The 115,343-nt window shown below is 71.0% G+C and carries 97 protein-coding genes and 2 tRNA genes (2 of these 99 only partly in view); 26 read left to right on the top strand and 73 right to left on the bottom strand.

Features of this window, described 5'->3' with window-relative positions; translation table 11 throughout:
- Positions 1 to 300 carry the beginning of a hypothetical protein gene (locus ACN27J_RS31280; protein WP_421371747.1) on the bottom strand. 594 nt of this gene lie to the left of the window's left edge, so the window shows 300 of its 894 coding nt (coding positions 1-300); the start codon lies at positions 298 to 300; its stop codon lies beyond the left edge, outside the window.
- 206 nt (positions 301 to 506) lie between these two features.
- Here ACN27J_RS31280 and ACN27J_RS31275 point away from each other — a divergent pair, with 206 nt between their 5' ends.
- The 5 genes from ACN27J_RS31275 to ACN27J_RS31255 all read left to right on the top strand — a co-directional run bounded on the left by ACN27J_RS31275 (position 507) and on the right by ACN27J_RS31255 (position 6,506).
- Positions 507 to 869 carry a YraN family protein gene (locus ACN27J_RS31275; protein WP_421371746.1) on the top strand — a complete coding sequence of 121 codons (363 nt, stop codon included), beginning with the start codon at positions 507 to 509 and terminating at the stop codon, positions 867 to 869.
- A 238-nt stretch (positions 870 to 1,107) separates the two neighbouring features.
- Entirely contained in the window at positions 1,108 to 2,625 is a 1,518-nt protein-coding gene (locus tag ACN27J_RS31270; RefSeq protein WP_421371745.1) for a YifB family Mg chelatase-like AAA ATPase, read from the top strand.
- Positions 2,625 to 3,881, top strand: a complete 1,257-nt coding sequence (gene dprA, locus ACN27J_RS31265; RefSeq protein ID WP_421371744.1) for a DNA-processing protein DprA — start codon at positions 2,625 to 2,627, stop codon at positions 3,879 to 3,881. Before ACN27J_RS31270 ends, dprA begins: the two co-directional genes overlap by 1 nt.
- A complete protein-coding gene (locus tag ACN27J_RS31260) occupies positions 3,878 to 4,879 on the top strand; it encodes a tyrosine recombinase XerC (RefSeq protein WP_421371742.1) in 1,002 nt (333 codons plus the stop codon). The genes dprA and ACN27J_RS31260 overlap by 4 nt, the downstream gene beginning before the upstream one ends.
- Positions 4,880 to 5,303: 424 nt before the next feature.
- A complete protein-coding gene (locus ACN27J_RS31255) occupies positions 5,304 to 6,506 on the top strand; it encodes an aminotransferase class V-fold PLP-dependent enzyme (RefSeq protein WP_421371740.1) in 1,203 nt (400 codons plus the stop codon).
- On the opposite strand, the gene ACN27J_RS31250 is transcribed toward ACN27J_RS31255, so the two are convergent.
- From ACN27J_RS31250 to ftsY, 20 genes are all read right to left on the bottom strand, one after another.
- Positions 6,489 to 7,046, bottom strand: a complete 558-nt coding sequence (locus ACN27J_RS31250; RefSeq protein ID WP_421371739.1) for a M23 family metallopeptidase — start codon at positions 7,044 to 7,046, stop codon at positions 6,489 to 6,491. The genes ACN27J_RS31255 and ACN27J_RS31250 overlap by 18 nt on opposite strands.
- A gap of 124 nt (positions 7,047 to 7,170) precedes the next feature.
- Entirely contained in the window at positions 7,171 to 7,494 is a 324-nt protein-coding gene (locus tag ACN27J_RS31245) for a DUF2469 domain-containing protein (protein ID WP_123604412.1), read from the bottom strand.
- Positions 7,491 to 8,339: a ribonuclease HII gene (locus tag ACN27J_RS31240; protein WP_421371737.1), complete on the bottom strand. Its 849-nt coding sequence runs from the start codon at positions 8,337 to 8,339 to the stop codon at positions 7,491 to 7,493. The genes ACN27J_RS31245 and ACN27J_RS31240 overlap by 4 nt, the downstream gene beginning before the upstream one ends.
- Complete coding sequence (locus ACN27J_RS31235; RefSeq protein WP_421371736.1) at positions 8,333 to 8,833, bottom strand: NUDIX hydrolase; 501 nt, start codon at positions 8,831 to 8,833, stop codon at positions 8,333 to 8,335. Before ACN27J_RS31235 ends, ACN27J_RS31240 begins: the two co-directional genes overlap by 7 nt.
- Before the next feature lie 97 nt (positions 8,834 to 8,930).
- On the bottom strand, positions 8,931 to 9,572 hold the full coding sequence (gene lepB, locus ACN27J_RS31230) for a signal peptidase I (protein ID WP_421371734.1): 642 nt from the start codon (positions 9,570 to 9,572) through the stop codon (positions 8,931 to 8,933).
- Positions 9,569 to 10,417: a signal peptidase I gene (lepB, locus tag ACN27J_RS31225; protein ID WP_421372643.1), complete on the bottom strand. Its 849-nt coding sequence runs from the start codon at positions 10,415 to 10,417 to the stop codon at positions 9,569 to 9,571. Before lepB (ACN27J_RS31225) ends, lepB (ACN27J_RS31230) begins: the two co-directional genes overlap by 4 nt.
- A gap of 320 nt (positions 10,418 to 10,737) precedes the next feature.
- Entirely contained in the window at positions 10,738 to 11,094 is a 357-nt protein-coding gene (gene rplS, locus ACN27J_RS31220) for a 50S ribosomal protein L19 (RefSeq protein WP_278167775.1), read from the bottom strand.
- A 171-nt stretch (positions 11,095 to 11,265) separates the two neighbouring features.
- Positions 11,266 to 12,039, bottom strand: a complete 774-nt coding sequence (gene trmD / locus ACN27J_RS31215) for a tRNA (guanosine(37)-N1)-methyltransferase TrmD (protein ID WP_421372640.1) — start codon at positions 12,037 to 12,039, stop codon at positions 11,266 to 11,268.
- A 29-nt stretch (positions 12,040 to 12,068) separates the two neighbouring features.
- Positions 12,069 to 12,635, bottom strand: a complete 567-nt coding sequence (rimM, locus tag ACN27J_RS31210) for a ribosome maturation factor RimM (RefSeq protein ID WP_278174411.1) — start codon at positions 12,633 to 12,635, stop codon at positions 12,069 to 12,071.
- A 2-nt stretch (positions 12,636 to 12,637) separates the two neighbouring features.
- The gene (locus ACN27J_RS31205; protein ID WP_199757474.1) at positions 12,638 to 12,898 is read right to left on the bottom strand and encodes an RNA-binding protein; all 261 of its coding nucleotides are present in this window, start codon (positions 12,896 to 12,898) and stop codon (positions 12,638 to 12,640) included.
- Positions 12,873 to 13,370: a 30S ribosomal protein S16 gene (gene rpsP / locus ACN27J_RS31200; protein WP_421371733.1), complete on the bottom strand. Its 498-nt coding sequence runs from the start codon at positions 13,368 to 13,370 to the stop codon at positions 12,873 to 12,875. Before rpsP ends, ACN27J_RS31205 begins: the two co-directional genes overlap by 26 nt.
- Before the next feature lie 230 nt (positions 13,371 to 13,600).
- Complete coding sequence (locus ACN27J_RS31195; protein WP_278167773.1) at positions 13,601 to 14,251, bottom strand: DUF402 domain-containing protein; 651 nt, start codon at positions 14,249 to 14,251, stop codon at positions 13,601 to 13,603.
- A gap of 166 nt (positions 14,252 to 14,417) precedes the next feature.
- Complete coding sequence (gene proS / locus ACN27J_RS31190) at positions 14,418 to 15,824, bottom strand: proline--tRNA ligase (protein WP_421371732.1); 1,407 nt, start codon at positions 15,822 to 15,824, stop codon at positions 14,418 to 14,420.
- A gap of 105 nt (positions 15,825 to 15,929) precedes the next feature.
- Entirely contained in the window at positions 15,930 to 17,009 is a 1,080-nt protein-coding gene (locus ACN27J_RS31185; RefSeq protein ID WP_421371731.1) for an amidohydrolase family protein, read from the bottom strand.
- Between the two features lie 20 nt (positions 17,010 to 17,029).
- Positions 17,030 to 18,589, bottom strand: coding sequence for a signal recognition particle protein (ffh, locus tag ACN27J_RS31180; protein WP_278167770.1), 1,560 nt, complete (start codon positions 18,587 to 18,589; stop codon positions 17,030 to 17,032).
- Between the two features lie 198 nt (positions 18,590 to 18,787).
- Positions 18,788 to 21,043 (bottom strand): [protein-PII] uridylyltransferase, encoded by a 2,256-nt coding sequence (locus ACN27J_RS31175; RefSeq protein WP_421371730.1) that lies wholly within the window; start codon positions 21,041 to 21,043, stop codon positions 18,788 to 18,790.
- A gap of 34 nt (positions 21,044 to 21,077) precedes the next feature.
- A complete protein-coding gene (locus tag ACN27J_RS31170) occupies positions 21,078 to 21,416 on the bottom strand; it encodes a P-II family nitrogen regulator (protein ID WP_199757473.1) in 339 nt (112 codons plus the stop codon).
- A 24-nt stretch (positions 21,417 to 21,440) separates the two neighbouring features.
- Positions 21,441 to 22,694 (bottom strand): ammonium transporter, encoded by a 1,254-nt coding sequence (locus tag ACN27J_RS31165; protein WP_421371729.1) that lies wholly within the window; start codon positions 22,692 to 22,694, stop codon positions 21,441 to 21,443.
- Positions 22,695 to 23,025: 331 nt separating this feature from the next.
- A complete protein-coding gene (locus ACN27J_RS31160) occupies positions 23,026 to 23,856 on the bottom strand; it encodes a phosphotransferase (protein WP_421371728.1) in 831 nt (276 codons plus the stop codon).
- 6 nt (positions 23,857 to 23,862) lie between these two features.
- Entirely contained in the window at positions 23,863 to 25,074 is a 1,212-nt protein-coding gene (ftsY, locus tag ACN27J_RS31155; protein WP_421371727.1) for a signal recognition particle-docking protein FtsY, read from the bottom strand.
- Between the two features lie 252 nt (positions 25,075 to 25,326).
- On the opposite strand from ftsY, the gene ACN27J_RS31150 reads away from it, so the two are divergent.
- The gene (locus ACN27J_RS31150; RefSeq protein WP_421371726.1) at positions 25,327 to 27,156 is read left to right on the top strand and encodes an alkaline phosphatase D family protein; all 1,830 of its coding nucleotides are present in this window, start codon (positions 25,327 to 25,329) and stop codon (positions 27,154 to 27,156) included.
- Here the strand turns inward: ACN27J_RS31150 and smc are convergent.
- Positions 27,089 to 30,769, bottom strand: a complete 3,681-nt coding sequence (gene smc, locus ACN27J_RS31145; protein WP_421371725.1) for a chromosome segregation protein SMC — start codon at positions 30,767 to 30,769, stop codon at positions 27,089 to 27,091. The genes ACN27J_RS31150 and smc overlap by 68 nt on opposite strands.
- Before the next feature lie 283 nt (positions 30,770 to 31,052).
- Entirely contained in the window at positions 31,053 to 31,247 is a 195-nt protein-coding gene (locus tag ACN27J_RS31140) for a hypothetical protein (protein ID WP_123600485.1), read from the bottom strand.
- A gap of 375 nt (positions 31,248 to 31,622) precedes the next feature.
- Here ACN27J_RS31140 and ACN27J_RS31135 point away from each other — a divergent pair, with 375 nt between their 5' ends.
- Both ACN27J_RS31135 and ACN27J_RS31130 read left to right on the top strand, forming a co-directional pair.
- A complete protein-coding gene (locus ACN27J_RS31135; protein ID WP_421364797.1) occupies positions 31,623 to 32,465 on the top strand; it encodes an IS5 family transposase in 843 nt (280 codons plus the stop codon).
- 172 nt (positions 32,466 to 32,637) lie between these two features.
- Entirely contained in the window at positions 32,638 to 34,191 is a 1,554-nt protein-coding gene (locus tag ACN27J_RS31130) for a CAP domain-containing protein (RefSeq protein WP_421371724.1), read from the top strand.
- Positions 34,192 to 34,202: 11 nt separating this feature from the next.
- Here the strand turns inward: ACN27J_RS31130 and mutM are convergent, their stop codons facing one another.
- The 8 genes from mutM to rsmD form a co-directional block, all read right to left on the bottom strand.
- Positions 34,203 to 35,057, bottom strand: coding sequence for a bifunctional DNA-formamidopyrimidine glycosylase/DNA-(apurinic or apyrimidinic site) lyase (mutM, locus tag ACN27J_RS31125; protein ID WP_421371723.1), 855 nt, complete (start codon positions 35,055 to 35,057; stop codon positions 34,203 to 34,205).
- Positions 35,058 to 35,098: 41 nt separating this feature from the next.
- Complete coding sequence (gene rnc, locus ACN27J_RS31120; protein WP_421371722.1) at positions 35,099 to 35,938, bottom strand: ribonuclease III; 840 nt, start codon at positions 35,936 to 35,938, stop codon at positions 35,099 to 35,101.
- The gene (locus tag ACN27J_RS31115; protein WP_421372637.1) at positions 35,935 to 36,897 is read right to left on the bottom strand and encodes a phosphate acyltransferase PlsX; all 963 of its coding nucleotides are present in this window, start codon (positions 36,895 to 36,897) and stop codon (positions 35,935 to 35,937) included. The genes rnc and ACN27J_RS31115 overlap by 4 nt, the downstream gene beginning before the upstream one ends.
- A gap of 133 nt (positions 36,898 to 37,030) precedes the next feature.
- A complete protein-coding gene (rpmF, locus tag ACN27J_RS31110) occupies positions 37,031 to 37,204 on the bottom strand; it encodes a 50S ribosomal protein L32 (RefSeq protein ID WP_123600480.1) in 174 nt (57 codons plus the stop codon).
- A gap of 5 nt (positions 37,205 to 37,209) precedes the next feature.
- The gene (locus ACN27J_RS31105; RefSeq protein WP_421371721.1) at positions 37,210 to 37,773 is read right to left on the bottom strand and encodes a YceD family protein; all 564 of its coding nucleotides are present in this window, start codon (positions 37,771 to 37,773) and stop codon (positions 37,210 to 37,212) included.
- Between the two features lie 163 nt (positions 37,774 to 37,936).
- Positions 37,937 to 38,434 (bottom strand): hypothetical protein, encoded by a 498-nt coding sequence (locus ACN27J_RS31100; protein WP_123604406.1) that lies wholly within the window; start codon positions 38,432 to 38,434, stop codon positions 37,937 to 37,939.
- Positions 38,435 to 38,674: 240 nt separating this feature from the next.
- Positions 38,675 to 39,169 carry a pantetheine-phosphate adenylyltransferase gene (gene coaD, locus ACN27J_RS31095; RefSeq protein ID WP_278167761.1) on the bottom strand — a complete coding sequence of 165 codons (495 nt, stop codon included), beginning with the start codon at positions 39,167 to 39,169 and terminating at the stop codon, positions 38,675 to 38,677.
- Complete coding sequence (gene rsmD / locus ACN27J_RS31090; RefSeq protein WP_421371720.1) at positions 39,166 to 39,729, bottom strand: 16S rRNA (guanine(966)-N(2))-methyltransferase RsmD; 564 nt, start codon at positions 39,727 to 39,729, stop codon at positions 39,166 to 39,168. The genes coaD and rsmD overlap by 4 nt, the downstream gene beginning before the upstream one ends.
- A gap of 400 nt (positions 39,730 to 40,129) precedes the next feature.
- On the opposite strand from rsmD, the gene ACN27J_RS31085 reads away from it, so the two are divergent.
- Complete coding sequence (locus tag ACN27J_RS31085) at positions 40,130 to 41,311, top strand: cell wall anchor protein (protein WP_421371719.1); 1,182 nt, start codon at positions 40,130 to 40,132, stop codon at positions 41,309 to 41,311.
- A gap of 172 nt (positions 41,312 to 41,483) precedes the next feature.
- Here ACN27J_RS31085 and recG read toward each other — a convergent pair whose 3' ends face one another.
- Positions 41,484 to 43,697: an ATP-dependent DNA helicase RecG gene (gene recG / locus ACN27J_RS31080; protein ID WP_421371718.1), complete on the bottom strand. Its 2,214-nt coding sequence runs from the start codon at positions 43,695 to 43,697 to the stop codon at positions 41,484 to 41,486.
- A gap of 22 nt (positions 43,698 to 43,719) precedes the next feature.
- Positions 43,720 to 45,411, bottom strand: a complete 1,692-nt coding sequence (locus ACN27J_RS31075; RefSeq protein ID WP_421371717.1) for a DAK2 domain-containing protein — start codon at positions 45,409 to 45,411, stop codon at positions 43,720 to 43,722.
- Positions 45,412 to 45,608: 197 nt separating this feature from the next.
- Between ACN27J_RS31075 and rpmB the strand changes: the two genes are divergently transcribed.
- The gene (gene rpmB, locus ACN27J_RS31070) at positions 45,609 to 45,803 is read left to right on the top strand and encodes a 50S ribosomal protein L28 (protein WP_123600473.1); all 195 of its coding nucleotides are present in this window, start codon (positions 45,609 to 45,611) and stop codon (positions 45,801 to 45,803) included.
- Between the two features lie 95 nt (positions 45,804 to 45,898).
- Here the strand turns inward: rpmB and ACN27J_RS31065 are convergent, their stop codons facing one another.
- Positions 45,899 to 46,384, bottom strand: a complete 486-nt coding sequence (locus ACN27J_RS31065) for a GNAT family N-acetyltransferase (protein WP_421372634.1) — start codon at positions 46,382 to 46,384, stop codon at positions 45,899 to 45,901.
- 63 nt (positions 46,385 to 46,447) lie between these two features.
- Complete coding sequence (locus ACN27J_RS31060) at positions 46,448 to 47,386, bottom strand: thiamine-phosphate kinase (protein WP_421371715.1); 939 nt, start codon at positions 47,384 to 47,386, stop codon at positions 46,448 to 46,450.
- A 112-nt stretch (positions 47,387 to 47,498) separates the two neighbouring features.
- On the opposite strand from ACN27J_RS31060, the gene ACN27J_RS31055 reads away from it, so the two are divergent.
- Together ACN27J_RS31055 and ACN27J_RS31050 are read left to right on the top strand one after the other, a co-directional pair.
- Entirely contained in the window at positions 47,499 to 47,732 is a 234-nt protein-coding gene (locus ACN27J_RS31055) for an Lrp/AsnC ligand binding domain-containing protein (RefSeq protein ID WP_123600471.1), read from the top strand.
- A complete protein-coding gene (locus tag ACN27J_RS31050; RefSeq protein ID WP_421371714.1) occupies positions 47,729 to 48,328 on the top strand; it encodes a DUF3515 family protein in 600 nt (199 codons plus the stop codon). Before ACN27J_RS31055 ends, ACN27J_RS31050 begins: the two co-directional genes overlap by 4 nt.
- A 74-nt stretch (positions 48,329 to 48,402) precedes the next feature.
- Here ACN27J_RS31050 and ACN27J_RS31045 read toward each other — a convergent pair whose 3' ends face one another.
- Positions 48,403 to 49,506 (bottom strand): D-alanine--D-alanine ligase family protein, encoded by a 1,104-nt coding sequence (locus ACN27J_RS31045; protein WP_278167754.1) that lies wholly within the window; start codon positions 49,504 to 49,506, stop codon positions 48,403 to 48,405.
- Positions 49,507 to 50,250: 744 nt separating this feature from the next.
- On the opposite strand from ACN27J_RS31045, the gene ACN27J_RS31040 reads away from it, so the two are divergent.
- Positions 50,251 to 51,423: an ISAs1 family transposase gene (locus ACN27J_RS31040; RefSeq protein ID WP_421370266.1), complete on the top strand. Its 1,173-nt coding sequence runs from the start codon at positions 50,251 to 50,253 to the stop codon at positions 51,421 to 51,423.
- Here ACN27J_RS31040 and ACN27J_RS31035 read toward each other — a convergent pair.
- The 4 genes from ACN27J_RS31035 to ACN27J_RS31020 all read right to left on the bottom strand — a co-directional run bounded on the left by ACN27J_RS31035 (position 51,404) and on the right by ACN27J_RS31020 (position 61,103).
- Entirely contained in the window at positions 51,404 to 51,664 is a 261-nt protein-coding gene (locus ACN27J_RS31035) for a hypothetical protein (RefSeq protein WP_421371713.1), read from the bottom strand. The genes ACN27J_RS31040 and ACN27J_RS31035 overlap by 20 nt on opposite strands.
- Positions 51,665 to 51,754: 90 nt before the next feature.
- Positions 51,755 to 52,501: a hypothetical protein gene (locus ACN27J_RS31030; RefSeq protein ID WP_421371711.1), complete on the bottom strand. Its 747-nt coding sequence runs from the start codon at positions 52,499 to 52,501 to the stop codon at positions 51,755 to 51,757.
- 274 nt (positions 52,502 to 52,775) lie between these two features.
- Entirely contained in the window at positions 52,776 to 59,129 is a 6,354-nt protein-coding gene (locus tag ACN27J_RS31025; RefSeq protein WP_421371709.1) for an RHS repeat domain-containing protein, read from the bottom strand.
- 99 nt (positions 59,130 to 59,228) lie between these two features.
- A complete protein-coding gene (locus ACN27J_RS31020; protein ID WP_421371707.1) occupies positions 59,229 to 61,103 on the bottom strand; it encodes a LamG domain-containing protein in 1,875 nt (624 codons plus the stop codon).
- A gap of 273 nt (positions 61,104 to 61,376) precedes the next feature.
- On the opposite strand from ACN27J_RS31020, the gene ACN27J_RS31015 reads away from it, so the two are divergent.
- Together ACN27J_RS31015 and ACN27J_RS31010 are read left to right on the top strand one after the other, a co-directional pair.
- Positions 61,377 to 62,252, top strand: coding sequence for a helix-turn-helix domain-containing protein (locus ACN27J_RS31015; protein WP_421371705.1), 876 nt, complete (start codon positions 61,377 to 61,379; stop codon positions 62,250 to 62,252).
- A complete protein-coding gene (locus ACN27J_RS31010) occupies positions 62,249 to 62,449 on the top strand; it encodes a DUF397 domain-containing protein (protein ID WP_281553856.1) in 201 nt (66 codons plus the stop codon). The genes ACN27J_RS31015 and ACN27J_RS31010 overlap by 4 nt, the downstream gene beginning before the upstream one ends.
- Positions 62,450 to 63,007: 558 nt before the next feature.
- Here ACN27J_RS31010 and ACN27J_RS31005 read toward each other — a convergent pair.
- The 8 genes from ACN27J_RS31005 to ACN27J_RS30970 all read right to left on the bottom strand — a co-directional run bounded on the left by ACN27J_RS31005 (position 63,008) and on the right by ACN27J_RS30970 (position 77,631).
- Positions 63,008 to 63,790, bottom strand: a complete 783-nt coding sequence (locus ACN27J_RS31005; RefSeq protein ID WP_278168437.1) for a transposase family protein — start codon at positions 63,788 to 63,790, stop codon at positions 63,008 to 63,010.
- Between the two features lie 337 nt (positions 63,791 to 64,127).
- Entirely contained in the window at positions 64,128 to 64,475 is a 348-nt protein-coding gene (locus ACN27J_RS31000) for a hypothetical protein (RefSeq protein ID WP_421371702.1), read from the bottom strand.
- Between the two features lie 222 nt (positions 64,476 to 64,697).
- On the bottom strand, positions 64,698 to 65,171 hold the full coding sequence (locus tag ACN27J_RS30995) for an NUDIX domain-containing protein (RefSeq protein WP_421371699.1): 474 nt from the start codon (positions 65,169 to 65,171) through the stop codon (positions 64,698 to 64,700).
- A 683-nt stretch (positions 65,172 to 65,854) separates the two neighbouring features.
- Positions 65,855 to 66,109 carry a hypothetical protein gene (locus tag ACN27J_RS30990; protein ID WP_421371698.1) on the bottom strand — a complete coding sequence of 85 codons (255 nt, stop codon included), beginning with the start codon at positions 66,107 to 66,109 and terminating at the stop codon, positions 65,855 to 65,857.
- Positions 66,110 to 66,198: 89 nt separating this feature from the next.
- On the bottom strand, positions 66,199 to 72,510 hold the full coding sequence (locus ACN27J_RS30985) for an RHS repeat domain-containing protein (RefSeq protein ID WP_421371696.1): 6,312 nt from the start codon (positions 72,508 to 72,510) through the stop codon (positions 66,199 to 66,201).
- A 179-nt stretch (positions 72,511 to 72,689) separates the two neighbouring features.
- Positions 72,690 to 76,184 carry a LamG domain-containing protein gene (locus ACN27J_RS30980; protein ID WP_421371693.1) on the bottom strand — a complete coding sequence of 1,165 codons (3,495 nt, stop codon included), beginning with the start codon at positions 76,182 to 76,184 and terminating at the stop codon, positions 72,690 to 72,692.
- Positions 76,185 to 76,411: 227 nt separating this feature from the next.
- Entirely contained in the window at positions 76,412 to 76,885 is a 474-nt protein-coding gene (locus ACN27J_RS30975; protein WP_421371692.1) for an NUDIX domain-containing protein, read from the bottom strand.
- On the bottom strand, positions 76,882 to 77,631 hold the full coding sequence (locus tag ACN27J_RS30970; RefSeq protein WP_421371690.1) for an XRE family transcriptional regulator: 750 nt from the start codon (positions 77,629 to 77,631) through the stop codon (positions 76,882 to 76,884). The genes ACN27J_RS30975 and ACN27J_RS30970 overlap by 4 nt, the downstream gene beginning before the upstream one ends.
- A gap of 70 nt (positions 77,632 to 77,701) precedes the next feature.
- On the opposite strand from ACN27J_RS30970, the gene ACN27J_RS30965 reads away from it, so the two are divergent.
- The gene (locus ACN27J_RS30965; RefSeq protein WP_421371687.1) at positions 77,702 to 78,661 is read left to right on the top strand and encodes a DUF5753 domain-containing protein; all 960 of its coding nucleotides are present in this window, start codon (positions 77,702 to 77,704) and stop codon (positions 78,659 to 78,661) included.
- Positions 78,662 to 78,685: 24 nt separating this feature from the next.
- Here ACN27J_RS30965 and ACN27J_RS30960 read toward each other — a convergent pair whose 3' ends face one another.
- Complete coding sequence (locus tag ACN27J_RS30960) at positions 78,686 to 78,823, bottom strand: hypothetical protein (protein ID WP_421371686.1); 138 nt, start codon at positions 78,821 to 78,823, stop codon at positions 78,686 to 78,688.
- A gap of 88 nt (positions 78,824 to 78,911) precedes the next feature.
- On the opposite strand from ACN27J_RS30960, the gene ACN27J_RS30955 reads away from it, so the two are divergent.
- Complete coding sequence (locus ACN27J_RS30955; RefSeq protein WP_421371684.1) at positions 78,912 to 79,211, top strand: type II toxin-antitoxin system Phd/YefM family antitoxin; 300 nt, start codon at positions 78,912 to 78,914, stop codon at positions 79,209 to 79,211.
- A gap of 74 nt (positions 79,212 to 79,285) precedes the next feature.
- On the opposite strand, the gene ACN27J_RS30950 is transcribed toward ACN27J_RS30955, so the two are convergent.
- From ACN27J_RS30950 to ACN27J_RS30940, 3 genes are read right to left on the bottom strand one after another with little or no spacing between them, the layout of a single operon-like run.
- Complete coding sequence (locus ACN27J_RS30950; protein ID WP_421371682.1) at positions 79,286 to 80,416, bottom strand: cystathionine gamma-lyase; 1,131 nt, start codon at positions 80,414 to 80,416, stop codon at positions 79,286 to 79,288.
- A gap of 40 nt (positions 80,417 to 80,456) precedes the next feature.
- Positions 80,457 to 81,461, bottom strand: a complete 1,005-nt coding sequence (locus ACN27J_RS30945) for an NAD(P)H-dependent glycerol-3-phosphate dehydrogenase (protein ID WP_416553761.1) — start codon at positions 81,459 to 81,461, stop codon at positions 80,457 to 80,459.
- Positions 81,458 to 82,198, bottom strand: coding sequence for a lysophospholipid acyltransferase family protein (locus tag ACN27J_RS30940; RefSeq protein ID WP_421371679.1), 741 nt, complete (start codon positions 82,196 to 82,198; stop codon positions 81,458 to 81,460). Before ACN27J_RS30940 ends, ACN27J_RS30945 begins: the two co-directional genes overlap by 4 nt.
- A gap of 148 nt (positions 82,199 to 82,346) precedes the next feature.
- On the opposite strand from ACN27J_RS30940, the gene cofC reads away from it, so the two are divergent.
- The 5 genes from cofC (at position 82,347) to ACN27J_RS30915 (ending at position 88,336) form a co-directional block, all read left to right on the top strand.
- Positions 82,347 to 83,054: a 2-phospho-L-lactate guanylyltransferase gene (gene cofC / locus ACN27J_RS30935; protein WP_421371677.1), complete on the top strand. Its 708-nt coding sequence runs from the start codon at positions 82,347 to 82,349 to the stop codon at positions 83,052 to 83,054.
- A gap of 1 nt (position 83,055) precedes the next feature.
- A complete protein-coding gene (locus ACN27J_RS30930; protein WP_123600457.1) occupies positions 83,056 to 83,253 on the top strand; it encodes a cold-shock protein in 198 nt (65 codons plus the stop codon).
- A gap of 432 nt (positions 83,254 to 83,685) precedes the next feature.
- The gene (locus ACN27J_RS30925) at positions 83,686 to 85,839 is read left to right on the top strand and encodes an RNA degradosome polyphosphate kinase (RefSeq protein ID WP_421372632.1); all 2,154 of its coding nucleotides are present in this window, start codon (positions 83,686 to 83,688) and stop codon (positions 85,837 to 85,839) included.
- A gap of 83 nt (positions 85,840 to 85,922) precedes the next feature.
- Entirely contained in the window at positions 85,923 to 87,452 is a 1,530-nt protein-coding gene (locus tag ACN27J_RS30920; RefSeq protein WP_421371674.1) for a CHAD domain-containing protein, read from the top strand.
- Positions 87,440 to 88,336, top strand: a complete 897-nt coding sequence (locus ACN27J_RS30915; RefSeq protein ID WP_421371672.1) for an NUDIX domain-containing protein — start codon at positions 87,440 to 87,442, stop codon at positions 88,334 to 88,336. The genes ACN27J_RS30920 and ACN27J_RS30915 overlap by 13 nt, the downstream gene beginning before the upstream one ends.
- Positions 88,337 to 88,470: 134 nt before the next feature.
- On the opposite strand, the gene ACN27J_RS30910 is transcribed toward ACN27J_RS30915, so the two are convergent.
- From ACN27J_RS30910 to leuC, 3 genes are all read right to left on the bottom strand, one after another.
- On the bottom strand, positions 88,471 to 89,130 hold the full coding sequence (locus tag ACN27J_RS30910; protein WP_421371670.1) for an HU family DNA-binding protein: 660 nt from the start codon (positions 89,128 to 89,130) through the stop codon (positions 88,471 to 88,473).
- Between the two features lie 237 nt (positions 89,131 to 89,367).
- Entirely contained in the window at positions 89,368 to 89,955 is a 588-nt protein-coding gene (gene leuD / locus ACN27J_RS30905; protein ID WP_278167737.1) for a 3-isopropylmalate dehydratase small subunit, read from the bottom strand.
- A 37-nt stretch (positions 89,956 to 89,992) separates the two neighbouring features.
- Positions 89,993 to 91,450, bottom strand: coding sequence for a 3-isopropylmalate dehydratase large subunit (gene leuC, locus ACN27J_RS30900; protein ID WP_421371668.1), 1,458 nt, complete (start codon positions 91,448 to 91,450; stop codon positions 89,993 to 89,995).
- 49 nt (positions 91,451 to 91,499) lie between these two features.
- Between leuC and ACN27J_RS30895 the strand changes: the two genes are divergently transcribed.
- Entirely contained in the window at positions 91,500 to 92,186 is a 687-nt protein-coding gene (locus ACN27J_RS30895) for an IclR family transcriptional regulator (RefSeq protein WP_123600449.1), read from the top strand.
- Between the two features lie 181 nt (positions 92,187 to 92,367).
- Here ACN27J_RS30895 and ACN27J_RS30890 read toward each other — a convergent pair.
- The 3 genes from ACN27J_RS30890 to ACN27J_RS30880 all read right to left on the bottom strand — a co-directional run bounded on the left by ACN27J_RS30890 (position 92,368) and on the right by ACN27J_RS30880 (position 93,509).
- A tRNA-Glu gene (locus ACN27J_RS30890) sits at positions 92,368 to 92,440 on the bottom strand.
- A gap of 112 nt (positions 92,441 to 92,552) precedes the next feature.
- A tRNA-Gln gene (locus tag ACN27J_RS30885) sits at positions 92,553 to 92,627 on the bottom strand.
- Positions 92,628 to 92,705: 78 nt separating this feature from the next.
- A complete protein-coding gene (locus ACN27J_RS30880; RefSeq protein ID WP_421371666.1) occupies positions 92,706 to 93,509 on the bottom strand; it encodes a fumarylacetoacetate hydrolase family protein in 804 nt (267 codons plus the stop codon).
- A 196-nt stretch (positions 93,510 to 93,705) separates the two neighbouring features.
- Between ACN27J_RS30880 and ACN27J_RS30875 the strand changes: the two genes are divergently transcribed.
- Positions 93,706 to 94,905 (top strand): hypothetical protein, encoded by a 1,200-nt coding sequence (locus ACN27J_RS30875; protein WP_421371664.1) that lies wholly within the window; start codon positions 93,706 to 93,708, stop codon positions 94,903 to 94,905.
- A 49-nt stretch (positions 94,906 to 94,954) separates the two neighbouring features.
- Here the strand turns inward: ACN27J_RS30875 and ACN27J_RS30870 are convergent, their stop codons facing one another.
- A complete protein-coding gene (locus ACN27J_RS30870; RefSeq protein WP_278167734.1) occupies positions 94,955 to 95,548 on the bottom strand; it encodes a winged helix-turn-helix domain-containing protein in 594 nt (197 codons plus the stop codon).
- A 213-nt stretch (positions 95,549 to 95,761) separates the two neighbouring features.
- Between ACN27J_RS30870 and ACN27J_RS30865 the strand changes: the two genes are divergently transcribed.
- Both ACN27J_RS30865 and ACN27J_RS30860 read left to right on the top strand, forming a co-directional pair.
- The gene (locus ACN27J_RS30865; protein ID WP_278167733.1) at positions 95,762 to 95,953 is read left to right on the top strand and encodes a hypothetical protein; all 192 of its coding nucleotides are present in this window, start codon (positions 95,762 to 95,764) and stop codon (positions 95,951 to 95,953) included.
- A gap of 149 nt (positions 95,954 to 96,102) precedes the next feature.
- Positions 96,103 to 97,464: a radical SAM protein gene (locus tag ACN27J_RS30860; RefSeq protein WP_421371662.1), complete on the top strand. Its 1,362-nt coding sequence runs from the start codon at positions 96,103 to 96,105 to the stop codon at positions 97,462 to 97,464.
- Here ACN27J_RS30860 and ACN27J_RS30855 read toward each other — a convergent pair.
- The 14 genes from ACN27J_RS30855 to ACN27J_RS30790 all read right to left on the bottom strand — a co-directional run.
- Positions 97,441 to 97,878, bottom strand: coding sequence for an ArsR/SmtB family transcription factor (locus tag ACN27J_RS30855; RefSeq protein ID WP_421371660.1), 438 nt, complete (start codon positions 97,876 to 97,878; stop codon positions 97,441 to 97,443). The genes ACN27J_RS30860 and ACN27J_RS30855 overlap by 24 nt on opposite strands.
- A gap of 71 nt (positions 97,879 to 97,949) precedes the next feature.
- On the bottom strand, positions 97,950 to 99,737 hold the full coding sequence (locus ACN27J_RS30850; protein ID WP_421371658.1) for a thiopeptide-type bacteriocin biosynthesis protein: 1,788 nt from the start codon (positions 99,735 to 99,737) through the stop codon (positions 97,950 to 97,952).
- Positions 99,734 to 100,984 carry a nitroreductase family protein gene (locus ACN27J_RS30845; RefSeq protein ID WP_421371656.1) on the bottom strand — a complete coding sequence of 417 codons (1,251 nt, stop codon included), beginning with the start codon at positions 100,982 to 100,984 and terminating at the stop codon, positions 99,734 to 99,736. The genes ACN27J_RS30850 and ACN27J_RS30845 overlap by 4 nt, the downstream gene beginning before the upstream one ends.
- A gap of 8 nt (positions 100,985 to 100,992) precedes the next feature.
- Entirely contained in the window at positions 100,993 to 102,960 is a 1,968-nt protein-coding gene (locus ACN27J_RS30840) for a TOMM precursor leader peptide-binding protein (protein WP_421371654.1), read from the bottom strand.
- Positions 102,961 to 102,963: 3 nt separating this feature from the next.
- On the bottom strand, positions 102,964 to 104,832 hold the full coding sequence (locus ACN27J_RS30835) for a hypothetical protein (RefSeq protein ID WP_421371652.1): 1,869 nt from the start codon (positions 104,830 to 104,832) through the stop codon (positions 102,964 to 102,966).
- A 35-nt stretch (positions 104,833 to 104,867) separates the two neighbouring features.
- Positions 104,868 to 106,058 carry a lantibiotic dehydratase C-terminal domain-containing protein gene (locus tag ACN27J_RS30830; RefSeq protein ID WP_421371650.1) on the bottom strand — a complete coding sequence of 397 codons (1,191 nt, stop codon included), beginning with the start codon at positions 106,056 to 106,058 and terminating at the stop codon, positions 104,868 to 104,870.
- A complete protein-coding gene (locus ACN27J_RS30825) occupies positions 106,051 to 108,735 on the bottom strand; it encodes a lantibiotic dehydratase (protein ID WP_421371648.1) in 2,685 nt (894 codons plus the stop codon). Before ACN27J_RS30825 ends, ACN27J_RS30830 begins: the two co-directional genes overlap by 8 nt.
- Positions 108,732 to 109,487 carry an ABC transporter permease gene (locus ACN27J_RS30820; protein WP_421371646.1) on the bottom strand — a complete coding sequence of 252 codons (756 nt, stop codon included), beginning with the start codon at positions 109,485 to 109,487 and terminating at the stop codon, positions 108,732 to 108,734. Before ACN27J_RS30820 ends, ACN27J_RS30825 begins: the two co-directional genes overlap by 4 nt.
- Before the next feature lies 1 nt (position 109,488).
- Positions 109,489 to 110,418 carry an ABC transporter ATP-binding protein gene (locus tag ACN27J_RS30815; RefSeq protein ID WP_421371644.1) on the bottom strand — a complete coding sequence of 310 codons (930 nt, stop codon included), beginning with the start codon at positions 110,416 to 110,418 and terminating at the stop codon, positions 109,489 to 109,491.
- A 142-nt stretch (positions 110,419 to 110,560) separates the two neighbouring features.
- On the bottom strand, positions 110,561 to 110,749 hold the full coding sequence (locus ACN27J_RS30810; RefSeq protein WP_123600435.1) for a thiazolylpeptide-type bacteriocin: 189 nt from the start codon (positions 110,747 to 110,749) through the stop codon (positions 110,561 to 110,563).
- Positions 110,750 to 110,830: 81 nt separating this feature from the next.
- Positions 110,831 to 111,019: a thiazolylpeptide-type bacteriocin gene (locus ACN27J_RS30805; RefSeq protein WP_278167721.1), complete on the bottom strand. Its 189-nt coding sequence runs from the start codon at positions 111,017 to 111,019 to the stop codon at positions 110,831 to 110,833.
- Positions 111,020 to 111,212: 193 nt separating this feature from the next.
- Entirely contained in the window at positions 111,213 to 112,115 is a 903-nt protein-coding gene (locus ACN27J_RS30800) for a 3-methyladenine DNA glycosylase (protein WP_421371642.1), read from the bottom strand.
- Between the two features lie 37 nt (positions 112,116 to 112,152).
- Positions 112,153 to 112,662 (bottom strand): hypothetical protein, encoded by a 510-nt coding sequence (locus tag ACN27J_RS30795; protein WP_421371640.1) that lies wholly within the window; start codon positions 112,660 to 112,662, stop codon positions 112,153 to 112,155.
- On the bottom strand, positions 112,659 to 115,343 hold the 3' portion of the coding sequence (locus ACN27J_RS30790; RefSeq protein WP_421371638.1) for a diguanylate cyclase. The gene runs 819 nt beyond the window's last position; 2,685 of the gene's 3,504 nt are visible here — the last part of the coding sequence; its start codon lies beyond the right edge, outside the window — the gene reads right to left on this strand; its stop codon occupies positions 112,659 to 112,661. Before ACN27J_RS30790 ends, ACN27J_RS30795 begins: the two co-directional genes overlap by 4 nt.

The following is a 115,343-nucleotide window of genomic DNA, read 5'->3' as shown; positions in this document are numbered from 1 at the left end:
CGGTGCCGACGCCGGCGGAGCAAACGGCGGTGCCGACGCCGGAGCCCCGTACGGCGGTGCCGACGACGGTTCCGGCGCCGCGCGCCGCCGGCCACCTTCCGTCGTATCCGCCCGGGCAGCCCGGGCAGCCCGCAGTTCACCGGTACCGTCGCCGCTGGCGTACCGGCTGGTGCCGCCAAACGGGTCGTCACCGAACCGGTCGCTGCTCGACTCGGTGGATTGCCAGGACGGATCGACGTAGGTGCGCTCGGAGTACCACCGGGGATCGGGGTCGTCCGGATAGTTTCGGTTCGGGTCCACGGACAGGGACCGTATGTCACCGCAACCGCCGCCGCCACTCGGGTCCGCTCCACCGACGTCTCGGGCGATCTTGTACCGGTGCTGGTCAGACCGGCGCTAGCAGGTCGGCGGCCGGTGCCGTCGCGGCGTCCACAGCAAGCCCGCCGTCCACAACCACGGCGTACCGCACCGGGCATGAGCCAGCACCGCCGGGCACGTTGCCGGACATGACCAACATCAGGCAGGCCGTCGGCGCCTACGGCGAACGCTGTGCGGTACGGCACCTCGTTGACGCCGGGCTCATTGTCGTCGAACGCAACTGGCGCTGCGCGGCCGGCGAGATCGACATCATCGCCCGGCACGCCGACACCATCGTGTTCTGCGAAGTGAAGACCCGACGCAGTGGCCGCTACGGCGCGCCGGAGGAAGCGGTCACCGCGGCCAAGGCCCGGCGGATCCGCCGGCTGGCCGCCGGCTGGCTGGCCGCCAACCCGGGGCATGGCCGGCGGCCGGTGCGATTCGATCTGATCTGCGTGACCGTCGGTCGGTCCGGCGCGGCCCAGGTCCGGCACCTGACGGCGGCCTTCTGACCAGCGTCGCCCGACCCGTCGGCGTCACCCGGCAGCCGCCGCCTAGCAGCCGGCGTCAACCGGTCGCCGCGTTGTCCACAGCGGGACCTTCATCCACAGGCGCGCCCCTGCCCGGCCCGGCGGCCCGGGTCGCGGACAGCCACCGTCATGCCATGAGAAACGACATCCACCGCCCGCCGCGCGCCGACGACCGACCACCACCATCCACGGAGGATGGCCGACCGCTGGAGACCGGACGATGAGCTACGCGAAGGTGCTCTGCGTCGGCCTGGTCGGCGTCACCGGGCATCTCGTGGAGGTGGAGGCCGACCTCGCCGCCGGGCTCCCCGCAGTGATCATCTCGGGGTTGCCGGACACCACCCTGCACGAGGCACGGGACCGGGTACGCGCCGCGATCGTCAACTCCGGGCAGCACTGGCCGAACCGGCGGATCACCGTCAACCTGCTACCGGCGACGCTGCCCAAGGTCGGTTCGGGGTTCGATCTCGCAGTGGCCACCGCGTTGCTCGGCGGCACCGGAGAACTGCCGCTCGCCCCGGTCGACGGGGTAGCGCTGCTCGGCGAGTTGGGCCTGGACGGCACCGTACGACCGGTGCGCGGGCTGCTGCCCATGGTGGTGGCGGCGGCCCGGGCCGGGGTGACCCAGGTGGTGGTGCCGGCCGCCAACGCGGCCGAGGCAGCGGTGGTGCCGGGGGTGCGGGTCAAGGCCGTCGACACGCTGCACCGGCTGATCGCGTTCATCCGCGGCGCCGACGAGCTGCTCGATCCCCCGCCACCGAAGCCAGGAGCCGTCCAGGCCGGCCCGGACCTCGCCGACGTCGCCGGGCAGGCGTTCGGCAAGCGGGCCCTGGAGATCGCCGCGGCCGGCGGCCACCACCTGGCGCTGATCGGGCCGCCCGGTGCCGGCAAGACCATGCTGGCGGAACGGCTCCCCGGCCTGCTGCCGCCGTTGGACGACACGGCGGCGCTGGAGGTCTCCGCGCTGCACTCGATCGCCGGAGTGCTGCCACCGGGCAGCGCGCTGCTACGCCGACCGCCGTTCCAGGCCCCGCACCACTCGGCGACCGTCGCATCGCTGGTCGGCGGCGGTTCCGGGCTGGCCCGCCCCGGCGCGGTCTCACTGGCTCATCACGGTGTCCTGTTCCTCGACGAGGCACCCGAGTTCCACAGCCGGGTGCTGGATTCGTTGCGGCAGCCGCTGGAGAAGGGGCGGGTGCTGATCACCCGTGCCCTGGGGGTCACCGAGTACCCCGCCCGGTGCCAGCTCGTGCTCGCGGCCAATCCGTGCCCATGCGCCCGGCCGGCGGGCGATCAGTTCTGCGAGTGCCCGCCCGTGGTACGGCGCCGCTACCGTAGCCGGCTGTCCGGTCCCCTGATGGATCGCATCGACCTGCAGGTGAGCCTCACCGCGCTGCGGGCCGTGGACCTGATGACGAACCAGACGCCGGCGGAACCGACCGCGACGGTGGCCGCCCGGGTGGCCGCCGCCCGCGAGGCCGCCAGGCAGCGCTGGGCCGGCCAGGGCTGGCGGACCAACTCGGTGGTCCCCGGACCCGCGTTGCGACGCCCGCCGTGGCGGCTGCCCGCCGGTGAGACCGCCGCACTGCGGCGGCGGCTGGACGTCGGTGCGATCTCCGCCCGGGGCTTCGACCGCATTCTGCGACTCGCCTGGTCAATCGCGGACCTGGACGGACGGTCCCGGCCGGACTCGGCCGACATCGACGAAGCCATCCAGCTGCGGACGGGCGAGCTGTGATGCCGGGCACCGAACCGGCCGGCAGCCGGCTGGCCCGGATCGCGTTGACCTGGCTCGCCGAGCCGGGAAACGAAGCCGTGCACCGGCTCGTGGCGGCGGTCGGCCCGGTCGAGGCGCTGGCCCGGCTACGCGGCGGGCGGAGTCCGGACGACCCGACCCGGACGGCGAGCTCCGCGCGGCTGGCGACCGCCGATCCGCTGCAGGTGGCCGCCGCCGCTCTCGACCGGGCGGCGCGGGTCGGCGCCCGGCTGGTGACGCCGGAGGATCCGGACTGGCCGCGCCAGGTCGAGGACCTGACCCGGCTGGCCCGTCGCCCCGACGGCGGGTCGGGCAGTGCCGGTTCCGGAGGTTCCCGGGGCGGCGCACCACCGCTGGCCATGTGGATCCGTGGGCCGCTGCCGCTCGCCGAGGCGCTGGCCCGGTCGGTCGCCGTGGTCGGTTCCCGGGCACCCAGCGAGTACGGACGTCACGTCAGCATGGAGTTCGGCCACGGCCTTGCCGAGCAGGGTTGGACGATCGTCTCCGGAGGTGCGTACGGCATCGACGCCTGCGCCCACCGCGGTGCGCTCGCCGCTGGCGGCTGCACGGTAGCGGTGCTGGCCTGCGGGATCGACCGGCCGTACCCCGCCGGCAACACCGCGATGTTCGACCAGATCGCCGAGTCCGGGCTGCTGGTCAGTGAGTGGCTGCCCGGCGCCGAGCCGCTGCGGCACCGGTTCCTCACCCGCAACCGGTTGATCGCCGCCGCCACGGCCGGGACCGTGCTGGTCGAGGCCGGTGCCCGTAGCGGGGCCGCCCAGACGGTCCGGCGCGCGTTGGCCCTGGGCCGGGCGACCATGGTGGTGCCGGGGCCGGTCACCTCCGCCGTGTCGGTCGGCTGTCACGAGATTCTGCGCGACCACCCGCAGGCCCGGCTCGTCGCCGGGGTCGCCCACGTGCAGGAGGAGATCGGCCGGATCGGTATCGACCTCGCACCACCACCACGCGGGCCCGAGCGTCCCCGTGACTCGCTCGACCCCCAGGCGGCGCGGGTCCTGGAAGCGGTTCCCGGGCGCGGCTCGGTCGACCTGGACGAGCTGGCCGGCCGGGCCGGCGTCGACATTCGCACCGCGATGCGTACGGTCTCCGCTCTGCAGGCCCGAGGCCTGCTCACCGGTGCGGACGGACGCTACCGGTTGCCGCCCCGGTCCGCCACCGGGGTCGGTCGGCGTGGCGACTTGACCGATCAGGCCGCCGGGCCGACGGTCGGGAGGTGAGCGACGACGGCAGCCGGGGCACCGCCGCGCGGCACGCCGAGTTGCCGTCCGGCCTGCGCGACGCCGTGGACGCCTTCGCGCGGCACCTCGCCCTGGTCGACAACCGTTCGGCCCACACCGTACGGGCGTACGTCGGTGACGTCGTGTCGCTGCTCGACCACGCCGCCCGGATGGGGGTCCACTCACCCGCCGGGCTCGACATCACGGTGTTGCGCAGCTGGCTGGCTCGGCAACGGACGTTCGGCGCCGCCCGGGCTACGCTGGCTCGGCGGGCGGCGGCCGCCCGCGCCTTCAGCGGCTGGGCGCACCGAACTGGGTTGACCAGCGCCGATCCCGGTGCGGCGCTGGCCAGCCCTCGACCGCACCGGACGCTGCCGGCGGTGCTGCGCGTCGAGCGGGCCGCACAGCTGATGCCGGACGGCGACGGCAGCGACTCGGAGGCTCAGCCGGCCGGGGAGCAGGCCGGGGAACCGACCGGCACCGGTCCGGACGGCCCGCTGCGGCTACGCGACCGGCTGGTCCTGGAGCTGCTGTACGCGACCGGGGTCCGGGTGAGCGAACTCTGCGGGCTCGACCTCGCCGACCTCGACCCGGGCCGACGGGTACTCCGGGTGCTGGGCAAGGGCGGCCGGGAGCGGACCGTGCCGTACGGGGTGCCGGCCGGGGCGGCGATCCACGACTGGCTGGCCCGGGGGCGACCGGCGCTCGCGTCGCCCCACTCCGGCGAGGCGCTCCTGCTCGGCGCGAAGGGCGGCCGGCTCCAGGCCACGGTGGTCCGCCGGATCGTCGCCGCGGCTGCCCGCGACGCGGGCGTACCCCGCGTCACCCCGCACGGGCTGCGCCACTCGGCGGCCACCCACCTGTTGGAAGGTGGCGCCGACCTGCGATCGGTCCAGGAGTTGCTCGGGCACGCCTCGCTGGCCAGCACCCAGCTCTACACCCACGTGTCGGTGGAGCGGCTGCGGGCAGCGTACCGGCAGGCACATCCGCGGGCCTGAGGCTGCCGGCCGGCCCGGCGGACGGGCCGCGCACCCGGAGCGTTCCGGGGCGGCGGCTCGCCTAAAATGTGCCGTTGACATATCCCCCTGCTGAAGCAGGGAGATTCGACCCTCACGGGTCGAGTTTTCTGCTTCGCAGACCACAGCCGACCCGAATCAACGGCAAGGGACGGAGTACCGCCCATCGGTCTTACACAGTCTCCACAGACGTCACTTCCCACCAGCCCGGCGGTAGGCCCGACCGGCTTGGTCGTCACCGGAAGGGCAACGTCACGTTAGCACACCTGTCCGTACGCCGGATGTCCCGGTGCGCGGGTACTGGACGTCGATCCGCCCCCGCGGCGAATCGACTTTCCCTGTCCTGCTCCGCAGGAGTCCGTTTCCTCCCCGGCCGCAACGCCGGAGTATCCGCGGAAGGCATCTGATGAGCGGCGGCCTGGTCCCACCCGAACCGCTACCCGGCGCACGGATGCTGTTCTCCCTCGACCCAGCGGTCACCCACCTCAACCACGGCGCGTTCGGCGCGGTCCCAGTCTCGGTACAGCGGGTGCAGCAGCGGCTACGCGACGAGATGGAGGCCGACCCGCAGCGGTTCTTCACCCAGGGTCTGCTGGATCGGATCGGCCACACCCGCCGCCATCTGGCCGCTTTCCTCGGTGCCGACCCGGAAGGCGCCGCACTGGTCGACAACGTCACCGTCGCCGCCGCGACCGTGCTGCAGACGCTGCGTCTGGGCAGCGGTGACGAGGTGCTGTTGACCGACCACGGGTACGGCGCGGTCGCGCTCTCGGTCGAGCGGGAGTGCCGGCGTACTGGCGCGACAGTACGCGTCGTAGCGGTGCCCCTGGGGGCACCGGCCGAGGAGGTCGTCGAGCGGCTGCGCGCCGCGCTCCGGCCGGGCCGGACCCGGCTGCTGGTGGTCGACCAGGTCACCTCGCCGACCGCGCAGGTGTTCCCGGTCGCCGAGCTGGTCCCGGTGGCCCGTGACGCCGGCGTACCGGTCCTGGTCGACGCCGCCCACGTACCGGGGATGCTGGCGGTCGAGGTCGACCGGATCGGCGCCGACTTCTGGGTGGGCAACCTGCACAAGTGGGCGTTCGCGCCGCGCGGCACGGCGCTGCTGGCGGTCGCGCCCCGATGGCGGGAACGGCTTGAGCCGCTGGGGGTCTCCTGGGAGCAGGAATCCGGGTTCCCGTCGCGGGTGGAGTGGCAGGGCACCCGCGACTACACCGCGTGGCTGGCTGCGCCGGCTGGCCTGTACGCGTTGCGCAGCCTCGGCCTGGACCGGGTCCGAGCGCACAACGCCGCACTGGTCGATTACGGCCAGCGGACCATCGCCGACGCGCTAGGGGTCCCGCCGCAGCGGCTGCCGGTACCCGATCCGCACCGACCGGAGTCGGCCCAGCTGGCCATGCGGCTGGTCCCGCTACCGGCCGGCGTGGCCGACAGCGCTGTCGCAGCGGCCGCGCTGCGCCGTCGGATCGCCGACGACCTGGCCACCGAGGTGTCGGTCGCCTGGTGGTCCGATCGGGCGTGGCTGCGAATCTGCGCTCAGGTCTACAACCGGGCAGCAGACTACGACCGGCTCGCGGAGCTGCTGCCCGCGCTGCTACACCGGGCCGGCTGACCCGAGCGGCAGCAGGCGGACACGTCCGTTGCCGAGCAACAGCAACGGATCGAGGTAGCTGCCGTCCGTCAGCCGCAGGCCCCAGTGCAGGCACGCGTCGGCAGGACAACCCGGATGGCCGTCGGTGACGGTGCCGATCGGACGGCCTGCGCTGACCTCAGTGCCGACGGCGAGCCAGCCGTCCACGGGTTCGTAGGTGGTCCTGAATCCACCCGGGTGACTGATGCTCACCACGCCCCGGTCGACGATCCGACCGGAGTGGCTGACCGTGCCGGCCCCGGCGGCGTACACGGTGGCACCGACGTCAGCGGTGAGATCGACGCCCCGGTGTCCGCGCCCCCAGGGCACCGGGGGCGGGTCGAATCGGCGGCTCAGCGTGACGGCGCCGGCCAGTGGCGGGTGGAAACGCGGGTCTGCGGCTGGGCGCGCGAACCTGGTCGGTTGTGGTTTGGCAGCGGCGACCGACACCGTTGCGGGGACTGCGGGCGCAGTGCTGAACAGGATCGCCGCGACCAGCATCGGCAGGAGCAGGAATCTCATGCCGACAGGCTGGCACCCGACCGGGGTACGGCCTCGACGGGCGGACGACAGGCTGTGGATGCTGGCTCAGCTGTGGAGAACGGAATTTCGCCGCAGTCGATCTGCTATGGACCGGCCATTGAAGTCAGCCGCTGAACCCAGAATCTGCCGGTAGTGAGATTTCCGGCTTGTCCAACTCTTCCACATTTACATCCTTGAACGTCATTACTCTGACGTTCTTCACGAAACGGGCAGGACGGTACATGTCCCACACCCAGGCATCGTGCATCTCGACCTCGAAGTACACCTCGCCGTCAGAATTGCGCACGTGCAGGTCGACCTGGTTCGCCAGGTAGAAGCGACGCTCGGTCTCGACGACGTACGAAAACTGGCGGACGATGTCGCGGTACTCCCGGTAGAGCTGCAGCTCCATCTCTGTCTCGTACTTCTCGAGATCCTCGGCGCTCATCGCCATCCGCCTTCCATGACCACATCTTCCCCCAGTAGCGCCGGTTGGCGAAGCTGCTCGTCCAACGCCACGCCGACGGTACCCCGGATGGGGTCCGGACGCCCCATCGGCTCACGGATGCCGATGTCGGCCGAGCCGGTTCCATCGGCCCGGCCAGCTTCAGCGGCCGGTCGGCGGGAGCGGGGCGGACTCGCGGACCGGCCCGAGGCGGCCGCCACGTTGACGTACGAGAACCGGTGCTCGACACACGGCCCCTGCCGGCTCAACGCGGCCTGATGCTCGGCGGTGGCGTAGCCCTTGTGCTCGGCGAAGCCGTAACCCGGGAACCGCCCGTCGAGCTCGACCATCAGCCGGTCCCGAGTGACCTTCGCGAGCACGCTGGCCGCCGCCACGCAAGCCGCCACCCGGTCGCCCTTCCACACCGCGAGCCCAGGCGCACCGAGCCCGTCAACGCCGAACCCGTCGGTCAACACGTACTCAGGTGCGGGGCTGAGCCCGGCCAGCGCCCGGCGCATCGCGGCGAGATTGCACACGTGCAGGCCCCGACGGTCGATCTCGTCGGCCGAGACGACCACGATCCGGTGGGCGAGTGCCCGGTCACGGACCGAGGCGTAGACCCGCTCCCGCGCCGCCGGGGTGAGCAGCTTCGAATCGGCCAGCCCGTCGATCTCGCCCCGCCGGCCCGGCGCGAGCACCACCGCGGCCGCCACCAGCGGCCCGGCACACGCACCCCGGCCGGCCTCGTCAGCGCCGGCCACGTGGGCGAATCCGCGCCGCCGCAGAGCCTGCTCCAACGCGTAGAGCCCGGCGTCGCGGCGCACCACGGTACGCGGTGGAGTCAGCACGGTTCGGCCTCTCCCGTCAGCCGGCGCAGCAGGGTCGGCAGCTCCGGCGGATAGACCCGTTCCGGGGTGGTCGCGAGCTCACCGACCGGCCACCACCGGTGGGCGTCGATCGTACGGCGTTCGATGTCGTCGAACCCGCTCGTGTCGACCTGCCAACGGGGCACCCGCAGCAGGAAGAAGTGCTGTTCCTGGCGGTACCACCGGCCGTCGAACGGGAACTCGACGGTTTCCCGCCAGACCGGCGCGCCCAACTCGGTAGGTGTCACGCGCAGGCCGGTCTCCTCGGCCAACTCGCGGACCGCGCCGTCGACCGGGGTCTCGCCGGACTCCAGTCCACCGCCGGGGGTGAACCAGTACCGGTGTCCGGGACGGGCCGGGTCGTACCCGCGTAGCAGCAACACACGACCCGCAGAGTCGACGAGCAGGACCCGGGCCGCGTGCCGGTTGCGCGCCGGCTCCGGCGCGCGGTCCACCGTCAGCTCCGCGTCGGTCACCCGACCAGAGTAGGAGAACAAGCCGACCGGCACGACAGGTGGGCCGCAGCCGCAGCCGCAGCCGACCGCACCGTCCGGGTTGGCGTGAACCGACCGGTCACGGTCCCGAACTCGGAACGGTTTCGAACGGCTCCGGCACGGTGAGCCAGGTGGCCCGGTCCAGTGGCCAGAAGACGGTGAACGCTCGGCCGACCACGGTGTCCTCGGAGATGGTCGCGTAGTCGATGTCGCCGCTGCGGTCCCAGTGCTCCAGCGAGTCGCCCGAGGCCGACCGATGGTCGCCCATCACCCAGAGCCGTCCTTCCGGCACGGTGATGTCGAACGGACCGACCGCGGCGGGATCGCTGATCCCGCCCTCGGAGTAGATGTACGGCTCGTCCAGCGGCTGGCCGTTGATGATCAACCGCTCCTCGGCGTCACAGCACTCGACCCGGTCTCCACCGACCCCGATGACCCGCTTGATGAAGTCCTCGCCGTCCGGGTTGCTGCTCCACTCCGGTGGCGCCCGGAACACGACGATCTCGCCGCGCTCGGGCGATCGGAAGTGGTAGACGACCTTGTTGACCAGCACCCGGTCGTTGATGTCAAGGGTGTGCTCCATCGACGGCGACGGGATGTAGAAGGTCTGCAGGACGAACGCCCGGACCAGGACCGCGACGAGGACCGCCACACCCAACAGGATCGGTAGTTCGCGCCAGAAGGAATTGGGCTTCTTCTTCTCGGTCTGCTCGTCGATCACAACCGGAGCCTACGACGTCTGGCTGAGAACAGCGGCACGGAGCGCGAAGCAAAAAGTAGCGGAATCATCACTGGTAGCACGATCACCAGGTCACCGGAGGTCTCCGGAACGTCCGGCGGCTGGTCGACCGCCGCCGGGGTCGGAGCCGTCGGCGGCAGGCTGTCGAAGGTGTCCGGCACGGACAGTCCGTCCCAGCGGTCCTGGGGCCAGACGATCACGAAGGCCCGGCCGATGACGTTGTCGATCGGCACCGGGCCCTGGCAGCGGGAGTCCTGTGAGACCAGTCGATGGTCGCCCATCACGAACAGGTGTCCAGGCTCGACCACGACCTCAGCGAACTGCCGGGATCGGCACTCACCTGGGCTCGGTGGGACGTCCAGCGGCGAGTCCTCCAGGACGTAGCCGGCCTCGTCCAACGGCTGGTCGTTGACGGTCAACCGGCCCTGGTCGTCGCAGCAACGAATCCGGTCACCCGGCACGCCGATGACCCGCTTGATGAAGTCTTTCTCACCCGGTCGACCAACCCCGACCAGATCGCCAACGGTGCGGCCGAGTTTGGCGACGAAACCGAGGTCCGGGTCGTCGGTGTGCTCCGGTGCCCAGTCGTTGGTGCCCCGGAAGACGATGACCTCGCCGCGCACCGGATCCCGGACGTCGTAAACAACCTTGTTGACCAACACCCGGTCACCGACCAGCAGCGTGTCCTCCATGGAGCCGGACGGGATGAAGAACGCCTGCAGCAGGAAGGAGCGGATCAACACGGCCAGACAGAAGGCCACCACCAGCAACAGCGGCAACTCCTGCCACAGTGGCATCTGCCGACGCCTGCGCTGCACCATCTGCATGCCGGACCGGCCCGACCGACGCGGGCGCGCCACCGACCGGCCGTCCCGACGGTTGCGCTGCGAGCGCGCGCCCGACCCGGCGCGCCGCTGCCACTGATCCTGGTCTCCTTGTGGATACACGCTACGCATCTCCCCGGTCCCGAGACACGGCGCTACCGCCCACGGCGCCTCTCGTCAGGCGCCACGAGCGGTAGCACAGTTGACTCCCGCCGCCGCGACGATCGCCGCGGACGTAGCGCTCCCCATCGGTCACTACCGCAAGGGTAGTTGGCGAAAGCTCCCAGCGGCAGTCCCGAGATCGGGAACCGGGATCAGCGGGCTCAGCTGACCTGCTTCTCCCGCTTTTCCTTGATCTTGGCGGCCTTGCCACGGAGTTCCCGCAGGTAGTACAGCTTGGCGCGACGGACGTCACCACGGGTCACCATCTCGATCCGGTCGATGGCCGGGCTGTTGACCGGGTAGGTCCGCTCGACTCCGACACCGAAGCTGACCTTGCGGACGGTGAAGGTCTCCCGCAGGCCGGCACCCTGCCTGCGGATCACCACGCCCTGGAAGACCTGCACCCGGGACCGGTTACCTTCGACGACCCGGGCGTGCACCTTGAGCGTGTCACCGGCGCGGAAGTCCGGAAGGTCGGTCCGCTGCGACTGGGCGTCAAGAGCGTCCAGCGTGTTCATCGCTGCATCCTTGGGCTACTCAAGGCGCACCGTCTCGCGGTGCGCGGATGGATGATTCTGATCCCGGGCCGGAACGCTCGACGCCGCAGCATTCGATGCCGCAACGTTCGACGCCTTCCCGCTGGCGGGATCCTCGCAGCCGGACACGCATGCCCGTCTGCGGCAACCCCACTACTCTGCCACATCACCGGCCGGCAGTTGAAATCCGGCCGCCACCAGCAGCGCAATGTCTTTTTTGTCGAGTTTCCCGGCGGGCAGTCCGGCGATCAGATCCGGCCGACGCGACGCCGTACGGAGCAGCGCCTGATCTCGCCGCCACCGGGCGATCCGGCCGTGATCGCCCGATCGTAGTATCTCCGGCACCTCGCGTCCCCGCCACTGCGGCGGCTTGGTGTAGACCGGCCCCTCCAGCAACCCGTCCGAGTGGGACTCCTCGACGAGCGATCCGGCGTTGCCGAGCACTCCGGGAATCAACCGGGTCACCGCCTCCAGGATGGCCAGCACGGCGACCTCACCGCCGAAGATGACGAAATCGCCGAGGGATACCTCGGTCACCGGCAGCGCTGCTGCCGCCTCCTCGATCACCCGCTGGTCGATCCCCTCGTAGCGGCCACAGGCGAAGATCAGTCGGGGCTCGGCGGCCAACCGCTGCGCCATCGCCTGGTCGAACCGCTCCCCCACCGGGGTCGGCACCACCAGCCGCGCGGGCGGCCGTCCGGCAGCGGCCAACTCGTCCAACGCCGCGCCCCACGGCTCCGGGCGCATCACCATTCCGGCGCCACCGCCGTACGGAGTGTCGTCCACCGTCCGATGCACGTCGTGCGTCCAGCGGCGCAGGTCGTGCACCTCGACACTGAGCAGGCCGGCCCGGCGCGCCCGGCCGATCAGCGACAGGTCCAGCGGCGCCAGATAGTCCGGAAAGATGGTGACGACGTCCACCTGCAGCGCCGCCGCGCCGGACGGCATCGGGGCGCTCACAGGTCGAGCAGGCCGGGTGGGGCGTCGACGACCACCCGTCCACCGGCGAGATCCACTTCCGGCACGATCGCCCGGACGAACGGCACCAGGGCGGACCCGCCGCCGGGCCGGCGGAGCACCAGCAGATCGGATGCGGGCGCATGGTCGATCCGGGCCACCTCGCCGAGAGCCTCACCGGACGGCGTGACCGCCGACAGGCCGACCAGCTGGTGATCGTGGTACTCGTCCGGATCCTCCGGGGTGGCGATGTCGCTGCTGTCCACGCAGAGCAGTACGCCCCGCAACGCCTCGGCAAGGTCGCGGTCGACAACCCCGGCGAACTGCACCAACGGTCGGCCCTGATGCCAGCGGACCGCCTCGATGGTCAACCGGTCAGGGACGCGGACCAGGGTCGCGCCGGGCGGTGGCGGCTGCTGCGGTTCGCGGGCGGCCGGCACCGCCGCCGGATCGGTGATCAACACCGATCCGGCGGCGAACCGGATCTCCGGTTCGTCGGTCCGGACCTCGACCGTGACCTCGCCACGGATTCCGTGTGGTCGGCCGATCCGACCGACGATCAACAGCATCAGTACGAGTCGACGATGTCGACCCGCACACCACGCCCGCCGATCGAACCGATCACCTGACGCAGCGCCTTGGCGGTACGCCCGCCGCGGCCGATCACGGTGCCGAGGTCCTCCGGGTGCACCCGCACCTCCAGGCGCTTGCCCCGGCGCGAGTCGACCAGCCGGACCCGTACATCGTCGGGGTGGGTGACGATCCCCTTGACCAGGTGCTCCAGCGCGGGCCGGAGGACCATGTCAGGCCTGCTCGCCGGAGCCGGCACCGGTGGGCTCCTCGGTCTTGGCCGGCGCTTCGGCAGCCGCCGGCTCGGACTTCGCTTCGGCCTTGGCTTCAGATTTCGCTTCGGCCTTCTTCTCGGCCTTCTTCGCCGGCTTGGTCGGCGTGTCCGCGACGCCCGCGGCGGCCTTCGCCTCCGCCTCGTACGCCGCCTTGCGGTCGGCCCGCTCGGGCGCCACCAGCAGCGGCGGCGGGGCGGGCAGGCCCTTGAACTTCTGCCAGTCGCCGGTCTTCTCCAGCAGGCGCTGGACGGCCTCGCTCGGCTGGGCGCCGACCGAGAGCCAGTACTGGACACGGTCCGAGGTCACCTCGATGACCGACGGGTCTTCCTTCGGGTGGTAGATCCCGACGAACTCGATCGCCCGCCCGTCGCGCTTGGTACGCGAGTCGGCGACGACGATGCGGTACTGCGGGTTGCGGATCTTGCCCATCCGCAGAAGCCGGATCTTTACGGCCACGGTTTGTTCGCTCCTGTTGCGATCTTCACCGGCCCCCGAGGGCGGTGCGCGGGTGAACGCCGACCGGCACAGTGGGGTTGGGCCAGAGGCAGCTCGGGTGGACTGGCGACGTGCCCGGGTAGAGGGCGCCGAACACGTACCGGATACCAACACGCTATTGTGCCAGACCCGCGGCGTACCGCCACACCCGGTGGCCCCGGTGGGTCGCCGGCCAGTCCGGTGCCCGGCGGTCAGCCGGCTGCCGGCGGGCGGTCCCAGCCGGGCGGCAGCTCGGCCGGCGGTGCCCAGGCCGGGTCCGGCCGGAAGTCACACCAGGTGCCGTCGAACGGAAAGTCACCCGCCTCGGCGATCTTGATCACCCGTCGCCCCTCGGCCCGTACCGCCGCCTCGTCACGCACCCAGTAGTGCTCCGGGAAGGCGAGCCGCTCGGCGAACTCCTCCTCGTCCTTCCAGACCCAGCTGCGGTCCGGGCGGACCACCACGTCCAGGTCCTGGTCGACCACGTCCACCCCGGCGAGGTCACCGTCGGCCCAGCGCACGCCGGGCTCTTCGAGGTTGACGTACCAGTTGAGGAAGTTCCCGGCGTCGTCGCGGAACCACCAGACCGAATGGGCGGCCCCGGCGGGCAGGAACTTCAGCACCGGCGGGCCGAGCCAGCGGCCGTGCTTGATCCGGTACGACCGGGTGATCCACTCGGTGAACGGCATCGCCCGCATGCCACGGCCGTCGTCGGCCACCTCGTTGACCACCGGCGAACCCCGGTCGACCCAGACCAGCAGGCCCCGCTCGTCGTCGACGACGACCCGGGCCGGACGGACCCAGCCGAGACGCCCGCGCCGCACATTCCGATGCATGATCAACTGACCGGGCTGAAACCGCATGCTCATCTCCCTCGCTCACCATGCCCAACGACAGCGGCACCGCCCACGAACGGCCTGACGGCGAGGCCGTCCACCAACGGCCTGACAGCGGTGCCGCCCGCGAACGGCCCGACAGCGACACCGCCCACCAACGGGCGGCGCCGCTCACCGACCGCAGGGCAGGGCGTCAGTACGAGCGGGCAAGCACCGCGACCAGGTCGGGCTCGTCGTCGGAGTCGGGCACCGAGCCGTCCGGACGCAGCAGGCAGCGTACGGTGACGCCCTGCGCGTTGACCTCCGCCTCACCCGCCGGGCCGACCACCGACCACGGCACCCTGGCCCATCCGGTCGCCGCGGCGGCGACGGCGTCGGCGAGGGTGCCGACCTCGACGGTACGCGCCTGACGCAGCGCCAGCGCCTGGTCGTAGAGCCGCTGCTGGTCGGCGTCGAGGGCGTCGCGGACCGCGCCGACCACGTCGGCGACCGGCACCGGGGTCTTCGACCCGTCGGTACGCCGGACCAGCACCGCGTTGCCGGTGGCCAGGTCGCGCGGGCCGACCTCGACGCGTACCGGGTATCCCTTGAGCTCGGCGTCGACGGCCCGGCGGCCGAACGGCGTGTCCACCCGGTCGTCCAGGCCGACCCGTACGCCGGCGTCACGCAACGCGTCGCGCAACTTGGCCGCCGCCTCGGCGACCCCGTCGCCGGCCTTGACCACCATGACGTACGCCTGGACCGGGGCCAGCCGTGGCGGCACCCGCAGCCCGTTGTCGTCGCCGTGCACCATGATCAGCCCGCCCAGCATCCGGGTGGAGACCCCCCAGGAGGTGGTCCAGGCGTGTTCGACGGCCCGCTCGGCGGAGGTGTAGGTGATGTCGAACGCGCGGGCGAAGTTCTGCCCGAGCTCGTGCGAGGTGCCCAGCTGCAGCGCCTTGCCGTCGGCCATCATCCCTTCGAGGGTGTACGTGCTGGTGGCCCCGGCGAAGCGCTCCCGGGCGGTCTTGCGCCCGACCAGCACCGGGATGCCGAGCACGTTGACCATGAAGTCCTCGTAGACCTCGTGCAGGATCCGTCGGGCGTACGCCCGCGCGTCGGCTTCGTCGGCGTGCGCGGTGTGCCCCTCCTGCCAGAGGAACTCGCTGGTCCGCAGGAACACCCGGGGGCGCAGCTCCCAGCGCACCACGTTGGCCCACTGGTTGAGCAGCAGCGGCAGGTCCCGGTAGGAGTCGACCCACTTGGCCATGAACTCGCCGATCACCGTCTCGCTGGTCGGCCGGACCACCACCGGCTCGGCGAGTTGCTTGCCGCCGCCATGGGTGACCACCGCGAGCTCCGGCGAGAAGCCCTCGACGTGCTCGGCCTCGCGGCGCAGGTAGCTCTCCGGGATGAACAGCGGGAAGTACGCGTTCTCCGCGCCGGCCGCCTTGATCCGGTTGTCCATCTCGGACTGCATTCGCTCCCAGATGGCGTACCCGGCCGGCCGGATCACCATGGTGCCGCGCACCGGTCCGTTGTCGGCGAGCTGCGCCTTGGCGATCAGATCCTGGTACCAGCGGGGGAAGTCCTCCGCACGAGGTGTGAGCACGCGGGCCATGACCGGACATCCTATGCGCCGACGGTGGCGGCTGCGCGACGCACCCGCCGTCGACGGGTCAGCGCAGTACCGGCCGTCACGGTGAGCGCAAGACCAGCGGCCAGCTCAGCGCAGCACCCGCCCACGCAGGATGATCCGTTCAGGTGCGTGGACCACCCGCAGGTCGGCACGCGGGTCCGCCGGATACACGACCAGGTCGGCGAGCCCGCCCTCGACCAGGCCGGGGAAGCCGAGCCAGTCCCGGGCACCCCAGGAGGCGGCGGCCAGCACCGCCTCGGCCGGCATGCCCGCCTCGGTGTGCAGGGTGAGCATTTCGTCGGCGGCCCGGCCGTGGGCGATGCCGCCACCGGCGTCGGTGCCGACGAAGATCGGTACGCCGGCTTCGTGCGCGGCGCGTACCACCTCGGGGAACCCGTCCCGCAGGCTGATCATGTGGGCGGCGTACCGGGGAAACTTCTCCCGGGCCCGGTCGGCGATCCCGCCGAACGTCGCGATGTTGATCATCGTCGGGATCAACGCGGTCCGGTGCCGGGCCATCTCGTCGATCAGGTCGGGGCTCAGCCCGGTGCCGTGCTCGACCGAGTCGACCCCGGCCCGGACCAGGATTCGTACCGCCTCCTCGTCGAAGGTGTGCGCGGCGACCCGGGCGTTGGCCCGGTGCGCGGTGGCGATGGCGTCGGTCATCGCCTCCGCCGACCAGGCCGGGGCGAGGTCCCCCGCGGACCGCTCGATCCAGTCGCCGACCAGCTTGACCCAACCGTTGCCCGCCCTGGCCTGCTCGGCCACCGTGTCGGACAACCGCTCTGCCGGCACCTCGACGCCGATGTCGCGCAGGTAGCGCCGGGGCGGCGCGACGTGCCGGCCGGCGCGGGCCAGCCGGGGCAGATCCGGTTCGTCGTCGAGTTGCGGGTACGGGTACGGCGACCCGGCGTCGCGCAGCGCCAGTACGCCGGCGTCCCGGTCGACGCCGGCCAGCCGGCGGGCGTCGTCGAGCGAGCCGATCGGCGTCCCGCCCCGGGCGATGCCGATGTGGCAGTGCGCGTCGACCAGCCCGGGCAGGATGAAACCGCCGTCGACCACGGTGGTCGCGCCGGGCACCGGATGCAGCGTCACCCGGTCGCCCACCAGCCACAGGTCCCGGGTCCGGTCCTCGGGCAGCATGACCCCGCGGACGTGCAGCGGCACGGGCGCGGGGTCGACGACGCTCAGCCCTTCTCCCGCTTGTTCAACTTGTTGAAGTCGATCTTGGGGAGCTTGAAGCCGGGCGGCAGACCGTCGCCGCCGCCCAGCGCGTTCGGGTCGAGGCCGGGCGGCAGCTGCGGCATCCCGCCTGGGAAGCCGGCCGGCACCCCGCCGCCGCCGCGCTGGCGGGCACCGCCGCCACGGTTGCCGCCCTTGTTCCCCTTGCGCTTGTTCTTCGGCGACTTGGTCGCCTTGCGCCGCCCGCCACCGGGCAGACCCATCATCCCGCCCATCTGCTTCATCATCTTCTGCGCCTCGGCGAAGCGGTTGAGCAGCTGGTTGACGTCCATCACGGTGACCCCGGAGCCGTTGGCGATCCGGGCCCGGCGCGACCCGTTGATGATCTTCGGGTTGGTCCGCTCCCCGGGCGTCATCGAGCGGATGATCGCGGTGACCTTGTCGAAGTGCTTGTCGTCGACCTCGGCCAGCTGGTCCTTCATCTGCCCCATGCCGGGCATCATGGCCAGCACGTTGGCGATCGGCCCCATCCGGCGCACCGCGATGAGCTGGTCGAGGAAGTCCTCCAGGGTGAACTGCTCGCCGCCCATCAGCTTGGCGGTCATCTTCTCCTTCTGATCGGCGTCGAAGGCCTGCTCGGCCTGCTCGATCAGAGTGAGCACGTCGCCCATGCCGAGGATCCGGCTGGCCATCCGGTCCGGGTGGAAGACGTCGAAGTCGGACAGCTTCTCCCCGGTGGAGGCGAACAGGATCGGTTCGCCGGTGACCTGCCGGACGGACAGCGCCGCACCACCGCGCGCGTCGCCGTCGAGCTTGGACAGCACCACGCCGGTGATGCCGACGCCGTCGCGGAACGCCTCGGCGGTGCGGACCGCGTCCTGACCGACCATCGCGTCGATGACGAAGATGACCTCGTCCGGGTCGACCGCGTCGCGGATCGCGGCCGCCTGGGCCATCATCTCGGCGTCGATGCCGAGCCGGCCGGCGGTGTCGACGATGACGACGTCGCGCGCCGACCGGCGGGCGTGCTCGATCGACGCCTTGGCGACGGCCACCGGGTCGCCGACCCCGTTGCCGGGCTCCGGAGCGAACACTTCGACCCCGGCCCGCCCGCCGAGGACCTGCAGCTGGCCGACCGCGTTCGGGCGTTGCAGGTCGGCGGCGACCAGCAGCGGCTGGTGCCCCTGCGCCTTGAGCCAGTTGGACAGTTTGCCGGCGAGGGTGGTCTTGCCGGAACCCTGCAGCCCGGCCAGCATGATCACCGTCGGCGGCTGCTTGGCGAACCGGAGCCGCCGCTGCTCGCCGCCGAGGACCCCGACCAGCTCCTCGTGCACGATCTTGATGACCTGCTGGGCCGGGTTGAGCGCCTGGGAGACCTCGGAGCCGCGGGCGCGCTCCTTGACCCGGCCGATGAACGCCTTGACCACCGGCAGCGCGACGTCCGCCTCCAGCAGCGCCAGCCGGATCTCCCGGGCGGTCGCGTCGATGTCGGCGTCGGTGAGCCGACCCTTGCCCCGGAGCTTGCCGAAGATCCCGGACAGTCGATCACTCAAAGTGTCAAACACGACGCAACATCCTGTATGTCGATCCGGCAGGGCAACTCACGGCGGTGTCGGGACATGACTCCGCCCGACCTGGCAAGCCTAGCCGCCGTCCGTACCGCCCGCTTCCGCCACTCCACCGCCCGCGCCAGCCGACCGCTTCCGCCACTCCGGCACCCGGCTCCGCCGCTCCAGCACCGGCTCCGCCGCTGCGCCGCCCGGTCATCCGGCGGCGGCCAGCACCGCGGCTTCGAGTCGGGCCCGCTCGGCGTCGTCCGGGCCGGCCCCCACCAGGTAGAAAGCGTCAACCACGTCGCCGCCCAGGGTGGAGATCCGGGCCGCCCGCACCTGGGCGCCGGCCTCGTCGAGCGCGCTGGTCACCCGGTAGAGCAGGCCGGCCGAGTCGGCCGCCCGCAGCTCCAGCACCACCGCGTCGGTGGCGGCCTCCCGGTGCCACACCACCCGGGGGTCGGCCCCGGCCCGCCGGGCGGCGAGTGCCCGGCCCCGTAGCCGCTGGGTGACCGACACGTCACCGGTGACCGCCCGCCGCAGGTCGGCGGTGAGCGCGATGGTGTCCGGCGGGGTGCCGTACCGGGGCTGGACCCGGAACTCGACCAACGCCCGCCCGTCGACCGTGGAGGCGTCGGCGGTCAGCACGTCCAGCCGGTGCAGGGCCAGGCAGCCGGCGACCGCGGCGAGCAGGCCGTGCCGGTCCGCGGCGGCCACCGCGACCCGGTCGTCACCGTCGATGTGTACGGCCGGTAGCGGACCCGCCACCAGCGCCGGATCGGGTCGCGGCGGCTCGGGCAGCACCCCGGTGTCCAGCGCGGTGTGCACCCGGCGGACCAACTCGGCGATCAGCCGTCCCTTCCAGTCCGACCAGGCCGCCGGGCCGGTCGCCCGGGCGTCGGCGCGGGCCAGCCCGTGCAGCAGGCCGAGCGTGGTGGTGTCGCCCACCGCGGCGGCGACCTGGGAGATCGTCACCGGGTCGCTGAGGTCACGCCGGGTGGCCACCTCCGGCAGCAGCAGGTGCAGCCGGACCAGTTTGTCGATCATGTCGACGTCGGCCGGCGGCAGCCCGGTCCGGGCAGCGATCCGCGCCGCGACCGGGGCGCCGACCGTACTGTGGTCGCCGGGCAGCCCTTTGCCCACGTCGTGTAGGAAGGCGCCGAGCAGCAGCAGGTCGGGCCGGTCCACCTCGCGGGTGAACGCGGTCGCCTCCTGTGCCGCCTGAACCAGGTGCCGGTCCAGGGTGAACCGGTGCACCGGGTTGTGCTGCGGCAGGCTGCGCATCCGGGGCCACTCCGGCAACCAGCCGTCGACCAGCCCGTACCGGTCGCAGGTCTCCCAGGTGGGCACCAGACCGGGACCGGCGCCGAGCAGAGTGATCAGCGCGGCCCGGGCCGCATCCGGCCACGGCGCCGGCAGCGGCGGGCAGTACGCGGCGAGCCACTCGCAGGTCGCCCGGGCGATCGGCAGCCGGCTGGTGGCGGCGGCCGCGGCGACCCGCAGCGACAGGCTGGGGTCCGGGCGGGCCCCGATCGCGGTCCGGGCGAGGACCAGCTCACCGTCGTGCTCGACGACGTCGCGGGCCACCGGCCGGCGCACCGGCGGGCCGCCGCCGCGCCGCCGGCCGGAGCGCAGCCGGTCGGCGCTGCGCCAGGCGTCGTCGAGGGCGTGGGTGATGGTGCGCGCGTCGGAGGCGACCCGGCGTAGCAGGGTGTCCGGGTCGTCCAGGTCGAGCAGCCCGGCGACGGCGGCGCGTTCCTGGGCCACCAGCCGGTCCACCCGCCGGCCGACGGCGACGTGCAGCGCGTCGCGGGTGTCCAGCAGCCGCAGGTGGGCCGCGCGGGCGGCCGGACGCATGCTGTCGGCGATGCCGGCCAGGGCGATGCCGCGCAGGATGCCGACGTCGCGCAGCCCGCCGGCGGCCTCCTTCAGATCCCCTTCCAGCAGGAAGGCCAGCTCGCCGTGGCTACGCCAGCGGGCCTCGGTGACCTCGCGCAGCGCCGGCAGCTGGCGGACGGCGGTGCGCCGCCACTGGTCGGTCGCGGCGGCCTGCAGCTCGGCGGTGAGCTCCCGGTCGCCAGCGACGTGCCGGGCGTCGAGCAGGCCGAGCGCGACCTTGACGTCGTCGTGAGCGACGGACAGTGCCTCCGGCAGGGTACGCACCGAGTGGTCCAGCCCGAGGCGGGCGTCCCAGATCGGGTACCAGAGGCGGGCGGCGATCTCGTTCATGCCGGCGACGCCACGATGGAGCAGCACCAGGTCGAGATCGCTGTACGGGGAGCACTGCAGCCGGCCGAGTCCGCCGACCGCCACCAGGGCGATACCGGTCAGCCCGGACGGCATCAGCGAGGTAAGCCAGACATCGAGTGCCGCCGCCCGGTCCACGCGGGCGGCGGCACCGATGCCGTCGGACAGCGACGGGCCGGGGCCGGCCGCGTGGCGCTGCCGGACCCCGACTCCGTCGGTCATGTGTTCTCCCTACCGGTTCGGTGGGCTCGCCGGCTCAGAGCGCGTCGAGACCGCGCTCACCGGTGCGGACCCGGATGACGTCCTCGACGGCGGTCACCCAGACCTTGCCGTCGCCGATCTTTCCGGTCCGGGCCGCCGTGACGACCGCATCGACGACCTTCTCGACGTCGATCTCGTCGGTCAGCACCTCGATCCGGATCTTCGGCAGGAACTCGACGGTGTACTCGGCACCCCGGTACACCTCGGTGTGGCCCTTCTGACGTCCGTACCCCTGGACCTCGCTCACGGTCAGGCCGGCGACGCCGAGGGCGTGCAGGGCCTCCTTGACCGCGTCGAGCTGGTACGGCTTGATGACCGCAGTCACCAGCTTCATGTCTAACCCCTCCATCAGGGAACGTTAACCGGCGACCTTTTCGCTGACCGGTGCGGACTCGCCCGAACCGGCGGGCGCCTTCCCGATGCCGGCGGCGGCGAAGCCGCCACCCGAGGTGCTACCGAACTCGTAGGCACTCTCCGCGTGCTCGGCGGTGTCGATGCCCTCGACCTCGGCGTCGGCGCTGGCCCGGAAGCCGATGGTCTTCTCGATCGCGAAGCCGATGATGTAGGCGACGACGAAGGAGTAGACCAGGACCGCGACCACACCGAGCGCCTGCAGACCGAGCAGGTCGATGCCCCCGCCGTAGATGAGTCCGGCGTTGCCCTCGCCAGCGAGGACCTCGACGGCGAGGAAGCCGATCAGCAGCGAACCGAGGATGCCGCCGATCATGTGCACGGCGACCACGTCGAGCGAGTCGTCGTACCCGAGCTTGTACTTCAGGCCGACCGCCAGGGCGCAGACGGCACCGGCGATGATGCCGAGCGCGATCGCCCCGAGCGGCTCCAGGAAGGCACAGGCCGGGGTGATGGCGACCAGACCGGCGATGGCACCGGAGGCGGCACCGAGGGTGGTCGGCTTGCCGTCGCGGAACCACTCGACGACGATCCAGCCCAGCACGGCGGCTGCGGTGGCCACCTGGGTGTTGATGAAGGCGACCGCGGCGGTGCCGTTGGCGGCGACCGCCGAGCCGGCGTTGAAGCCGAACCAGCCGAACCACAGCAGGCCGGCGCCGAGCAGCACCATCGGCAGGTTGTGCGGCTTGAACTTGTCCTTCGGCCAGCCGACCCGCTTGCCGAGCACCAGGGCCAGCGCGAGCGCTGCGGCACCGGCGTTGATGTGCACCGCGGTGCCACCGGCGAAGTCGAGGACGCCGAGCTCGAAGATCCAGCCACCGCCCCACACCCAGTGCGCGACCGGGAAGTAGACCAGGGTGGCCCACAGGCCGGCGAAGAGCAGCCAGGCGCCGAACTTCGCCCGGTCCGCGATCGCACCGCTGATCAGTGCGACGGTGATGATCGCGAACATCATCTGGAAGACGACGAACAGCAGGTCCGGGATGCCGCCCTCGGAGCCCGACTCGAGCATGCCGCGCAGGCCGGCCATGGAGAGGTCACCGGTGACGCCGCCGACGTCCTCGCCGAAGGCGATGCTGTAGCCGTAGAAGACCCACAGCAGGCTGACCAGGCCGATCGCGCCGAAGCTCATCATCATCATGTTGAGCACGGACTTGGACCGCGTCATGCCACCATAGAACAGCGCCAATCCGGGCGTCATGAGCAACACCAGGGCGGCTGAAGTCAAAATCCAGGCGGTGGCACCAGAATCTAGTTCCGGCACGCTGCCTCCTCTCAGTTGGAAACATAACCGGCTCCAAGAGGCAGCATCGCCCGCTCGCCGGTTGCGCGAAGCTTGCTGGGCAGCTGTTTCACGCAGGGTGCCCGTGCCGTTTCCAACACGTGACGGGTTGTTTCCAACATGTGAAGAACACTTCACTATCGCCAGATCAGGCAGGGTCATATCAACCGAATAGCCACTGCCGGCTGTCCGGAAGACGACAGAACTCGTCACCCGTCCCCGGGCCACTGCCGCCCCGGCCCGCTGCCGGTCAGCGCAACGCGTACTCCAGGATGTGCCGTTCGTAGTCGAGCAGCCGCAGGTCCCGCATCGGCCGGCGGAGATGGCCCTTGTGCACGATCCGGACGAACGCCGGATCTCCGGCGGCGGCCATCCGCCGGATCCCCTCCACATGGTCGACGACCCGCTTACGGATGGTCCGGACCAGCCGGTGCCGGTCGCGGGGGATCAGCCCGTACGCGTCGGCGAACAGCCGCAACCGGCGCGGCCGGTCCGGGTGCCGCCAGCCCAGCGTGTAGGAGTCCCGGTCGGAGAAGAGCGGCACCCAGGTCCACGCGGCGTACGCGACGTCGTAGATCCGCGCCCCCGGCGACGCCAGGTCGAAGTCGATCAGGGCAAGAGTGCCGTCCGGACGCCAGATCACGTTGTGTGGGGCCGCGTCATGGTGGCAGATCACCTCGGTGTCCGGCGGCGGCGGGCCGAACGAACGCCAAACCGCAGTGCGTGGCGGATTGAACCCGTACTGGGCGTCGTGGAACATCCGCAACATCGTCGCGACGGTGACCAGCGCCTCGTCGCTGACCCAGTGCGGCGCCAGCGGATACTCGCCGCACTCCCCCTCGACGTAGGAGAGGACCTCGCGGTTGCGTTCGTCCATGCCGAGGGCCCGGGGCGAACCGGTGAACCCGACGTACTCCAGATGCCGCAGCAGCGCGTGCACCGAGGGCGTCCACGGGCCGACGTTGCGCCGGACGGTGTCTCCGACCCGCACCACGGTGCTGACGTTGCCGCCACGCAGTGGGATCTCCTGCTGGGTCACGTACGGTCTCCCGAGACGTGGCTCCTGATTGCGGTACGTCACCCGAGGCTACGCATCCATTCCACGTGGATCGGCGCCCATCAGGGCGTCGACGAACTGCGCCGGATCGAACGGGGCGAGGTCGTCCGGACCTTCGCCGAGACCGACCAGTTTGACCGGAATGCCGAGTTTGCGCTGCACCGCGATGACGATACCGCCCTTGGCGGTGCCGTCGAGTTTGGTCAGCACCACCCCGGTCACCTCCACCGCCTCAGTGAACACCCGGGCCTGCTCCAACCCATTCTGCCCGGTGGTGGCGTCCAGCACGAGCAGTGTCTCGTGCACCGGACCATGCTTGCTCACCACCCGCTTGACCTTGCCGAGCTCGTCCATCAGACCGATCTTGTTCTGCAACCGGCCGGCGGTGTCGATCAGCACCGCGTCGACCTTGGTGTCGATGCCCCGCTTCACGGCGTCGAAGGCGACACTGGCCGGATCCGCGCCCTCCGGGCCCCGGACCACCTCGGCACCGACCCGGGAGGCCCAGGTGGTCAGCTGGTCGGCGGCGGCGGCCCGGAACGTGTCGGCCGCACCCAGCAGCACGGTACGGCCGTCGGCGACCAGCACCCGGGCGATCTTGCCGCAGGTAGTGGTCTTACCGGACCCGTTGACCCCGACCACCAGCACCACGCTCGGCTCGCCGCCGGTGTTCAGCCCCCGGTCGAGCTGCGGGTCCAGTGCGGCGACCAGCTCCTCGGTGAGCAGCGTCCGCAGCTCGGTGGCGCTGCGGGTGCCGAGCACCCGGGTACGCTCCCGCAGCCGGTCGACGATCTCCCGGGTCGGCTCGATGCCGACGTCCGCGGTGATCAGGCTCTCCTCGATCTCCTCCCAGACCTCCTCGTCCAGCCGGTCCCGGGAGAGCAGATTCAGCAGTCCCTTGCCGAGCAGGCCCTGCGACCGGGACAGCCGGGTCCGCAGCCGGACCAGCCGCCCGGCCGTGGGCTCCGGACGTTCCAGGGTCGGCGGGGCCGGCGCCACCGGCTCCGCGGGCGCCTGCTCCGGTTCGGCCGGTGGCGCGACCGGACGTTCCTCGACGGCTACGCCGGCCGGACGCTCGCCGTCGGCGTCGGCCGGTGGGCGCTCCTGCGGCTGCTCGCCGCCGAGCGGGGTCGGCGGTGCCGGCGGCAGCGGAGGCTGCCGGCGCAACCGGGGCACCACCAGCCCCAGACCGGCGAGCAGCAGCACACCGAGCAGGATCGCGGCGAGGACGAGGTAATCCATGCGGAAATCCTGACAGATGGCCGCGACCGCGTCCCGCCCACCGCACCCATCGGTGACACCCACCCCCCGGTACAGTGTCGCCGGCCGGCGACCGCACCCCCCGCCACCCGTGTCGCCGGACGGCGACCACACCCCCCAGGAACAGGTCGGGGAACTGGGTGACGGGCCTGCATGCGGGGTACAAAAGAGGCCGTCCCGCGTCCCTCGCGAAAGGTCGACCATGTCTGCACACCAGTTCGGCAGGGACCACCGGTGACCGACGGCACAACCGCCGGTGCGCCGGACCCGCAGCACCGGCCGGCGGCCGGCCCCAGGCTACTGATCGGGCCGTTGCTGCGGCGGGTGGTGGGCCGGCAGGCCACCATCTGGGTGGAGACCGACGGACCGGCGACGGTACGGGTCGCGGCGACGGGCACGGCGGGCGGCTCGGCCCGCACATTCAGCGCGTTCGGGCACCACTACGCGCTCGTGGTGGTCGACGGGCTGACCCCCGGCTCCAGCCACCGCTACGAGGTCTTCCTCGACGACCGGCGGGTCTGGCCGGAACCGGACTCGCCGTACCCGGGCAGTGTGATCCGGACCCGGCGGGCCGACGACGGCGCCCAGCCGGTGCGGTTGATCTTCGGCTCCTGCCGGGAGACCACCCAGCACTCCACCGCCCGGCGGTTGCCGCCGGACGCGCTCGACGCGTACGCCCGGCGGCTGGCCGGCCTGGACCCGGCCGGCGACGACTGGCCCGACCTGCTGCTCCTGCTCGGCGATCAGGTGTACGCCGACGAGACGTCGCCGGTGATCCGACGGTTCCTGCGGCGGCGGCGGCGACACCGTGGGCTGCCGCCCGGTGCCCCAGCCGACCAGGTGGTCAGCTTCCCCGAGTACACCCGGCTGTATCTGGAGTCGTGGCGGGACCCGGAGATCCGCTGGTTGCTGTCGACCGTGCCCAGCGTGATGATCTTCGACGACCACGAGGTGATCGACGACTGGAACACCTCGGCCGCCTGGCGGGCGCGGATGCGCGGCGAGCCCTGGTGGCCGGAGCGGATCAGCAGCGGACTCGCCTCCTACTGGGTCTACCAGCACCTGGGCAACCTTGCCCCGGACGAGGTCGCCGCCGACCCGGTGTTCCGGGCGGTCACCGCCGCCGACGACGCCACCGATGTGCTGCGCGAATTCGGCGCCCGGGTGGACGCCGAGGCGGACGTCGCGCACGACCCGCAGCGCTGGTCGCAGGTGCAGTACCAGTGGAGCTTCTCGCTGGACGTCGGCCGGACCCGGGTGATCGTGCTGGACAACCGGTGCAGCCGGGTACTGCGGCCGGGGGCACGCAGCATGCTGCCGGCCGGTGAGTGGGCCTGGTTCACCGACCGGGCCCACGGCCGCTACGACCATCTGGTGGTCGGCGCGTCGCTGCCCTGGCTGATGCCGCCCGGCATCCACCACCTCGAGTCGTGGAACGAACGGCTGGCCGAGTCGCCCCGGCGGTGGGTCGCGGCGGCGTCGGAGTGGTTGCGCCAGGCCCTGGATCTGGAGCACTGGGCCGCGTTCCGGCGCTCCTTCGACGACCTCGGGCAGTTGTTCGCCCGGGTCGGCGCGGGGCCGTCTGCCGCCGACGGGACGCAACCGGACCGGGTCGGCGCCGGGCCGGGCTATCCGCCGCCGGCCTCGATCAGCATGCTCTCCGGCGACGTGCACCACTCGTACGTGGCGCGGGCCGTGCTGCCTGGGCGGGTACACACCCCGGTGCACCAGCTCACCTGCTCACCGATCCACAACCAGGTGCCGGCGCTGATGCGGCCGTTGATGCGGTTGGGCTGGTGGCGAGGGCCGACGGCGGCGCTGCGGGCGCTGGCCCGCTCCGCCGGACTGCCAAGGCCGTCGGTGCGCTGGCGCAAGCTGGACGGCCCGTACTTCGGCAACGCGGTCAGTACGCTGCTGCACGACGGCGCGACGGCCGAGGTGACGCTGGAGGGCACGACGACCGACGGCGCGTTGCGTCAGGTGGCCCGCCGCCGGCTCACCGATTCGGCGGCGGCGCAGCCGACGCCGCAGCCTCCTCAGCAGGCTGCGAAACTTCCGCAGTAGGCCCCGGCGGCTCCGGCACACTCTGCGCCGCCGCTGACTCGTCGGCCGACTTGAGCCGCTGGCTGATCACCTGGGTCACACCGTTGCGCATGGTGACCCCGTACAGCGCGTCGGCGACCTCCATGGTCCGCTTCTGGTGGGTGATGATGATCAGCTGGCTGCGGTCCCGCAGCTGGGCCATCAGGGTGATCAACCGGCCGAGGTTGACGTCGTCCAGCGCCGCCTCCACCTCGTCCATGATGTAGAACGGGCTGGGCCGGGCCCGGAAGATGGCTACCAGCATGGCGACGGCGGTCAGCGACCGCTCCCCGCCGGACAGCAGCGACAGCCGCTTGATCTTCTTGCCCGGTGGCCGGGCCTCCACCTCCACCCCGGTGGTCAGCAGGTCGTCCGGATCGGTGAGCACCAGCCGCCCCTCGCCACCCGGGAACAGCACGGTGAACACCTGCTCGAACTCGCGGGCCGTGTCGGCGTACGCGCTGGAGAAGACCTCGAGGATCCGGTCGTCCACGTCCGCGACGACGGTGAGCAGGTCCTTGCGGGTCGCCTTCAGGTCCTCCAACTGGTCGGAGAGGAACTTGTAGCGCTCCTCCAGCGCGGCGAACTCCTCCAACGCCAGCGGGTTGACCTTGCCGAGCAGGGCCAGCTCCCGTTCCGCCTTCGCCGACCGCTTCTCCTGGGTGGCCCGGTCGAACGGCACCGGCTGCGGTTCCGGTTTGCCGTCGGCGGCGGCCGCCGCCAGTTGGGCCTGGGTGGGCGGCACCGGCTGGTGCGGGCCGTACTCGGCGAGCAGGGTCTCCACGTCCAGCGAGAAGTCCTCGGCCGCCTTCGCCTCCAGCTGCTCGATGCGCAGCCGCTGCTCGGCGCGGGCCACCTCGTCGCGGTGCACGGCGCTGGTCAGCCGCTCCAGCTCGGCCCCGAGCCGCTTTGCCGCTCCGCGTACCTCCTGCAGTTCGGCCTCCCGCGCGGCGCGGGCGCTGGCGATCTCGTCACGGGCGGCGGCCGCGTCGACCATCGAGTCGGCCAGCCGGGTCAGCGCGAACCGGGCCCCGGCGGTGACCGCGCGGGCGATCTGCGCGCCCCGGGCCCGGGCGGCCCGGCGGGCGGCGGCGCGTTCCCGCGCGGCCCGCTCGGCCGCCGCCTGCCGCAGCAGCGAGTCCGCCCGGCCGGCGATCGACGACACCCGCTCCTCGGCGGTACGGACGGCGAGTCGGACCTCCATCTCGTTCTGCCGGGCACCGGGCAGCATCGCGGCAAGGGAGTCCCGTTCGGCGGTCGACGGCTCCTCGTCGATCGGGGTCGCCTCGGCCAGCCGGAGCCGTTCCTCCAGCTCCTCCAGCGCGGTCAGGTCACGGTCCCGGGCCTCGGCGGCCTTGTCCCGGGAGGTTCCGAGCCGCTCCGCCTCGGCCCGTGCCGACCGGGCCGCGGCGCCGAGCTCGGCGAGCCGGCGGGCGGCGGCGTTACGCTGCCCCTCCGCCTGTCGCCGCTCGGCGGCCGCCTGCGCGACCTGCTCCTTGAGGCCAGCCGCCGCCTCCCGCGCGGTGTCGAGCTGCCCGCGCAGCTCGGCGACGGTGGCTTCGGCGGTGAGCCGGTTGCTGCGGGCCTCCTCGACCGCCGCCTGCACCTCGATGAAGCTGGGGGCCTTGGCGGACCCGCCGGCGGCGGCGTAGGTGCCGACGATGTCGCCGTCCGGGGTGACCGCCCGCAGCTGCGGATGGTCGGCGACGGCCGCGGTGGCCGCCGCGAGGTCGCCGACCAGGATCACGTCCCGCAGCGCCCGGTGCAGCGCCGGGCGAAGCTCATCGGGGCAGCTGACCGCGTCCGGTGCCCAGGTCGCCCCGGGCGGCATGGCCGGCCGCAGGGTGTCCGGCGAGCCGATCATCCCCGGCCCGGCGGGTCCGGCGACCAGCAGGCTGGCCCGACCGGAATCCTGAATCTTGAGCAGCCGCATCGCCTCGGCCGCCTCGTCGACGCCGGTGACCGCCACCGCGTCGGCGAGACCGCCCAACGCGGCGGCCAGCGCCGCCTCGTGTCCAGGCGCGACGGTGAGCAGGCCGGCCAGACTGCCCAGCAGGCCGGGCACCTGATCGGCCCGGGCCAGCAGCGCCCCGGCACCGTCGCCCCGGCGCAGCCCCATCGCCAGCGCGTCCTCCCGCGCCTGCCAGGTGGCGGCCTCCTTCTCGGCCCGTCGCTCGGCGTCGGACAGCTGCCGTACCTGCGCGGCGGCGGCGTCGTGCGCGGCGACCGCCTCGGCGTGCCGGGCGTCCAGGTCGGCGTTGTCCCGGTCGGCCTCGGTGGACAGTTCGGCGGCCGCGTCCAGGTCCTGCTGGGCCTGATCGGCGCGGGCCTGCGCGTCGGCGTGCGCGGCGGTGAGCCGGGAGATCTCGTCGGCGGCGCTGGAGGTGCGGGCCCGCGCCGAGTTGACCTGACCGGTCAGCCGGGCCAGCCCTTCCCGCCGGTCGGCGATCGCCTTGGCGGCGGCGACCAGCGCCCGCTCGGCCTGGGCCAGCTGCGCTTCCAGCTGCTGGCGGCCCTCCACCGCCTCGGCGAGGCGGATCTGGTCCTCGGTCAGTGCGGCCCGCAGCTCCTCCTCCTGCTCGCGGACCCGGTGCGCCTCGTCGGTGAGCTGGTCCGGGTCACGCCCGGGTCGCTCGTCGTCGGGCACGCCCGACAGGTGCCGCAGCCGTTCACCGGCCAGCTGCTCGGTCGAGCGGAAGCGTTCCTGCAGGGCGGCGAGCTTGTACCAGGTGTCCTGGGCGGCGGCGAGCAGCGGCGCGTCCTCGGCCAGCGCCGACTCCAGCTCGGCCAGCCGGGACTGCACCTCGGCGTGTTCGGACTCCACCTCGGTGCGACGCTGCCGCAGCGCCGTCTCGTCGGCGATCTCCTTGTCGAGGGTGGTCCGCAGGGTGGTCAGGTCGTCGGCGAGCAGCCGCAGCCGGGCGTCGCGCAGGTCGGCCTGGATCCCGGCGGCCCGGCGGGCCACCTCGGCCTGCCGGCCCAGCGGTTTGAGCTGGCGGCGCAGTTCGCCGGTCAGGTCGGTCAGCCGGTCCAGGTTGGTCTGCATCGCGGTCAGCTTGCGCAGCGCCTTTTCCTTGCGCTTGCGGTGCTTGAGCACCCCGGCGGCCTCTTCGATGAAGGCCCGCCGGTCCTCCGGCTTGGCGTGCAGTACGGCGTCGAGCTGGCCCTGGCCGACGATGACGTGCATCTCCCGGCCGATGCCGGAGTCGGAGAGCAGTTCCTGGATGTCGAGCAGCCGGCAGTGGTTGCCGTTGATCTCGTACTCGCTCTCACCGGAGCGGAACATCCGGCGGGTGATCGACACCTCGGTGTACTCGATCGGCAACGCACCGTCGGTGTTGTCGATGGTCAACGTGACCTCGGCCCGGCCCAGCGGGGCCCGGCCGGCGGTGCCGGCGAAGATGACGTCCTCCATCTTGCCGCCCCGCAACGCCTTCGCGCCCTGCTCGCCGAGGACCCAGGCGATGGCGTCGACGACGTTGGACTTGCCGGAGCCGTTCGGGCCGACCACGCAGGTGATCCCGGGCTCCAGCTTCAGGGTGGTGGCGGAGGCGAAGGACTTGAAGCCCTTCACCGTCAGACTTTTGAGATGCACGGTCCGATTCCTCGTCCGACGGGTCGCCGTGCGGCCGTCAGTGCTGGTCAGTACGGCACAGGCTAACCCGTCGGTCGGACGGTCACCGGATCCGACGCGGCTGGGGCGCCGTGACCGGGGCCCGGACGGGGCCGCAGACGGACGGGACGTGAGCGGGGCCACGGACGGGGCCGGACAAAAAGCTGCGCGCCGGCACTTGAGTGTCGGCGCGCGGGGTGCGTGCGATCAGCGGTACGTACGGTCACTGGCGGCGGGCGCCGGCCTGCACCGGCGCCCGTGGAGATCAGGTGAGCGCAGGCTCGGGGATCCGCAGCAGGTCGTCGCTTTCGGCGACCGCCGCGGCGAGCCGGTCGTTCTCCGCCCGCAGTCGGGTGATCTCGAACTCCAGTGCCTGTACCGTGGCACGCAATCGGGTGACCTCGTCGAGCAGGCGCCGGTCGGGTGCTGCACCAACGTGGCCGTAGAGGGCCTTCGCCATTTCGTCTCCTTGTAATGCGCTGCCGGAAAGGCCGGCCAACGCGCGCCCGTGAACCCTCGTGTCGGTCAACCCCCGGGCATGCGGGGGCGCGACTGGGCGCGACTGGCGACACCCCCATGGTCCGCCGAAGTCGCCGCTTCGTCAAGTTCCACCAGACGAGGATCCCCACCTCCTCCACCGAATCTATCGCCCAAAAGGTACGAAGAGCGGCGGTTTAGCGGCACAGATCACAGTGTCAACGGCAGAACCTCAGCCGGACAGTTGTCCGCCTTAGCGGTCGCGCGTAATGGTGGGTTGATCGGCGCGCCTGAACGGATGCAGGCACAGAACTAGTGATCATGAAGTTGCTGACGCTCCGTGATCACGGGAGGTTCTGTGCCTGCCATCCCAGCATGGCTGATCGAGCCGTTGTGGGTCCAGTTCGCCGCGCTGCTACCCGATCGGCCGACCTACCAACCGACACACCCGTTGGGCTGTCACCGTAGACGGGTCGATGACCGCATCGTGTTCGACAAGCTGGTTCAGGTGTTGCGGTTCGGCTGCTCCTACGAGGCGATCGCCGATGCCACCTGTTCGGCCACCACGATCCGCGGCCGCCGTGACGAATGGATCCGCCTCGGGGTGTTCGCCCAGCTCAAGCAGATCGCCGTGGACGCCTACGACCGGCTCGTCGGCTTGGTCTTGAGTGACATCGCCGTAGACGGCTGCATCACCAAGGCTCCCGGCGGCGGTGACTGCGCCGGACGGTCCCCCGTCGATCGGGGCAAGCAGGGCATGAAACGCTCCACGATGGTCGACGGCTACGGCATTCCCCTCGGCCGGGTCCTGGCCGGCGCGAACCGACACGACTCGCCCCTGCTGGCACCCACCCTCGATCACCTCGACGACCTCGGCCCACTACCGCCGACCATCACGGTGCACCTTGACGCCGGCTACGACTCCGCCACCACCCGAACGCTGCTGGCCGAACGCGGCCTGACCGGCGAGATCGCCCACAAGGGCGACAAGGCACCCATCCAGGCGAGCCAACGGTGGCACGTTGAACGGACGAACAGCTGGCACAACGCGTTCAACCGGCTGCAACGCTGCTACGAACGAACAGAGAAGGTCATCGACGCGTACTTCGACCTCGCCGACGCGATCATCACCGTCCGCAGCCTCACCCGACGCGCATGGACCCTCTACCGATGGGACAACCGCCCCACCCGCCGCCGATGACCACCAACCATTCCGCGCGGCCTCTTATCTCTTCCTTAGCGGGATCGCCGGTTTGTCTTAGCGGCGTTGCCGGGCGCGGCCGGACGCCTTAGCGTCGCACCCGGCACAGCGCCCCCCGGTCCCACCGGACGCGGCCCGCTGGGCCGACCACCCACCTGCGGAGGCAACGACCTTGTACCGGCGCAACGACCGGGTCGATGGATCCATCCCCGGCGATCCGACGCCGCCCGCCGGCCACACCGCATCCGGTGATACCGGCTGGGACACCGACCGGTTCGGGCAGAGTTCCTGGCGTGACCACCTCGACGCCGGCTGGCGACCCGGCCCTTCGTCGGCCGACGACTACTCCGGCCCGGCGACGGCCGACGACTACCCGACCGCCGGCCGGTTCCCCGGCGACGGCGGTTACGACCTCGGCAGTTACGGCGGCGGCGGTCACCCAGCGTACGGAGCGGACCGCCACGGGCACCTGTCGTACGACGGGCACCCGGCGTACGACGGCGTGGACCACGGCGACTACCCCGCCGACCCGACCGGGCAGCTCCCCGGCGGGGCGGAATACCACCCGCAGCCGTACGGCCGCCCCACCGACGACGGGTACGACACCCACTTGATCGCCCGCCCGGACGGACCGGGGTACGCCGACGGACCGGGGTACGCCGTCGCTCCGCACGGATACGACGGGACCGGCAGCGACGCCCCGCACGACGAGACCGGGACGCACCGGTACGGCGTGCTGCGGGAACTGGCCGACGGGCCCGGCGACGTCAACGGCTGGCCCGGTGGGGACGACGGCTGGGCCAGCGGCGACGATCGCTGGACCGACGACGACCGGGGGTCGCGTGAGGACCCGACCGACACCGGGTCGCTGACCCGCGTCGCCCGTCGGCGGCGGTCCGACGCGCGCGACGGCTCCGACCCGGAGGTTGCCGACGGCCGACGGCGCCGGCTCGCCGTCGGGCCGGTCACCCTGGCCACGCTGGTCGTCGTGCTGCTGGTGGCGATCGGTGGCGGCGGCGCGATGCTGCGCGCCGGGTTCGGCGACGACTCAACCGATGGCACCGACGACACCGTCGTGGCAACGGATGTCGATTCGGTCACCGATCCACTCACCGAACAGTCCGCTGGTACGGAGGATCCGCAGATCGGCGAGCCGGAGGTGCTCGACGCCGAACTCGGTGCCGCCCCGACCCCGGCTGCGAGCCCCGCACCGCCACCGCCGACCTCGGCTGCCCCGAGCCCACGCCGTAGCACCGCCGCCCCGGAAAGCTCCCGGCCGCAGCGCACCACCGCCGCTCCGGCGAAGACCAGCGCCGCGCCGCAGCAGACCGCCACCGGGGACACCAGCCAGCAGCAGCAGGTCCTGGTGCTGGTCAACGCGGCGCGCGACGACAACGGGTGCGGCGCGGTGACAATCAACGACCAGTTGGCCGAGGCGGCCCGGCTGCACAGCGAGGACCAGGCGACCAACAACGAAATGTCGCACGAAGGCAGCGACGGCAGCGACCCGTGGGAACGCGCCAAGCGAGCCGGCTACGAGCAGGCGATCGGCGAGAACGTGGCGGCCGGCTACCCCACCGCCGAGGCGGTCATGGAGGGCTGGATGAACAGCCCGGGTCACCGGGCCAACATCCTCAACTGCGACGCGGTCGCCATGGGGGTCGGCACGGCCACCTCGTCGAACGGGACCCTCTACTGGACGCAGATGTTCGGGTCGGAGCGCTGAGCTGACGTCGGTCAGCGGCGGACGGCCCGCGGCCTAGGTTGGCAGCGCGGGCAGCTGAACGACGACCGGTTCATGAACGACTCCCGGCGGATCAGCGCCCCGCACCGGGCGCAGGGCTGATCCTCCCGCCCGTACACGTTGAGTGACCGGTCGAAGTAGCCGCTCTCGCCGTTGACGTTGACATAGAGCGCGTCGAAACTGGTGCCGCCCTCGGTGACCGCCGCCCGCAGCACGTCCCGTACGTGTGCCAGCAGCCTGGTGACCGTCGCAGCCGGCAGCCGATCGGTCGGTCGGGTGCCGTGCAGGCCGGCCCGCCACAGCGCCTCGTCGGCGTAGATGTTGCCGATCCCGGAGATCAGCGACTGGTCAAGCAGGGCCCGCTTGATCTCGGTGCGACGTCGGCGTACCGCCGCGACGAACGCGGTGTCGGAGAAGTCCGGGTCGAGCGGATCCCGGGCGATGTGCGCGATCTCGGCCGGTAACTCGGCGCCACCGGCCGAGACGGCGAGCCCGCCGAACGTCCGCTGGTCGACGAAGCGCAGCTGCGGGTCGCCGTCGACGAACCGGAAGCGGACCCGCAGGTGCGTCTCGTCCGGGGCGTGGGCCGGCTGCAGCAGCAGCTGTCCGGACATGCCGAGATGGCCGACCACCGCGTCGCCGCTGTCCAGCGGCAGCCACAGGTACTTGCCACGGCGGCGTACGTCGATGATCTGCCGGCCGGCGAGTACGGCGGCGAAGTGCACCGGGCCGGGCAGGTGCCGGCGGATCGTCCGGGGATGGCGCACCTCCACGGTGTCCAGCCGCCGGCCGATCACCCAGCCGGCCAGCCCTTGCCGGACCGTCTCGACCTCGGGCAGCTCTGGCATGACAGGCCTTTCTCCGACCGGTGCCGGTGGTGTTCTCGTGCTCAGGCCTGGGCGGGCGGGCCGGCCGGCGGCCCGGCAGCGACCCCGTCCGGCGGACCGGCGTCGGCGTCGGAAGCCGGACCCGGCTGGTCGACGGCCGCCGCGGTGCCGGCGGCTGCGGTGGAGTCCACCATCTGCGCGGAGAGGGTACGCCACGCGGCTTCGGCGGCCCGCTGCTCGGCCTCCTTCTTGCTGCGGCCTTCGGCCCCGCCGTAGCGCTGCCCGGCGACCACCACCCAGGCGGTGAAGGTCTTCGCGTGGTCCGGACCGGCGTCGTCGATGCGGTACTCGGGCACGCCCAGCCCGAGCGTCGCGGTCAGCTCCTGCAGGCTGGTCTTCCAGTCCAGCCCGGCGCCCCGGCTCGCGGAGTCCGCCATCAACGGGTCGAACAGCCGGCGGATCACGATCGACGCGGTGTCCAGCCCGTACTGCAGGTAGATCGCGCCGAGGAGCGCCTCCAGGGTGTCGGCCAGGATGCTCGCCTTGTCCCGCCCGCCGGTGCTCTCCTCCCCCTTGCCGAGCAGCAGGTACGGGCCGAGCCCCTGCGGGCCGAGGGCCCGGGCCACTTCGGCGAGCGCCCGCATGTTGACCACGCTGGCCCGCAGCTTGGCCAGTTGCCCTTCCGGCAGGTCGGGGTGGCTGTGGAACAGCGCCGAGGTGATCACCACACCGAGCACCGAGTCGCCGAGGAACTCCAACCGCTCGTTGGTGGGCAGGCCGCCGTTCTCGTACGCGTACGACCGGTGGGTCAACGCCCGTTCCAGCAGGTCCGGTTCGAACGCCACACCGAACGCGGCCTCCAGGTGCGCAACCGGCGGACGACGGGACTGGTTGTTACTCATGGCGATACCTCGTCCTGTTCTGCGATCAGCCGGGTGATGTCGTCGAGCATCCGGGCGACAGTCGAGGTCACCCGGCCACGGTGCAGTCCGGCGGCGAGGGTGATACCGGTGGCGATGTCGGCGCCGGTGGCGGCACCGTGGCAGACGACCACCGTCCCGGCGACGCCGAGCAGGGCCGCCGCCCGGGGCGCGACCCGGCCCGGTTCCGGGCCGCCGGCCATCGCGTACGCACCTTCGATGCCTTTGAGCAGTACGTTCCCGGTGAAGCCGTCGGTGACCACCACGTCGAGGCCGTCACCGAGCGTGACGTCGTGTCCTTCGACCAGGCCGACGTACCGGCCGTCGGCGGGCAGGGTGAGGCTCCGCAGCAGGGTGTCGGCGGTACGCCGGACCCGGTCGCCCTTGCCTGGCTCGGCACCGATCGAGAGCAGTCCGACCCGGGGCCGGTCCAGGCCGAGCCGCACGGCACCGTACGCGGCGCCGAACAGGGCGTGCTGGGTCAGGGTGGCCGGGCGCGCCTCTACCGTGGCGCCGACGTCGAGCAGCACCACCGGGCCGGCGACCGCCGGGAGGGTGGCGACCAGGGCGGGCCGGCGTACGGTCGGCCACCGGCCGAGGCCGAGCGCGGCAGCGGTGACGATCGCGCCGCTGGACCCGGCGGAGATGAACGCGTCGGCCGCGCCGTCGGCGACCGCGGCCATGGCGGCCCGGATCGAGCCGTCGGCCCGGCCGGTGTCGGGCCCTGCGGCGGTACCGGCCGCCGACCCGCCAGTCGCGCCTGTCGGGCGTACCGTGATCCGCCGGCGCTGGTCGTCGGGCAGCGCGGCGCGAACGTCGTCCGCCGCGTCCGGCGGGCCGACGAGCAGGAGCTGGAGATCGGGATCGGCGCGGCAGGCGCGCAGAGCGCCGTCAACCACGACGGCGGGTGCCCCATCCCCGCCGAGGAGGTCGACGGCGATCCGCGAGGTGCCGGTCCCGGAGTCAGCGCCGGCCGGTGCCGACCGACCGGCCGGCTCCTGGGACGAGGCACCCGGCGTTCGCCGGGAGGTCCGCGCCGCCCGGTCGGAGACCGGCGGCGTCACGACGACCGGATCAGACCTCGATGACCTGGCGGCCGTTGTAGGTGCCGCAGACGGTGCACGCGGTGTGCGGCAGCTTCGCGGACTTGCACTGCGGGCACTCGACGGTCACCACCGGCGTGGTCTTCCACTGGGACCGGCGGGAACGGGTGTTGCTGCGGGACATCCGGCGCTTGGGAACGGCCACGGCTCTTACTCCTCTTGGCGGGTCAGTTGCGACAGGCCGGCCCACCTCGGGTCGACCTGTTGGTGGTTGTGGTCGTCCGGCAGCTCGTCCCAGTGCACCCCGCAGTCGGGGCACAGCCCAGGGCAGTCGCTGCGGCACAGCGGGGTGGTCGGCAGTGCAAGCACCACCGCGTCCCGCAGTGCCGGCTCCAGGTCGATCAGATCGCCCTGCAACCGGCCCACCTCGTCGATGTCGGTCGTCTCGTCCGTGGTGCTGTTCTCGTACGCGTACAGCTCCTGGATCGGGACGGTCAGCGACTCGCTGATCGGGCGCAGGCAACGCCCGCACTCGCCGGAGATCGGCCCGGAGACCGTCCCGGAGACGAGCACCCCTTCGGAGACCGACTCGAGCCGCAGATCGAGGCTCAGGTCGGCACCTTCGGGTACGCCGTTCAGCTCCAGCCCGAGGTCCGCCGGCGCGGGCACCACCCGGCTCACCGTACGCAACGCGCCAGGGCGACGCGGCAGTTCCCGGGTGTCGAGAACCAGCGGCGACCTGGGGTTGAGTGTCTTCGACGAGTGATTGCGCATAGTTGGACTCCGGCCTGGTAGAGGCCGACAAAGTAGGTTACCCGAGCAGCGGCGACGGCGTCGAACCGGGGCACCGGTCGGCCAGGCGGGCGACGGCGGGTCAGCAGGGCGAGCGGTCGGTCAGGGGCGGTCGGTCAGTCAGCGGGACGGCGCCCGCGGTCGGTCAGAACGGCAGCGGGCGTTCGTTCTCCTCACCTGAGAAGGTACCGATCTCCCGCAGCGCGTGCATCTTGTCCCGGCCACGCTCTATCGAGGCAAGCGCCCGGGTGAGGAACTGCTCGAAGTTGGCCAGCGCGGTGTCGACGTAGTCGTCGACCTCGGCGCGCAGCCGCTGCGCCTCGGCGCGGGCCTCGGCGACGATCCGGGCACCCTCGTGCTCGGCGGAGACGGTGATCTCGTTCACCGACACCAGCCGGGCGTGCTCGGCCTCGCCCTCACTGATGATCCGGTCCGCCTCGCGCTTGCCGGCGTCCATGATCTTGTCGCGTTCCTCCAGCAGCGCCGCCGCCCGGCGCAGGTCGGCGGGGAGCTCGGCCCGGAACTGGTCCAGGACGCCGATCATCTCGGCCCGGTCGATCATGCAGTTGTTCCGGGACATCGGCACGGCCCGCGCGGTCTCCACCATCGCGATGATCTCGTCGATGCGGTCGAATGGATCCACCGGCATCTCACTCCCTGTTGTCGGAGGGTCGACCCACCATGATGGCAAGGCCGGGCCAGAACGTCATCATCCCAACTGCCGGACCGGTCGGCGCTCCATCATGATGCGACCCCGGACGACATGTGGTCCATCCCACCCCGGGTCCGGCGCGTCGCGACACGCCGGGCGGTTCATCGCGGCTCGGCCGGCCCGTTCACAGCGGCTCGGCCGGCCCGCCCGGAACTGCCGGACCGGCCCGGTTCACACCTGCTGGGTCGGTGGCGCGGTGACCCGGGCGAGCAGCCGGTCGTGGACCGCCTCGGGCAGGTGCGCCGAGACGTCACCGCCCCACTTGGCGACCTCCTTGACCAGACTGGAGGAGAGGAACGAGTAGAGCGGGTTGGTCGGCATGAACAGCGTCTCCACCCCGGCCAGGCCGATGTTCATCTGCGCCATCTGCAGTTCGTAGTCGAAGTCGCTGACCGCCCGCAGGCCCTTGACCACGACGGCCGCCTCCTGGGCGCGGCAGAAGTCCACCAGCAGGCCGCGGAACGACGCAACCCGAACGTTGCGGTACGACCCGGTCACTTCGCGGAGCATCGATATCCGCTCGTCGATGGTGAACAGGCCAGCCTTGGACTGGTTGATCAGGACACCCACGATGACCTCGTCGAACAGCCGGCTGGCCCGGCCGATGATGTCGAGATGTCCGTTGGTGACCGGGTCGAAAGAGCCGGGGCACACCGCTCGTCTCATGATCGCCGACCGTACCAAAGCATGGTCTCGCCGTAACGCCGCCCGCGCTCGGCAGTGACGCCTTCCACCCAGGTCAACGCCGGTCCCCGGGCGGACCGCTCGATCACCACGACGGCGTCCGGGGCGAGCCAGCCGCCGGCGACGAGGCTGTCCAGGACGGTCCGGAGTTCGGCGTCGGTCACCGCGTACGGCGGGTCGGCGAAGACCACGTCGTAGCCGCCGCCATCCGGTGGCGTGGCCAGCGCGGTCGCGACCTTGGCGGTGATCAGCCGGGCGTCGGCGCCGGCTCCCAGCGCGGCGATGTTCGCCCGGACGGTACGGGCTGCCCGCGCGTCGGACTCGACCAGCAGTACGTGGTCGGCGCCCCGGGACAGCGCCTCCAGACCCACCGCGCCGCTGCCCGCGTAGAAGTCGGCGAACCGCGCCCCGACCAGATCGGTCATCGTCCCGAGGGTGCTGAACAGCGCCTCGCGGACCCGGTCGGAGGTGGGCCGGGTGTTCGCGCCGGGCGGCGTGGCGATCCGCCGGCCGCCGAGCCGGCCGGAGATGATCCGGGTCATCGGCGACGTGCCCCCACGGCAGCCGGTGCACTCATGCCCGGCACGCTACGCGATTCAGCCGAACGGGCCGGGCACCACCCCGGACGGCCGAGTACGCCTCGTGTGACGAGGTACATCTGCTGTTGCCGGAGATACGGATGAGGTGACGACGGCCACCCGCGAAGTGGATGGCGAACACGTTGCGTCCATCAATTGTCTCGGATCGACAACATCATCCTTAGCTGGACCTGTGGGTCACCACGTCAGTTCAGGAACAGCTAAGGTCAGGCGCTGTGCCGGTGGGACACGCCGGACACCACGCACGACGCGGGACGTTGTCGCACCGATCATCGACTGCACCTCACCAGTCAGGTTGCGCACGCCCGCGCCGAGCCCCTGAACCCCTCACTCGGGAGTACCTGTGAACCGTCTGAAGTCCCCGCTTCGGCGCGCCTTGGCCATCGCGGCCGGCGCGACGATCGGTCTGGCCGGCATCGCCGCCCTCGGCGCGCCTGCGGCTGCCACCGGCAACCACACGGAAAAGTTCAAGCTGTTCGTCGTGACCGTCGCCGGCGAGGCGACCTGTGACGCGGAGACCGGCAACTGGCTGGTCGACTGGACCGTGAGCCAGAACTGGCCGAAGCTCGATGAGCTCGCCAAGATCGACTTTCCGATCAAGCCTGAGCTGGTCATCAAGGAGATGAGCCTCTCCCCGGACGGCACCACTCTGGACGGGTTCGCCGAGGGCTCGGTCATCCCGAAGGCCGGCGAGGGCGAGTTGACCGGCACGCAGGTCGTGCCGGGCGACGCGACCGAGGCCACCCTGTCGGTCACCGCCAAGTGGAAGCTCAAGGTGTTGCGGGGGAAGAAGCCGCAGGGGCAGACGGCCGTTGGCTCGGTAGCCTTCGACGGCGAATGCAGCAAGCCGACGCCCAACCCGTCCGCGACGTTTGCATCGGCCTGTGACGGCTCGGTCGTCGTCACCCTGGTCAACGGCGACGGCGGCACCGCACCGGCCAAGTTCACCGTCACCGGTGCGGCCGACTTCACCGAGTCCGTCACCGTGCAGCCTGCGGAGAGCGCCACCGTCACCGTTCCGGCAGAGAACGCCTCCTCGATCGTCGTCACCGAGGAAGGCTCCGGGGAGCCGCTCGCCGAGAGTGCCTGGACCGAGCCGGAGGACTGCGTCGAGCCCGCCGAGCCGGAGGGCACCGTCGAGTACACCTGTGACCAAATGATCTTCACCCTCACCAACCCGGAGGACGGCGAGAGCATCACCGTGACCTTCACCCCGAACGAGGGCGAGGCGCAGGAGCTGACCGTCGAGCCGGGCGAGACCGGCAGCGTGGCCTTCGAGGCGTTCGACGGACTCGAGGTCACCCCAAGCGGCGACGGCCTCGAAACCGTGGAGCCGTTCGTCTGGGAGCAGCCCGAGGACTGCGACGAGGACGGCGGAAGCGGCGCGGGCGACGGTGACGGAGGTTCCCTTCCGGTCACCGGTGCCGCCGCCGGCGGTCTCGCCGCTGGCGCCGTCGCGCTGCTGGCCATCGGTGGCGTGCTGTTCTACCTGGCGCGTCGTCGGCGGGTCACCTTCACCGCCTGAGTCAGCCACACTGGGTCGTGACTGACTGACAAAGTCATCCCCCCCGCACCACCCCTGGAAGGGCGTCGACCATCCCCCCGGTCGGCGCCCTTCCGCCTGTCCGGCCGCAGCCGCTCCCCGGCCCGCCGCAGCCCCGTTCCCCGGCCCGCCTCAGCCGCTCCCGGCCGTGGATTCAGCCCTTCTCCAGGTACTCGGCGCGTTCGGCGTCGACCAAAGTGCCGACCGACGACGCCAGCGCCGGATGCCGGGTCAGCTCCGGATCGTCGCCGAGCAGGTCGATCGCCTCGGCCCGGGCCTGCCCGATCAGGTCGGCGTCGCGCAGCAGCGACAACAGCCGCAGGTGGGACCGGCGACCCGACTGGGTCGCGCCCAGCACGTCACCTTCGCGGCGCTGCTCCAGATCCAGCTCGGCCAGCCGGAACCCGTCGGTGGTCGACGCGACCGCGTCCAGCCGCTCGCGGGCCGGCGTACCGTCGGCGGCGTCGGTGACCAGCAGGCACAGCCCGGCCGCCGAGCCCCGACCGACCCGGCCACGCAGCTGGTGCAGCTGCGACACCCCGAACCGGTCGGCGTCCAGCACGATCATCACGGTGGCGTTCGGCACGTTCACCCCGACCTCGACCACCGTCGTGGCGACCAGCACGTCGACGTCACCGGCGGCGAAGGCACGCATCACCGCGTCCTTGGCGTCGGCCGGCAGCCGACCGTGCAGCACCTCGATCCGCAGCCCGTGCAGCGGCCCGTCGGCGAGCAGCGGCGCCACCTCGGTCACCGCCAGCGGCGGCCGCCGCGCCCCGGGATCGTCGCCGTCGCCGGAGGGCTCCTCGTCGGCGCTGGTTCCGGTCGCGTCACCGATGCGCGGGCAGACCACGTACGCCTGATGGCCGGCGGCCACCTCCTCGCGTACCCGCCGCCAGGCCCGCTCCAGAAAGGCCGGCTTCTCCGCCGCCGGTACCACGTGCGAGACGATCGGCGACCGGCCGCCGGGCAGTTGGGTGAGCGCGGAGACCTCCAGATCGCCGTACACGGTCATGGCGACCGTCCGCGGGATCGGGGTGGCGGTCATCACCAGCACGTGCGGCGGCTGCTCGGCCTTGGCCCGCAACGCGTCGCGCTGCTCCACCCCGAACCGATGCTGCTCGTCGACGACGACCAGGCCCAGGTCGGCGAAGTCGACGCCCTCGTACAGCAGGGCGTGGGTGCCGATCACGATGCCGGCCCGGCCGTCGCGGACCTCGTCGAGGGCGGCCCGGCGGGCCGCCGCCCCCAGCGACCCGGTGACCAGCGTCACCCGGGTGCCGGCCGGGTCGCCGTCCAGTTCACCGGCCCGCCCCAGCGGGCCGAGCAGCTCCTGGATGCCCCGGTGATGCTGGGCGGCCAGCACCTCGGTCGGGGCGAGCAGCGCCGCCTGCCCACCGGCGTCGACAACCTGCAGCATCGCCCGCAGCGCGCACACCGTCTTGCCGGAGCCGACCTCGCCCTGCAGCAGCCGGTGCATCGGATGCGCGGTGGACAGGTCGGCGGCGATCTCCTCGCCGATGCGCCGCTGACCGTCGGTCAACTCGTACGGCAGTCGGGCGTCGAACGCGGCCAGCAGGCCGGCGTCCGCGCGGGGCCGGGGCCGTGCGGGCCAGTCGGCGGCGCGCAGCTTGCGCTGCACCAACGTCAGCTGTACGGCGAACGCCTCGTCCCATTTGAGCCGCCGCCGGGCCTGGAACAGCTCGGGTTCGTCGGCCGGGCGGTGGATCTGCCGCAGCGCCGGGTGCAGGCCGAGCAGGTTGCGGCTGGCCCGTACCGCCGCCGGCATCGGATCCTCGGGCGGGGTGAGCACGTCCAGCACGGTCCGTACGCAGCGGGCGATCACCCAGGTCGGCACGGCGGCCGCCGCCGGGTAGACCGGGATCAGCGCCCCGGCGAACTCCTCCACCGGGTCCTCGGCGGCCACCTCGCCGTCGGCGGCACCGTCGCCGAGCAGCACGTACTCGGGGCCGTTGAGCTGGCGTACGCCCCGGAACTCGGTCACCTTGCCGGCGAATAGCCCCCAGCGGCCCGGTTTCAGGTCCCGTTCCCGCCACGCCTGGTTGCCGAAGAAGGTCAACGTCAGGGTGCCGCCGGTGCCGTCCTCGACGACCACTTCGAGCAGCTTGCCGCGCCGTTGGCGCATCGGCCGTACGGTGGTCCGCCGCACCTGGCCCAGGACGGTGACCTGCTCCCCCACCTCCAGCGAACGGATGTCGGTGTGCTCGCCGCGCTGGTCGTAGCGGCGCGGGAAGTGGTAGAGCAGGTCCCCTACGGTGTGCAGGTCGAGGTGGTCGGCCATCGCCTTGGCGGTCTTCGCGCCCAGGTTGACCTTCAGCGGAGTGTCCATCGTGCACGGCTGCGTCATCCGGCCTCCAACAACGGCTGCGTCATTCGATCCCTACCAGCAGCGGGTAGTGCGGCTGCCCGCCGACGAAGGTGTGCACCTCGACGAACGGCCAGCAGCGGGCGACGTGCGCCGCCACCGCCTCGCCCAGTCCGTCCGGTGCCTGCTCGCCGACGATCAAGGTGACCAGCTCACCGCCGCCGCCGAGCAGCTGGTCCAGCAGGTTGCGGCAGGTGCCGGCCAGGTCGGTGCCGATCAGCAGCACCTCCCCCTCGACCAGGGCGAGCACGTCGCCGGGGCGGCAGCGGCCGGCGACGGTGAGCGCTTCCCGGGCGGCGAGGCAGACCTCGGCGTACCGGCAGGCTCCGGCCGCCTCGGCCATCGCGATCACGTCGTCGTCGAAGCGGCGTCGCGGGTCGCGGACGGCGAGCGCGGCGAGGGCCTGTACCGGTGACCGGGTCGGCACGACGGCGACGGTGACGCCGCCGGCCTCGGCCTCCCGGGCGGCGAGGCCGGCGACGGCCTGGGTGTCCGGGTCGTTGGGCAGCACCACCACTTCGGCGGCGCCGGTGCGGCGGATGGCGTCGAGCAGCTCGGCGGTGGACGGGGAGCCGCCGACCACGCCGGCGCCCTCACCGGTGAACAGGGCGGCGAGGCCGGTGCCGGCGGCGACCACCACCGCGGCCCGGCCGGCGAGCGGCGGCGCCGGCCGGTCGGCGAACCGGGTGACCGAGATCTGGTACGGGCGACCGGCGGCGATGCCGGCCTCGATGGCGGCGCCGATGTCGTCGACGTGCACGTGCACGTTCCACACCGGACCGTTCCTGTCGTCATCGTCCCTGTCGTCATCGCCCCATGCGTCGGAGCCGACGACGACCAGCGAGTCGCCGATCTCGGCGAGTGCGGCCCGCATCCGGTCGACCGCCCCGGCCGGCGCTTCGAGCAGGAACTGCACCTCGTAGGCGTACCCCTCGGAACCGGCCCCGCTATGGGGGTTGGCGGCGGGCCCGGCGCCGTCGGGGTCGGCGCCGTCGGGGTCGGCGGCGCGGCCGACTGGGTTGTCAGGGCTGTCGGCGTTGTCAGGGTTGTCGGTGCTGTCGGTGAGCGGGGTGCCGACCACGGCAGCCAGCGCGTCGAGCAGCAGGCACAGGCCGCGACCGCCGGCGTCGACCACCCCGGCGCGGGCCAGCACCGGCAACTGGCCGGGGGTCGCAGCGAGGGCGTCGCGGGCGGCCGCGGCGGCGGCCCGTACCACGGTGGGGAGGTCGTCGGAGCCGGTCCGGTCGGCGGCCCGCGCGGCGGCGGCGACCACGGTCAGCACCGTCCCCTCGACCGGGCGGGCGACCGCCGCGTACGCCGCGTCGGTGGCGGCGGTCAACGCCGACGCGAGGGCCCGGCCGCGCACCACGGCGGTGTCGGTGAGCGCGTCGGCCAGCGCGCGCAGGATCTGCGAGACGATCACCCCGGAATTGCCCCGGGCACCGAGCAGCGCGCCCCGGGCCATCAGCCGCAGCACCCGCCCGTGCGAGGTCTGCTCCCCCTCGGAGGAGTTGTCCAGGTCGAGGGCCAGGGCATGCTGGGCCGAGGTGAGGGTGAGGACCAAATTGGTGCCGGTGTCGCCGTCCGGCACCGGGTAGACGTTGAGCGCGTCGATCTCGCCCTGGTGGCGGCGCAGCGCGGCCAGCGCACCCGAACACCACCGGCGCACGGCGGCGGCGTCAAGGGTGTCCAGCACGGCGATGAGCCTACTGGCGCACGCCGACAGCCGCCGTGAAGACGACCCGGGTGCGGCCGGGCCGGCGGCAACGGACCGGTCGGGGCAGGGCGATTGGCCGCCCGGGTGGTCGATCGGGTAGCCTGGCCAGGTTGTCTGGGCGTGGTGTGTCCCGGCGACCGGCGACCTGATGAACGACAAATCCCCAGGAGTATCCCGTGGCTAGCGTGTGCGACGTCTGTGGCAAAGGGCCGGGCTTCGGTCACAACGTGCCGTGGTCGAAGAAGAAGACCAACCGCCGTTGGAACCCGAACATCCAGACCGTTCGCACCCCGGCCGGTGGCGGCAACACCCGCAAGGTGAACGCCTGCACCTCCTGCCTCAAGGCCGGCAAGGTGGTCCGGGGCGCCTGACCGCGCCGCCCACGACCTGACGTTTCAGCAGCCGCCGGACCCGATCGGGTCCGGCGGCTGACTGTGTACGGTCACCAGCCGGCGGTGAGCACCCGTCACCAGTCGGCGCTGAGCACCCGGCCGAAGGACAGGCAGCCCGGCGAGTCCCGGTAGTAGCCGAAGTTCGGGATCCGGGCGTACCCGCAGCTGCTGTAGAGCGCGATCGCCTCGGGCTGCTTGTCGCCGCACTCCAGGATGACCCGGCGGCGGCCCTGGCCGGCGGCGGAGCGTTCGACGGCGGCCAGCAGCGCGCGGGCCACCCCGCGCCCGCGGGCGGCGTCGGCGACGTACATCCGCTTCAGCTCGGCGTCCTCGCCGGAGCTGCCGTGGCTGCGCCAGCCGGCGCAGCCGGCCGGCGCCCCGTCCAGATGGGCGATCAGGAAGGCACCGCCGGGCGGGTCGAAGTGGGCCGGGTCGACCGGGGTGTCGTCGCCGGTGCCGCCGTAGCGGGCACCCAGATCGGCCATGGCGGCGGCCACCAGGCGTTGCGCCACCGCGTCGGTGTAGCGGACCCGGCGGATCTCGACGCCGGCCTGAAGCAGATCAGTCACGCGGTAAAGCGTAGTGCGGTCACCGGCGGTGGCTCAGCGGTGACCGGCGCGGCCTCACTGGAAGTGTTCCCAGCCGGCGACGCCCTGGTAGGGCTGGCCGTCGATGGTGACCCCGGCGCCTTTGACCACGTGCCCGACCCGCCGCCAGCCCTTCGGCAGCGGCAGATCCTCGGGGAACGTCGCGGCCAGGGCGTGGTCGTCACCACCGCCGAAGATCCACTGGTACGGGTCGACGCCGAGCGCGTTGGCGGTGTCGCGCATCTGCGGCGGCACCTCGAACGCGGCCCGCCGCAGGTCGATACCGACCCGGCTGGCGGTGGCGACGTGACCCAGGTCGGCGATCAGCCCGTCCGAGATGTCGATCATGGCGCTGGCGCCGACGTTCGCGGCGGCCGGGCCGGCGGCGTACGGCACCTCGGGGCGTCGGTACGCCTCCACGAGCAGCTTCGGTGACCGGAAGCCCCGGGACAGCACCGTGTAGCCGGCGGCGGCGTAGCCGAGCCGGCCCGCGATGGCCAGCACGTCACCGGCGTGCGCGCCGCTGCGCAGCACCGGGGTGGCGCCGTGCAGGTCCCCGAGGGCGGTCACCGCGATGGTCAGGGTCGGGCTGGCCGACATGTCGCCGCCGACCACGCTCGCGCCGACCTTGGCCGCCTCGTCGGACAGGCCGACCGCCAGGTCCTCGGCCCAGCCGGCGTCGGTCTCGGGCGGGGCGCAGAGCGCCACCAGCAACGCGGTCGGCACCGCCCCCATCGCCACGATGTCGGCGAGGTTCGCGGCGGCCGCGCGGTGCCCGACGTCGACGGCGCTGGACCAGTCCCGCCGGAAGTGCCGGCCCTCGACGAGCACGTCGGTGGAGGCGACCACCCGGCCGTCCGAGGCGGCCACCACGGCCGCGTCGTCGCCGGGGCCGAGCAGGGTGGCGGCCCCCGGATGCAGCCGCGCGGTGACCCGGGAGATGAGCCCGAATTCACCGGCCTGTGCCACATTCACCGGTCCACCTCGATCATTGTCGTCTCCACTCGGGCACCGTCATGAATCCGGCCTGCTCCGTACGGTAGTTTCACGTTCGAGCCGCTCCCGGGCGGCGGATAGGAGTCGGGTCGTGGTCCAGGCATACATCCTCATCCAGACCGAAGTCGGAAAGGCACGCGACGTCGCCGACGCGATCGCGGACATCTCCGGCGTGGTCCGGGTGGACGCGGTGACCGGGCCGTACGACGTGGTCGTGCTCACCGAGGCGCACACCGTGGACGAACTCGGGACGATGATAGTCAGCCGGGTCCAGATGGTGCCGGGCATCACCCGGACCCTGACGTGTTCGGTGGTACGACTGTGACAGGTGGGCCGGACCGGACGACCCGGCAGGCGGCGATCTGGGCGACCGTGGTGGCGTTGCCGTTGACCGTCATCGTGGCGCTCGCCGCGTTGAGCCGGCTCGCCCCGGCCGGGTCCGACGACGAGCCGGGGTCCGCCGCAGACCCGTCGGCGTCGGCGTCCGCCGGTGTCGCGCCGGTGCCGACCACGCCGGTGCAGATCGCCGCCCCGACGCTGGACGAACGCGCCGAGATCGTCTGCCGGGCGCTGGTCTCCCAACTGCCGGGTACGCTGCGCGACCTGCCGCAGCGGCGGGTCACCGACGGCGCCGAGCAGAACGCCGCGTACGGCGAACCGCCGATCACCGTCGCCTGCGGGGTGCCGGCGGCGCAGTTCCCACCGACCGACCTGGTGTACGCGCTGGACGGGGTCTGCTGGCACGCGGCCGAGCAGGCCGACGCCACCGTCTGGACCACCGTCGACCGGGAGATCCCGGTGCGGGTGAGCGTGCCCGGCTCCTACGACGAACCGGGCCAGTGGGTGGCCGCGTTCGCCGACCCGCTGATCGAGACGGTGCCCAGCGACGCGGACGCCGCCCCGCGCGGCTGCCGCGCCTGACTCTGGGTCCGGTCCGGTCCGGATCCGGATCCGGTCTGATTCGGTCTGATTCGGTCTGGGGTCCCGGCAGTCGGTCAGCGCAGCCCGGTGCCCCGGCTCAGGGCGGTACGGATCAGCCGGTCCACCAGCTTCGGGTACTCCAGGCCGGCGGCCGCCCACATCCGCGGGAACATCGACGTCGGGGTGAACCCCGGCATCGTGTTGATCTCGTTGAGGTAGATCTGGTCGTCGTCGGTGACGAAGAAGTCGACCCGGGCCAGCCCGGCGCAGTCCAGCGCGGTGAACGTGCGGCAGGCGTAGTCCTGCACCTGCCGGGTGACCTGCTCCGACAACCCGGCCGGGATGTCGTACTCGCAGGAGTTGTCCAGATACTTGGCCTCGAAGTCGTAGAACTCGTGGTCGGTGACCACCCGTACCTCGGCCAGCAGGGACGCCTCGGGGCCGCCGCCGGCCTCGCCCTCGATCACCCCGCACTCGACCTCACGGCCGACGATCGCCGCCTCGATCAGCACCTTCGGGTCGATCTCCCGGGCGGTGGCGACGGCGGCGTCCAGGTCGGCCCAGTCGGAGACCTTGGTGATGCCGTACGACGAACCGGCGCGCGACGGCTTGACGAACACCGGCAGGCCGAGGCGCTCCTTGTCGGCGTCGCTGAGGCTCACCCCGGGGCGCAGCACCGCGTACGGGCCGGTCGGGATGCCCTCGACGGTGGCCAGCTTCTTGGTGAACTCCTTATCCATCGCGGCAGCCGAGGCGAACACCCCGGCCCCGACGTACGGGATGCCGGCCATCTCCAGCAGCCCTTGGATGGTGCCGTCCTCGCCGTACGCGCCGTGCAGCGCCGGGAAGACGACATCGACGCCGGCCAGGGCGGCGGCCGGGCCGTCCGCCGGGTCCAGCACCATGATCCCGTTGCCGGTCGGGTCGGCAGGCAGCACCACGGCCGAGCCGGACCGGTCGGTGATCTCCGGCAGTTGCCGGTCGGTGATGGCCAGCTGGCTGCCGTCGCCGGTGGTGAGAACCCACCGCCCGGCGCGGGTGATGCCGACCGGGACGATCTCGTACTCGTCGGTGTCCAGGGCGGCCAGGATGCTGCCGGCGCTGACGCAGGAGATCGCGTGCTCGGTGCTGCGGCCGCCGAAGACGATGGCGACGCGGGTCTTGGCTGGGCTGGTCACAGGGGTGCCTTTCGTTCGCGGCCTGCGCGCGCCCGCCGGGCGAGGTCGGGGGAGCCCGGCGGTACGCGGTTCACGTCTTCGCGCTCACGCGGCTGACCCTACTCTGCGTACCCGCCCGTCGTGCCCTGACCGGCCCGGGATCCTCCTGATGATGCAAGGAGTAACCGCCGGGTAGCTGAGGACCCGGGACCCGCGTTCGTCGGGCGGCGGCCTACCGGGGTCACGCGTCGGCGAGTCCGCCCGGCTTCACACCGTCGACTCTGCCCGTGGCTCCGGCTCGACTTGCCTGCGCAACCCCAGCACCAACCACGGCAGACCAGGTCTGGCACCCCCAAACTTATTGACGTGCTCATGATGCCCTGTCAAGCGCCACCCGAATTGAGGCTCCAAGATCGTTGAGCCCCGCATCCGGAGACACAACAACCATCTGGTCAAGATCGAGTCTGAGCCCTCGCCGCGGCCCCAAGTTCTGCATCGGGGTCAATTCTACAGAACTGGCCGGGAATTCCCGCCTTGCATTCACCGAAACGAGGCCTTTCAGGTAAGCCGCATTCGAATCAACCCCAACTGAATTGAAGATTCGCCGCATTCGGCCCAGAGCCAAAGCAAAGTTAGTTGATCTTTGTTTTCCCTGGTGAGGATGGTGTCCGCCGGTCCGGTCCAGGGGTGGTGAACGAGCACGGCCTTCCCAAGTAGACGATGAAGGTTCCTACGCCAGTCGTCGTCTGCAAAGAAAGGCCGCTCGTGTCAGTCTCCCACGCCGCGTTCGACACCGTCACCGATCATCGCGGGGAGGTGGACACCCGGCAGGTCACCGCGCTGGCGACACTGTTCGGGCAGGTCACCGATCCACGGAAGGCCCGGGGCGTCCGGCACCGGCTCGCGGCGGTGTTGACCGTGCTGACGATGGCACTGCTGTGCGGAGCCCGCAACTTCCGGCAGGCCGCCGACCGGGTCGCCGAATTGCCGCAGCCGCTGTTGGCCGCCGCTGGCGCCCGCCGGCATCCGGTGCTCGGGGTCCGCGTCGCACCGGGTCGCGACACGCTGCGCCGGGTGGTCGAGGCGGTCGACGCGGCCGTGGTGGACCGCCTCGTCAGCGCCTGGCTGGCCACCCGACTCGCCCCACCGGCCGACCAGTGCGGGCTGGCGGTGGACGGCAAGACCGTCCGCCACTCGGGCGGACCGGACGGGGTCGACGTGCAGCTGTTCGCCGCGATGCGCCACGACACCGCGGTGGTCGTCGCCCAGGTGCGGGTCCCGGCCGGCACCACCGAGGTCACCCAGATCCGGGCGCTGCTCGACCACACCGAGATCGCCGGCACGGTGATCACCGCCGACGCCGCGCACCCCAGCGGCGACACCGCCACCTACCTGCGGAACCGAGACGCGGACTACGTGTTCACCGTGAAGGGCAACAGGCCCGCGCTGCTGGCCGCGATCACCGACCGGCTACCCGCCGCCACGGCCGCGACCAGCGACCACACCGACACCGAACGCCGCAGCGGCCTGCGGGTCACCCGCACCATCTGGACGGCGCCCGCCACCGGCGTCGACTTCCCCGGCGCGGCCACGGTGTTCCGGCTACGCCGTGACGTGTACGCGCCGGACGGGCAACGGATCAGCAAACAGATCGTCCACGGCATCACCAGCCTGACCAGCGCGGGGGCCGAGATCGCCAGACACGTGCGCACCCACTGGTGGATCGAGAACAAGGTCCACTGGGTCCGTGACGTCCTGTTCGGCGAGGACACCCACCACGCCTGGCTCGGCGGCGTCGCCCACGCCATGGCCGCCCTGCGCAACCTCACCATCGCCCTGATCCGGCTCGCTGGACACTCCAGGATCAAGCAGGTGATGGAACGTCACCACGCCGACAAGATGCTCATCCCAGCCCTGCTCAACGCATCGCAGCCATGATCAACTGACTTTGCTTCAGCTCTGGCATTCGGCCCTTGACATCCTCGACGAACTCTTGGCCTACGCCATCCTGCGTCTTGGTGAACGCCTCAAGGACATTCTCAGCAAGCTCCTCGTTCGAACTCGAATTATCCAGGGTCCTGAACCAGCCGTTGGCCACCCAGATGCCGATATCCACACGGGAGTGGCTTGCCACAACTGTCACATGCTGCAATCTGTCTATCGAAGCATAGCCGATCATCGAACGATTACAGACTCCACATAAGTATTGCGATTCCGCCCACACTTTATGGCATCCACCATAGCCGAATATTGCACCTCGGTCACCCTACTAGGCGGGAAGCGAATCAAACTCCAGGCGATCCAGACCTTCAATGTAGACAAATTCCTTCCCGCTGGGCGAAAAACTGGGATGCCAGGAATCTCCTCCATCCACAATCCTGGACAACTCACCAGCGATCGGGTCAACTGACCACACACCACCCCCCTCGCCTCTCGAGTGAACGGCCACAACAATATCCTGACCGTTTGTCGCAAGATGAGCAATTCCCGGAATTTCCACAATGATTGTTGATTCCCGAACTTCCGGATCCCACTGCACAAGTAGCCATCCAACCTCATCAAGTGCTTTCGGCGAACTCGCAGACGCTGCACCCCGAGAGTCTGGAATCAAAAAAAACAGTTTTCCATCAAGAACAATGGGGGAGCGCGCCCGAGCAACAGATTCACACCCAACGTCCACGCCGCCAATCCTGAATGAATTGCCGCTGACGGTCATTGCGAAATCAGATTCTTCCAGCTTGCCGTCGACGAAAGGGAGAACAGCCATGCCACACTCCCGCGCCACCTCCGCATATCCAGCCGACTCACCGTCGACGAAAAACGCATCCCCGAGAAACGGCACCGACGGATGGGAAATGAAAGGCTCAAGTCGACGCCCGCCTTCAGAGTAATTCAGCAACTCGGTGCGAGTACTGGAATCACACATAACCGCCACCCCCAAACCGCCGCTTGACGACCGATAGAGGAAGTGGAAAGTCCCACCACGGCAAACGGATTCGGCAGCAGATTGATCCAAGACGATCTCTCCAGACCCCTGCTTTGGAGACTGCCGCCACAGTTGCCTTCCTTCGGACGCTTCCTCCCTGAGATAGTAAACCCACCCATCACTCGACCAGACCGCATCTAAGATTGCGACACGAACGACCGGGAATGAGGACCACTGGCACCCACCAACCAATACGGCAAGCAGCATTGCCAACGAAGCAACAACTACCCTCGACAATCTCCGGACCGCCAGCTCCGGCCATCGCCACCCAGCTTGTCGCACGCCCCACTCCCCAGGTCAATAATCACGGATCAACAATCACAAGCCAGCCGTCACGTGTATGCCCCATCGTGTAGGGACCAGATCCCTCCTCAGGCGCACCAGGACCACGACCCCGCGCGTCCCCACCGACCATCAGCATAAGTCTTTCCTCCAACGCCTTCTCATGCTCAGCCGTGGCACCGACACCGGTGGCAGCAACATACCACGGTCGAACATCCACACCAACACGAGCACCAACGGAGTTGTTATGCAGATCGGCATTTGAATCAGGAGACCCCAAAAGTTCGCCCGGCTTATCAGTATCTTTCTCATGCGCAAGACCAAGTGCAACCGTATCGCTATAGGTGAAGCCGCTTAGTGTCATCAGCCCCATCCAGTAAGAATGACGGAAGGCGTTACGACGCCCTACCGACCAACCATACCGATCTCCAAATGTATTCGCAGCATCGATCGCCTTCTGTTGAATCACCACACCCCTCAAGCAGGAGATCGGCCCCATAATCAAGCACCACCTACCCTGAAAGACCCCCAGCGAGCTGCCAGTGAATCCGTCGTCCGAATTTGCACCCGAACCCGGGCTCTCGTCCCCCTTGGTCTTTGTTCCACCAGCTGCGGCACCGTTAGCGACCTTATCGGGACCACCCGTCTTTGGCGATTTTGGGGCTCCGCCCGTCGTCGGCGGCTTTCTTTCACCGCAGTTCGGAGAGCAACTAGGTTTGCCGGTGGGCTTGTTGTAGCCGCCGCCAGGCTTGGGAGTTGCGCCTTGGCCGCAGTCGTTGTCGGCGCAGACGCGTAGGCCGGTGGGGTCGGACCAGGTGGTGGGGTTGTTGTTGGCGTAGGCGTAGCCGTGCATCTGTTGGGGGTCGGCCGGGTCCATGATGGGGTCGACGGAGATGAACCGGCCGAGGGCGGGGTCGTAGTGGCGTGCGCCGATGTGGGTGAGGCTGGTGGGGTCCTGGGTGCCGCCGACGAAGCCTTTGTCGTCGGGCCAGGCGGTGGGTAGGGTGCCGCGAGTGTCGCCGAAGGGGAGGGTGCGGCGGCGGGTGAGGTTCAGGGTGGTGGGGTCGATGGTGATCTGGTTGGTGCCGTGGTGGTCGGGGATGAGCCAGGTGAGGCCGGTGACGGTGCGGACGGCGATGGTGGCGCCGGCGTGCTGGTAGTGGCGGGTGCCGTCGATCTGGCCGTTGCTGGTGGTGCGGCGGAGTTCGGTGTGGCCGAGGTAGAGGGTGGTGCCGGTGGTGTCGCGGCGGATGAGCCGGTTCCCTGAGGTGTCGTAGATGTTGGTGGTGTTCAGGCCGGGTTCGGTGGTGGTGGCGAGGCGGCCTTCCGCGTCCCAGGTGAGGGTCTGGGTGACGCCGTCGACGGTACGGGTTTGGGTGTGCCCGCCGGTGGTGTACGCGTACGTGTCGGTCCGGGTGGTCTCGCCGGTGTGGTCGACGGCGGTGACCGTGTGCGGTTGGGGGCTGCCCGGGGTGGGGTAGGTGGAGGTGGCGGTCGTCGATCCGGTCGCGGTCCAGGTGGTCGCGGTGAGCCGGTTCCCGGTGGTGTCGTAGGTGAAGGCCTGTCGGTAGGGGTCGGCGCCGGTGCGTTGCGGGGTGGTGCAGGTGGGGGTGGTTTCGGTCCAGGCCTGGGTGAGGCGGCGGAGGTGGTCGTAGGTGAAGTATTCGGCCTGGTCGGCGACGCCCGCGGTGGTGCCGGCCATCGAGGTGACGTTGCCGGCGGGGTCGTAGGTGTAGCTGGTGGTGGCGGCGTCGTTCCACGTGTCGGGGGTGGTGGGGTGTTCGGTGTCGACCTGCGAGGCGGCCAGGCGGCGGGTCGCGGTCTCGACCGGTGAGGACACCCGGATGCGGGTGCCGCCGGTGCCGAGGATGCGCTGGGCGATGCTGCCGTCGTAGTGGTAGCTGGTCGCGGAGACGAATGTGTCGGTGCCGGTGGTGAGGGTGGTGGGCAGGCCGGACGCGGTGTGGTAGCCGTAGGTGAGGGTTTCGGCGGGCAGGCCGCCGATCGCGGGCAGGCTGGTGGTCGCCGGGGTGCCGTTGTCGTGGTAGGTGTGGCTGGTGGTGTAGGTGCCGGCCAGCCCGGTCTCAGCGGCGGGGATGGTGACCGTGGCGCCGAGGGGCCGGTAGCCGTCGTCATACCCGGTGACCGCCGTGGTGTAGGCGTCGCCGCCGTGGTGGCGGGTCGACGAGGTCGGCAGGCCGAGCTCAAGGGTGTCGTAGGTCCACGACGCCCGCAGTGCGCCGGTGGAGGTGTCGTCGCGGAGTTCGGTGGGCCGGCCGAGGTTGTCGTAGCCGTGCCAGAGGGTTTCGCCGCGGCCGTCGGTGGTGGTGACCAGCTGGTCGGCGTTGTCGTAGGTGCTGCTCGACGTGCCGGCGTCGGGGTCGACGGTGCCGGTACGCCTGCCGAGCAGGTCGTAGGTGTAGGTCCACTGGTTACCGGCCGGGTCGGTGACCGTGGTCAGCTCGTCACGCGGGTTGTAGCCGTAGCTGGTTTCCTCGTAGGCGCCGGTCGGGGACGAGCCGGTGTGTTGGCGTAGCGCGGTCTGCCGGCCCCGGCGGTCGATGATCGACGTGGTCGGGGTGCCGCCGGTGGGTGGGTCGACCGTGACCCGGTCACCGCCGTAGCCGGTCACCGTCTCCCACTGCAGGGTGTTCGCCGACCACAACTGGGTACGGGTCGGCCGGCCGGCACCGTCGTACACGGTGCGGGTCTGCGACTCGATGGCGGTGTCGGCGAAGGTGACCAGGCTGCCGGTCGGCCCGGACGCGTCGTTGTAGAACGTGGACGTCTTGGTCGCGAGGCCACGGTCGTCGTACTGGGTGTCGCTGATGGTGCGTTTGCCGTCCGGGGCGGTGACCTGTGTCTGCCGGGGGCGGAGCAACCCGTCGGCGATGTCGAACGACGTGATGACGTTCCCGCTCGGCCCGAGGGTCTTGGTTTCGACGGTGGCGGGGGCGGTCAGGCTGACGGTGTACGCGTACTCGGTGTCCGGGGTCTGGCTGGTGGTGCGGCCGGGCGCCCAGACGTGGGTGAGACGGCCGAGCGCGTCCTGCCAGACGGTGGTGGTCTTCCCGTTGGCGTCGACGGCGGTCGTCGGCAGCCCTCGGGTGGTGTCCAGGTTGACGGTGCTGCTGTGGCCGGCCGGATTCGTCGTGGTGACCGCGCCGAGCAGGTCGTTGTTGTTGTGGGTGTATGTGGTGGTGGTGATCCGGTCCAGCGCGTCACCGGAGGAGATGGTCCGGCCCAACGTGTCGTAGCTGGCGGTGGCGGTCTTCACCCAGTTCGGGGTGGTGCCGGTGTACGAGGCGAGTTGCTCGACACGGGTCACGTCGCCCCGCACCGCTGCCGTGCCGAACACAGTGGCTCCGTCGTGGAACATCCGCGTCTCGGACACGACCAGCTCCTGAACCGGTGCCACCGTGCAGGCCGCACGGGCGACCTGGGTACGGTTCACGACCCCGACCAGGTGAAGGTTGGCACTGATGTTGTTGCTGTACCAGGTCCGGCCGCACCGGTCGTCTGCGGTGGTGTCCGGGTCACCGAGATCGTTGAGCTCGGTCAGATAGCCGTGGTTCGGGTGCCACTTCTTTTCGGTACGGGTCTGACGCCAACTTTGCGTGCCGGTCACCCAGGTGAAGTCGCGCTGCAGACCGACCCGGGATATCACCGACTGGTGCACCGTCGGAATCGCCCAGTCGCTGGAATATGTCCGTACGCCGGTCGCCGATCCATGGATACTGTAGATCGTCTTCGCGATCGGCTGCCCGCCTACCCCGTCGTAGGAAATCTCTTCCGCCAGGTATCCCCGCCGCCATGAATGGTCCACGACGGCCTCGCCCAACGAGTTGGTGACCCTGGAGAACCGGTCTTCCCCGGTGTCGGTCCAGTCGTTCTGCAACCCGCGCAGATACAGCCGTTTCGTCTGCGACCTGGTTCCGCCCGACGGACCGACCGTGGTGGTCACATCGGTGTAGCCGCGCCAGTCCGACCATGACCGGTACGGCAACGAACTCGTGAAAGTGGCGGCCCCGTTCTCATGGCCCCACAACACCTGCGCGGACCCGGACGCCGACGCGAGAGTGTACTGATAGTCGTGCACGACAGGCGGCGAGCCACCCACCAGGTCCGTCTCCGTGACCTTGACGACGATGTACTTGTGCCACCAACCGAATCCAGCGCTGTTGTCCTCCGGCTTCCAATACTTCGGGTAACAACGATGATTGTTGTTGTCCGGATCCGGGAACGTTCCACCGAACTGGCAGCCGGAGTCCTGACCCAGATATGTCACGTCGATCCGGCCACCGGTCTCGGTGAACACCTGCGCCACCCGGTATTTCCGCGGCTGGACCATCCCCGAGTTCGGGTCGAAGTCGGCCCGCTGGTCCCGGAGCGTCCCACCAAACCTGATCTCCGGCAGCGTCACAGCGGGCGTCTTCGCCGAGCCCGTACGCGTGATCGACTGCAGCCACAACGCCGGCGACGTGGTGTTACCTGTCGCCGGGAACAGCTGCTCCAACGCCCACTGGTCCACCACCAACCGGTTGGTCCCAGGTCCCGTACGAACCGATGTCTTCACCGCCGTCAGCCGCTTACTCGACCAGAACGACGGCGCCGGATTACTCGGACACGACGACGCCGACGACGAGCAGTACAGATCCCACGGCGTGTCCGGCCAGTTCGCCGTATTCGGTGACGATGACGACCCGCACGACGACAGGCACCGATCCGACCAGACAAACTCCACCGCCGCCGGGGCAGGGCCACCGAACCCCGTCGACGCCGTCACCCCGTACTCGATGCCCACCAACCGCGTCGCCCGGTCGTAGGTCTGGTAACCGTTCCAACCGTAACCGGAACGCTGCCACTCCTTCTCATAGAAGTAGGCCATCGCGTTACCGTGCACATCGACCACGTAGGCCAGATTCCACCGCCACGCCTGCCAGCACGACGACGTCCGGAAGTCGCCCGTGCTGAAGCACGGCTCACCCGAATGGTTGGCCCGTACCCGCGTGATCGCAGTCGAGTTCGTCGACCGGCCTCCCGGCACCGTCGCCAGCCCGAAGTAGTACTGCGTGCCGTCGTTGGTCGTCAGCCGCCAGTACTCGCCCGTGTCCGACGACCCATCGCCCTGGTCACCGTTGTTCGCCCCGGAGAGCTGCTGCACCATCTCCCCGTCGTCGTCACCCAGCCGCCAACGGCCGTCCCCCGGATCTTGGACCAGTTCCGTCGACTTGCCACCCCACACCAGCCGCAAGTTCGGCAACCGCCAACACAGGTCACCATTAGCTTGCGTGTGGTACGGCGAGTTCTCCAGATCGTCGGAACAGGGGCGGTACGCCCGCTCGATGTAACCACCCGCCCGCAGGTCCCACCCTTCGCCGATCGGACCCGGCTGCACGTTCCGCCCCGCCGTCTGCCCGTCGACCGCGCCCGAGCTGTATCCCAACCCCACCTGAGGCACCAGACCGCCGGGTGCCGGCGGCACCGCCATGTCGTACGACCACGTGAAGTCTCCCGACGACCCGCCCGAAGCCCACTCGAACGACGACGACATCGGCGTCTTCGTGTAGTCGCCCGTCTCCCCCGACTGGACCCCGGCCACCGCCAGGACCACAGACGTCTCCACCTCCGCCGACTCACCGAACCCGGGAAACTCCCCCCGGCCCGCCAACCGCTCCCCGGACCCGGCCACTCCCGCGTCCACCACCGCCGACAGGACGCCGGTTCGGCTGTCCAACCGCGACGACAGCAGCCGCTCCCCCACCGCGCAGCCCGCCGCGTCCGGCGACGTCAACACACAGTCCGGAAACGCCACCACCCCCAACCGTGCCGCCCAGTCCCCGCCGAACGCCCCCGCGAACCCAGAGGTGTCCACCTGCACCCCTACCTGACCCGGCGACAACCCTCCGTCCGCTCTGACCACCCGAAACAGCACACCCGGGACCCCGGCCGCCTCCGCGACCGACTGATCCAGCACCTCCACACTCACCCGAGACACCGACGCGGAGCCCGCAGTGAGGGCGGACCGGCCAGCGGAATCCCCGCCATCCGCCGGGCCCGGACCGACCGCGAACCCGGACTCCCCCACCGGCGTAAACGTCTCCGCAGGCACGTCGACCTCCTGCGACACCGCTTCCGGCCACACCGGCTCCCGGGGTTCGAACTCCGGCAAGGACGGCGTATCCGCCGCCGCTGTCGCCTGCTCCGCCACCGGCACCGACCGCAGGCCCACGTCCGGCTCCGCCGCCGTCCCCACCGGCGCGGCCACCGCCTGAGGAGCCGCCAACGCCGACGCCACCACCACGACCGCCGTCACCCCAGCGACCCGGCGACGCACACCCGACAACCAGAACCGGTTGACCCGACGACCCGACATCAGCGCCACTCCCCAGAATCAAGGCAACAGACTGCCAGCAACGTGGTGGACACACCATCACCGACCGACATGGAGTGGTCGGCTGGCGTGTGCGATCAGTTATGGACGGGCGTAGCGGTCGGTGATCAGCCAGGTCGGGACCGGGCCGGAGTGTGCCTCGATGCGGCTCACCCGGCCCGGGAAGAAGCCGGTCAGCCCCGCAGGTCCTGCCCCGGCCCCGACGGTCAGCGACCCGGGCGCGGTCCAACTCGGTGGCGCGGGCACCGCCACCGGGTCACCGGCCACGCCGTCGATGTGGAGGGTGAGTGTCGCCGAGCCCGCGTCGTACACCCCGGCGAGATGCGTCCACTGGCCGGGTACCGCCGCAGCCGGGCTCGCGGCGACGGCCAGGTCGGGCAGGTCGGCGTCGTCCGCTCCACGCAGCCGGAACACCCACCGCCCGTCGCTGGCCCGGTATCCGAGCTGGAACGCGTCCGTCTCGTCGCCGCCCTGGGCGAGCACCACCGCGTCACTGCCGGGCAGTGGATCTGCCGGATCACCGTCGAGACGGGCCCAGAGCAGCACCCCGAAGGAATGATCGGTACGCAGCACCGGCCGCGGGACCGGATCGTACGGGCTGGTGGTCGAGGCGTACCCGCTCGTCCCGTCGAACCAGGCCGCGTGGCCGGTCGGGGCACCGGAGTCGTGGACGAACCCCGAGGTCTCCGGCACGGTGTCCCAGCCGGCGAGGTACAGGTTGCGGCCCCAGGAGCCGAGGTCGAACTCGTCACCGCACCAGCAGTCAGCCGAGTAGTCGAACCCCCACAGCCCAACTTGTCTCGGCGTCAGCACACCGAACAGCTCGGGAGGCGTGTCACCGGGATCGGAGAAGCGACCGTGCAGGTCCTCCAGGTCCGCCACCCGGCTCCACAGCAGGACGTCCGTCACGCCGCCGGCCCACCACTGCGCCGGTGCGCCGTCGCTGAAGCCTCGGCCCACCGTGAACGGCCCAGCCGCCTGCCACGGGGTAGCCGCGAACGCCGCCTCAGCGGCCAGAGCTCCGTTGACGTACAACTGAAGCAGTTCCTCGTCGGCGTCGAACACGCCGGTCAGGTGGGTCCAGTGGGCGGCGTCGGAAGCGGCGATCGGCGCGGGACGGTACGCGGAGATCAGCGGACTCGACGCCGCCGTACCCGTCGGCATGGTGAATGCCCAGTGCGGAGCCGGCGGGTCGCCGAGTTGGCGGATGCCCAACTGGAAGCCACCGGCACCGGTCCCGTCGGCGCCGACGGCGGTGCGATCGCCAGACAGGTCAGCTGGCCGGACCCAGGCGGCGGCGCTGAACGAGCCCGAGGTGTCGAGCGCGGACACCGCTGCGGTGGCCGCGCCTGGGACGTCGACCGGGTCTTCGGCGACCGCGTCGAAAGCCGGCGTGCTCGCCTCGATCAGGTAGGTGTCCGGTGCCCAGGTGACGTCGCCGCTCGGGACCAGGTCGGGGCCGCCTGAGCGGGCACGGAAACGCTCGTTGTTGGTGTCGATCAGCGGCCAGTGGCCGATCGGCGACGATCGCGAGGTGACCAGGAACTGGTACGTCGTCGTCGGGCTGGGCCGGCCGTACTCGTTGCGGGCGTATACGTGCAGGGCGTTGGATCCCTCGCCCGGTGGGGTGAGGGTCAACGTCACGCTCGCCCCGGGGGCGACGGTCACCGTGGTGCCTGCCGGGCTGCTCCAGCCGTACACGTAGGCGACGACGTCGGGCGACGACGTACTGAAGGTGAACTCACCCGCGACGTCCCGACCGCCGTGCGACACGCCGTCGTCGGGGTAGTCGACCGAGGTCACGGTCGGCGCCGGCACCGGGTCTCCGGGCGGATCGGCGACCGCCGGCCCGGGTGTGCTCAGCGTCAGTGCGGCGGTGGCGGTGGCGGCCAGGATCTGTGGCCAGCGATGTCGTGGGCGGCTCGGACGGATCGGCGGCGTCTGGGCAGCATCCACTAGGGACCCCCGTGGCTATGCGTCATGTACGTCCGACCGTAGAGATCCATGGCCGTATCTGTAAAGGGGGCATCACAATCCGCTACCACAAACCTCCCTCACCGGACATCGAGCGACACAGAGTTATCAGTCGGGTACGACCGGCCAGGCGTACAACTCTGACGAAATCCCGTTGACGTTGAGCCGAGCCACCCATCCACCGATCGACGGAGTTCATAAGTCCACTAGTGACGGCAGGATGGGTCGGGTCGAGCATCCCAGGAGGTGGTAGCCATGTCCCCGTCCGTGCTGAACTCGTCCGTACCGCGCCGACGACTGGGCCGGGAGCTGCGTCAGCTGCGCGAGCGGCTGACCCAGCTGCCGCAGACGTCGGTGGCCAGCGAGCTGGAATGGTCGGCGACGAAGCTATGGCGGATGGAGCGCGGCGAGGTCCCGGTCCGCTCCGGCGACGTCGTGCTGCTCTGCGAGTTGTACGGCGTCGACGAGGAGACCACCGAGATCCTTGCCGCGTTGGCGACCAAGACCAGGGAGAAAGGCTGGTGGCACGACTACGCCAGCTTGCCGTCCTGGTTCGAGCTGTACGTGGGCCTGGAGGAGGCCGCCAGCCGGATCCGCGTCTACCAGAGCCAGCTCATCCCGGGCGTGCTGCAGACCCGGGAGTACGCCACCGCAGTATTCACCAAGGACGTCGACGGCGTGCCCCGTCACCAGATCGCCGACCGGGTCGCGGTGCGGTTGGGCCGGGCCCGGCTGCTGACCCGGCTGGAGCCGCAGGCGCCGGAGTTCGACATCGTCGTCGACGAGGCGGTGCTGCGTCGCGTGGTCGGGTCGCGCCAGGTCATGGCGACACAGGTGCGTCGGCTCGCCGACGCCGGCCGGCTGCCGAACGTCTCCGTCCGGGTCCTGCCGTTCTCGTCCGACCTGCACGCCGGGGTGCTGACCGGCGGACTGTTCACCATCCTGGACTTTCCCGAGCAGTACGAACCCACCACCGTCTACCAGGAGTCGATCACCGGCGCGTTCTTCCTCGACAAGCAGGCCGAGAGCGACCGGTACGCTTGGGTCTACCACGACATCCGGTCGGCCGCCTTGAGCGAGGCCGAGTCGCGGGCGCTGCTGCTGGACACGGCGAAGGAGTACGAGCCATGACCGATCTGACCGGCGTCACCTGGCGCAAGAGCAGCCGATCGAACAGCCAGGGCGATTGTGTCGAGGTCGCCGACGGGCTGGCCGGCGTGATTGGCGTACGCGATTCCAAGGACCCCACCGGCCCGGTCCTGACCATCTCCCCCGCCAACTGGTCGGCCTTCCTCACCGCCACCAAGACCGGCACCCTCACCGCCTGACCGCACACCGCCAGCGCGCCGGCGAGGACCAAACCGCACCTCGGTGGACTCGTCGCTGACCAGAACAGTCTCGCCGGGTAGCGACCAGTTGCCGGAGTCGGCGCGTCGGTGCAGGAGCACCCGACCGCGACCGTCGGTGACGATCGCCGCACCGCCCGGGACGATCCTGTTCGCCCTCGGCGCGGCCGGGTCGCGGTAAAAGTCACGCTGGCGAGTCACGACACCTCCCGATACGGGTACGGAGTGCAGGTCTGAGCCAAGTCGGGTGACTGCTCCCCACGGGAGTCGGCCAACACCTGCGCCAGATCGGTCACCAACCTGACCACCTTTCCCACGATGCTTCAGCGGCGCCGCCCCATCCGCCACAGGTCGGATATCAGATGGCGCAAAAATGGCAGCTGCCCATCGATCTGCATTCCACCGTTTTCCCGTATCAATGCAGAGAATCTTGTCAGCGGGATAAACGCCACTGCGATCGAAATTACACCCCCGAAGACACAACCCGCCACCAACATGCCAATGAACTTAGATGCGACCACCAGCTCCAATGAGCCCTTTTCATGCTGCGTAGCGGTCGGTCTCGACGTGGTGCAGAACGAGGATGGCCTGCACGATCGCGGTCGCTCGCCGTGGACAGCAGCGCAGCTTGGCCAGGATCTTCCAGGCCTTGAGGGTGGCGATTGCGCGTTCACCGCGGGCGCGGATCTTCGCGTGGGCGCGGTTGATGGCCTTCTGCCGGCGTGACAGCTTCGGGCGGAAGCGGCGTCGCTTGAACGGAGTGCGCACGCTGCCGCGGGCTCCTTGGTAGCCCTTATCGGCGAAGGTCATCACGTCCGCCCTGGTCAGCGCATCGATAATGCCGTAGGTCCTGGCTGCGGTCAGGTCATGAACCGAACCGGGCAGCGCCGGTGAAGCCCAGACGAGCCGGCCAGCGGCATCGGCGATGACCTGCACATTCACGCCGTGGTGCTTGTGCTTCCCAGAGTAGTAGGGTCGCTGGTCGGCGACCCGATCGATCGGAATCAGGGTGCCGTCCAGGATCGCGTACGCCAGTCGGCGGATCCGTACCATGGCGGTGGCCAGGTCATCGGCGGCCGTCGCGAGCAGGGCTATCGCTTCCTGGACGTAGCGCCAGGCGGTGGCGACGCCGATCTCGAAGCCGGCCGCGAGTCGGGTGTAGGTGTCGCCGTTGCGCAGATGGGCCAGGGCGAGCAGCGCCTGCCGGCCGGGTTCGAGGCGCCGCCACCGAGATCGGCGCTGCTTACGGTGGCTGCGGATGCGTTCGGCCAGGTGGTTCAGGGTGCGGCTGGACAACGAGATCGTGGCGGGGTAGGACAGCATGGCGAGGCTCCCGGTCGGGGCTTCGAGTCTTGGTCGACAGCTGTCCTACCTGGAGCCTCGCACCCATCGATCAGCGGGCCTACCGCATCCGCCCTGAGCTGCAAGATCAGCTTGGAAAAGGCTCAATATTAAAATCAGGATCAGACCAGCCAGGAAGCACATCAAAAAGCCCCTGATCGACCAAATCATCATTCTATACGTAGTCGTGCTACGGTATTCACTACCATGGAAATCTGACATCGAATTGTCACCACAATTTCCAGTGCTTGATATCCAGGTTTAGCCACACCACCTTCGCCGAAGGACGCGCCGTCCGACACCTATCGCAAACACTCACTCAAGGCCTGGGCCGCCACCTGTTAAAGGCAAAGAGGTCGCGCACGACCATGCCGAACAGTTTTGGCCCACGTTCAAATATGTCCATGTCCGCAAAGTACGATGTTTCTTCAACGCGACGGCACACTGGACGGATAGAAAACATCCCCAGAAAGATTCCGAGACCGACCGTCAAGATCAGTGCGAAGAAAACTGACATCAGCACCTCCACCGGCCCTTCCAGTAACAACGCCAGAATCACGGCAAAGATGACCAAGAATGCAAGCAGAAAGAGCCGCATGATGATCAACGCACGCCAGTAGGCCCAAGCTCCGCGCACACGCCAAGCAGGATCATCCGAGGAACTCACCGCTCAACCCACCTCCCAACTCGAGTGGACGGCTCGGACGGGACGGCAGCACACATGGACAGCATCCACTTGGGACCCGCGTGGCTATTGTGCATGTCCGTCCGACACTAGAGATCCACCCCATACCTGTAAAGGCGGTATCACAAGCCGCTAACACAATCCGGTCACCAGCCGGCAGCTGGACCAGCCCGCTGACTCAGCGTCGCCTGCCCTCGCCCCCTTCTATCCGAGGTACGGAGTGTCGCGCTGCTCAGCGTGGTGCCGCAGCCGCAGCCGTACCGTGTCGTGGATGGGGATGTCAGCGAACTCGGCAGGACCGACGAACCGCACCTCGGTCGACTCGTCGCTGACCAGAATCGTCCCGCCAACGATCCGACCGAGGTAGGTGACGGTGAACTCCTGACGCACCTCGCCATCCGCATACGCGATCACATGCGCCGGGTCGGTGTAGACGCCGAGCAGCCCGGTGACCTCGATGTCGAGGCCGGTCTCCTCCTTCACTTCTCGGACGACGCACTGTTGCAAGGTCTCGCCGACCTCCATCGTGCCGCCAGGCAGCGACCAGTTGCCGGAGTCGGCGCGCCGGTGCATCAGCACCCGACCGCGATCGTCGGTGACGATCGCCGCACCGCCAGGGACGATCCCGGTCGCCCTCGGCGCGGCCGGGTCGCGGTAGTAGTCACGCCGGCGAGTCACGACACCTCCCGATACGGGTACGGAGTGCGGATCTGAGCCAAGTCGGGTGACTGCTCCCCACGGAAGTCGGCCAACACCTCCGCCAGATCGGTCACCAACCCGACCACCTTTCCCACAATGCTTCAGCAGCGCCACCCCATCCGCCACAGATCGGATATCAGATTGCGCAAAAATGGCAGCTGCCCATCGACCTGCATTCCACCATTCTCCCGTACCAATGCAGAAAATCTTGTCAGTGGGATAAACGCCATTGCGATCGAAATTACACCCCCGAAGACACAACCCGCCACCAAGAGGCCAATGACCTCAGACGCGACTGCCAGCTCCAATATTACAATCACGAATAGACCAGCCAGAAGCACATCAAGAAGCCCTTGATCGACCAAATCATCACCCTATACGTAGTCGTGCTACGATATTCGATACCATGGAAATCTGACATCGAATTGTCACCACAATTTCCAGCGCTTGATAATCCAGGTTTAGCCACACCACCCTCACCGAAGGACACGCCCGCACCTCCGGACCCAGGGGGCGGCAACCCCTGCCCGGGCACACTGGACGGGAGATCCGGGAAGCTGCGCCCCGGGGGTCAACACCTCCCGACGAGCAGCCTCGGCACTCGATTGCGATCCGCACGCCCCGGCGACAGACCGCAGCCCACTGCGGTCAAGCCCGACAGCTCAGGGCCCGGGCCGCCACCTCTTCAGGGCAAAAAGGTCAACCGCGACCATGCCGAACAGTTTTGGCCCACGTTCAAATACGTTCACACCCGAAAAGTTCGTTAATTCTTTGACACTACGATTCATGGTAATTATCAGCATTTGCACAACAAAGACTCCTATTGCAAATGTCACAAACACCACCAGCAATATCGGCACCAGTATCCCAACGGGACCACCGAGCACCACCGCCAGAACCAAAACCAAGAAGGTCAAGGCTAGCAGTATAATAACGCGAAGCCCGATCAGGACTCGCCAATATGCAGAAGCTTCACGGACACGGCGAACGAGATCGTCAGATGACTCTACCATTCAAACCACCTCCCAACTCGAGTGTTGACAACCCCGCCACTATATGAGACCGGAATAATAGGAGCGCCTACGTTTAATCCACCAAAACCCGCAGTGTATTGCACAGTGTACGGATCGCCGAAGGCAACCTCTGCCCCGAGAATCGGACCTTCCCCAGCCGTTCCCGACACGAAGGGTTGGGCACCTTCCAAATTCTCCATCCGCTCGGCAGGAGAGAGAATGAACCCAAGCTCAACGTTTCCCGGAAATGCGACCGCCGGCCCCGCACCACTCTTTACCGCAAAACTACCCCCTATCCCATGCCAATCAACCAGTGCACATCCCGAAATACCACCGATTCCGCCGACTTGAATCTCGGCATTCAGGCAGATCCCAATCACTCCACCTCCAGCAGATTCCTCTTCAACAGCCGCTCCGGCTGGCTTAGGCGCACTAGCCGGACAAGCACGATCAGGCGCCACCGTAACACCGCCACCACACTGCTTGGCCGGCGGCGGCCCACAGGGACCAGTCCCCAGAATACACTCGCCGACACTGTACATCCTTATCTCCGGAATCGCCGGCCTGATCTCCGGACAACCTCGCCACGAAACGCTGCAGGTTGCCGGATCCTGCGGACCGATGAATCTTTCCGGCTCCGGCGGACCGAGTATCGGCCCGTTACGGACGACCGGCGCGGGTGGACCGAGCTGGGGCGGAATATGCCTTGGAGAAACGGTCCAGGATCCGCTTGTTGTTGGAGTCACTTTCTGGTTTCTTGCCTTCAGATACGCATCGTCTTCAGTTCGACTATTTGTTGCCAATGGGATCATTCCGTCAGGGTCAGCAAAGCTAACCGGCGAGTTCATTCCATACGCGTAAGCGTTCCACTGCTGCGGATCACTTAAGCTTATTATTCGATCCACTGAAATAAATTTACCAATATCGGCGTCATACTGGCGATCGCCAATATGGACTAGGTCTGACTGATCTACATCGCCACCTACGAAGCCTTTCTGGTTGGGCCAGACTGATGTACTAGTGCCCCGCGGTTCGCCGTAGGGGGTTTGGCGGCGCTGCGTGATGGCTTGCCCGCCGGTGCGTGAGATGGCGATGGTCTGGGTAGATTGGTGGTCAGTAATGAGCCACTTGAGGCCGAAGGAGTCGCGCATTGCGAACACGCCGTCGACGTAACTGTAGTAGCGGGTAGCGGCCTTTGTCCCGGTGGAGGTGGCGTAACGGATCTCCATGCCCGGCAGGTAGAGGGTCTTGCCGGTGGCGTCGCGGCGGATGAGCCGGTCACCGTCGGCGGTGTAGACGTTCTCCTGCTGCTGGCTGCCGTCGGTGAGTTGGGCCAGCCGTCCTTCGGTGTCCCAGTCCAGGGTCTGTGCCGTGGCCGTGGTGCCGGGTCGGGTGATGGTGTTGCCGGCGTCGTCGTAGCTGTAGTTGGTGATGCTGCTGCCGGTCGGCCCGGACGTGGTGACGGAGGTCAGGGCGTGCGGGCGGGCCGCGCCGGCCGCCGGATAGGCATAGGTTTTGGTGGTGTCACCGGCGCTGGTGTGCGACACCTCGGTCAGCCGGTTGCCGATGTCGTTGAACGTCCAGGACTGCCAGTAGGGTGCCGGTCCGCCGAGTGTTGCCGAAGTCGGCGCGGGCACGCAGTCGTCGACGGCGGGGGTCCAGGCCTCGGTAAGGCGGCGCAGGTGGTCGTAACCGAAACACTGGATGTCGGAAGTCCCGCCATCCGGTACGTCGGCGATCTTGGTAACATTCCCCGCCGGGTCGTAGCTGTACCGCAGGTCGGACACGTACCGCGGTGCGGTCTCGCGGACCGTTACCGACTGGGTCAGCCGGCGTGTGGCTTCATCGTAGTGATACTCGCGGTCGACCCACCCGCTGTTTTCCTGCTTGTATCTGATCAGGGCCGGCTCGCCGAGCGCGGTGTACGTGGTGTCCTGCACATACATCTCATTGCCGCTGGTCTCGATCCGCTCAACCAGGCCGGTGGTCGGGTCGTACACGTAGTCGAGCCGTTCGCTGCTCAGGTCGGTGCCGCCACCAGGGTAGTAGTCCGAGTTCTTACTACCGTCGACCCGGTAGGTATGCAGGAAGGTGTAGAGGCCGGCGAGGCCGGTCTCCGCAGCCGGGATGATGTAGTCCACGCCGTTGGGCCGGTACATCTCGTTGTAACTACGGATCCGGGTGGTGTAGGCCGACCCGTCGATCCACCGGTTCGCGGTGTGCAACTGCCCCTTACCACCGCCGACGGTGTCGTACGTCCACGTCGCCCGCCGGGTCGCGGTCGACACGACACCGTCGTACACCCCGGTCCTGCGCCCGAGCACATCGTATTCGTACGCCAGGACCTGGCCGTTACCGTTCGTCGTCTGCGTCACGTCGCCGTAGTCGTTGTAGTCGATCGACGTGTTGCCGGCGTCCGGATCGACCGCCGAGACCTGCCGGCCCCGGATGTCGTAGCCGTACGTCCACGTGTTGCCCACCGGGTCACTGACCTGCGCCAGCTGGCCCCTGCCGTCAACCTGGTAGGTGGTCGCCACGAAGGCGGCGGCTGTCGTCGCGCCCTTGTGCTGCCGCTGCTCGACGACGTTGCCCCGCGCATCCGAGATCACCGTGACCGGCGTACCACCCGCAGGTGGGGTCATGGAGACCCAGTCACCGCCGTACCTGGTCGAGGTGCGCCACTTCTCCGCACCCGACGACCGGAGAATCTCCTCGGTCACCCGTCCGGCTCGGTCGTACTCTGTGACGGTCTGGCGGTGGACCTCCCAGTCCGGCACGGTACGCAGACTGGTCCCAGGGCTGACCGTGTTGTCGTAGACCGCATCATTGTGCAGGCGGACCCGGCCGGCTTCGTCGTAGACAGTCTCGGTGAACACCGTGCCGCCGCCGGACTTCGCCGGCACCTGCGTCTGCCGGGGGCGCAGCAGCCCGTCCAGGAGTTGGTAGCTGGTGATGTAGTTGCCTTCAGCGTTCAACGTGCGGGTGGTGACGGCGTTGACCCCACCGGTACGGCGCAGCAGATAGGCGTACTCGGTGTTCGGGTCCTCACCAGTGCTCTTGTTCCGGTTCGGCAGCCAGACCTTCACCAACCTGCCCAACGCGTCATACTCCAGATCGGTGCGTCGGTTGTTGACGTCGACCTTCGTCAGGGCGGCGCCCCAGGCCGGGTCGAGATCCTGCGACGACTCCCAACCAAGCGGATTCGTCGTGGTGACCTTGGTCAGCGGGCCGCCGGTCGACGGCGTGTACGCCGTTGACGTCTTGTTGTCCCGCACGTCCCAGCTCTCGACAGCCCGGCCGTACGGGTCGTAGCTGGCCCGCCCCGCGGTCTGCCAGGTGGTGGTGCCACCGCCGGTCGGTGCCCAGTCCTTCAACACCTCGACCCGGGTGACGTCGCCCTTCGTCGGCGCGGTGCCGTACGCCTGGCCGTCGTAGCTGGTGCGGGTGTCCCCGATGATGTGGGACGCGTTGGTGGCCGGCTGCCCACACGGCAACGCGAAAGTCTGACTCCGGGCCGCCAGGTCGAGAATGTTGGCGCTGGTGTTCCGAACATAGGTGGTCATCTGGCAGCGGTCGTCGCCGGGCACGTTGGTCACCCCGTTCGCGGTGACGTGGCCCAGGTCGTTGACTTCGGTGATCATCCCGTAGCTGTCGTACGTGTTGACCACCTTGGTGGTCCGCCATCCCCGGCCGCCGTCGAGCATCGTCGCGGCGTAGGCGGTGTCGACTCCGGTGTACCGCGCGTAGCTGGTGAACCCGCCGATCGTGCGGGTCGCGGTCGGTGCGGACTGCCACGGCCGGTTCACCGTCTTCGACACCGGTGCGCTGGTCACCCCGTCGTACACGACCTGTTCGCGGACCATGCCCGACCAGGCGTCCTCGTCGTTGACCGGGTCCCCGATCGAGGCGCTCACCTGCACGCTGCGTGTCCCGCCCGACGGCGACGACCGGTCACCGTGCATTCCGCGCAGGTATTTGGTCTCGGTCAGGGTCTCCTGCCCCGGCGCGCCGACCCGCGACCGTACGGTGGCGTAGCCGCGGTAGTCCGACCAGGTGCGGTACGCGTCCTTGGTGAGCCCGTCATCCTTGGTGTACCGCCAGGCCGGGTTTCCCACGTACTCGTAGGCGGTGACGACGTCCACCCCGCCGCCGGTCAAGTCGGCCTCGTACACGGTGGCGACCAAGTACTTGTGGAAGTAGTCGGTCTCGGTGCCGCCGCCGAACGCCTCAGTGATCACCGGGTAGCACCGCAGTGTGTTGGTGTGCGCGGCCGATGGCATCAGCACCCCCGGCTGACACTGGGGCGCCGTGTACCTGACCGAGATCTTGGCACCCGTCTCGGTCCAGATGGTGTCGATCCGGGACCAGTTCATCGTCGGCTTCGAGTCCCCGATGGTGTCCACCCGGTTGGCCATCTTCACCGGGTCGAAGCTGACCCGCGGCAGGGTGACGGGCGTCGATCCCGCGTGCCCGGTGTGCGCGATCGAATCGAGCCACAGGCCACGGCGGGTGCCGTCCTCGGTCGATGGGAAGTCATGCGTCAGAGCCCAGGAGTCGACGTTGCGGTAGCTGCTGGTCGCCGCGTTCCATACCTTCGTGGTGACGCTGGCGAGTCGGCTCGTCGACCAGAACGTCGGGGTGTGCTGCCCGGAACATGTCGAGCCGGTACAGGACTGGTCCCACGGGGTGTCCGGCCAGTTCGGCTCGTTGTGCGTCGAGCAGGAGGTGGTCAGACACCTGTTGCTGCTCTGGAACACCACCTGCGCCGGTGCGGCCGTCGTCGTGTAGACGGTGTCGGTGCCGCCCCGATTGTCGGTGCCGTAGTCGATCCGCTGCAGCACCCCGCCACGGGTGTAGGTGGCCGTGCTGGCTGCGGTGAGGTTCCGCCCGTACTTGTTGGTCTGCGGGCTGTACCACAGCGACATCGTGTTGCCGTGCGGGTCGACCACGTAGTCAAGATTCCACCGCCAGGCCTGGTCGCAGAACGAGGTGCTGAACGATCCCCCATGGCACGGCTCCCCGGAGTGGTTCCCGGCGACCGGCACGGTCCAGACCGACTGGGTGGTCGGCTTGCCGGAGGTCCAACCAGTCAATCGGTCCAGGCCGAAGAAGTACTGGGTCCCGTCAGCGGTGGTGACCTTCCAGTACTCGTTGTCGTTGTCCGCGTTCGTCGTGTTGGTGAGCCGCTGAACCCGGGAGCCGTCGTCATGTTTCGGCTTCCAGGCCCCGCTGCCGCCGTCCCTGATCAACTCGACCGAGCTGCCGCTCAACGAGAGCACCGCGTTGTCGCGCGCCCAGCAGAGGTCCCCGGTCTCGACGGTGTTGTTCGCCCCGCCGCTCATGTCTTCCCGGCACGGACGGTACCGCCGCTCGATGAACCCTGGCGCGTACTCGAAGCCCTCGCCGATCCACGACGGCTGGTTGTTGGTGGCTTCGCTCCGCCCGTCCACGTTCGATGACGAGTACGACAGCGCGATACTGGGTTGCGGCCCGCCGAGCGACGGTGGCACCCGCATCGGGTAGGACCAGGCGAAATTACCTGCTCCCCCGCCGGCCGACCAGGTCGACGACGGCTGCAGCTGGGTCGCGCCGTAGTCGCCGGCGGTCGACGCGGCATCCGCCATCAACGCGACCAGGGTGCCGGCCGAGCCCGACCGGGCGCTCTCGGTGCCCGACGTCAGCTCCACCTCCGCCGTGACGCGCTGGTCGCCCGCATGGTTACGCGAGGGCAACGGCACCAGTACGCAGCCGTCGACGGGCCGGTCGGCCAGTGCACAGTCCGGCAGCTCCACCAGCCGTAGCCGCAGAGCCCAGTCCGCACCGTACGCTGCGGCGAATCCGGAGTAGTCGACGGACACCGCCAGCCGGCCGGCGTCGGCCATCTCGTCGGCGCTGGTCAGCCGCATCACCACCCCGCGGTCCCAGTCGCTCGCCGCGCCGTCCCGGTCGAGCACCTCAACCCGGACCCGGCCGGCTCCCGCCGCCGAGCGGTTGGCGGTGGTCGATGCGGGGGCCAGCCAGATCGGCGTACCGGGCACCCGCACCTGCCCTGACGACACCGGCTCACCCAATTGGCGGGTCTGCTCCCGGGTCATCGTGCTGCCAGTCAGGTCGACCTCGTACGCGCCCGGCTGTGGCCACGTCACTGGCGCCGGCGCATCTTCGGATCGTGCCGGCTGATCGTCGGGCCCGTCTGCCCGAGGCGGCACCTCGATCGTCTCGACGGTCGGAAGGTCCCTTGGTTGCAGGCCAGCCGGCGCGGCGACGACTGGCGGCGCTGGCGGCGCCACCGCCGCGACAGACACAGCCATCACCACAGCCACAGCGACCCCGACCGCGGTGCGAACCCGACGCCAACCTGGAAGGGCACGTCGTCCGGTGCGGCGCCACCGAGGCATCCGGGATCGATTCGTCATCGACGGACGGGCGTTGATCGACACTGCGGCCTCCGATGCAGAGCTGCCACGGACGAAGGAAGGCTTGGTCATTGCTGGCCGCTCCAGAGGTTCGCGACCCTGCGGGCATCCATAACACCGGAGTAGGCCGCAACCCGGTCGATGCTGCCGGGGAAGAATCCGCCCAGGTTGCCGTTCCACCGCTCGCGGGCGAGAGCGAGGGAGCCGGTCGCGGCCCACGTCATCGGTGCGCTGAGGGCAACCGGACCCGCCGCCTGACCATTCACATACAAAGTGACTGACTCTGTGCCGGCGTCGTAGACACCGACAAGGTGGAACCATTCGCCGGGGACCGGGACAACCGATGAGGTCACTACTGCCAGGGTGGGGCTGTTGCTGACGTCTGCGCCATGCATCCAGAACGCCCACCGTTGCGTGGCGGCCTGGTAGCCGAGCACAAAGGCGTCGGCCTGGCTCCCCCCTTGGGTGACGACGGAGATGTTTCCGGTCGGCAGCGGGTCGGCCGGGTCGCCGTCGAGTTGCGCCCACGCCGAGATGGTGAACGACTGGTCGGTGCGGACGACAGGATGCTGTACCAGGGCGTAGGGGTCAGTCGTCGAGGCGTAGCCGGAGACGCCGTCGAACCAGGCAGCGTCGTTCTCGTCCTGACCGTCGGCAGTGAACGTCGCAGCCTGCGGGACCGAGTCCCAACCCGACAGGTAGAGGTGACGCTCCCAGCCCTCCGTGTCGAACGCCTGGTCGCACCAGCAGTCCGCAGTACCGGCAAAGTCCCAGAAGCCAACGCTACGCGGGGCGAGGATCCCGTGGCTAAAGGACGTTCCCGCGAGTGGATCGCCGTTCGTGCCGTGAAGATCGTCGTCGACGACGACCCGGTCCCAGATCCGTAGATCGGTGACCTCGCCACGCCACGTGTCGGTCTGCGCCCCATACCACAATGCCCTACCGACGACGACCGGACCGCCGGCCGTCCACGGTGTGGCAGTCCGCGTTGTCTCCGCTACGAGTTCACCATTGACGTAGAGGCGCATGGTTCCGAGGTCAGCGTCGTGAACCGCAACCAGGTGTGTCCATTTTCCGACGTCGGCAGCGGTTAATGGTGATGGCGAATCAGCTCGGTTGTTCGCGCCGACCGTCGGTGAATTTCCCATCATGAACGACCAGTACGGCGCAGGCGGGCTGCCCAGATACCGGATTCCGAGATAGAAGCCGCTGAAGTCGGTATCATCCTGGCTGATCGCCGTACGGTTTCCACCCGTGAGGGCCGAGGCTCGCACCCACGCCGCGACGCTGAACGACTCCGCAGTGTCCAGGTCGGGTACCGTCGCGGTCGCGCTGCCATAGATGTTGGTGGGCGACTCGGAAACGCTGTCAAAGTACGGGACGCTCTCGCCAATCAGCCTGGTATCGGCAGGCCAGGTGACATCGCCGGCAGCCGTGAGGTCACCGGCGGTGCCGTCGATATTCTGCAAGCCCCTGTTGTCGATGGTGTCCATCGGCCAGTGACCGATCGGCGACGACGGCGAACCGACCAGGAACTGATAACGGGATGTCGGGCTGGGCGTGCCTGCGGTGTCACGGCTGAAGACATGCAGCACGTTGTACCCGTGCCGGGGCGGGGTGAGCGTGACCGTCCGTGAGGCCCCAGGTGCCACCGTCACCTGGTTACCGGGTGGGTTGCTCCAGCCGTAGACGTAGGTCGTCACGTCCGGTGCACCACCGGCGGTGAAGGTGAAGGAGCCGGACTGACCCGGACCGCCGTGCGCGGTAGGCCCGGACGGGTAGTCCGACGATGTGATGCCTGGTGCCGGCGGCGCGCTGGCGTTGACGGTGAAGTGGCACGCGCCGGACCAGTCCGACCCGTCATGGGCGTCGGTGGTGTAGACCCGCCAGACAAAGGTTTTGCCCTCGGCCCCCGCCCCGAGGTTCAGCGTGATCTCACCGAAGTTGTTGGCCGGCCGGGACGGCCCGTTGGTCTGGGTCGCGGTCGGGCTGGTCACGTCCTTCCACTCGAACCGCCCGGTGAGGGTGTCGGAACCGTCCGGGTCGACGTACCGGGCTCGCAAGGTCGGGGACGTGGTGCCGACGACACCACCACACGCCACCGACGAGGTGGTCAGCTCCGTCGGTACCCCTGGCCGCGAGTTGTAGCTGACGATCAGCCAGGTCTGATCGACGTAGAACTTTTTCCAACGATCCTGCGTGGACTCGTACTGCCCCGAGCTGTTGCACGCGCACAACCCAACCGTGTAGCCGGTCCACTGTCGGTTCACCGCGTACTGCACGTCGCTGGTCAGGGTGGAGCCGCCGAACTCGACGTTGACATCCGGTTGGATGACGCCGCACCCACCCGCCTCGTTGGCGTTGGCATCCTGCGCCGCCAGCCACTTCGACGACGGCAGCGGACGAGTGCCCCACGACATCCGGGGAGTCGCCGACACACCCGCCGTCCGGTACAGGTGCACCCATGTCGCCGAACACGACCAGGAGTGGTCGAGCTTGGCGCGGACCTGCGCGGAGAGGATCCGCTTGCCGCGGATTTGCCAGACGTTGAAGTCGAAGAACGACCGGTACAGCGCCCCGTCGTAGGAGTTACGCCCAACCCATGCCCGGTTGCCGACGTCCCAGTTCGTGTTGATGCTGTTCGCGTACGCCCACCGGGTGCTCTTGTTGTCGAACGCCGGATCGATGAACACCGGGTAGACAGTCTCCGTGCCGGCCAACACCGCCGGGTCCGGCACGACCTCCAGATCCCCGATGGCCACATCCACCTCGATCGGCACCATCGGCGCTGCCGGCCCCGGCCCGGCGGCGGTCGACGGATCCGGTGCCACCGCCGATCCGGCCGCGTCGCGGCCGGCCGTCACCTCACCGCCCACGGATGGATCGACCGACGAATCCCACATCGACGCCGTCGGTGTGACACCGACGGTCCGCCCGTCCGGATCTACCAGCCGCAGTCCGCCCTCGGCCACTGGCTGCGGGGTGATGTCCCCACCGAGCACGTACCGGATCCGCCCAAGGTCCGGATGAGCCGCAGCCTGAGCGGTCTTGACTTCCAACACATGCCGGTAGCCGGTCGGGGTGGCGATCACGTGCAGGTCCGTGTCGGGAAATACCGAACCGTAGACAGCGGTGTCGCCCTGCACCGTCGGCGTAGGAAGCGGCTCCGGCCACGACAGGGTGAACTCGTGCCCACCCATCCGCACGGCCACCAACGGACCCGTACCGTCACCGCTGAACGACACATCGGCCGTGGTGGCCCTCGGGGCGAACCGGCCGTCCGGCCGCTCCACCAGCTCAGTCGAGACCGGCGTCCAGGAGCCGGCCCCCGCACGGACCCGCTGCGGCACGACCGCCGATTCCAAGGTGCGGGAACCATCGGGTTCCACATAGACCTGTGAGTACTCGTCACGCAGGTCGAGGGCCTCGACACGAGCCGCGCAGGCCTCGGCGATCCGCTCGGCCGCAGCGGATGTCGCTGCCTCACCGGCACACTGCGGCTGCGGGGCCTGAGCCTCCACTGGGGACGGCGGCAGCGCCGCACTGACAAGTCCCAGCACCACGGCGGTCGGAAACGTCAGCCAATGATGTCGTGGAAGGCTCGGACGGGACGGCAGCACATGGACAGCATCCACTTGGGACCCCCGTGGTTATTGGGCATGTCCGTCCGACCCTAGAGATCCACCCCCATAGCTGTAAAGACTCCATTACGATCTGCCACCGCAATCCGCTCACCAGCCGGCAAGCTGGACCAGCCCGCTGACTCAGCGTCGCCTGCCCTCGCCCCCATCTATCCGAGGTACGGACAATCACGCCGCTCAGCGTGGTGGCGTAGCCGGAGCCGTACCGTGTCGTGGATGGGGATGTCGGCGAACTCGGCAGGATCGACGAACCGCACCTCGGTCGACTCGTCGCTGACCAGAATCGTCCCGCCAACGATCCGACCGAGGTAGGTGACGGTGAACTCCTGGCGCACCTCGCCATCCGCATACGCGATCACATGCGCCGGGTCGGTGTAGACGCCGATCAGCGCGGTGATCTCGATGTCGTGGCCCGTCTCCTCCTTCACTTCTCGGATGACGCACTGTTGCAAGGTCTCGCCGACCTCCATCATGCCGCCAGGCAGCGACCAGTTGCCGGAGTCGGCGCGTCGGTGCATCAGCACCCGACCGCGACCGTCGGTGACGATCGCCGAACCGCCCGGGACGATCGTGTTCGCCCTCGGCGCGGCCGGGTCGCGGTAGTAGTCACGTCGGCGAGTCACGACACCTTCCGAAGCGGATACGGAGTGCAGGTCTGCCAGACCTGCTCGAACTGGTCTGCGTACGCGGCGAAGACCCCGTGCGGTGACAGCTCCCGCAGGTGAAGGGCCGGGTGCTGATAGCCCCGCGCTCGGTACAGATGCGGCGTCACGATCATCTGATGGTCGAACCGGAAGACCGAGTTGTACAGGTGCACCGTGTGCAGACCGACCGTCACTCCTGGCACCTCGTACAGCGGCTCGCAGAAGTTGAGTGCGTTGCGGATGCGGCCAGGCAGCGTACCGCCGATCTGTTCAAGGTCGTCGCGCTCGGCGACGTGCGGACAGTCCGGGTCAGCGAAGGCCATCCGGACTCGGGCGCCGTTGGCACACTTGTCTGCGATACGCTCCATTGTGTCCGGCAGCATCTCCATGATGAACGGGTACGCGTAGCCGAGTAGGTCGATCTGCTTCGTCGCGCCGGTCAGCAACGCCGTCCACACCTGCTGTGGAACGTCCGCCCGGTGGGCGTAAGCGCCGACGACCTCGGCGGTACTCTCCGCCCCTGCGGCCAGATCCGGCCGTACGCGCGGCCAGAGATCGGCTTCGTCTTCCCCGAGTGTGTCGGCAACGGCCAACCGGGTGCGTTGCCGCGGGATCCGGCCGCCGAGCCAACGGTTCACGGTCTTGACGTCGACACCCACGGCGGCGGCCAGGGCGACACTGTCGAGTTGTGCCCGAAGCATGGCAGAGCGCAGGCGGTGACTCATGCCGCCACGGTACCGGACACCACTGGGACGCTTTGAGTACAGATAAGTGGTCGGCAGAGTGTCCGTAGGGATGTTTCTGGGTCCCCGCCCGGCTCCTACCGTCTGGGCTCGCAGATCGCGATACCGAGCATCAGGAGGGCTCACGGTGGCCGCGTCAATCTTGAACTCGTCCGTACCACGCCGCCGGCTCGGTCAGGAGGTCCGCAAGCTCCGCGACCGGCAGAACCATGTCTCAACGGCCGTGGCTGCCGGCATGCTGCAGTGGCCGGCGAGCAAACTACGTCGGATCGAACACGGCGAGATCCCGGTGTGCGCCGAAGATGTGGCGTCACTCTGCAGCCTGTACGGCGCCGAGGCCCCGATGATTGAGGCACTCACCGGTCTCGCTACCAAAACCCGAGAGAAGGGCTGGTGGCACGACTACGCGAGCCTGCCGCCGTGGTTTGACATCTACATCGGATTTGAGGAAGCCGCGAGCCGGCTACGCATCTACGAGTTCCAGATCGTCCCCGACCTGCTGCAGAGCAGGGCGTATGCCGCCGCAGTCACCGGAGCGACCGCTGCCGACCCACCAGCTACGCACACCGCGATACGTATGACGACCAGGACCGCTGGTACCGGCGTCCTGACCCGCAGTACATCTCAGGTGCCGGATATCGAGGTCGTCCTCGCCGAGTCCGTGCTGATGCGCGTGGTCGGCTCGTACCCCGTGATGGCCGAGCAATTGCACCGGCTGACCGATGCATCCCGGCTCCCGAACGTCTCGGTTCGCGTCCTACCGTTCTCCGCTGGACTGCACTTTGGGATGACAGTTGGCACCCCGTTCACCATCCTCGACTTCGCCGACGCGAGCGAGCCCAGCATCGTCCATCACGAGATGCTGACCGGCGCGCTCTTTCTCGACAGACAGGCCGAGGTCGACCTGTACGCCCTCACCTACGACGGGATCCGATCGGCGGCGCTCGATGCAGCCGAATCGCGAACGCTGCTGCTCGACACGGCGAAGGAGTACGAGCACTTCTCGGCCTGACCTGACTGCCTGACCACACCTCGATCACCACGGTGGCCGCCAACTGCGCATGTCGAACAGGTCTCTCGCCACCAGGCCGAACAGCTTCGGTCCACGCTCGAAAATGTCCAGCCAGACGCTCAGCCGGTAGCCGGACGGCGGACTGCCACCCGGCCCCGTCACCCGGACCCCACCTTCCACCCGCTGGCCGTCACGTTGCCAAGTCTGTCAGCTGGCATCCAGAACGGTACCGCACGGTACAGTTCGGCACATGACAAGGATTACCCTGCGGGAGTTCCGAGACGGTGCGGGCCGGGTGCTGGACGGGGTGGAGCGCACCGGGGAACCGGTCGTCATCACCAAGTACGAGCGGCCCGTTGCTGTCCTGGTCGGCATCGACGAGTGGGAGGAGATCGAGGCGTTCCGGGATCGCCGGGATGCTGCGGCGATCGTCCGATCCCGTGCCGAGGGGCAGTTCGTGCCGTTGTCGGCGGCCCTGGAGTCGCTCGGGGTCGATCCTCGGGAGGTCGAAGCATTGCTGGCCGACCGCACCGATGGTGCGGCAGCGTGAAGGTCGTCATCGGGCACCGCAAGGACGTCTACCAGTAGGCCGCCAAGGCCCGACACAACACCTGCCGTGGTGAATCAGTTGGTGGCGTCCAGGGTGGCGGTGATGTCGCGTACCAGGTCCATAGTGTCTTCGATGCCGCAGGAGAGCCGGACGAAGCCCGGTGACGTGTCGTCACCCCACTGGGCCCGCCGGTCGGCGGCCGTGTGCAGACCACCGAACGACGTGGCCGCCGACACCAGTTTCGACGCGGTCAGGAACCGGCCGACCCGGTCGGCGTCGCCCAGGTCGAACGACACGATCCCCGGGATGCGCCGCATCTGGGCCGCCGCGACCGCGTACGACGGATCGGTCGGCAGGCCGGGCCAGCGTACGCCGGTGACGTCACGGCGGCCGGCCAGCGCGGCGGCGACCGCTTCCGCGTTGGCTGACTGGCGGGCCAGCCGCAGGTCCAGTGTGGCCAGTGACCGGTGGGCGAGCCAGCAGTCGAACGGGCCCGGCACCGACCCGGTCAGCTTGCGCCACCGCGTCGCATCGGCCAGCACCTCCGGCGAGCGGGTGGCCAGGTAGCCGAGCAGTAGATCGGAGTGGCCGGTCAGCGCCTTGGTGCCGGAGGCGACCACGATGTCCGCCCCCAGGTCCAACGGCCGCTGCCCGAGCGGGGTCGGCGCGGTGTTGTCGACCGCGACCAGCGCCCCGGCGTCGTGCGCCGCCGCCGCGAGCGCGGCGACGTCGCAGACGTCCAGCCCCGGGTTGGCCGGGGTCTCCAGCAGCACCAGCCGCACCCCGGCGAAGTCCGGGTACGGCCCGGCGGTCGGCATCAGCCGCACGGTCACGCCGATCGGCTCCAGCACCGTGGCGGCCAACGCCCGTACGGTGAAGTAGCCGTCGGCGGGCAGCAGCACCGTGTCGCCGGGGCGCAGCGTGGTCAGCAGCAGCGCGGTGATCGCCGCCTGGCCGCTGGCAAAGACGAGCGTGTCGCCGCCTTCCAGGTCGCCGATGGCCGATTCGAGCGCCCGCCGGGTCGGGTTGTCCTCCCGGGCGTAACCGTCGCGGTCCGGCGACGGCCCGGTCACCGGGTCCAGGTGGTACGGGGCGGCGAACACCGGGCCGGGCAGGAACGGCTGGCCGGGAGTCGGCTCGGGCAGCCCGGCGGCGACACACCGGGTGCCGTCGCCGTACTCCGGATCGCGGGAAGTGGCGGTCATGCCGTTCATCCTGACCAAGGTCACCGGCCGGCGGCAGAGCCTATTCCGGTTTCGTGGCCCGCGTCATCAGCAGCGTCAACGCGGTACGCGGGTCCAGTCCCTCGTGGCAGATCCGTTCCACCTGCTCGGTGATCGGCATCTCCACCCCGTGCGCGCGAGCCAGGTCCCGGATTGACAGGCAGCTCTTCACCCCTTCGGCGGTCTGCCGGGTGGCGGCCTGCGCCTGTTCCAGGGTCTCCCCCCGGCCCAGGTGTTCGCCGAACGTCCGGTTGCGCGACAGCGGCGACGAGCAGGTGGCGACCAGGTCACCGAGGCCGGCCAGCCCGGAGAAGGTCAGCGGGTCGGCACCGAGCGCCACACCGAGGCGGGCCGTCTCGGCCAGCCCCCGGGTGATCAGGGTGGCCTTGGTGTTGTCGCCGAGGCGCATCGCGGTGGCGATGCCGTACGCCAGGGCGATCACGTTCTTCACCGCCCCGCCCAGCTCGCAGCCGATCACGTCGTCGTTGGTGTACGGCCGCAGGTAGCCGGTGAGCATCGCCCGCTGCACGGCGGCCGTGCGTGCGGTGTCGGTGCCGGCGACGACGCTGGCTGCCGGCTGCTCGGCGGCGATCTCGGCGGCTAGGTTGGGGCCGGAGACCACCACCACCCGGTCCGGGCCGACCCCGGTGGTCTCGACGATCACCTCGCTCATCCGCTTGGTGGTGCCGAGTTCGATCCCTTTCATCAAGCTGACCAGGGTCGCGTCGGGGCCGATGTGCGCGGCCCAGTCACCCAGGTTGCCGCGCAGGGTCTGCGACGGTACGGCGAGCACGACCAGCCCCGCGCCCTTGATCGCCTCGGCGGCGTCGCTGGTGGCGGTGACCCGGTCGGGCAGCCGCACCGCCGGCAGGTAGTCGGGGTTAGTGCCGTACTCGCGGATCGCGGCGGCGACCTGCTCGCGGCGGGCCCAGAGGACCACGTCAGCCCCGGCGTCGGCGAGCACCTTGGCGTACGCGGTCCCCCACGAGCCGGCACCCAGGACGACGGCCCGGCCGGTCCCGGTCACTGTCCCGGCTCCGGGGTGCCGCTGGACCGGTTGTTGCGGCGGGCGCTCGGGGTGTACAGCGGTGGGGCCTCGCCGCCCCGGATCTCGGCGACCATGTCCCGCAGCCGCAGCATCATGGTCTCGGTGATCTCCTCCAGCACCGCCCGGGTCGGCTCGACCCCGGCCCATCTGCTCAGGTCGAAAGGTTCTCCGGCGACGACGGTCACCTTCCGGCCGGGCAGCAGGTTCAGTTTCCCGGTCCGCGGGTCGTACATCCGCTGCGGACCCCACATCGCCACCGGCACGACCGGGGCACCGGTGGTCAACGCCAGCCGGGCCGCGCCGGTCTTGCCACGCATCGGCCACAGGTCCGGCTCGCGGGTGGTCGTCCCCTCCGGGTAGATCACCAACGCGCCGCCTTCGTCGACGCCGACGATCGCCGCCTCCAGCGACTTGATCGCGTCGACGCTGCCCCGGTGCACCGGGATCTGCTTCACCTTGAGCAGCCAGCGCCCGATGACCGGGATGGTGAACAGGCTGGCCTTGCCGAGGAACCGGGGCCAGCGGCCGGCCTCGTAGAGGAAATGGCCGATGACCATCGGGTCGGCGTGCGACATGTGGTTGGCGACGACGATCACCCCACCGGTGCCGGGGATGTGCTGCATCCCGGACCAGGTCCGCTTCGTCCAGACGAGCAGGGTCGGTTTGACCACCATCACGATGAAGCGTCGCCAGAAGCCCAGTTTCCGCCGCGCCACCCGATCCTCCTCGTCACCGCACCCTGGCCACCACCCTGGCCACCACCGGGTCACCGCACCCGACCGCCGTCTTGCCGACCGACGCAGCGAATCATGCCCTGTCCGACCCGGCCAGAGCCAATGCGAGCCCAGCCGGCAGGATGGAGCGGTGCGGAACGCGACCTGGTCGGTGGTGCTGCCGGTCAAGCGGCTCGCGGTGGCGAAGAGCCGGCTGCGGGGTGCGCTCGACGGCGTACCGCATGAGGAGCTGGCGCTGGCCCTGGCCCGGGACACCGTCGCCGCCGCGCTGGCCTGCCCGCTGGTCGCCGAGGTGGTGGTGGTCACCTCGGATCCGGCGGCCACCGCCGCGTTGGGTGCGCTCGGTGCCCGTACCGTCGCCGACCCGGAGCCCGGCGCGCCGGAGCTCGCCGCCCCGGAGGTGAGCGGGCTGAACGCGGCGGTGACGCACGGGGCCGCGACGGTCGACGCCGGCCGGCCGGTCGCCGCGTTGACCGCTGACCTGCCGGCGTTGCGCCCGGCGGAGCTGGCCGCCGCCCTCGACACCGACACCGTCAGCGCCCTCGACACCGGAGGCGCTGCCGCCCGCTGGTTCGTGCCGGACGCCGCCGGCACCGGCACGGTGCTGCTGGCGGCCGCCGTCGGCACCGCACTGCGGCCAGGTTTCGGCACCGGATCGGCGGTACGGCATCAACAGTCGGGTGCCGTCCGGCGCGGCGGGGCCTGGCCGACGCTGCGCCGCGACGTGGACACCGCCGCCGACCTCGCCGACGCGGCCCGGCTCGGCCTGGGTCGGTACACCGCCGCGCTGCACGCCAGCGGGTACCGTGCTGACATGCGACACAGGTCGGTGAGCTGAGATGCAGGGCACGGTGGCCACCTTCGATCCGGCGACCCGCAGCGGCACGGTGCTGCTCGACGACGGGGCGGAGCTGGCGTTCCCGGCGGCCGCGTTCGATGCTTCCGGGTTGCGGCTGCTGCGGCTGGGTCAGCGGGTACGCATCGAGCGTGACGAGTCCGGGCACGTTAACCGCGTCACGTTGCCCACATTCGGCTAGTTGGAGCCGGGCGAATTCATGCCAAGTTCACCGTGATCAGGTCATGATTACCGGGTGACGCCCGCCCCCTCCAGGCGCGCCGCCGCCCGTCCGCGCCGCGCAGCCGACCAGCCCACCGCTGACCAGCCCGCCGGCACCGACCAGTCTGCCGCCGACCAGCCCGCTGCCGACGACGGCGCGACCGCGACGCCTCGGCCTGCTCGGCCGGCCCGCCGCCAGTCGTCGAACGGCGCCGCCCGCAAATCGACGGCAGGCACTGCCCGAAAGTCGACGGCCGGCACCGCCCGGAGGTCCACGGCCAGCAGCGCCCGCAAGTCAGCAGGGGGCACCGCCCGCCGACGGACCAAGGCGGCACCGGAGGCCGCGCCGGAGACCACCGAGCCGGCACCGCAGGCGGTGGCCGAGTCCGCGACCAACGCGCCCGCCGCGCCGCTGCCGGTGCAGGCCCCCGACCCGGCAAACCCGGTGTCGGACACCGCCGAACCGGCCGAGCCGGACGAGCCGGCCACGCTGGCCCGCCAGCCGCTGCCCGACGACCGGTTCCTCAACCGGGAGCTGTCCTGGCTCGACTTCAACGCCCGGGTGATCGAGCTGGCCGAGGACCCGCAGACGCCGCTGCTGGAGCGGGCCAAGTTCCTGGCCATCTTCGCCAGCAACCTCGACGAGTTCTTCATGGTCCGCATCGCCGGGCTCAAGCGCCGACTGCAGGCCGGGCTGCCGGTACGCGGCGGTGACCGGCTGCCGCTGCGTACCCAGTTGGAGCTGATCGCGGCGAAGACCGCCGGCCTGGTCGCCCGGCACGCCCGGTGCTTCACCGAGGAGGTCCGGCCCCGGCTGGCCGCCGAGGGCATCCACCTGATCCGGTGGAGCGATCTGAGCACCGGTGAGCGGGAAGGGCTGCGCACCTACTTCCGGGAGCACATCTTCCCGGTGCTGACCCCGCTGGCCGTCGACCCGGCGCACCCGTTCCCGTACATCTCCAGCCGGTCGTTGAACCTGGCCGTCGCGGTCCGTGACCCCGACGGCGGTCCGGAGCTGTTCGCCCGGATCAAGGTGCCGAACAACGTGCCCCGGTTCGTGGTGGTCAGCCAGGAAGGGCTGGGTGCCCGGTTCCTGCCGGTCGAGGATCTGATCGCCGCCCAGCTCGGTCAGCTGTTCTCCGGGATGCAGGTGGTGGAGTGTCACCTGTTCCGGGTGACCCGCAACGCCGACTTCGAAGTCGACGAGGACCGCGACGAGGATCTGCTGCAGTCGCTGGAGCGGGAGCTCGCCCAGCGCCGGTTCGGCCCGCCGGTGCGGCTGGAGGTGGCCGCCTCCATCTCCGACCACATGCTCGACCTGCTGGTCCGCGAGCTGGACATGGACAGCCACGACGTGCTGCGGGTCCCGGGGCTGCTGGACCTGTCCGCGTTGTGGCAGGTCTACGAGAGCTCCGACCGGTCGGACCTCAAGGACCGCCCGTTCGTGCCGGCCACCCACCCGCGGCTGGTCGAGGGCGAGGTGCCGCGCAGCGTCTTCGCCACGTTGCGCGACGGCGACATCCTGGTGCACCACCCGTACCACTCGTTCTCCACCAGCGTGCAGCGGTTCATCGAGCAGGCGGCGGCCGACCCGCTCGTCCTGGCGATCAAGCAGACGCTGTACCGCACCAGCGGTGACTCGCCGATCGTCGACGCGCTGATCGAGGCGGCCGCCGCCGGCAAGCAGGTGGTGGTGCTGGTCGAGGTGAAGGCCCGGTTCGACGAGCAGGCCAACATCGGCTGGGCGCGGATGCTGGAACGGGCCGGCTGTCACGTCGTGTACGGCCTGGTCGGGCTGAAGACCCACTGCAAGACCGCCCTGGTGGTACGCCAGGAAGGCAACCAGATCCGCCGCTACTGCCACATCGGCACCGGCAACTACCACCCGAAGACGGCCAGGCTGTACGAGGACTTCGGCATGCTGACCGCCGACCCGGAGGTCGGCGCGGACCTGACCGACCTGTTCAACGTGTTGACCGGCTACAGCCGCCAGACCGCGTACCGGCGGCTGTTGGTCGCCCCGCACGGGGTGCGCAGCGGGCTGATCGAGCGGATCGGGCGGGAGGTCGCCCACGTCCGCGACGGCCGGGGCGGCCTGGTCCAGATCAAGGTGAACTCGCTGGTCGACGAGGAACTGGTGGACGCGCTGTACCGGGCGTCGCAGGCCGGCGTACAGGTGGATCTGCTGATCCGGGGGATGTGCACGCTGCGGCCCGGGGTGCCGGGGCTGTCGGACAACATCCGGGTCCGGTCGATCCTCGGCCGGTTCCTGGAGCATTCCCGGGTGTTCCGGTTCGGCAACGACGGCGACGTCGAGTTCTGGATCGGGTCCTCCGACCTGATGCACCGCAACCTGGACCGCCGGGTGGAGGCGCTGGTGCAGGTGACCGACCCGGTGGCCCGCGCCGAGCTGGACCAGCTGCTGAGCGACGCGTTCAGCCCGGACTGCGAGTCGTTCGAGCTGCACCCGGACGGCACCTGGAGCCGGCACCGGTCGACCGACGAACGTCCGCTGGTGCATCTGCAGGAGCGGCTGCTCCGACGGTTCATCGGCACCGGCAAATAGCTCCTGCTGTCACCGGCCGTCGGCTGGCCGGCGGCACCTCGTCGACAGCGGCGGCCCCGGGCGGGCGGCGCTAGGCTGGCCCGATGGTGGAGGAGGAACGTAAGTACGAGGTCGAGCCGGGTTTCACCGTGCCGGACCTGTCCGGCTGTCTGCCGGACGGTGGCCGGCTGGTGCAGCAGCCGGCGGTGAAGCTGACCGCCACCTACTACGACACCCCGGATCTGCGGCTGGCCCGCGCCGGGGTGTCGCTGCGTCACCGGGTGGGCGACCCGAAGCCGTGGACGGTGAAGCTGCCCGCCGACGCCCCGGGCGTACGGCACGAGATCAGCCGGTCCGGTAAACGCGGCAAGCCACCGGCGGAGCTGGTGTGGCTGGTCACCGCGTACTCGCGGGGGGTGGAGCTGACGCCGGCCGCGACGGTGCGCACGGCACGCACGGTGCTGGAGTTGCGCGACGCCGACGACGCGCTGCTGGTGGAGCTGGCCGACGACGCCGTGTCGGTGTTGGACGGCAAGACGGTCCGGTCGCGGTTCCGCGAGGTGGAGGTCGAGCTGAAGGCCGCCAAGCGGTCGCTGCTGGACCGGGTCGAGGCCGACCTGGTCGCGGCTGGGGCGACCGCCGGCGGGTTCACCCCGAAGCATGTACGGGCGTTGGGCGCGGCCGCCGCCGGGCCGGCGGAGCTGGCGGCGGTCGAGGACCTACCGGCCGAGCCGACCGCCGCCGACGTGGTCACCCGGGCGGTCCGCGACGGCGTCGCCCGCGTCCTGGCGCACGACCCGCTGGTGCGGCTGCACGCCCCGGTCGGCGACGACGACACCGCCGTGCACCAGATGCGGGTGGGATGCCGGCGGCTGCGCAGCGACCTGCGGACCTTCCGGGCGTTGGTGGACCGCGAGTGGGCGGGTGCGCTGCGCGCCGAGCTGAAGTGGGTCGCCGGGGTGCTCGGCGGTGCCCGCGACGCCGAGGTGCTGCGGGAACGGTTGCGGCGTACCGCCGGGGCGGACCCGTTGGCGCCGCTGCCGTTGGCGGCGGTCGAGCTGATCGACGCGACGCTCGCCGACCGGCAGGCGGCGGCACTGGACGAGGTGGACGCGGCGCTGCGCTCGGACCGGTACGTTGCCCTGGTGGAGATGCTGGTGCAGGCGGCCCGGGAGCCGCGACTGACTCCGGCGGCGTCCGGCCCGGCTGCCGAGGTGCTGCCCCGGCTGGTGGCCAAGCCGTGGCGCCGGTTGGCGTACGGCGGCAGCGGCGTGGACGGTGCCGCCGATCTGACCCTGGACGCCTCCGACGAGCGTTGGCACGCGGTGCGGATCAACGGCAAGAAGGCCCGGTACGCGGTGGACGCGGTGGCACCGGTGATCGGCGGTGGCGCGGCGAAGCTGGCGAAGGCGTTGTCGAAGGTGCAGAACCTGCTCGGCGAGCACCAGGACGCGGCGGTAGCCGCCGAGACCTGGCAGGGGGTGCTGGCCGAGCATCCGGACGACCACGAGTTGGCGGTGACCGTCGGCCGGCTGGTCGAGCGGGAGCGGGCCGCGATCCGCGCGGCGCGGGCGGAGTTCGCCGCCGCCTGGGAGCGGGCGTCGGCGGGGCAGCGGACGAAGTGGCTGCCGTGACCGAGGTCCGGGCCGCCGGCGGGGTGGTGTGGCGCACCGACGACACCGGGGCGGTGCAGGTGTGTCTGGTGCACCGGCCCCGGCACGACGACTGGTCGCTGCCGAAGGGCAAACTGGAGCCGGCGGAGCATCCGTTGGCGGCGGCGGTCCGGGAGGTCGGTGAGGAGACCGGGATCCGGGCGGTGCCGCAGGTGCGGCTGCCGTCGATTCGGTACACCATGCCGGACGGCAACCTGAAGGTCGTCGACTACTGGTCGATGCGGGCGGTGGCGGCGTCGGCCGGGCCGGTGCCGGTCGACGCCGCCGACGAGGTCGACGAGCTGTGCTGGCTGCCGTTGGCGCAGGCGCGGCAGCGGTTGACGTACCGGCACGACGTCGGGGTGCTGCACGGGTTCGCGCAGCTGCCGCCGGTGACCGCGACGCTCACCCTGGTGCGGCACGCGCACGCCGGCAGTCGGGACACCTGGCCGGGTCCGGACAGCGCCCGCCCGTTGGACACCGCCGGGCTGCGGCAGGCGCAGGCGTTGGCGGCGTTGCTGGTGCTGACCGGGCCGTGTCGGGTGCTGTCGGCGTCGCCCCGGCGGTGTGTGCAGACGGTCGCCCCGCTGGCGCAGGCGCTGGACCTGCCGGTCGAAGTGGAGTCGGTGTTCGACGAGCCGGCCGCCGGCCAGCAGCCGGACGAGAACGCGTTGGCGGCGGCGGGCCGGCTGACCGAGCTGGCGGCGGCCGGTACGCCGGCCGCGGTGTGCAGTCAGGGCAAGGTGATCCCGGCCGCGTTGACGGTGCTGACCCGCCGGTCGGCGGCGGATCACCGTACCGCCAAGGGCGGCGGCTGGTTGTTGTCGTTCGCCGGGGACCGGCTGGTCGGCGCGGACCGGCTCTAGCAGCCGCCCGTAACTGGTCGGCCGCACTGAACCGGACCGGCTCCAGCGGACCTGTCGCAGACGAAAGGCGCCCACCGCCAGACGGCGGTGGGCGCCTTCGCGCTGGTGGTGTCCGGCCGGTGTGGCCGGACGGCTCAGCGGGTGGTTTTACGGGCGGTGGACTTGCGCGCCGGGGCCTTCTTCGCCGGCGACTTCTTCGCCGCCGTCGACTTGGCTCCGGTCGACTTCGCCGCCGTCGACTTGGCCGCGGTGGACCGGGTCGCGGTGGTCTTCTTGGCCGCGGACTTCTTGGCCGGCGCGGCCGCCGCGGACCGGGTGGTCTTGGCGGCCGTGGTCTTCTTCGCCGTACCGCCGGCCGCCCGCTTCGCCGGTGCCTTGGTGGCGGTCGACTTGGCGGCCGTACCGGTGGACTTCGCCGCGCCACGGGCGGTGCTCTTGGCCGCCGTGGACTTGGCCGCGGTGGCCTTCGTCGCCGTGGACTTCGCCGCGGTCGACTTGGCCGCGGTGGCCTTCGGCGCCTTGCCGCTGGCCACCATGTCCTTGAAGCCCGCGCCGGGCCGGAAGACCGGTACCGAGGTCTTCTTGACCTTCACCGACTCGCCGGTACGCGGGTTGCGCGCTGTTCGCGCCGCCCGGACGCGCTTCTCGAACACCCCGAAACCGGTGATACCCACCCGGTCGCCCTTGGTGACCGCCGACTGAACCTCGGCCAAGACGGCGTCGAGCGCCGTCGTCGCCGTCTTGCGGTCTCCCAGGCGAGCAGCGAGCGCATCGATGAGCTCTGCCTTGTTCACGAGTTCCCTCCCGTATGTGCAACTGGACTCAACGAGCCATTCTGCGCGCACGGTATGCCCTGTACCGGCAGGACACAAACATCTGCCGGAAAAAAGTCCTTGTGTCGTAACGGATTCGCCCCCAACCGGTGGCCCGAGCCGACCGGTTGGTATAGCCGGACGGTTGGTGGGCCACCGGATGGGGGCGGAATCGGGGTCGGGAACCCGTTGGGAAGGGGCCGGCTCGACGGTTGTGCGCTATGCCACGACGGGCTTGAACGACAACCGCCCGCGCTCATACTCGGTGATGGCCGACTCGTGACGCAGGGTCAGTCCAATGTCATCCAATCCCTCCATCAGCCGCCACCGGCTGAAGTCGTCGATCGGGAACGACCAGCCGGAGGCACCGGCCCTGACCTCCCGGGTGGCCAGGTCGACGGTCACCTCGGCGGCCGGGTCGGCCTCGACCAGCGACCACAATTCCTCAATGGCGGGCATTTCCAACTCGACCGGCAGCAGACCTTCCTTGAGCGCGTTGCCACGGAAGATGTCGCCGAAGCGGGGGGACAGCACGGCCCGGAAGCCCCAGTCCCGCAGCGCCCACACCGCGTGTTCACGCGATGACCCGGTGCCGAACTCAGGGCCAGCGACGAGAATGGATGCTCCGGAATACGAAGGATTGTTCAGAACGAATCCTGGATCCTCGCGCCAGGCATTGAACAGACCGTCGGCGAAGCCGGTCCGGGTCACCCGCTTGAGGTACACCGCCGGGATGATCTGATCGGTATCTACATTAGATCGGCGCAGCGGGACGGCGGTCCCGGTGTGCACGGTGAACTTGTCCATGTCGTGATCCCGTCTCGTGGTCCGTGTCCAGCGGCGGTCAGTTGAGGTCCGCCGGCGCGGCCAGCCGGCCCACCACGGCGGTGGCGGCGGCGACCGGCGGCGACACCAGGTGGGTACGCCCGCCCCGGCCCTGCCGGCCTTCGAAGTTGCGGTTGGAGGTGGAGGCGGAGCGCTCCCCCGGCTTGAGCGTGTCCGGGTTCATGCCCAGGCACATCGAGCAGCCGGCGAAGCGCCACTCGGCACCGGCGTCGGCGAAGACCTTGTCCAGCCCTTCGTTCTCGGCCGCCTCCCGTACCTTGGCCGATCCGGGCACCACGAGCATCCGTACCCCGTCGGCGACCCTGCGCCCGCGCAGCACGTCGGCTGCGGCCCGCAGGTCCTCCAGCCGACCGTTGGTGCAGGAGCCGACGAAGACCACGTCTACCGGCACGTCGCGCAGCGCGGTGCCCGGCCGCAGGTCCATGTACTCCAGCGCCCGGCGGGCGGCGACCCGCTCCGCGTCGGTGTCGAACTGCTCCGGGTCGGGCACGACGGCGCTCAGCGCGGCGCCCTGCCCGGGGTTGGTGCCCCAGGTCACGAACGGCGTGATTTCGCTGGCGTCCAGGATCACCTCGGCGTCGAACGTCGCCCCCTCGTCGGTGGCCAGACTGGACCAGTACGCCACGGCGGCGTCCCAGTCGGCGCCCTGCGGCGCGTTCGGCCGGCCCTTGAGGTACGCGAACGTGGTCTCGTCCGGCGCCACCATGCCCGCCTTGGCACCCCACTCGATGGACATGTTCGCCACCGTCATCCGACCCTCCATGGAGAGCCGGCGGATCGCCTCGCCCCGGTACTCGACCACGTAGCCGCGACCACCGCCGGTGCCGACCTTGGTGATCAGCGCCAGCACCAGGTCCTTGGCGGTGACCCCCGGGCCGAGCTCGCCGGTGACGGTGACCGCCATCGTCTTCGGCCGGGACTGCGGCAGCGTCTGGGTGGCCAGCACGTGCTCGACCTCGCTGGTGCCGATGCCGAAGGCGAGTGCCCCGAACGCGCCGTGGGTCGCGGTGTGCGAGTCGCCACAGACGATCGTCATGCCGGGCTGGGTCAGGCCCAGCTGCGGGCCGATGACGTGCACGATGCCCTGGTTGTCGTCGCCCAGGGCGTGCAGCTTGATGCCGAACTCGGCGCAGTTGCGGCGCAGCGTCTCGATCTGCGTACGCGACGTCGGGTCGCTGATGGTCAGCAGGTCGCCGCGCCGGCTGTTGAACGCCGGGTCGGCGTACCCGGTCGGGGTGTTGTGATCCTCGGTGGCGAGGGTCAGGTCGGTCCGGCGCACCGGCCGGCCGGCCATCCGCAGCCCGTCGAAGGCCTGCGGACTGGTGACCTCGTGCAGCAGGTGCAGGTCGATGTAGAGCAGGTCCGGCTCGCCCGCGGCGGATCGCACCACGTGCGCGTCCCAGACCTTCTCGGCCAGGGTCCTGGGCGATGTCGGCTTCGAAGTGGCTCCCACCATCTGGACATCCTAAATTCTGGGAGGTATGTTTCGGCTTGTGGGACACAGTATGAGCGGTGTCGGCGTTCTCGACAAGGCGGTGGTGATCCTCGCGGCCTGCGTGGACGGCGCCAGCCTGGCCGAACTCGTCGACCGGACCAAGCTGCCCCGGGCCACCGCGCACCGGTTGGCACAGGCCCTGGAGATCCACCGGATGCTGGTCCGGGACACCCAGGGGCGGTGGCGGCCCGGCCCCCGGCTGGGCGAGCTGGCCAACGCCGCGCCCGACGTGCTGCTGACCGCCGCCGAGCCGCTGCTGGCCGCGCTACGCGACGCCACCGGCGAGAGCGCCCAACTCTACCTGCGCCGGGCCGACGAGCGGATCTGCGTCGCCGCCGCCGAGCGGGCCAGTGGCCTGCGCGACACCGTGCCGGTCGGCTCGGTGCTGCCGATGACCGCCGGGTCCGCCGCCCAGATCCTGCTGGCCTGGGAGCCGCCCGAGGCCGTCATGCCGCTGCTGCCGCGCTGCAAGTTCACCGGTCGCACGCTCGCCGAGGTACGCCGGCGCGGCTGGGCGCAGAGCGTCGCCGAGCGGGAGGCCGGGGTGGCCAGCGTCTCCGCGCCGATCCGGGACCGCACCGGCCGGGTGATCGCCTCGGTCAGCGTCTCCGGGCCGATCGAGCGACTCGGCCGCCGGCCGGGTGAGCGGCACGCCATGGCCGTGGTCCGCGCCGGTCAACGACTCTCCGGGCTCTGAACCGGGCATTGGCTCCGCGCCCCGCCATGCTCTGAGCAGGCCCAGTTTTCGGATAACCCGCCGCAGGCCGGGCCAGGTCGGGCATGATGGGCAGCGGCGACGGCAGGTGACCGGGCGGCAGCTGACCGGACAGCTGCCGACGAAAAAGGCGCCCTCGCTGAGGAGGGCGCCTTGAGCGCTGTAGCCCCGACCGGATTCGAACCGGCGCTACCGCCTTGAGAGGGCGGCGTCCTGGGCCGCTAGACGACGGGGCCAGAACTTTCCTGGTGCAAACTACCGTTTCGTGCTGCTGTGTCCTGTTGGACACGGTGCCGAACTCTAACAGAGACCAGCACCCCGACGCCATCTGGAGCCTTCCGGCGTCGGTGGCTGGGGTACCAGGACTCGAACCTAGACTAACTGAACCAGAATCAGTCGGGCTGCCAATTACCCCATACCCCATCGGTGCTCGCCGCACCGGGACAGAACTCTACCTGACCCCATGGTGCGCGCCAAATCGGGATACCGCAGCGGTTTGCCTCAGTCCGCCGCGACCACCGGGTTGGCCAGCTCACCGATGCCCTCGATCCGGACCGACACCGTGTCGCCGGCGGTCAACTCGCTCACCCCGGCCGGCGTCCCGGTCAGGAGCACGTCACCGGGCAGCAGCGTCATCACGTGTGACACGTACGACACCAGGGTCGGCACGTCGAAGACCATCTGCTTGGTCCGGCCCAGCTGCCGTACGTCCATCTCGTCCGGCTTCGGACCCACCTCGCAGCGGACCTCCAGGTCGGTGACGTCCAGCCCGGTGACGATCCACGGGCCGATCGGGCAGAACGAGTCGAAGCCCTTCGCCCTGGTCCACTGGCCGTCCGACCGCTGCAGGTCCCGGGCGGTGACATCGTTGGCGCAGGTGTAGCCGAAGATCGCCCGCTCGGCGGCGGCCCGGTCGGCGCGCCGGGCACCGGGCGGTCCGATCACCACGGCGAGCTCCGCCTCGTGCTCCACCTGCCGGGACTGGGCGGGCAGCCGGATCGCGTCCCGTGGACCGATCACCGAGGTCGACGGCTTGAGGAACAGCAACGGCTCGGCCGGCACCTCGGCACCGTGTTCGGCGGCGTGGTCGGCGTAGTTGCGCCCGACGCACACCACCTTGCTGGGCAGGATCGGCGACAGCAGCCGGACGTCGGCCAGCGCCCAGCGCTGCGACGTGAAGGTCAGCTTGCCGAACGGGTGGCCGTCGACCTCGGCGACGGTCAACGCCTCGGGGCCGGCTCCCGGCTCCCCCTCGACGACCCCGAACGACATTCCCTTGCCATGGGCGAAACGAGCGATACGCACCCGGTCAATGTATCGTCCCGCGCCTGCGCCACCCCGACGGTCACGGCAAAGGGCGACAACGGTCACGGCGAGGGCGACAACGGGCGCGACAAGGGGCGGAAATCTAGCACCGGTCACCGGATCAGGTGGCGGAACCGCGCTTTGCCGGCCGGACGGCCGGTGCCGGCCTACCGTTCGGGTCGGGGGCGGAGACGAGATGGTGATGTCATGGTGGCGACACGCGCTGCGGGCCGGTCTGTTCGGCGCTGTTCTGGTGGTCGGCGGGGGAATCCTGGCACCGGACGAGGCACCGGCACGGGCCGAGGGGGCTGCTTCGGCACGGGCCGAGGGGCAGGAACTGGTCGCGGTGACGATCAACGAGATCGGGCAGAGCGCGGCGACCTACCGGGTCGAGGCGGTCAACCGTACGGTGTCCCCGGTCGACGTCACCCTGCGGATGGCCGTACCGACCACCACCTCGGTGGCCACGGTCGGCGCCGGCGGCCGGGTCGACGGGTCGGAGATCACCTGGCAGTTGAGCCTGCCGGCGAACAGCGGGCAAACGGTCACCGCGTCGTTCCGGCCGGGCGGTGCCGGCACCGCGCAGACCTTCCCGGTCTGCGCGTACGAGCGCGACACCGCGCGGCCGTACGACTGCGCGAGCGCCCGGTGGACCCCGACGGCCGGCATCGAGGCGGCGGACTCGGCCTGGTGGCAGCGCCCGTCGATGCCGCTGATCGGCGGGCTGACGGCACTCGTCGTGGTGGCGATGATCGGGTACGGGTGGCGCCGCCGGCTGCGGGAGCGCCGGGTCGACCGACGCCGGGTCGTCACCCCGGCCGGGCGGCGGGTGCGGTTGCCGGCGGCGGTGCCGGCCGCCCCGAAGCGCCGCTGGCGCCCGGCGACGCCGCTGGTGTTCGGCCTGCTGCTGGCAATGCTGACCGGGCTGGCGGTGGCGGCGGTACGCGTGGCCAGCTACGGCAGCGAGGTGCTGGACCGGGCCAACCAGCCGCCCAGTGGGTGGATCGGTGCGCCACCGGCCGGCGGATTCGGGGTGCTGCTGACCGAGGCCGCCTTCGAGTTCACCGTCTTCCGGATGGCCTGCGCGCCGGTTGATGGGCAGGGGCAGGATCGGCGGTGTGTCGCCACGGTCGGGCTGCGCAACCGCAGCGACACCGAACAGTTCTGGTACGGGCCGTTGCAGCGGGCGTACCTGCCGACCGGTGACTGGGTCGGGGTGGACGAGGCGGCGACCCGTCAGGAAAACGGTGGCCGGGACGTCTTCGCCGAGCCGGTGCCGCCCGGGGGTCGGATGCTGGTCCCGCTGGCCTTCACGGTCAGCGGCGAACTGATCCCGGACCGGTTGGAGCTGCGTAGCGGCGCGTTCTCCGCCGGGGTCGCCGTACGGTGGATCTGACGGCCGGACCCCGGTGGCCCGGCCTGACGGGGTGGACCCGGCAGCCGGGTCAGGACAGCCCGAGCGGGTGCATGCCGACCAGCATCGCGAACCGGTGCCCGCCGGTGGTGGTGCCGTCCCGGGCGACACCGGCCTGCTCGAACCGCCGCATCAGGGCCTGCAGCTCGTGACGGAACTCGGCGATCCGGTCCGCGGGGATCTCGGCGACCCCCCGGCTGAGCATCATCCGGACCGGGTCCGGCGCCTCGCTGCTGCCGGAGATGGTGCCGGCGTTGAGTCCGGCCTCGATCTCGTCCTTGATCTGGTCCAGCAGGGTGACCACGACCTCGTGCACCGAGCTGGGTTCCTCGCCGGAGCGGCGGTGGAAGGTCAGGTTGAGCTGGCCGGCACCGTACTGCTTCTCGATGATGCCGTTGACCACCCGGGTGTCCCGGATGTGCAGCAGCTGGTGCTGTTCGAGCTGGTTGATGTGGTAGTAGATCTTGGTGGGCGCGACGCCCACGATCTTCGCCAGCTCCTTGGCGGTCCAGGTCCGCTCGGGCTCGGACATCGCGAGCTCCAGCACCCGCATCCGGATGGGGTCGGCGAGCGCTTTGAGGGTAGCCACGTCCTCGATCACCCGGCTGGCCATCAGCTCAGTCACCGCAGACCTCCGTTCAACCAACGTTCCACGGTTGATTCTACCCCGACGATTGACTTCCGTCCGTCGCTCAGCTTATTTTGAACGTCAGCAAGATCGTATCACCCCCGATCCCACCGACTCACCACGCGGGCCGGCACCACCCCCACCTGCCCGCGTCACCCCACCGCGCCACCACTTTCTTCGCCACCCCCGCTCCCCTTTCGGAGGTCGACCGTGCCCACCAACCCCTTCTTCGCCGTCGTCGCCGCGATCGCTATCGCCGCCCCGGCCACCCAGGCCGCCGTAGAAGCCCAGCAGCCGGACGAGACACCCAGCCAGAGCATGGTCGTCTTCGAGCTGCCCACCGACGGCACCGGCGGGCGCGACGACAGCTCCAGCGTCAACTTCGCCTGCGCCTTCAGCTGACCCGCAGCTCTCACCAGCACCGGACCCGGAGCGACCGCTCCGGGTCCGGTGACGTTGCACCCCACGGTCCACCGCCGCACGGTCCACCACGGTCCACCACCCCGGTAGCCCCCGGTAGCCACTCGTCGAGACCCTCCGAAAGGCTCCTCATGGCCCAGTCCGACCTCGTGCTCAGCCGCTACCTCGTGTTCAGCCAGACCACCTACCGGCACCCGACCGGCCGGCAACTGCGCGCCGTGTTCCACACCGGACGGGCCCGTACCCTCCTGCTCGACACCGGCACCGTGCGGACCCTCCTGGACGGCCCCGGCCCGGCCGGTCTGCCCGCCGACGAACAGGCCCGGCTCGCCGAACTCGGCCTGCTGGTGCCCGCCGACCTCGACGAAACCGCCGCGACGATCGACGCCGGCGCGCAGGCGGCCGACAGTGCCCGGCACCGGCAGTTCGTGCTGATGCCGACCGGCTACTGCAACATGGGCTGCGACTACTGCGGGCAGGAGCACCGTCGGGACACCCCGGCCACCCGGCCGACCCGGCACCGCGACGCCATCGCCGCCCGGGTCGAACACGCCATGGCCAGCGGCGAGCACGACACCGTGGTGGTGCGATGGTTCGGCGGCGAACCCCTGATGGGGTACGCCGTACTCCGCTCGCTGTCCGCCCGGTTCGTGGCCGCCGCCGCCCGGCACCGGGTCGGCTACTCGGCGATGCTGGTCACCAACGGTGCCCTGCTCGACGCCCGCAAGCTGCGTACCTTGCACCTGGACTGCCGGGTCGACCGGATGGAGATCACCATCGACGGGCCGGCGGAGGTGCACGACGCCGCCCGGCCGCTGAACAGCGGGCAGGGCTCCTTCCACCGGATCACCGCCGCGCTGCGTACCGTGCTCACCGATCCGGAGCTGGCCGGACTGCAGGTGACCGTACGGACCAACATCGGCCGGCACAACGCCGACCGGGCCGACGAGTTCGCCGCGGCGATGCGCGACGCCGGCCTCGCCGACCCCCGGATCCGGTTCTACCCGGCACCGGTCCACTCGTGGGGCAACGACGTCAGCGAGGTACGGCTGCGCCAGCAGCAGGCCGCCGAGACCGAACTGCGCTGGTACGCCGCCTACCTCGCGGCCGGACTGCACTGCCGGCTGCTGCCCACCCACCCGGTCCGGGTGGTGTGCACCGCCGTGTCCCGGCACAGCGAGGTGATCGCCCCGGACGGACGGATCTACTCCTGCACCGAACAGCCGCTGGTGCCCGGCTTCACCGAGCAACATCTGGACACCGTGGACCGAGCACCGGTCGACCGGCTGCGGCCGGCCGGCCAGTTCGACGACTGGTACACCGGGCTGCGCGCCGGTGAGACCGGCTGCCGGGGCTGCCCGATCCTGCCGGTGTGCGGCGGTGCCTGCCCGAAACTGTGGCGGGAGGGCAGCGCACCGTGCCCACCGATGAAGGAGAACCTGGCCGACCGGATCGACCTGTACGTCCGCTCATCCGGCCTGCTTCCCGTCTGACCCGTCGTCGCCCGCCCGGTTCGCTGGCCCGGTGTCCTCGCCCGCCCGGTCGGCCGGTGGGAAGTCGTCTGCCGGCGGGAAGTCCCAGCGCAGCGCCAACTGCGCGGCCTGGAAGTACCGCTCCGCCCGGCCCTGGTCGGTCCGCTGGTTGACCACCCGGATCATCCCTTCCTCGGACAGCACCCGCAGGTGGTAGTGCATCAGGCTGAAGGTGATGCCCAGCTGGTGGGCCAGTTGGCGGGCGGACAGCGCCCGGTCCGGCTCGGCGGTGAGCACCGCGAGCACCCGCAACCGGATTGGATCGGCGACGGCGCGTAGCTGGTTCACGCCTTCGAGCACCCGTACCGCCGGGGTCGGCGGACCGGTGCCGCCGGGAGGTCGCGCGGACCCCGGTTGCCGTGGCACACTGGACACAGCCCCCGACGTTCCCTGACGGTCGGGGGCTGCACCGTCTGCTGGCCGGGATCCGTCTACGGGTCGGGGGCTCATCGCGCACCTCCCGGGAGACGGCCCACCGGCAGCAGGTAGACCAGCACGTCGTCGATGCCGTCCAGGCCGAGCAGTTCGTGGGCGACGTCGTCGTAGAAGCCGCCGATCATGCCGAGCGCCAGCCCGCTCGCCGCCGCCACCATCGACAGCGCCTGCGCCAGGTGCCCCGCCTCCGCCACCGCGAACCGCAGCGCCCGCATCCCGTAGCGTTCCCGCAGCTCCCCCAGCTGCACGTAGAGACCGAGCAGGGCCGGCACCTCGGCCAGCTCGATCCCGCCGACGTCAAGGGCGTCCGCCCCGAACCACATGGACGACGCCTCCAGCTCCGGCACCGACGGGGCCGGGCCGAGCCGCCACAACTGACGGTCGAGGTCGTCGACGTGGTACGCGCCGGGGGCGACACCGGCGACGTCGCGCACGATCAGCCGCATCCGCGCCGCGTACGCCGCGCCGGCGCTCGGGTACGGGCGGTGGGCGTAGTCGTACAGGTCCCCGTTGGGCAGCGGCACCTGGCTGCGGTGGGTCACCCCGTGCGCGCTCCACACCAGGGTGCCCAGCTGCTCGGCGGTGACCGGCCCGGTCAGCCGCCCCCGACCGGAGACCCGCCGGCGCAGCACATCAGCGAGTGCGGCACGCGGCGGGTCCCCGGCGGGCAGAGGAACCGGCCGGCCGCCGAACCGGAACGGGGTCCCGCTCCGTTCCGAGACGGCCTCGCGCGGCCTCTGCGTCTGCAACATTCCCGGCAGGAACTTGCTCGCCTCGTGGTAGCGGCGGTCGGCGGCCGCCGCGCCGTCGGCGAAGAAGTCCGTCGGCCCGCCCGGCGCCAGCGCGGTCCCGGCGACCAGCCAGCACACCGACCGCTCCTCGTCCGGCAGGATGCCCAGCCGGTTGAACAGCATGTGCAGCTGGGAGCCCCACACCCAGCGCCACCGCTGATCGGCCGGGCCGGCGGCGGCCGGCCCCTCCAACGCGTCGCGGGCGGCCCGGACGACCTGCGCCCAGTACCCGGCCGGCGACCGCTCCCCTGCCGGGTCCGCCGCGGCGTCGGTACGCTGCGCGTCGACCCGGGCCACCGTCCGGTCCCAGCGGCGGCGCAGCGCGGCGCCCTGGCTGGCCAGCACCCGGGCCGCCTGCCCCTGCACCGCGGCGGCCGGCAGCATCGCCACCTCGTTCTGCCACCGCCAACCGGCGGCGTGGCCACGCAGCCACCGGGCCGCACCCAGCTCGTCCAGGCCCAACGCGGCGGCGGTGGCGGTGGCCAGCTCGGCGGCGACGGACAACCGGGCCGGACCGGGCGGGACCGCGCCGACGATCCGGGCGGCGATCTCGCTGGACCGGCAGAAGACGTCCTCGGCGACCAGCAGCGCCTGCGGTCCGCCGTACCGGGCGGTCTCCGGCCGGTACGGGATCTCCCGGACGTCGCCGTGGTCGTGCCAGCCGGCGGCCGACCGGGCGGCGCTGCCACCCAGCCGCCGGTAGTAGCTTCCGCTGTCCATGGTGAACACCTCGTACGGCGCCTGGCCGGCGAGTTCGGCCAGCTCCGCCCGCAACCGGTCGCCGACGCCCGGCAGCGGGTCGCGGACTCGGATCCGCAGATGCGGCCCGCCCTCCCAGTAGCGGATGTAGAACCAGTCGGCGATCGCGCCGTCGGCGCGCAGCCGGGCCAGCAGCGGCGCCACGGTCACCGCCAGGAAGGTGTCCAGGTCGGCCGGCGACCAGTAGGCGAAACAGTGCAGTCCCACCCAGGTGCGGGTGGTGGTGACGGTGATGGTCGGTGCGGTCACGGCGACACCTCCGGGTTGCTCAGGTCGTAGGCGAAGTCACGCACCCGTGACCGGCCGATCAACAACAGGTAGATCAGGTCGTGCCCGGCGGGCAGACCGGCGGCCGCCTCGGCGGCGGCCTCCCGCACCGCGCGTACCGGCCGGCAGAACAGGCCGACCTCGGCGGCGGCGGTGCCGACGTGCTGGGCGGTGGCGCCGGCCGCGTGCAGCAGCCGCCGGTACGCCGCCGGGCCGCCGGTGCGGACCGCAGCCGGCACGTCGGCGCTGACCAGCCAGGCCAGCGGCATGCCGGCGACGTCGACCTCGGTACGCGGATAGCTGTACGCCCGCTGCACCTGCCCGGTCGCGTCGCCCGGCCGGGTCGGCTGCGGCGCAACAGCCCCGGGTCGGCCGGTCGCGGCCGGGTCGAGGTGGTACCAGCCGGCCGCCCGGCCGGCGACGTTGCCGACCGCGACGGTGTGCCGCAGGCGCACCCCGGTCGCCGGTGACCCGGCCGGCGGTCGGTACGCGGCGGCGACCAGCCGCTCGAACGCCTCCGCCGGCAGCGGCCGGGGGTCCGCGCCGAACCCGCGTGGGCTCAGCCCGGAGCTGCGTACCGCCCGCAGCCGGTGACGTGACCAGGTGGGCGTGGTCGACGGTCCAAGCGTGACGGTGAGCCATGGCCCGCCGGTGGTGGTGGCAGTACTGACGGCGTACCGCAGTCCGTGGCCGGCGGCGGCCTCGGCGAGCGCGCCGGCGACGTGACCGGCCTCCAGCGCGGCCAGCGCGTCGGCGAGCCGGCCGTAGCCGGCCGGCATCCGCGTCGGCTGCTCCCGCAGCACCAGCTCGACCGACCCGTCCGGCGCCGCGACGGACGACTCAGCGGACGCCGGATACAGCAGTTCGCGGACCGGGTCGACCAGCCAGTCGGCGCCGTCGCGCCGCAGCAGCACGTCGACCAGGTGCGCCGCCCGGGGCGACGGGTACGCCCGGTGCTCGTTGAAGCCGTTCCACGGCTCGAACCGGCGCGGCGCGAGCGCCGTACCGAGCGTCCGGACCAGCCGGGCACCGGTCGGTCCGGCGACCGCTGCCAGCTCGGCGAACGGCACGGCCGGACCGGTGGGCCGGCGACGGTACGGCCGCGTCGACGCGGGCCGGACGTCCTTGCCGGGGCCGTGCGCGTACACCTCCGCGAGCGTCGCGGCGAGCTGACTGGCGCTGGGTTGATCGGCGCTGGGCTGACTGGCGGTGAGCTGGCTTGACGACATGGCCGACCTCACGGGAACGGGTGCGGGTGCAGGGACAGGTCGGAGTAGTTCAGCGGGGCCGGCAGCCGGCCCAGCTGGGCCGGGACCCGCAGCAGCCGGTCCAGGCCCCGGGTGCGGTGGTGCACGTGGCCGAACGTCATCGGCAACGTGCCGGGGACGATCACCTTCGCCGAGTGCAGTCCCAGCCGGTCCCGGGCCGCCGGGTCGGTCTGGTCCACCACGATCACCTCAAGACCGTGTGCCGCCCACCGCTCGACGGTCTCGCCGAGCAGCACCGCGAGGTCGGTCACCGGGGCCGGCCGGCCCGGCCAGACGTCCCGCCAGTGCGCCGGCGCGTCGCCGGTGAGCAGGAACTCGTACCGCTGCCGGGCCTGCGGCAGGGTGTTCACCGCGACGTGCTCCTCCAGGCCGGTGACCAGCCGGGGGTCGTCGAACATCGCCTGCAGCCGGTCCGGGTCCAGATGGCCGGGTCTGTTGCGGGCCACCTCGGGCAGGCTGAACACGTCGACCACCGCCTCGGCCGCCGCCGACCGCAGCGCCGACCGGGGGTCCGGGTGGGCGCCGGCGGCGAAGAACGCCTGCGGGGCACCGCTGGTCGGGTCGCGGTGCAGCACCAGCGCCAGCACGGTCGGCACCCCGAGGTCGTTGGTGGCGTCGAAGAACAGCAGGTCGTAGCCGACCGTGTCGAGCCGGTCGACCAGGTGCGGCAGCACCGGGTCGTCGTCGGGGACGGCCACCGGCCGCAGCGGGGTCCGCGCGTACCAGGCCATCAGGAACGCGTCCCGTTCGGCGACCTCGTACATGCCGTACAGCGCGGCTTCGACGGCGCTGTTGCCCAGCCCGCAACCGTTGGAGCTCTCATAGAGGAACCGGGGGCCGTCGCTGCGGTGCAGTCCCCAGTAGGCGACGTGCTCGGGCACCAGCACCGGGCGGCGACGGCCCAGTGACCAGCCGTGCACCCAGCGCACCCGGGTCTGCGGTGTGTACGGCACCATCCGGAACGCCGGGTGGTCGTAGTGCGCCGGGTCGTGCAGGCCGAGCCGGGCCGGGTCGACCGCCCGGTCCGGGCCGAGATCGGCGAAGGCCGCCTCGACGGCGGTACGCCGCCGGTGCGGCCGCATCCCGGTGGCCCGCTCGACCGCCTCGAACAGGGCGATCCGCTCCGACTCGGCGAAGCTGCCGGCCCGGCCGTAGCCGGCCTCGCGGACCGCCGTGTCGCTGGACAGTTCGCTGGTGCTCAGCGCCATCGGCGACCGTTCGGTACGGATCATGTGGGCGACCGGCCCGTGCCGCCAGTCGAACAGTTCGGCGCGCAACGCGGCCCGGCTGGTCCGTGGGTTGTCGCCGCGCAGCGAGTACGGGTCGCTGGTCGGCGCGGCGGTCAGCGGCACCTCGGCACCGTGTGGGGTGTCCAACGGCACCGGCCGGCAGATCCGGCAGCCCTGCCGGCGGGGCCGGACCCGGTGGCTGCTGACGGTGGCGTGGTCGGTGCGGATCGCCACCACCGTCGCGTCCAGCCGGCCCGGGTCGGTCAGCGCGTCGCCGACCGCGCCGGCCACCATCGGCAGCAGGCTCGGCGGGATGACGCCGCCCTGCCGCAGCTGCGGGTCCCGGCTCGGCACGCCCGGCCCGAACACCCGCAGCCGGGCCTGCTCGGCGCAGGCCAGGCAGGTGCCGGCGCGGGGCCGCAGCACCGGACCGACCAGCACCAGGCCGCCGTCGAGGCGGACCGGGACGACCGTCGCGGCGGTCTCCCAGGCCCGGCGGCTCAGCTGCGCGGCCAGTGCCGGGGTCCAGTGGTCCAGCAGGACGACCGCGGTCCGGCCGCCGGTGCCGCCTGGCGCCGTCACAGCGTCCAGCGCCGCCACCGCGGCCAGCGTCGTCGCGGCGTCCAGCACCGGGACGGCCGGGTGACCGGCGGCGGCCAGCGCCGCCGCGAGATCGTCGGTCGGGGTCGCAACGGTACGGGTCGACATGGTTCAGGCTCCTCGGCTCGCGGTGGCGGAGTCGGCAGTGGCGGAGTCGGTCCACCGGAAGCCCTGCGACGCGAAGCCGGTGACGGCCAGCGCGTGGACGACCGAGTCGGCATCGGGTTCGGCTTCGTGGCCCGCGTCGGCGGGGCTAGCGGCGACCGGCACCACCGGTCGTACGGTCAGGGTCGCGCCGTCGGCGGTGAGCGCTGCCCGCAGCGCCGTCTGCAACCGCTCCTCGTTGTCGATCACCCCGGCCGGCCAGTACCAACTGTCGTCCGTCCACGGTGCCAGGTGCTGGTCGGCCGGCCGCCAGGTCGGCGCCGCGCCGGTCAGGCTCGCCGGCCCGGCCGGCACCTCGACGCCGGCGGCCCGGGCCTGGGCGACGCCGGTGGCGGCCAGCGCCGCCATCGCCACCGCGTCGGCGGCGGTGGCCTCCACCGCCCAGGCCAGCGGCCCGGCGTCGGTGACGATCTCGGCGTGTACCGCGCCGGCCGGCAATCGGCGGGCCACCACCCGCGCCGGTACGGCGAACCGCAGGGTGAGCGCCTTCCACCAGCGGCGCGCCGCCGGTTCGCCGGCCCACTCGGCCTCCGGCACCGGGTCGGTGTCGAGTCGGCTGTGTACGGCGTGCACCAGTCGGCGCAGCGCCGCCCCGCTGGCGTGCCGGGCGTCGACGCCGATCGCGGCCGTCTCCGTCCAGTGGGCCGCCGACCCGGCACCGTCCTCGGCACCGGCGTCCCGCGCGTCACCGTCGCCGCTCGGGACGCCGAGACCGAGGACGGTCTCGGCGTACCGCAGGGTGGCGTCGACCCGGGCGGCGTCGGCGGTGGCCGCGACCCCCAGCACCGGGCCGGCCAGGGCCAGCATCGCCGGCAGTTGCGGCAGGTCACCGGGGACCGCCGGCGGCAGTACGCCGAGCTCCGGGTCGCTCAACGCCTCCAGCCGCAGCCCGACCGCGTCGATGTCGGACGGCGCACCGGGCAGCGGCACCCGGGCCGCCGGCAGCCACGGATGGTACGTGGCCCGGACCGGGTCGAGCCGGGCGACCAGGACCGACGGGTAGTACGGCCCGGGGGCGGCCGGTTCCCCGCCGGGCAGGGTGGCTGCCTCCTCGGCCGGGTCGGGCAGGCCGGCGACGGCGCAGACGATGCGGTGCGCCGCAGCGGCCCCGATCAGCGCGGCCAGCGCCGGTGTCACCGACGCATCCGCCAGCGCCGGGCCGGTTTCGCGGGACAGTCGGGCCGCGACCGCCGCGCCGTGGGCCAGCGCCTGCTCCGGTGGGGCCACCGGGGTCACGTACCCGATCTCCGACAGGCAGCGGGCCGCGACCGCCGCATCACCCGCCCACACCACGGTGTCCTGGGTGGTCGCGTCGCCGACCGGGTCGACGGTCAGGCCGGCGCCGGTCAGGGTGCGGGCCGCCGACGTCGCCACCGGCCCGGTGCCGGCGACGGTGACCGTGGTCGACCGCAGCCGCTGCCAGGCCGCCGCCGGGTCGGCGGCCACCGACTCCAGCCAGCGGGCCAGGTCGGCCGGCGGCAGATCCGGTTCCTCCCGGTCGCCCCAGCCGGCCGGCACCTCGACCAGCATGTCGTGTTCCCGTAGTTGGTCGAGGAGCAGTCGGATGACCCGGTCCACCTCGGGCCGTCCGGCCGGCTGTGCCAGCCGCTGCGGCGTGAGCCCACCGGCCAGGTGCCGGGCGAGGACCTGCCACACCTTCCACACCCCGGCGCCGCCGCTGACGGTGAAGCTCGACGACCAGCCGCGCACGTGTACCCCGGTGGCGGTCGGGGTGGCGAACACCACCGGCCGCAGCCGCACGACGATCTCCGCCACCGAGGGCGCAGCGGGACCGGCTTCGGCAGGAGTGGTCACGACAGGACCGGCTTCGGCGGTCGAGGGCCGAGGGCTCATTGGACTGCCACCTCCTGTGCGGTCGCGGCCAACCTGGTCAGGTAGCCGTTGATCCGTTCCTGCCAGGTGATCCCGGTGATCCGCTCCGCCGCCCGGCTCAGCAGGTAGGCGGCCAGATAGCGCTCGGTCGGCCGGACGTCCAGCAGACCGAGCAGCAGGTACAGCACGTTGGTGGCGAACCGGTAGGTGACGAACTCCCGCTCGTACGGAACCCGGTCGAAGTCGATCTGCCGCAGCAACTGGTGGTACTCGCTGTACTCGGTCCGGTCCGGATGCCAGCGGCGTACCGTGTCCGGGTCGCCGATCTGCTCGGCCCGGTCCAGGTAGCTGAACGCCGGCACCCGGGGCAGTTCACCACGCTGGTACGCGGCCCCGGTCACCTCGGCGGCGGACACCGTCCACTGTTCCCACCCGCGTTCGGCCGGGTCCAGGCCCGGACCCGACTCCGACCCCGAGCCTGCCGCGTCCGTCGGGGCGGCCAGCCGGGCGACCAGGGCGGTCGCCGAGTCGGCGGAGCGCCGCCACTGGGCGTCGAACGCCGCCCGTACCCGGCCGTCCGGGTCGTTGAGCACCAGGAACTCCTCCAGATGCGACAGGAACGACTGGTGGCCGTTGCCGAGCCCGAGCGGGTAGCGGCTGGCGTGCAGCGCCATCGCGGTCAGGCAGGTCCGTACCCGGGCGGCGGCACTGTCACCGGCGGCGGCCAACCGGTCGGCGGCGGCGCTGACCGCCGGCACCCCGAGGCGCAGCAGCTCGGCGCGGCACTCGACGGCCTCGGCTGAGCCGAACAGGGTGGCCATCGCGCTGTCGTCCACCGGCTCGACGCGGACCGTGTTGTCCGGGTGGATCGGCTGGTACGGCGGCGGCACCAGTTCGATCCGGCCGGCCTGTTCGGCCTGCGCCAGCAGGTCGGCGACGCTGATCTGCTCGGTGCTGGGCCGCTCGGCGAGGTGCCCGCGCAGCCGGTGGGCGACCGCGGCGGCGACCACCGCCAGGTCCGCCGGATCGGCCTGGTCGCGGCGGGCCAGCCGGATCCGCAGGTGCGGGCCGTGCAGCCAGTGCCGTTCCAGGTGTACGGCGACCCCCTGCTCGGCGGCCCACCGGGCGGCCGGCAGCACCGCCGAGCGCAGCAGCGGCAGCTTGGTCGGCGAATAGTAGTAGCTGACGATGTCGAGGGCGTCAGTCATGGCCGCCCCACCCCTTCCGATAGGTTTCGGCGACCAGCTCGACGACCCGCCCGTGCGGGCTGCCGGTCCCCGGCACCGGCAGCGCCTCCTCGATGCGCACCGGACCGTCGTGACGGCCGAGCAGCCGGGGCAGGTTCCGCAGGTGCAGGGCGTTGTCCAGGTCGACGTACTGCGGTTTGGGCAGCGACAGGTAGCGCTGGTAGTCGTCCGGGCCGCCGCGTACGTCGACGCCGGCGGCGGCGACGAACACCTCGGCGGGCAGGCCGAGTCGGGCCCGCCAGCTGCTGACCGCGTCGAACGGCACGTCGCCGTCGCCGTCCAGGTCGGCGCGCAGCCGCTGGGCGGCGTCGGTCGGCAACGTCCAGGACCGGCGGCTGAGCACCAGGTCGTGGTAGCGCAGCCGGGTCCGGTGCCGGGCACCGGCCAGCTCGCCGGTCGGGGCCAGCAGGCCCGGCCCGACCAGTCCGCTGCTGAGGTCGAAGTGCAGCGGTACGGTCCGGTCCGGCATCACGAACGGGACAAGGAACCCGAGGTAGAGCACGTCCAGGTCGGCTCCGGTGTCGTCGCGGACCAGCCGCACCTGGTCGGTGACCGGGTCGTGGCGCAGCCCGACCCGGTCGGCGAGCAGGTCGGCCCACCGGCCGTCCTCGCCCACCTCGTGGTCGACCAGCAACGGGTGCAGGTTGGCGTTGAATCCGGTGACCGGGCGGAACTGGGCCACCTGGGCGTGCCGCCCGGCGGCGGCCCGGATCTGCGCGGCCAGCTGCGCCTTTGCCTGCGGCGCCACCAGGTCCAGGAACCGGCTGGTGAACCGGCCCCAGCCGGCGTACACGTGGTTGAGCACCAGCAGGTCGTCGTGGTCGCGGCGGGCCGGCTGGACGAAGAACGCGTACGAGGCGGGCCGGGCGGTGACCCAGGCCGGCAGCGCGGCGGCGGCGTCCCGGACGATCTCCTCGGGCAGGGTGAACTCGGCCGCGTCGGCCGGTGCCGCCGCCCGGATCCGGGCCAGCAGCCCGGCCCGGGTGTCGGCCAGCTCCCGCAGCGCCGGAGTGACCAGGTCGGCGAACTCGGGGTCGGGGTTGATCACCCCGGACGGCGAGACGAGGTTGTACGCCCGCCACACCTGGCTCATCTCGGTGGAGAAGTCGGCGGCGCGCTCGCAGCGTCCACCGACGCCGTACCGGGCGACGAAGCGGTCCCGGACCAGCCGACGCAGCGGCAGGTACTGGTCGAACAGTTCGACCAGCCCGGCCAGCCGGGGCAGCCGGTCGGCGGCGGCCCGACCGTAGCGCCGGCCCAGCCGGACCGGTTCGCGCAGCGCCACGTCCTCGGCCAGCACCGGCGCGTCGTACCAGGGCAACCCCACCGCCTGGTACGCCGACCGCCAGGTGTCGCGCAGCCGGCCCAGGGCGGCGGCCCGGTCACCGGCCGGGACGGCTCCGAAGCCGCTGGTCTGCTCGTCGATCGCGGCGAGCAGGTCGGCCAGGTCGGCGCGGTGCTGCCGGTCCAGCCAGTCGGCGAGGTGCCGGACGGCCTGCGGGTCCTGCGGGTCGACGGGTTCGACGGCGAGCAGCAGCCCGGCGTCGAGCACCTGCCCGACGTAGCGGGTCGCGGCGGCGGTGGTCCGCGGCGGACCGCCGGGCAGCCGGCGGGCCAGTTCGGCGACCAGGTCGCCGGGGGTGATGCCGGCCGGCCCGGCGGCCCGGGTCCGGTCGAGCAGCAGCCGCAGCGGTCCGGTGCAGGCCAGCGACACCTCCTCCTCCAGCACCGAGATGACCCGGTCGACGCCCTGCACCGGGCGGTCCCGACGGAACGTCAACTGGTCGCCGGTGACGGTGATCGCGGCGGCCAGCCGGTGCGGCACCGTGTCCCGCAACCCGGGGTCGGCGATCACCGCGGCGAGCAGCCGGGCCAGCAGCGTCCGGTTGGCCTGGGCGACGGCCACCGGCTGCCCGCCGGCCGGGTCGGCTCCGACAGCCGGGTCGGCCGGTGCCGCCCCGCCGGCCGGGTCCGACGCCGTGGTCCAGTTGCCCCAGGCGACGTAGGTGAACCAGGACAGCGGGCTGGTCTTCGCGGTGGCCCGCAGCGCGTAGCGCAGCGCGTTGGGTTCGGACTTGCGGGCCCGACTGTCCGGGTTGGCCCCGCCAGCGGCCGCCCGGTCGATCCCGCGCAGCAGGTCCGCGCCGGTGAGGGTGACCGCGCGGCGCAGTGGTTCGGCGGCGCAGACCTCGGCGAGCGCGGCACGCTCCGCGCCGAGCGCGCCGGCGGCCAGCTCACCGAGCTCGGCCCGCACCTGCGCGGCCTGGCGCATGACGGCCAGCCAGGCCGGCAGGTCGGGCACCCGGTCGAGCAGGCCGCCGAGTTCGGCGACCCGGTCCGGCCGGGGCAGCCGTCCGTTGTGCACGTCGCGGCGCAGCGGCAGCACCGCCTTGCGGTGGAAGTCGGCCGGGTGTCCGTCCGCGCTGGCGTAGAGCGCGTCGGCGAGCCGGGGGGCCAGCTCGGTGATCCGCGACCGCAGTTCGACCAGCCGGCGCAGCGCGGCACGGAACTCGCGGGCACCGTCCGGGGTCGGCGGGTACGGCAGCGCGGCCAGCCGGACCAGCGCGTACGGCGCCAGGGTGGGTTCGGTCGCCGGCCGCCGGTCGGCGGTGGCCGGGACGACGGCGGCCTCGCTCATCCGTACCGCACCCCCTCGTCGCGCCGGAACGCGGCGCGGGCGAGCAGGGCGAACAGGGCCGTCCAGCCCAGCAGCAGGAAGGCGATCCAGTTCGGCCCGATCAGGTGGTCGGCCCGGTCGATCAGCGCCAGCACGAAGTACTGGTACTGGTAGGTGGGCACGTACGGCACCACGGCGTGCAGCGCCGACGGCAGGAAGTCGATCGGCACGAACAGCCCACCGAAGAACGCCAGCAGCATGAACAGCAGGTTGGCCAGCATCATCGCCGGCTGCGGGGCGAACCGGTAGCCGATCGCCATGCCGAGCAGGCCGAACGGGACGGCGCCGAGCACCACCGCGCCGAGCCAGACCGGCCAGGCAGCCAGCGGCAGCCGCAGGTCGGTAGTGAACGCGGCGACGACCAGCAGCGGAATCCAGCTGACCACGTTGAAGCCGAGGACGTAGACCAGCCGGCCGGCGAACCGGGTCAGCGGGGACAGCGGCAGCAGCCGCAGCCGCTGTTCCCACGGGTTCTCCCGGTCGGCGGCGACGCCGGCGGCGAGCGAGGCGACCGTGACGTTGAGCGTGGTGTAGAGCAGGAACGGGGTGATCGCGTACTCGCTGCCCAGCCCGAGGTCGGCGAAGCGGTTGGCGTTGACCAGCCCGAACAGCAGGAAGAAGACCAGCGGGAAGCCCAGCGCGGGGGCCCAGTAGGCGGGCATCCGCAGCGTGTCGAGGGCATGCGCGCGGGCGTGCAGCAGAACGTAACGCATGTCAGGCCACCTTCTCGGCAACGCGGATCCCGGGCCGGGTCACGGCACTCGGGTCGGTGGACCGGCTGATCGTGCGGATCGCTTCCTCCAGGCCGACCCGCTCCACCCGGATTCCGGTGAACGGCACCTCGGCGCGGACCAGTGCCCGGACGGTGGCGTCCGGGTCGGCGGTGTAGATGTGGGTCCGGTTGCCGACGGTCTCCACCCGGTCGGCGGGGCCGGAGACGGCGATCGGCGGCAGCGCGCCGGTCACTTCGATGTCGACCAGGTGCAGCCCGACCTCGGCGACCACCTCGGTCACCGCACCGGTGCGGGCGATCTGCCCGCCGGTGACCACCACGACCTGTTCGGCGAGGTGTTCGGCCTCGGCCATGTCGTGGGTGGTGAGCAGCACCGCGCTGCCGGCGGCGGCGACGGCGGCGATCGCCGTCCACAGTCCGTCGCGGCTGTCGGCGTCCAGGCCGGTGGTCGGCTCGTCGAGGAAGAGCAGTTCGGGGCGGCCGACCAGGGCGGTGGCCAGGGCGACCCGGCGGCGCTGACCACCGGAGAGGCTGCCGCACCGCTTGTTCAGGAACGGGCCGAGGCCGAGCTGCTCGACCAGGTCGGCGCGGGGCACCGGGTCCGGGTAGTGGGCGGCGACCAGGGCGAGGGTCTCGGCGACGGTGAGCCGCCAGGGCAGGGCGGTGCGCTGCGGGGTGAGGCCGAGGCGGCCCTTGATCCGTACGTCGGCGGGGTCCCCGCCGAGCACCTCGACCCGACCCGAGCCGGGGCGGCGCAGACCAGCGAGAATTTCGATCATGGTGGACTTGCCGGCACCGTTGGGGCCGAGCACGGCGGTGACCCCGGCGGGCACCACGAGGGAGACCGCGTCGAGCGCGACCACCTTGCCGTACGTCTTGGTGACACTGTCGAGACGGGCGAAGACTTCCACGAGCACTCCTTGGGCATGTGACGGGCGGAGGGGGCGCACCGCGCCCCCTCCGCTCGATCGAACTGACGTGATTCGCCCTGCCTCGGCTACCGGCAATCCCTGACACTGCCGGTCGTGCCCTCGGTCGGGGCGGTGACTGGCGTCAGAGCGCCGACTGCTCGACCTCGGCGCAGGAGGCGCAGCACGAGCTTGCACCGCAGCAGGAGCTGGAGCTGCAGCTCGACGAGCCGGAGGAGGCCCCGGTCTCGGGCAGCGCGGCCGAGTCGCGGATGGAGCTGACCGACAGCTCGTCCAGCTCGAGGTCTTCGACGTCGATGATTTCGTCGGACATGTGATGCACCTTTCGGGAGAGGTTCGCCTCGCACGGTCGGCGAGGACGTCGGTGACCGGCGCCGACGGTGGCGCCGGTGGATCAGGTGACGTAGCAGCAGGAGCAGGAGGCCCGACCGCCGTCGCCGGCCGAGGACGCTCCGGTCTCGGGCAGTGCCACCGAGTCCCGCATCGCGGTGACGGTGAGTGGCCCGAGGTCCAGCCCGTCCACGTCGATGTCCAGGTCGTAGTCCTGGGTGGCATCCCAGGACGTCGACAGTTCCGCCAACATCGCGCACCTCCTTGTCGGCCCGGGAGCCGTTCGCTGGGCCGCTCCTTGACTTCCACCTGACGTTCTAGCTTGTTGCTGCGCTTGAGATTAGTTGAACGTCTAGGTCCGGTCAACCATTGGAGTTGACTGAATTAGGGCAGCGGTCAGCAGGCGACCACGATTGGCACAGAAAGCTGATGGTGAGTCGGAAATGTCAGCTCAGCTGATCCGACTGACCAAACCCATCGAATCGGGCGATACACCGCAACAGGCGGCCCCGCAGTACCGCGGCCCGCTCGGCGAACTCCCGCTGCATCGTCGCGTACTCGGCCCGACCCGCCGCGGTCTCGATCCGCACCGGCGGATAGCCCAGCTCCCGCAGGTCGTACGGACTGGCCCGCATGTCCAGGTCCCGGATGTCACGGGCCAACTCGAAGCAGTCCACCACCAGCTCACCGGGAACCAGCGGACTCAGCCGAAAGGACCACTTGTACAGATCCATGTTGGCGTGCAGACAGCCCGGTTGTTCGAAGTCGGCCTGGTTGGCGCGCTGCGGGGAAAGCAGGTTCAGCGGCCGGGCCGCAGGCGTGAAGAATCGGTACGCGTCGAAATGGCTGCACCGGATCCGCTGGCCGTCGACGAACTCGGCGACGCCGGCCGGACTCATCCGCAGCGGCCACCGGTGGTGGCGGACCTCGTCGGCGGTTTGCCGGTAGACCATCGCCCACTCGTGCAGACCGAAGCACCCCAGGTGCGCCGGCCGGGTCGCGGTGCGGGCCAGCAGATCCCGTACCCAGGTGACGAACTCGCCGCGCCGGGCCAGCAGCCCGGTGGTGTCCACGGTGACCGCTACCTCGTCACCACTCGGGACCGCCCGGTAGTCCCGGCCCCACTGCGCCGGCTCGGTGTCGGCGAGCCGCACCCCCGCCCCCGGATGCCAGCGACGCAGCTGCGCCGGCCGGTACGCGTAGTAGGTGAACAGGAAGTCGGCGACCGGATGCGACTCGCCCCGGCGGCGGCGCTCCAGGTGCCCGCCCACCAGCCGGTCGACGCGCTCGGCGTGCGCGTCGCGGCGCCGGGTCCAGGTGGCCCGGTCGAGCAGGGTGTCGGTCACCACCCGACCAGGGTAGGCCGGCCCGGGTAGGCCGACCCGGTCAGTCCCCGTCGACCGGCTCGTCGTCGACCGGCTCGTCGTCGGCCCGCCCGCCGGCCCGCAGTACCGCGTCCGGCCGGCAGAGCACACTCACCCGGTAGGACAGCCCCAGGTTGGACCAGATCTCGCCGCGCAGGGACAGGCAGATCCCGACACCGGGCTCGCCCTCGGGGTGCTCGAAGAAGTCCACCGTCGGTGCGGCGAGCGCGCCGACCAGCCCCTGGGTCTGCCGGGCGGTGGCGGCCACCTGCACCAGCCCGCCGGTCACCTGGATCTCCACGTCGTCCAGGGCGTCGACCGCGTACCAATGGGTGTCCGGCAGGAACAGCTGCACGTCCACGCCGCGGCGGGTGTAGTCGGGGCCGGCCAGGCCGGTGTCGTCCGCCGGACGGTCACCGAGCCACGCGGTGCCGGCATAGTCGGTACGCAGCCGCTGCGCCTCGGAACGCCACTCGGTGACCAGGGTGTCGAGACGGGGTTGGGCGGCAAGGTGGACAGCTGCTTCGATCACCCCCGGGACCCTAGCACCGTGGCCGGGTCCCGGGGTCCCTCCGGTGCGCAGTCCAGTGCCTGGTCGACGACCAGGTCCAGCGGGGTGGCCACGCCGGTGTACCAGGCAGCGTCGAACGAGTCACCGCTCAACGCGCGCCGGGCTGCGGCCAGTGCGGCGTCCCGCCGCTGCTGCACCGCCACCGGCGCGACCAGGCCGAACCGGTACCGCAGCGAGTCGACTGCGGCGAGGATCCGTACCGCCAGGGCCGGATCGTCGTCGACGGTCACCTCGGCCACCGTCTCCAACGAGGTGGACAGGTCCGCCCGGTCCCCCAGCTCGAACCGCCGTTCCAGGGCCGCGACGAACAACCGCAGTGCGGCCGGCCGGTCCCCGCCGGCCAGCTCGCACTGCCCGAGATGGTGCAGCGCGACCGCCTCGCCGAACAGGTCCCCCAGCCCGGTGGCCAGGTCGAGCGCTTCCCGGGCCACGGCGGCCGCGCCGGCCGGGTCCGGCCGGGCGAGCAGGATCTCGGCCAGACAGGTCAACCCGAGCAGTACGCCGCGACTGTTGCCGGCCTCCCGCTCCAGCGCCAGGCACTGGTTGATGTGCCAGTCGGCGTCGGCGATGTCGCCGGCCCGCAGACAGACCTTGGCAAGGTTGCCGAGCGCGATCGCCATGCCGGGCTTCGCCCCAAGCTCGCGCCACACCTCCAGGCCGTACCGGAAGTGTTCGCCGGCCTCGTCGTACCGGCCAGCGAGCATCGCCGCGACGCCGAGGATGTTGCGGGCCTGCGCGACGCCTTCGGCGTCGCCGGCCTGCTCGGTGAGGCGCAGGCACTCCCCGCCGAGTCGGGCGGCGGTGGCGGTGTCGTCCTGGGTGGCGGCCAGTACCGCCGCCGGGTAGAGCAGTTGGCGGCGATGCTCCACGGCCAACCCGGCAGGGGCGGAGAGCAGCCGGTCGAGCCACTGTCGGCCATCACGGATCTGGTTGCCGTTGCGCCAGTACCGCCACAACCCGAGGCACAGCCGAGTCGCGGTGGCCAGGTCGTCGGCGGCGAGTGCATGCTCCAGCGCGGCCCGCAGGTCCGGGTATTCCTGGTCGAGCTCGTCGGCCCAGCGGCTCTGCTCCGGCCCGGCCATTCCGGCGGCCGCCCGGTCCGCCAGCCCGGCGCAGTACGTCAGATGGTTGCGCAGCTGCCGGGCCCGCTGCCCGGCGGTGCACAGCTGCCGGGCCCGGGTCTGGATGGTGTTCAGCATCGCGTACCGGCGGGTGCCGGACCGGCCGGTCACCGCCACCACCAGGCTCTTGCGGACCAGCGCCTCCAGCGCTTCGGCGACGTCGTCGACGGCCGAGGAGCCGGCGCCGGCCACCGGCCCTGCCCCGGCCACCGGCCCCAGCCCGGCGACGGCGGCCACGGCAGCTGCCGTCGGCTCGGCGGTGAAGACGGCCGCCGCGGTGAAGACGTCCCGGTGCGCCGGCTCCAGCAGGCCGAAACTCCAGTCGACGGTGCCGTGCAGGGTCCGCTGGCGGGCCGGTCGGTCGCGTGGCCCGGGGCCGAGCAGGTCCAGATGCGGGCCGAGCCGGTCCAGCAGCGCCGCCGGGCTCAACTGGTCGGTACGCGCGGCGGCCAGCTCGATCGCCAGCGGCAGGCCGTCCAGCCTGCGGCACAGCTCGGCGACCGCCGGCAGCGCGTCGGCGGTCAGCCTGAAGTCCGCGTCAGCCGTCCGGGCGAGCTGGTCGAACAGGGCGATCGCCGGATGCTGCGCCACCGCGCGGGCGGCGGCCGACGCCCCGCGCGGCAGGTCGTCGAGCCGGGGCAGCGGCAGCGGCGGCACCCGGTAGACCTGTTCGCCGTAGATACCCAGCGGCTCCCGGCTGGTGGCCAGCACCCGAACGCGACCGGCGGCGGCCAGCAGCTGACCCAACGGCGGGCCGGCGGCCAGCGCCTGTTCCAGGTTGTCCAGCACCAGCAGCAACTCGGTGTCCGCGGTGTGGTCGACCACCGCGTCCAGCACCGCCTGCCCGGCACGCACCGGCACGTCCAGCGCGGCGGCGACCGCGGTGAGTACCTCCGTCGCGGTGCGGCTGGCGGCCAGCGCCACGAAGCACACCCCGTCGTCGAACCGGGGCGCGAGGCTCGCGGCCACCGACAGCGACAGCCGGGTCTTGCCGATCCCGCCGGCCCCGACGAGAGTGACCAGCCGGCTGGTCGCCAGTAGCGCGTCGATCCGGGCGACGTCGCGGTCCCGGCCGATCAGCGGGGTCAGCGGGGCCGGCAGCCGCACCCGGCGCCGTGGCCGGCCGAGCAGGTCCGGGCTCAATGTCCAGCCACCGGTGCCGGAACCGACCAGACCACGGCGGCTACGCACCCGGTCGAGCTCCCGGTCGGCAGCGGCCGGTAGCCCACCGGTCTGCCGGACGAACCAGTTCACCAGGGTCCGGCTGGGCTCGCCGCGCAGCGCGGTCCGCAACCAGATCCGGGTCGTCGCCGGCGACCACGGGGTCAGCTCGATCTGCTCCAGCTCCGGCAGGTGCACCCCGCCCGGACCGACACCGGGCAGCGGACCGGGACCGGTCACCGTGACCGGTTCGCCGGCACCGACGGGTCCGGGCGGCCGGGCCGGCCGGGCCGTTTCGGTGCTGGCCTGCACCAACCCGAGCACGGCGGGCAGCAGACTCGGACGGGACCAGACGCGCAG

Source organism: Solwaraspora sp. WMMB762 (assembly GCF_049179115.1).
In the GTDB taxonomy this organism is placed as follows: Bacteria; Actinomycetota; Actinomycetes; order Mycobacteriales; family Micromonosporaceae; genus Micromonospora_E.
Note: the sequence above shows the minus strand (reverse complement) of the source record. Positions and strands in the feature narration are given on the sequence as shown.

Coding starts and splice junctions, on each gene's coding strand:
- ACN27J_RS31275 (WP_421371746.1), top strand. CDS start 507: ATGACCAACATCAGGCAGGCCGTCGGCGCCTACGGCGAACGCTGTGCG.
- ACN27J_RS31270 (WP_421371745.1), top strand. CDS start 1,108: ATGAGCTACGCGAAGGTGCTCTGCGTCGGCCTGGTCGGCGTCACCGGG.
- dprA (WP_421371744.1), top strand. CDS start 2,625: ATGCCGGGCACCGAACCGGCCGGCAGCCGGCTGGCCCGGATCGCGTTG.
- ACN27J_RS31255 (WP_421371740.1), top strand. CDS start 5,304: ATGAGCGGCGGCCTGGTCCCACCCGAACCGCTACCCGGCGCACGGATG.
- ACN27J_RS31250 (WP_421371739.1), bottom strand. CDS start 7,046: ATGAGATTCCTGCTCCTGCCGATGCTGGTCGCGGCGATCCTGTTCAGC.
- ACN27J_RS31245 (WP_123604412.1), bottom strand. CDS start 7,494: ATGAGCGCCGAGGATCTCGAGAAGTACGAGACAGAGATGGAGCTGCAG.
- lepB (WP_421372643.1), bottom strand. CDS start 10,417: ATGCAGATGGTGCAGCGCAGGCGTCGGCAGATGCCACTGTGGCAGGAG.
- rplS (WP_278167775.1), bottom strand. CDS start 11,094: ATGAACACGCTGGACGCTCTTGACGCCCAGTCGCAGCGGACCGACCTT.
- ACN27J_RS31195 (WP_278167773.1), bottom strand. CDS start 14,251: ATGCGGTTTCAGCCCGGTCAGTTGATCATGCATCGGAATGTGCGGCGC.
- proS (WP_421371732.1), bottom strand. CDS start 15,824: ATGGCCCGCGTGCTCACACCTCGTGCGGAGGACTTCCCCCGCTGGTAC.
- ACN27J_RS31175 (WP_421371730.1), bottom strand. CDS start 21,043: ATGACCGACGGAGTCGGGGTCCGGCAGCGCCACGCGGCCGGCCCCGGC.
- ACN27J_RS31170 (WP_199757473.1), bottom strand. CDS start 21,416: ATGAAGCTGGTGACTGCGGTCATCAAGCCGTACCAGCTCGACGCGGTC.
- ACN27J_RS31165 (WP_421371729.1), bottom strand. CDS start 22,694: ATGACGCCCGGATTGGCGCTGTTCTATGGTGGCATGACGCGGTCCAAG.
- ftsY (WP_421371727.1), bottom strand. CDS start 25,074: ATGGATTACCTCGTCCTCGCCGCGATCCTGCTCGGTGTGCTGCTGCTC.
- ACN27J_RS31140 (WP_123600485.1), bottom strand. CDS start 31,247: ATGGCGAAGGCCCTCTACGGCCACGTTGGTGCAGCACCCGACCGGCGC.
- mutM (WP_421371723.1), bottom strand. CDS start 35,057: ATGCCAGAGCTGCCCGAGGTCGAGACGGTCCGGCAAGGGCTGGCCGGC.
- rnc (WP_421371722.1), bottom strand. CDS start 35,938: ATGAGTAACAACCAGTCCCGTCGTCCGCCGGTTGCGCACCTGGAGGCC.
- ACN27J_RS31105 (WP_421371721.1), bottom strand. CDS start 37,773: ATGCGCAATCACTCGTCGAAGACACTCAACCCCAGGTCGCCGCTGGTT.
- coaD (WP_278167761.1), bottom strand. CDS start 39,169: ATGAGACGAGCGGTGTGCCCCGGCTCTTTCGACCCGGTCACCAACGGA.
- rsmD (WP_421371720.1), bottom strand. CDS start 39,729: ATGACCCGGATCATCTCCGGCCGGCTCGGCGGCCGGCGGATCGCCACG.
- recG (WP_421371718.1), bottom strand. CDS start 43,697: ATGACGCAGCCGTGCACGATGGACACTCCGCTGAAGGTCAACCTGGGC.
- ACN27J_RS31035 (WP_421371713.1), bottom strand. CDS start 51,664: ATGATCGGCTATGCTTCGATAGACAGATTGCAGCATGTGACAGTTGTG.
- ACN27J_RS31025 (WP_421371709.1), bottom strand. CDS start 59,129: ATGTCGGGTCGTCGGGTCAACCGGTTCTGGTTGTCGGGTGTGCGTCGC.
- ACN27J_RS31015 (WP_421371705.1), top strand. CDS start 61,377: ATGTCCCCGTCCGTGCTGAACTCGTCCGTACCGCGCCGACGACTGGGC.
- ACN27J_RS31010 (WP_281553856.1), top strand. CDS start 62,249: ATGACCGATCTGACCGGCGTCACCTGGCGCAAGAGCAGCCGATCGAAC.
- ACN27J_RS31005 (WP_278168437.1), bottom strand. CDS start 63,790: ATGCTGTCCTACCCCGCCACGATCTCGTTGTCCAGCCGCACCCTGAAC.
- ACN27J_RS30970 (WP_421371690.1), bottom strand. CDS start 77,631: ATGAGTCACCGCCTGCGCTCTGCCATGCTTCGGGCACAACTCGACAGT.
- ACN27J_RS30965 (WP_421371687.1), top strand. CDS start 77,702: ATGTTTCTGGGTCCCCGCCCGGCTCCTACCGTCTGGGCTCGCAGATCG.
- ACN27J_RS30955 (WP_421371684.1), top strand. CDS start 78,912: ATGACAAGGATTACCCTGCGGGAGTTCCGAGACGGTGCGGGCCGGGTG.
- ACN27J_RS30950 (WP_421371682.1), bottom strand. CDS start 80,416: ATGACCGCCACTTCCCGCGATCCGGAGTACGGCGACGGCACCCGGTGT.
- ACN27J_RS30930 (WP_123600457.1), top strand. CDS start 83,056: ATGCAGGGCACGGTGGCCACCTTCGATCCGGCGACCCGCAGCGGCACG.
- ACN27J_RS30920 (WP_421371674.1), top strand. CDS start 85,923: ATGGTGGAGGAGGAACGTAAGTACGAGGTCGAGCCGGGTTTCACCGTG.
- leuD (WP_278167737.1), bottom strand. CDS start 89,955: ATGGACAAGTTCACCGTGCACACCGGGACCGCCGTCCCGCTGCGCCGA.
- leuC (WP_421371668.1), bottom strand. CDS start 91,450: ATGGTGGGAGCCACTTCGAAGCCGACATCGCCCAGGACCCTGGCCGAG.
- ACN27J_RS30895 (WP_123600449.1), top strand. CDS start 91,500: ATGAGCGGTGTCGGCGTTCTCGACAAGGCGGTGGTGATCCTCGCGGCC.
- ACN27J_RS30875 (WP_421371664.1), top strand. CDS start 93,706: ATGGTGATGTCATGGTGGCGACACGCGCTGCGGGCCGGTCTGTTCGGC.
- ACN27J_RS30860 (WP_421371662.1), top strand. CDS start 96,103: ATGGCCCAGTCCGACCTCGTGCTCAGCCGCTACCTCGTGTTCAGCCAG.
- ACN27J_RS30845 (WP_421371656.1), bottom strand. CDS start 100,984: ATGTCGTCAAGCCAGCTCACCGCCAGTCAGCCCAGCGCCGATCAACCC.
- ACN27J_RS30840 (WP_421371654.1), bottom strand. CDS start 102,960: ATGTCGACCCGTACCGTTGCGACCCCGACCGACGATCTCGCGGCGGCG.
- ACN27J_RS30830 (WP_421371650.1), bottom strand. CDS start 106,058: ATGACTGACGCCCTCGACATCGTCAGCTACTACTATTCGCCGACCAAG.
- ACN27J_RS30825 (WP_421371648.1), bottom strand. CDS start 108,735: ATGAGCGAGGCCGCCGTCGTCCCGGCCACCGCCGACCGGCGGCCGGCG.
- ACN27J_RS30820 (WP_421371646.1), bottom strand. CDS start 109,487: ATGCGTTACGTTCTGCTGCACGCCCGCGCGCATGCCCTCGACACGCTG.
- ACN27J_RS30810 (WP_123600435.1), bottom strand. CDS start 110,749: ATGTCCGACGAAATCATCGACGTCGAAGACCTCGAGCTGGACGAGCTG.
- ACN27J_RS30805 (WP_278167721.1), bottom strand. CDS start 111,019: ATGTTGGCGGAACTGTCGACGTCCTGGGATGCCACCCAGGACTACGAC.